At 58.4% G+C, this 115343-nt stretch carries 96 protein-coding genes, 1 other RNA gene and 1 pseudogene (2 of these 98 cut by a window edge); 59 read left to right on the forward strand and 39 right to left on the reverse strand.

Annotation, left to right across the window (positions count from 1 at the left end):
• Nucleotides 1–1626, forward strand: the 3' portion of a protein-coding gene (gene htpG / locus ACTG2S_RS10395) for a molecular chaperone HtpG (protein ID WP_439982464.1). The gene continues 288 nt to the left of window position 1, outside the view; 1626 of the gene's 1914 nt are visible here — the last part of the coding sequence; its start codon lies off the left edge, out of view; its stop codon occupies nt 1624–1626.
• Between the two features lie 105 nt (nt 1627–1731).
• On the opposite strand, the gene ACTG2S_RS10400 is transcribed toward htpG, so the two are convergent.
• The 6 genes and pseudogenes from ACTG2S_RS10400 to pspF all read right to left on the reverse strand — a co-directional run bounded on the left by ACTG2S_RS10400 (nt 1732) and on the right by pspF (nt 8172).
• Nucleotides 1732–2517 carry a peptide ABC transporter ATP-binding protein gene (locus ACTG2S_RS10400; protein ID WP_005333681.1) on the reverse strand — a complete coding sequence of 262 codons (786 nt, stop codon included), beginning with the start codon at nt 2515–2517 and terminating at the stop codon, nt 1732–1734.
• Between the two features lie 34 nt (nt 2518–2551).
• Complete coding sequence (locus ACTG2S_RS10405) at nt 2552–3550, reverse strand: peptide ABC transporter ATP-binding protein (protein ID WP_439982466.1); 999 nt, start codon at nt 3548–3550, stop codon at nt 2552–2554.
• Nucleotides 3550–4443 (reverse strand): ABC transporter permease subunit, encoded by an 894-nt coding sequence (locus ACTG2S_RS10410; protein ID WP_005333677.1) that lies wholly within the window; start codon nt 4441–4443, stop codon nt 3550–3552. The genes ACTG2S_RS10405 and ACTG2S_RS10410 overlap by 1 nt, the downstream gene beginning before the upstream one ends.
• Before the next feature lie 35 nt (nt 4444–4478).
• On the reverse strand, nt 4479–5438 hold the full coding sequence (locus ACTG2S_RS10415) for an ABC transporter permease (protein WP_021231386.1): 960 nt from the start codon (nt 5436–5438) through the stop codon (nt 4479–4481).
• Between the two features lie 2 nt (nt 5439–5440).
• A pseudogene (gene sapA, locus ACTG2S_RS10420) lies at nt 5441–7035 on the reverse strand (ABC transporter substrate-binding protein SapA).
• A gap of 108 nt (nt 7036–7143) precedes the next feature.
• Nucleotides 7144–8172, reverse strand: coding sequence for a phage shock protein operon transcriptional activator (pspF, locus tag ACTG2S_RS10425; protein WP_005333674.1), 1029 nt, complete (start codon nt 8170–8172; stop codon nt 7144–7146).
• A gap of 196 nt (nt 8173–8368) precedes the next feature.
• Here pspF and pspA point away from each other — a divergent pair, with 196 nt between their 5' ends.
• The 12 genes from pspA (at nt 8369) to ACTG2S_RS10485 (ending at nt 17974) form a co-directional block, all read left to right on the forward strand.
• Nucleotides 8369–9055: a phage shock protein PspA gene (gene pspA / locus ACTG2S_RS10430; protein ID WP_005361184.1), complete on the forward strand. Its 687-nt coding sequence runs from the start codon at nt 8369–8371 to the stop codon at nt 9053–9055.
• A 3-nt stretch (nt 9056–9058) separates the two neighbouring features.
• A complete protein-coding gene (gene pspB, locus ACTG2S_RS10435) occupies nt 9059–9295 on the forward strand; it encodes an envelope stress response membrane protein PspB (protein WP_005333672.1) in 237 nt (78 codons plus the stop codon).
• Entirely contained in the window at nt 9292–9696 is a 405-nt protein-coding gene (gene pspC / locus ACTG2S_RS10440; protein WP_005333670.1) for an envelope stress response membrane protein PspC, read from the forward strand. Before pspB ends, pspC begins: the two co-directional genes overlap by 4 nt.
• A gap of 101 nt (nt 9697–9797) precedes the next feature.
• Nucleotides 9798–11204, forward strand: a complete 1407-nt coding sequence (locus tag ACTG2S_RS10445) for a YcjX family protein (protein WP_274160933.1) — start codon at nt 9798–9800, stop codon at nt 11202–11204.
• Nucleotides 11205–11257: 53 nt separating this feature from the next.
• Nucleotides 11258–12289 (forward strand): YcjF family protein, encoded by a 1032-nt coding sequence (locus tag ACTG2S_RS10450; RefSeq protein ID WP_274160934.1) that lies wholly within the window; start codon nt 11258–11260, stop codon nt 12287–12289.
• A gap of 157 nt (nt 12290–12446) precedes the next feature.
• The gene (phhA, locus tag ACTG2S_RS10455) at nt 12447–13241 is read left to right on the forward strand and encodes a phenylalanine 4-monooxygenase (protein ID WP_274160935.1); all 795 of its coding nucleotides are present in this window, start codon (nt 12447–12449) and stop codon (nt 13239–13241) included.
• Between the two features lie 52 nt (nt 13242–13293).
• Nucleotides 13294–13632: a 4a-hydroxytetrahydrobiopterin dehydratase gene (locus ACTG2S_RS10460; RefSeq protein ID WP_005352635.1), complete on the forward strand. Its 339-nt coding sequence runs from the start codon at nt 13294–13296 to the stop codon at nt 13630–13632.
• Between the two features lie 50 nt (nt 13633–13682).
• The gene (locus ACTG2S_RS10465) at nt 13683–13781 is read left to right on the forward strand and encodes a 4a-hydroxytetrahydrobiopterin dehydratase (protein ID WP_274160936.1); all 99 of its coding nucleotides are present in this window, start codon (nt 13683–13685) and stop codon (nt 13779–13781) included.
• Between the two features lie 148 nt (nt 13782–13929).
• Nucleotides 13930–15477: a transcriptional regulator TyrR gene (tyrR, locus tag ACTG2S_RS10470; protein ID WP_005333656.1), complete on the forward strand. Its 1548-nt coding sequence runs from the start codon at nt 13930–13932 to the stop codon at nt 15475–15477.
• Nucleotides 15478–15666: 189 nt separating this feature from the next.
• Nucleotides 15667–16224: a YfiR family protein gene (locus ACTG2S_RS10475; protein WP_110303194.1), complete on the forward strand. Its 558-nt coding sequence runs from the start codon at nt 15667–15669 to the stop codon at nt 16222–16224.
• On the forward strand, nt 16221–17450 hold the full coding sequence (locus ACTG2S_RS10480; RefSeq protein WP_005333644.1) for a diguanylate cyclase domain-containing protein: 1230 nt from the start codon (nt 16221–16223) through the stop codon (nt 17448–17450). The genes ACTG2S_RS10475 and ACTG2S_RS10480 overlap by 4 nt, the downstream gene beginning before the upstream one ends.
• Nucleotides 17451–17485: 35 nt before the next feature.
• Nucleotides 17486–17974: an OmpA family protein gene (locus ACTG2S_RS10485; RefSeq protein ID WP_005333642.1), complete on the forward strand. Its 489-nt coding sequence runs from the start codon at nt 17486–17488 to the stop codon at nt 17972–17974.
• A gap of 95 nt (nt 17975–18069) precedes the next feature.
• Here the strand turns inward: ACTG2S_RS10485 and ACTG2S_RS10490 are convergent, their stop codons facing one another.
• The gene (locus tag ACTG2S_RS10490) at nt 18070–18807 is read right to left on the reverse strand and encodes a TerC family protein (RefSeq protein WP_058056946.1); all 738 of its coding nucleotides are present in this window, start codon (nt 18805–18807) and stop codon (nt 18070–18072) included.
• A 120-nt stretch (nt 18808–18927) separates the two neighbouring features.
• Between ACTG2S_RS10490 and ACTG2S_RS10495 the strand changes: the two genes are divergently transcribed.
• From ACTG2S_RS10495 to ACTG2S_RS10505, 3 genes are all read left to right on the forward strand, one after another.
• Entirely contained in the window at nt 18928–20043 is a 1116-nt protein-coding gene (locus tag ACTG2S_RS10495; RefSeq protein ID WP_274160937.1) for an ATP-NAD kinase family protein, read from the forward strand.
• A gap of 99 nt (nt 20044–20142) precedes the next feature.
• Nucleotides 20143–20421 (forward strand): YfcL family protein, encoded by a 279-nt coding sequence (locus ACTG2S_RS10500; protein ID WP_005333639.1) that lies wholly within the window; start codon nt 20143–20145, stop codon nt 20419–20421.
• A gap of 98 nt (nt 20422–20519) precedes the next feature.
• Nucleotides 20520–22184 (forward strand): AMP-binding protein, encoded by a 1665-nt coding sequence (locus ACTG2S_RS10505; RefSeq protein ID WP_274160938.1) that lies wholly within the window; start codon nt 20520–20522, stop codon nt 22182–22184.
• A gap of 112 nt (nt 22185–22296) precedes the next feature.
• On the opposite strand, the gene ACTG2S_RS10510 is transcribed toward ACTG2S_RS10505, so the two are convergent.
• The 3 genes from ACTG2S_RS10510 to ACTG2S_RS10520 all read right to left on the reverse strand — a co-directional run bounded on the left by ACTG2S_RS10510 (nt 22297) and on the right by ACTG2S_RS10520 (nt 25694).
• On the reverse strand, nt 22297–23460 hold the full coding sequence (locus ACTG2S_RS10510; protein ID WP_439982472.1) for a trans-sulfuration enzyme family protein: 1164 nt from the start codon (nt 23458–23460) through the stop codon (nt 22297–22299).
• Between the two features lie 132 nt (nt 23461–23592).
• The gene (locus tag ACTG2S_RS10515) at nt 23593–24630 is read right to left on the reverse strand and encodes an isopenicillin N synthase family dioxygenase (RefSeq protein ID WP_439982474.1); all 1038 of its coding nucleotides are present in this window, start codon (nt 24628–24630) and stop codon (nt 23593–23595) included.
• Between the two features lie 425 nt (nt 24631–25055).
• A complete protein-coding gene (locus ACTG2S_RS10520) occupies nt 25056–25694 on the reverse strand; it encodes an NAD(P)-dependent oxidoreductase (RefSeq protein WP_270817143.1) in 639 nt (212 codons plus the stop codon).
• Nucleotides 25695–25795: 101 nt separating this feature from the next.
• On the opposite strand from ACTG2S_RS10520, the gene ACTG2S_RS10525 reads away from it, so the two are divergent.
• Nucleotides 25796–26686 carry a LysR family transcriptional regulator gene (locus tag ACTG2S_RS10525; RefSeq protein WP_236375646.1) on the forward strand — a complete coding sequence of 297 codons (891 nt, stop codon included), beginning with the start codon at nt 25796–25798 and terminating at the stop codon, nt 26684–26686.
• 124 nt (nt 26687–26810) lie between these two features.
• On the opposite strand, the gene ACTG2S_RS10530 is transcribed toward ACTG2S_RS10525, so the two are convergent.
• The 5 genes from ACTG2S_RS10530 to ACTG2S_RS10550 all read right to left on the reverse strand — a co-directional run bounded on the left by ACTG2S_RS10530 (nt 26811) and on the right by ACTG2S_RS10550 (nt 30762).
• Complete coding sequence (locus ACTG2S_RS10530; RefSeq protein ID WP_274160940.1) at nt 26811–27713, reverse strand: LysR family transcriptional regulator; 903 nt, start codon at nt 27711–27713, stop codon at nt 26811–26813.
• Between the two features lie 100 nt (nt 27714–27813).
• Nucleotides 27814–29073 (reverse strand): MFS transporter, encoded by a 1260-nt coding sequence (locus ACTG2S_RS10535; RefSeq protein WP_439982476.1) that lies wholly within the window; start codon nt 29071–29073, stop codon nt 27814–27816.
• Entirely contained in the window at nt 29070–29381 is a 312-nt protein-coding gene (locus ACTG2S_RS10540; RefSeq protein WP_439982477.1) for a pirin-like C-terminal cupin domain-containing protein, read from the reverse strand. The genes ACTG2S_RS10535 and ACTG2S_RS10540 overlap by 4 nt, the downstream gene beginning before the upstream one ends.
• Complete coding sequence (locus ACTG2S_RS10545; protein ID WP_439982480.1) at nt 29378–29965, reverse strand: pirin family protein; 588 nt, start codon at nt 29963–29965, stop codon at nt 29378–29380. Before ACTG2S_RS10545 ends, ACTG2S_RS10540 begins: the two co-directional genes overlap by 4 nt.
• Nucleotides 29966–30024: 59 nt before the next feature.
• Nucleotides 30025–30762, reverse strand: a complete 738-nt coding sequence (locus tag ACTG2S_RS10550) for an isochorismatase family protein (RefSeq protein WP_005333630.1) — start codon at nt 30760–30762, stop codon at nt 30025–30027.
• A 192-nt stretch (nt 30763–30954) separates the two neighbouring features.
• Here ACTG2S_RS10550 and ACTG2S_RS10555 point away from each other — a divergent pair, with 192 nt between their 5' ends.
• Nucleotides 30955–31890: a LysR substrate-binding domain-containing protein gene (locus tag ACTG2S_RS10555; RefSeq protein WP_439982481.1), complete on the forward strand. Its 936-nt coding sequence runs from the start codon at nt 30955–30957 to the stop codon at nt 31888–31890.
• Nucleotides 31891–31896: 6 nt separating this feature from the next.
• On the opposite strand, the gene ACTG2S_RS10560 is transcribed toward ACTG2S_RS10555, so the two are convergent.
• Entirely contained in the window at nt 31897–32805 is a 909-nt protein-coding gene (locus ACTG2S_RS10560) for a LysR substrate-binding domain-containing protein (protein WP_088869376.1), read from the reverse strand.
• A 276-nt stretch (nt 32806–33081) separates the two neighbouring features.
• Between ACTG2S_RS10560 and metE the strand changes: the two genes are divergently transcribed.
• The gene (gene metE / locus ACTG2S_RS10565; protein ID WP_439982483.1) at nt 33082–35346 is read left to right on the forward strand and encodes a 5-methyltetrahydropteroyltriglutamate--homocysteine S-methyltransferase; all 2265 of its coding nucleotides are present in this window, start codon (nt 33082–33084) and stop codon (nt 35344–35346) included.
• Between the two features lie 175 nt (nt 35347–35521).
• Entirely contained in the window at nt 35522–36271 is a 750-nt protein-coding gene (locus tag ACTG2S_RS10570; protein ID WP_274160945.1) for a substrate-binding periplasmic protein, read from the forward strand.
• A 36-nt stretch (nt 36272–36307) separates the two neighbouring features.
• Here the strand turns inward: ACTG2S_RS10570 and ACTG2S_RS10575 are convergent, their stop codons facing one another.
• Nucleotides 36308–37171, reverse strand: a complete 864-nt coding sequence (locus ACTG2S_RS10575; protein WP_139459526.1) for a LysR family transcriptional regulator — start codon at nt 37169–37171, stop codon at nt 36308–36310.
• Nucleotides 37172–37337: 166 nt separating this feature from the next.
• Here ACTG2S_RS10575 and ACTG2S_RS10580 point away from each other — a divergent pair, with 166 nt between their 5' ends.
• The 5 genes from ACTG2S_RS10580 to ACTG2S_RS10600 all read left to right on the forward strand — a co-directional run bounded on the left by ACTG2S_RS10580 (nt 37338) and on the right by ACTG2S_RS10600 (nt 44875).
• Nucleotides 37338–38771, forward strand: coding sequence for a glycoside hydrolase family 1 protein (locus tag ACTG2S_RS10580; protein WP_021231363.1), 1434 nt, complete (start codon nt 37338–37340; stop codon nt 38769–38771).
• A gap of 193 nt (nt 38772–38964) precedes the next feature.
• Nucleotides 38965–40725: a 30S ribosomal protein S12 methylthiotransferase accessory factor YcaO gene (gene ycaO, locus ACTG2S_RS10585; RefSeq protein WP_439982486.1), complete on the forward strand. Its 1761-nt coding sequence runs from the start codon at nt 38965–38967 to the stop codon at nt 40723–40725.
• A 381-nt stretch (nt 40726–41106) separates the two neighbouring features.
• Nucleotides 41107–41955: a formate transporter FocA gene (focA, locus tag ACTG2S_RS10590; protein WP_005333620.1), complete on the forward strand. Its 849-nt coding sequence runs from the start codon at nt 41107–41109 to the stop codon at nt 41953–41955.
• A gap of 46 nt (nt 41956–42001) precedes the next feature.
• The gene (gene pflB, locus ACTG2S_RS10595) at nt 42002–44284 is read left to right on the forward strand and encodes a formate C-acetyltransferase (RefSeq protein ID WP_005352571.1); all 2283 of its coding nucleotides are present in this window, start codon (nt 42002–42004) and stop codon (nt 44282–44284) included.
• Between the two features lie 156 nt (nt 44285–44440).
• On the forward strand, nt 44441–44875 hold the full coding sequence (locus ACTG2S_RS10600; RefSeq protein WP_075112995.1) for a YcgN family cysteine cluster protein: 435 nt from the start codon (nt 44441–44443) through the stop codon (nt 44873–44875).
• A 247-nt stretch (nt 44876–45122) separates the two neighbouring features.
• Here the strand turns inward: ACTG2S_RS10600 and ACTG2S_RS10605 are convergent, their stop codons facing one another.
• Complete coding sequence (locus ACTG2S_RS10605; RefSeq protein WP_257690960.1) at nt 45123–46739, reverse strand: peptide ABC transporter substrate-binding protein; 1617 nt, start codon at nt 46737–46739, stop codon at nt 45123–45125.
• Nucleotides 46740–47120: 381 nt separating this feature from the next.
• Between ACTG2S_RS10605 and fbp the strand changes: the two genes are divergently transcribed.
• Nucleotides 47121–48155, forward strand: a complete 1035-nt coding sequence (gene fbp, locus ACTG2S_RS10610) for a class 1 fructose-bisphosphatase (RefSeq protein ID WP_439982487.1) — start codon at nt 47121–47123, stop codon at nt 48153–48155.
• A 246-nt stretch (nt 48156–48401) separates the two neighbouring features.
• On the opposite strand, the gene mfd is transcribed toward fbp, so the two are convergent.
• Nucleotides 48402–51881, reverse strand: a complete 3480-nt coding sequence (mfd, locus tag ACTG2S_RS10615; protein ID WP_274160974.1) for a transcription-repair coupling factor — start codon at nt 51879–51881, stop codon at nt 48402–48404.
• 56 nt (nt 51882–51937) lie between these two features.
• Nucleotides 51938–52513, reverse strand: a complete 576-nt coding sequence (locus tag ACTG2S_RS10620) for a hypothetical protein (protein ID WP_005351323.1) — start codon at nt 52511–52513, stop codon at nt 51938–51940.
• Between the two features lie 76 nt (nt 52514–52589).
• Between ACTG2S_RS10620 and ACTG2S_RS10625 the strand changes: the two genes are divergently transcribed.
• From ACTG2S_RS10625 to lolE, 3 genes are all read left to right on the forward strand, one after another.
• A complete protein-coding gene (locus tag ACTG2S_RS10625; RefSeq protein WP_005345085.1) occupies nt 52590–53825 on the forward strand; it encodes a lipoprotein-releasing ABC transporter permease subunit in 1236 nt (411 codons plus the stop codon).
• A gap of 97 nt (nt 53826–53922) precedes the next feature.
• The gene (gene lolD, locus ACTG2S_RS10630; RefSeq protein ID WP_005336988.1) at nt 53923–54621 is read left to right on the forward strand and encodes a lipoprotein-releasing ABC transporter ATP-binding protein LolD; all 699 of its coding nucleotides are present in this window, start codon (nt 53923–53925) and stop codon (nt 54619–54621) included.
• Nucleotides 54621–55862, forward strand: a complete 1242-nt coding sequence (gene lolE, locus ACTG2S_RS10635; RefSeq protein WP_274160946.1) for a lipoprotein-releasing ABC transporter permease subunit LolE — start codon at nt 54621–54623, stop codon at nt 55860–55862. Before lolD ends, lolE begins: the two co-directional genes overlap by 1 nt.
• A gap of 87 nt (nt 55863–55949) precedes the next feature.
• On the opposite strand, the gene yfbR is transcribed toward lolE, so the two are convergent.
• Nucleotides 55950–56540, reverse strand: a complete 591-nt coding sequence (gene yfbR / locus ACTG2S_RS10640; RefSeq protein WP_103251200.1) for a 5'-deoxynucleotidase — start codon at nt 56538–56540, stop codon at nt 55950–55952.
• A gap of 92 nt (nt 56541–56632) precedes the next feature.
• Nucleotides 56633–57067 (reverse strand): YccF domain-containing protein, encoded by a 435-nt coding sequence (locus tag ACTG2S_RS10645; protein ID WP_005336982.1) that lies wholly within the window; start codon nt 57065–57067, stop codon nt 56633–56635.
• Between the two features lie 441 nt (nt 57068–57508).
• Here ACTG2S_RS10645 and tig point away from each other — a divergent pair, with 441 nt between their 5' ends.
• The 6 genes from tig to ppiD all read left to right on the forward strand — a co-directional run bounded on the left by tig (nt 57509) and on the right by ppiD (nt 65947).
• Nucleotides 57509–58819 carry a trigger factor gene (tig, locus tag ACTG2S_RS10650; protein ID WP_042081175.1) on the forward strand — a complete coding sequence of 437 codons (1311 nt, stop codon included), beginning with the start codon at nt 57509–57511 and terminating at the stop codon, nt 58817–58819.
• Nucleotides 58820–58905: 86 nt separating this feature from the next.
• Nucleotides 58906–59529: an ATP-dependent Clp endopeptidase proteolytic subunit ClpP gene (gene clpP, locus ACTG2S_RS10655; RefSeq protein WP_005336979.1), complete on the forward strand. Its 624-nt coding sequence runs from the start codon at nt 58906–58908 to the stop codon at nt 59527–59529.
• 70 nt (nt 59530–59599) lie between these two features.
• Nucleotides 59600–60874 (forward strand): ATP-dependent protease ATP-binding subunit ClpX, encoded by a 1275-nt coding sequence (clpX, locus tag ACTG2S_RS10660; RefSeq protein WP_005336977.1) that lies wholly within the window; start codon nt 59600–59602, stop codon nt 60872–60874.
• A gap of 141 nt (nt 60875–61015) precedes the next feature.
• Nucleotides 61016–63370: an endopeptidase La gene (gene lon / locus ACTG2S_RS10665; protein WP_257687783.1), complete on the forward strand. Its 2355-nt coding sequence runs from the start codon at nt 61016–61018 to the stop codon at nt 63368–63370.
• A 240-nt stretch (nt 63371–63610) separates the two neighbouring features.
• Nucleotides 63611–63883, forward strand: a complete 273-nt coding sequence (gene hupB, locus ACTG2S_RS10670; RefSeq protein ID WP_005315375.1) for a nucleoid-associated protein HU-beta — start codon at nt 63611–63613, stop codon at nt 63881–63883.
• Nucleotides 63884–64033: 150 nt separating this feature from the next.
• Nucleotides 64034–65947 (forward strand): peptidylprolyl isomerase, encoded by a 1914-nt coding sequence (gene ppiD / locus ACTG2S_RS10675; protein WP_058057477.1) that lies wholly within the window; start codon nt 64034–64036, stop codon nt 65945–65947.
• Between the two features lie 252 nt (nt 65948–66199).
• Here ppiD and ACTG2S_RS10680 read toward each other — a convergent pair whose 3' ends face one another.
• The 5 genes from ACTG2S_RS10680 to ACTG2S_RS10700 form a co-directional block, all read right to left on the reverse strand.
• Nucleotides 66200–67792 (reverse strand): ABC-F family ATPase, encoded by a 1593-nt coding sequence (locus ACTG2S_RS10680; RefSeq protein ID WP_439982489.1) that lies wholly within the window; start codon nt 67790–67792, stop codon nt 66200–66202.
• 167 nt (nt 67793–67959) lie between these two features.
• On the reverse strand, nt 67960–69612 hold the full coding sequence (locus ACTG2S_RS10685; RefSeq protein ID WP_274160949.1) for a cation acetate symporter: 1653 nt from the start codon (nt 69610–69612) through the stop codon (nt 67960–67962).
• Nucleotides 69609–69920 carry a DUF485 domain-containing protein gene (locus ACTG2S_RS10690; RefSeq protein WP_040068110.1) on the reverse strand — a complete coding sequence of 104 codons (312 nt, stop codon included), beginning with the start codon at nt 69918–69920 and terminating at the stop codon, nt 69609–69611. Before ACTG2S_RS10690 ends, ACTG2S_RS10685 begins: the two co-directional genes overlap by 4 nt.
• Nucleotides 69921–70025: 105 nt before the next feature.
• Complete coding sequence (locus tag ACTG2S_RS10695; protein WP_274160950.1) at nt 70026–70652, reverse strand: 3'-5' exonuclease; 627 nt, start codon at nt 70650–70652, stop codon at nt 70026–70028.
• 2 nt (nt 70653–70654) lie between these two features.
• Complete coding sequence (locus ACTG2S_RS10700) at nt 70655–72442, reverse strand: putative nucleotidyltransferase substrate binding domain-containing protein (protein WP_274160951.1); 1788 nt, start codon at nt 72440–72442, stop codon at nt 70655–70657.
• Between the two features lie 168 nt (nt 72443–72610).
• Between ACTG2S_RS10700 and ACTG2S_RS10705 the strand changes: the two genes are divergently transcribed.
• Nucleotides 72611–73417, forward strand: a complete 807-nt coding sequence (locus tag ACTG2S_RS10705; protein WP_279498165.1) for a crotonase/enoyl-CoA hydratase family protein — start codon at nt 72611–72613, stop codon at nt 73415–73417.
• 70 nt (nt 73418–73487) lie between these two features.
• On the opposite strand, the gene ACTG2S_RS10710 is transcribed toward ACTG2S_RS10705, so the two are convergent.
• A complete protein-coding gene (locus ACTG2S_RS10710; protein ID WP_108611826.1) occupies nt 73488–74987 on the reverse strand; it encodes an alanine/glycine:cation symporter family protein in 1500 nt (499 codons plus the stop codon).
• A 348-nt stretch (nt 74988–75335) separates the two neighbouring features.
• On the opposite strand from ACTG2S_RS10710, the gene ACTG2S_RS10715 reads away from it, so the two are divergent.
• Nucleotides 75336–75773: a GNAT family N-acetyltransferase gene (locus ACTG2S_RS10715; RefSeq protein ID WP_279498166.1), complete on the forward strand. Its 438-nt coding sequence runs from the start codon at nt 75336–75338 to the stop codon at nt 75771–75773.
• Nucleotides 75774–75849: 76 nt separating this feature from the next.
• Nucleotides 75850–76614, forward strand: coding sequence for a zinc-dependent peptidase (locus ACTG2S_RS10720; protein WP_274160975.1), 765 nt, complete (start codon nt 75850–75852; stop codon nt 76612–76614).
• A 978-nt stretch (nt 76615–77592) separates the two neighbouring features.
• On the opposite strand, the gene ACTG2S_RS10725 is transcribed toward ACTG2S_RS10720, so the two are convergent.
• Nucleotides 77593–78165, reverse strand: a complete 573-nt coding sequence (locus tag ACTG2S_RS10725) for a hypothetical protein (RefSeq protein WP_274160954.1) — start codon at nt 78163–78165, stop codon at nt 77593–77595.
• Nucleotides 78166–78169: 4 nt separating this feature from the next.
• Nucleotides 78170–79108 carry a hypothetical protein gene (locus ACTG2S_RS10730; protein WP_274160955.1) on the reverse strand — a complete coding sequence of 313 codons (939 nt, stop codon included), beginning with the start codon at nt 79106–79108 and terminating at the stop codon, nt 78170–78172.
• Between the two features lie 22 nt (nt 79109–79130).
• On the opposite strand from ACTG2S_RS10730, the gene ACTG2S_RS10735 reads away from it, so the two are divergent.
• Entirely contained in the window at nt 79131–79496 is a 366-nt protein-coding gene (locus ACTG2S_RS10735; protein WP_274160956.1) for a hypothetical protein, read from the forward strand.
• A gap of 187 nt (nt 79497–79683) precedes the next feature.
• Here the strand turns inward: ACTG2S_RS10735 and ACTG2S_RS10740 are convergent, their stop codons facing one another.
• From ACTG2S_RS10740 to ACTG2S_RS10780, 9 genes are all read right to left on the reverse strand, one after another.
• Nucleotides 79684–80280: an acetate uptake transporter gene (locus tag ACTG2S_RS10740; protein ID WP_005336948.1), complete on the reverse strand. Its 597-nt coding sequence runs from the start codon at nt 80278–80280 to the stop codon at nt 79684–79686.
• 224 nt (nt 80281–80504) lie between these two features.
• Entirely contained in the window at nt 80505–83507 is a 3003-nt protein-coding gene (locus tag ACTG2S_RS10745; protein WP_439983248.1) for a DUF748 domain-containing protein, read from the reverse strand.
• A 52-nt stretch (nt 83508–83559) separates the two neighbouring features.
• A complete protein-coding gene (locus tag ACTG2S_RS10750) occupies nt 83560–84321 on the reverse strand; it encodes a substrate-binding periplasmic protein (protein ID WP_439982491.1) in 762 nt (253 codons plus the stop codon).
• Between the two features lie 36 nt (nt 84322–84357).
• Nucleotides 84358–84768 carry a MerR family transcriptional regulator gene (locus ACTG2S_RS10755; protein WP_064341185.1) on the reverse strand — a complete coding sequence of 137 codons (411 nt, stop codon included), beginning with the start codon at nt 84766–84768 and terminating at the stop codon, nt 84358–84360.
• Nucleotides 84769–84770: 2 nt separating this feature from the next.
• Entirely contained in the window at nt 84771–85739 is a 969-nt protein-coding gene (locus tag ACTG2S_RS10760; protein ID WP_274160959.1) for a hydroxymethylglutaryl-CoA lyase, read from the reverse strand.
• Nucleotides 85736–87706 (reverse strand): ATP-binding protein, encoded by a 1971-nt coding sequence (locus ACTG2S_RS10765; protein ID WP_274160960.1) that lies wholly within the window; start codon nt 87704–87706, stop codon nt 85736–85738. Before ACTG2S_RS10765 ends, ACTG2S_RS10760 begins: the two co-directional genes overlap by 4 nt.
• Nucleotides 87703–88539: an enoyl-CoA hydratase-related protein gene (locus ACTG2S_RS10770; protein WP_274160961.1), complete on the reverse strand. Its 837-nt coding sequence runs from the start codon at nt 88537–88539 to the stop codon at nt 87703–87705. The genes ACTG2S_RS10765 and ACTG2S_RS10770 overlap by 4 nt, the downstream gene beginning before the upstream one ends.
• Before the next feature lie 11 nt (nt 88540–88550).
• Nucleotides 88551–90152 carry a carboxyl transferase domain-containing protein gene (locus tag ACTG2S_RS10775; protein WP_439982493.1) on the reverse strand — a complete coding sequence of 534 codons (1602 nt, stop codon included), beginning with the start codon at nt 90150–90152 and terminating at the stop codon, nt 88551–88553.
• Nucleotides 90149–91291, reverse strand: a complete 1143-nt coding sequence (locus ACTG2S_RS10780; RefSeq protein WP_274160963.1) for an isovaleryl-CoA dehydrogenase — start codon at nt 91289–91291, stop codon at nt 90149–90151. Before ACTG2S_RS10780 ends, ACTG2S_RS10775 begins: the two co-directional genes overlap by 4 nt.
• Before the next feature lie 305 nt (nt 91292–91596).
• Here ACTG2S_RS10780 and ACTG2S_RS10785 point away from each other — a divergent pair, with 305 nt between their 5' ends.
• The 20 genes from ACTG2S_RS10785 to ACTG2S_RS10880 form a co-directional block, all read left to right on the forward strand.
• Nucleotides 91597–92754 carry an acyl-CoA dehydrogenase family protein gene (locus ACTG2S_RS10785; protein WP_274160964.1) on the forward strand — a complete coding sequence of 386 codons (1158 nt, stop codon included), beginning with the start codon at nt 91597–91599 and terminating at the stop codon, nt 92752–92754.
• Between the two features lie 140 nt (nt 92755–92894).
• Entirely contained in the window at nt 92895–93677 is a 783-nt protein-coding gene (locus ACTG2S_RS10790; protein ID WP_144712822.1) for an enoyl-CoA hydratase, read from the forward strand.
• A gap of 18 nt (nt 93678–93695) precedes the next feature.
• Complete coding sequence (locus ACTG2S_RS10795) at nt 93696–94808, forward strand: enoyl-CoA hydratase/isomerase family protein (protein ID WP_439982494.1); 1113 nt, start codon at nt 93696–93698, stop codon at nt 94806–94808.
• Nucleotides 94809–94859: 51 nt separating this feature from the next.
• Nucleotides 94860–95762, forward strand: a complete 903-nt coding sequence (gene mmsB, locus ACTG2S_RS10800; RefSeq protein WP_201953309.1) for a 3-hydroxyisobutyrate dehydrogenase — start codon at nt 94860–94862, stop codon at nt 95760–95762.
• 51 nt (nt 95763–95813) lie between these two features.
• The gene (locus ACTG2S_RS10805; RefSeq protein ID WP_421172157.1) at nt 95814–96593 is read left to right on the forward strand and encodes an SDR family oxidoreductase; all 780 of its coding nucleotides are present in this window, start codon (nt 95814–95816) and stop codon (nt 96591–96593) included.
• 358 nt (nt 96594–96951) lie between these two features.
• Nucleotides 96952–98388: an arginine-ornithine antiporter gene (gene arcD, locus ACTG2S_RS10810; RefSeq protein WP_005336921.1), complete on the forward strand. Its 1437-nt coding sequence runs from the start codon at nt 96952–96954 to the stop codon at nt 98386–98388.
• A 105-nt stretch (nt 98389–98493) separates the two neighbouring features.
• Nucleotides 98494–99282, forward strand: coding sequence for a sulfite exporter TauE/SafE family protein (locus ACTG2S_RS10815; protein ID WP_005336920.1), 789 nt, complete (start codon nt 98494–98496; stop codon nt 99280–99282).
• Nucleotides 99283–99384: 102 nt separating this feature from the next.
• Nucleotides 99385–99481: signal recognition particle sRNA small type (ffs, locus tag ACTG2S_RS10820), an RNA gene on the forward strand.
• Nucleotides 99482–99709: 228 nt separating this feature from the next.
• Complete coding sequence (locus ACTG2S_RS10825; RefSeq protein ID WP_429211297.1) at nt 99710–100264, forward strand: Tn7 transposase TnsA N-terminal domain-containing protein; 555 nt, start codon at nt 99710–99712, stop codon at nt 100262–100264.
• Entirely contained in the window at nt 100257–102131 is a 1875-nt protein-coding gene (locus ACTG2S_RS10830; protein ID WP_088821968.1) for a Mu transposase C-terminal domain-containing protein, read from the forward strand. Before ACTG2S_RS10825 ends, ACTG2S_RS10830 begins: the two co-directional genes overlap by 8 nt.
• Nucleotides 102131–103138, forward strand: a complete 1008-nt coding sequence (locus ACTG2S_RS10835) for a TniB family NTP-binding protein (RefSeq protein WP_088821969.1) — start codon at nt 102131–102133, stop codon at nt 103136–103138. Before ACTG2S_RS10830 ends, ACTG2S_RS10835 begins: the two co-directional genes overlap by 1 nt.
• 106 nt (nt 103139–103244) lie before the next feature.
• Nucleotides 103245–103574 carry a helix-turn-helix domain-containing protein gene (locus tag ACTG2S_RS10840; protein ID WP_088821970.1) on the forward strand — a complete coding sequence of 110 codons (330 nt, stop codon included), beginning with the start codon at nt 103245–103247 and terminating at the stop codon, nt 103572–103574.
• A gap of 95 nt (nt 103575–103669) precedes the next feature.
• A complete protein-coding gene (locus ACTG2S_RS10845) occupies nt 103670–103957 on the forward strand; it encodes a hypothetical protein (protein ID WP_088821971.1) in 288 nt (95 codons plus the stop codon).
• Nucleotides 103958–104119: 162 nt separating this feature from the next.
• Entirely contained in the window at nt 104120–105352 is a 1233-nt protein-coding gene (locus ACTG2S_RS10850; protein ID WP_088821972.1) for a TniQ family protein, read from the forward strand.
• A gap of 5 nt (nt 105353–105357) precedes the next feature.
• The gene (locus tag ACTG2S_RS10855) at nt 105358–107460 is read left to right on the forward strand and encodes a hypothetical protein (RefSeq protein ID WP_157668944.1); all 2103 of its coding nucleotides are present in this window, start codon (nt 105358–105360) and stop codon (nt 107458–107460) included.
• A gap of 4 nt (nt 107461–107464) precedes the next feature.
• Nucleotides 107465–108508: a type I-F CRISPR-associated protein Csy3 gene (gene csy3 / locus ACTG2S_RS10860; protein WP_157668945.1), complete on the forward strand. Its 1044-nt coding sequence runs from the start codon at nt 107465–107467 to the stop codon at nt 108506–108508.
• Complete coding sequence (cas6f, locus tag ACTG2S_RS10865; RefSeq protein WP_088821975.1) at nt 108505–109125, forward strand: type I-F CRISPR-associated endoribonuclease Cas6/Csy4; 621 nt, start codon at nt 108505–108507, stop codon at nt 109123–109125. The genes csy3 and cas6f overlap by 4 nt, the downstream gene beginning before the upstream one ends.
• A gap of 1447 nt (nt 109126–110572) precedes the next feature.
• A complete protein-coding gene (locus tag ACTG2S_RS10870) occupies nt 110573–111754 on the forward strand; it encodes an efflux RND transporter periplasmic adaptor subunit (protein ID WP_088821977.1) in 1182 nt (393 codons plus the stop codon).
• Between the two features lie 76 nt (nt 111755–111830).
• Entirely contained in the window at nt 111831–114998 is a 3168-nt protein-coding gene (locus tag ACTG2S_RS10875; RefSeq protein WP_088821978.1) for an efflux RND transporter permease subunit, read from the forward strand.
• Nucleotides 114999–115041: 43 nt separating this feature from the next.
• On the forward strand, nt 115042–115343 hold the start of the coding sequence (locus tag ACTG2S_RS10880; protein ID WP_088821979.1) for an efflux transporter outer membrane subunit. The gene runs 1159 nt beyond the window's last position; 302 of the gene's 1461 nt are visible here — the first part of the coding sequence; it begins with the start codon at nt 115042–115044; its stop codon lies beyond the right edge, outside the window.

Here is a 115343-nt window from a genome sequence, read left to right on the forward strand (position 1 = left end):
CTGGGTACCATCGCCAAGTCCGGCACCGCAGAATTCTTCAAAAACCTCTCTGGCGATCAGGGTCGTGACTCCCAGCTGATCGGTCAGTTCGGGGTCGGTTTCTACTCCGCCTTTATTGTTGCCGACAAGGTGACCGTGGTGTCCCGCGCCGCCGGTACTGCTCCGGAGCAGGGCGTGCAGTGGGAATCGGAAGGCGAAGGCTCCTTCACCGTGGCTGACGTGACCAAAGAGGGTCGCGGTACCGACGTTATCTTGCACCTGCGTGCCGAAGAGGACGAGTTCCTCGACGACTGGCGTCTGCGCTCCGTGGTGAGCAAATACTCCGACCACATCAGCGTGCCGGTGGAAATGTACAAAGAGGGCACCCCGGATCGCGAAGAGGATGGTGAAACCATCGTCGGCACCCCGGGTGAGTGGGAGCAGGTCAACCGCGCCACTGCACTGTGGACCCGCAACCCGAAAGATATCAAGGACGAGGAGTATCAGGAGTTCTACAAGCACGTCGCCCACGACTTTGAAGATCCGCTGCTCTGGGGTCACAACCGGGTGGAAGGGGCGCAGGAGTACACCAGCCTGCTCTACGTACCGGCCCGCGCACCGTTCGACCTCTACAACCGTGAGCAGAAGCACGGCCTGAAGCTCTACGTACAGCGCGTCTTTATCATGGACGATGCCGAGCAGTTTATGCCGACCTACCTGCGCTTCGTCAAAGGGGTGCTGGACTCCAACGATCTGCCGCTCAACGTCAGCCGTGAAATCCTGCAGGACAACAAGGTGACTGCCTCTCTGCGCAAGGCTTGCTCCAAGCGCGTTCTGACCATGCTCTCCAAGCTGGCCAAGGATGATGCCGAGAAGTACGCCAAGTTCTGGAGCGAGTTCGGTAACGTGCTCAAAGAGGGCCCGGCCGAGGATTACGCCAACCGCGAAGAGATCGCCAAACTGCTGCGCTTTGCCAGCACCGCTGGTGAAGGCGAAGCCCAGACCGTCTCTCTCGAGGATTATGTTGGCCGCATGAAGGAAGGCCAGCAGAAGATCTACTACATCACTGCTGACTCCTATGCCGCTGCCAAGAACAGCCCGCACCTCGAGATCTTCCGCAAGAAGGGTGTCGAAGTGCTGCTGATGTGGGAGCGGGTGGACGAGTGGCTGATGAGCCACCTGACCGAGTTCGACGGCAAGCAGCTTATCTCCGTCACCCGTGGCGAACTGGATCTCGGCGATCTGGAAGATGAAGCATCCAAGCAGGCGCAGGAAGAGGCCGAGAAGGCCAACGCCGGTCTGGTTGAGCGGGTCAAGAAGAGCCTGGGCGATGCAGTGAAAGAGGTGCGTGTCACTCACCGTCTGACCGACTCCCCCTCTTGCATCGTCACCGACGCCTACGGTATGAGCACCCAGATGATCAAGCTGATGCGAGCGGCCGGCCAGCCGGTACCGGAGCAGAAGTACATTCTGGAGCTCAACCCTGACCATGCGCTGGTGAAGAAACTCGACACCATCGAAGACGAGGCGCTGTTCGGTGAGTGGGTCACCCTGCTGCACGAACAGGCCCAGCTGGCCGAGCAGGGCGGGCTGAACGATCCGGCGAGCTTCGTCTCCCGCATCAACCGTCTGCTGCTGCAAGCCTAAGCAGCAACGCTGGTAACAGAAAGCCCACTGCATGCAGTGGGCTTTTTTGATCCTGCCGAGTGAGCTCGGCGAAACACAGCGGCAAGGGAGGTGGCCAGCGCCTCTCTATTTGCGGTATTCGTTGTTGTAGTTCTGGATGAGACGGCGAGTCACCTCATGCTGGGGATCGGCAAACACCTTGAGGGTCTTGCCGCGCTCCACCACCCGACCTTCGTGCATTACCAGCACCTCGTCGCTGATATGGCTGACGATACCCAAATCGTTGGCTACCAGCACATAACTCAGTCCCATGGTCTCCTGCATCTCCAGCAGCAGGTTGATGATCTGGGAGCGTACCGAGATATCCAGGGTGGAGAGCGCCTCATCGGCCACCACTATCTTGGGGTTGAGGATCAGCGCGCGCGCCAGCGCCACCCGCTGCTGCTGACCGGAGGAGAGCATCTGCGGATAGAACAGGGCGTGGTCCGGCAGCATCCCCACCATACGCAGGGTTTGCACCACCTTCTCACGGCGCTCCTCTTCAGTCATCTCGGTGTTGAGGCGCAGCGGGGTCTCCAGGATCTGGCCGACCCGGATCTTGCGGTTCAGCGAGGTGTTGGGATCCTGAAAAATCATCCGCAGCAGTTTGCAGCGGGTCTGGTAATCGCCATGCACCATCAGCTGGCCGTCGATGGCGATGTCGCCGCTGGTGGGTTCGATCATCCCGGCCAGAATGCGGGCGAGGGTACTCTTGCCGGAGCCAGCTTCGCCGACGATGGCGAGGGTCTGACCCACTTCGAGATCGAACGAGAGGGGCTTGATCGCCTCCACCGCCTGACGACGGAACAGACCGGTGCGGTTCTGGTAGGTTTTGCTAAGGCCTCTGACCTGCAACAGGGATGGCTCGATCACAAGCGGGGCTCCTTCATGGGGGCATTAACGGTCATCATTTTTTTGGCTCCTCCATGTTCAGCGGGAAGTGACAGCTGAACTGATGGCCCTTGATCTTGTTCATCAACGGAGTTTGCACGCACTGCTTCTGGGCATAGGGGCAGCGCGGCCCCAGACGGCAGCCGATGGGCAGGTGTTGCAGCGGCGGGATGACGCCGGGCAGGGTCTCGAGGCGCGACTTGTGGCGCACCAGCTTGTCAAAGTCGGGGATCGATTTGAGCAGGGCATCGGTATAGGGGTGATGCGGGGTCTCGAGGATCTGCTCCCGGGTGCCTACCTCCACCATCTGGCCGCAGTACATCACGTTGATGGTATCGGTCAGGTTGGCGATGGCGGCGATATCGTTACTGATGATCAGGATGGTGGTATTGCCCAGCTTGTTCATCTTGTCCAGCAGTCGCAGGATCTGGGAGTGGGTGGTGGACTCCATGGCGCTGGTGGGCTCGTCGGCTACCAGCAGACGCGGCTGGTTGGCAATGGCCATGGCGATCATCACCTTCTGGCACATGCCATCCGACAGCTCGTGGGGATAGGCGCGCATCACCTTGCGGTGATCCTTGACGCCGACCCGGTGCAGCAGGGCGATGGCCTTCTTCTTGCGCCACTGGAAGCGTTGCCAGAATTGCCCCTCGAACGAATCGGTCGGGATCGCCTCTTCCAGCTGGGTGCCGATCTCCTCGGACGGGTCGAGACAGCTGATTGGGTCCTGGAAGATCATGGCGATCTCGCGACCCATGATGCGCCGGCGCTCCTTGGGAGCCATGGTCAGCAGATCCATGTCGTTGAAGCGCATCCGGTCGGCACGTACCGTCCAGTTGTCCTTCTCGATGCCGACGATCGCTTTGGCGATCAGACTTTTACCTGAGCCGGATTCACCCACCAGACCGCGGATCTCCCCCTCGGTCAGGGTCAGGCTCACCTTGTCCACCGCCTTGACCTTGCCTTGCGGGGTGTCGATCTCGATGGTGAGATTGCGAATATCGAGCAGCGGCATCAGTCGTTCCCCTCTTTAAGTGCTTCGCGAATGCCTTCACCAACTAAATTGGTCACCAGCACGCTGAACAGGATGGCGATGCCGGGCAGGGTGACGGTCCAGGGGGCGAGATAGATAAGGTCGCTCGAATCGGCCAGCATGGTGCCCCACTCCGGTTGGGGAGATTGGGCGCCGAGGCCGAGAAAACCGACCGCCGAGATATCGAGAATAGCTGCCGACAAGGTGCGGGTGGTCTGGGCCACCAGGGTTTCGACAATGTTGGGCAAAATAGCCAGCCGCATGATCCGGAAGGGGGGGGAGCCATCGAGGCGGCTGGCGGTGATGTACTCCTTCTGCATTTCGGCATGCACCGCGTTGTAGGTGGCCCGGATAAAGGGCGGGATCAACGCCAGGGTAATGGCTATCAGGGTATTGCCAAAACCCGGCCCCATGATGGCGACCATGATGATGGCCATCAGCAGGGAGGGGATGGAGAGCAGGGTATCGAGCAGGTGGTGCAGTACGCTCGACTTGAGCCCCTTGCTCATGCCGCCGAGGATGCCGATGGCGGAACCCACCACCATGGCGATCACCACCACGACCAGCGCATAGCCGAAAGTGAGGCGCGCCCCCACCACCAGCCGGGAGAGCATGTCGCGCCCCAGATCGTCGGTGCCGAGGAAATAGTCGATGTTGCCGGTCGCAGCCCATGAGGGGGCCAGCAGCAGCTTGTCGGTGTGCTGTTCATCGATGCCATAGGGGACGACCAGCGGCCCCACCAGCGTGATGAGCAGCAACAGCAAAAAGCACCAAAGCCCTGCCATCGCCAGCGGATTGCGGCTGTAGGAGGCCCACGTCTGCTCAAGGGGCGAGAGGATCTTGAGCTCGGGATAGATGTTCGATTTATCTTGCATAGGATACCTGGCTCCTGGTCACGCCATGAGCGCGTTCAATCTTGTTTGGCATACAACTCTTTGCGCCGTGCCGGATAGATAAGGGTGGTCAGCAACTCGGTGCTGACGCTGGTCAGGATCACGAAACTGGCCACCACCAGGGTCGCGCCGCGAATGGCGGCGTAATCCTGCAGGGCGATGCTGCTGATGAGCCAGCGGCCGATCCCGTGCCACTCGAACACCACCTCGGTGATCATGGCGGAGGTGAGCACGCTGCCCAGTTGCAGACCCAGCAGCGGCAGTACCGGCGGCAGGGCGTTCTTCAGACCATGGCGCCAGACGATCTGCGCCTTGGAAAGGCCCCGGCTCGCCGCCGCCTTGATGTAGTTCTGCTTCATCACGTCGATGAGGGAACTGCGTACATGGCGGATCACCTCGGTGGTAGGCACTACCGCCAGCACCAGTGACGGAAGGATCAGGTGGCGCAGGGCATCATGCAGCGCCGCTTGCCGCCAGGGCTCGTTGCTGAGCAGCACATCGATCACCGCGATGCCGGTAATGGGGGGGACGTCGTAGAGCAGGCTGATCTGCCCGGAGGCTGGCAACCAGCCGAGATCCAGCGAAAAGAGCATTACCACCAGCAGCGCCAGCCAGAATACCGGCACCGCATAGCCGATAAGACCGGCAGTCATGATGGAGAGATCCAGCGTCTTGCCCTGTGACAGGGCCGCCAGGGTGCCGAGGGGAATGCCCACCAGCAATGAGATGGCGAACGCCGCCAGACAGAGGATCAGGGTCGCCGGGAAGTAGTGGCGGATCTCGTCCAGCACCGGTAGCCCGGAGACGCTGGAGAGCCCCAGGTCACCTGCGAAAATGCGGCGCAGGAAGTCGGGATAGCCGCTCCAGAAGCTGAGCTGATTGCCGATCAGCCGATAGTCCAGCAGGTAGGCGACAAAGGTCAGCGCCAGTAGAGTGATAAGCAGCAGGTTGATGCGGCGCAAGGTGTATAGAAGCATGCTTACTCCCTGTGAGCCTGGTTGAAGGAGGTGCCGCCAAAGGGCATCAGCGTCAGCCCCTCGATGTCGCTGCGGCTGACCTGGGTACGCAAGGCGTGCGCCAGCGGGATCAGCGGCAGCTGTTCGTTAAGCAGGGTCTGGGCATAGTAGTAGTTACGCAGCCGGAACGAGAGCTGGGGCGTGGTGACCGCATCATCCAGCAACTGATCGAAGGCCGGGCTACACCAGCGGCTGTAGTTATTGCCCCGCTCCACTGCCGAGCAGCTCAGCAGCTGGCGGAAGAAGTTGTCCGGATCGGCGTTATCGGCAATCCAGCCGGAGAGCAGACTGTCGTACTGCCCCTTGGTGAGGCGGCCTTCGATCACCGGCCACTCCCGTTGCACGATCTTGAGCTTGATCCCGACCTTGGCCAGATCGCTGCGGATCAGCTGGGCGGTCTTGACCGCATCCGGGTTGTAGGGGCGGGCGTCCGGTTGTACCAGCACCTGCATCTCGAACCCTTTCTCCAGACCCGCCTCCTTGAGCAGCTGGCGCGCCCGTTTCAGATCGGGTTTGCGCTCGGGCAGGCTGGGGTTGTACCCCCATGAGAGGGTCGGCAGCAGGCTGTTGGCGGGCAGGCCGGTATCGAAATAGACCGCCTGAAGCAGGTTGTCGATATTGATGGCGCTGGCAATGGCCTGACGCACCTTGACGTTGTTGAACGGCGGCTTGCGGGTATTGAGGGCCAAAAAGGCGACGTTCATCCCCGACTGGACCGAGAGGCTCAGTGCCGGATTTTGCTTGATCACCGAGAGCTGGCTGGCGGAAGGGGTGCTCATCACGTCGCACTCGCCGGTCAGCAGCTTGGCCAGCCGTTTGGCGGATTTGGGGGTAATGTCGTAGACCAGCTGTTCAATCTTGGCATCGCCGCCCCAATAGCCGGGGTGGCGCAGATAGCGAATGAACTCGTTGTGGCGATACTCCTTGAAGCTGAACGGCCCGGTGCCGATGGGGCGGCTATCCAGCAGGGCCGGGGTGCCTGCCTGCAACATCTGCTCGGCGTATTCGGCGGAGAGGATCACCGCATAGTCGCTGGCCAGGGTGGCGAGGAAGGAGGCGTTTGGCTGGTTCAGCTCGAACACTACCGTCTGCGGCCCCTTCTTGCTCACCCGTTTGATCAGCAGGTCTTGCCCCAGGCTGTAGAAGTAGGGGTAATCGCCGCCGGAGACATTGTGGTAGGGGTGCTGCTCGTCAAGCTGGCGGGCATAGGTGAAGACCACGTCATCGGCATTGAAGGTGCGGGTGGGCTTGAACCAGGGGGTATGGTGAAACGTCACCCCCTTGCGCAGGGTCAGGGTATAGGTGAGGCCATCCTCGCTGACATGCCAGTTGGTGGCGAGCGCCGGCTCCAGCGCCAGGGTGTTGGGGTTCACCTCCAGCAGGCGGTCGTAGAGCGGACGGGCACTGGCATCCAGTGTCACCCCGGAGTTGGAAACATGGGGATTGAAGGAGAGGGGGATCCCTCAGCACAATAGATGAGTCCGGTTTTGGAGGCCTCGGGTTGCTTCTGGCAGCCGGTGACCAGCACCAGCAGACCCAGCAGCAAGGGTGTGAGCATTCTCATTGTTGAACCATGTTCTTATAGGGGTTTTGTACGCACGTTTTGATACAAATGTGCCAGCGCGAAGGCTGGCGTGTTGCTGGAGTCGGCATCAACCGCACTCCTTCACTCTTGTTCTGCATCGTTATCGCCATCCAGCAGCTGATATTTGCGTAGCATGCCACGGAACTGGTGATAGCTTAAGGCCAGCAGTTGAGCGGCTTTGCGCTGATTATACTGGGATTGCTGCATCGCTTGCTTGAGTAAATTAATCTCGTACTCCGCCACCGCCTGCTTGAGATCGAGCGGCAAGGCGAGGGGGGATGCAGATTGTACCTCGCTTCGGGCCTCTTGCGCAGGTTGCGTGACCTGTGGTCGCCAGGGGGAATCAAACGGGTTGAGCACCAGGGTCGAGAGCGGCAGCTGGGGATTGCCCTGACGATAGATGCTGCGCTCCACCACGTTCTTCAGCTCTCTCACGTTGCCCGGCCAGTGGTAATCCAGCAGTAGCTGGGTTGCCTTGCGCGAGAAACCGGCAAACAGCGGATAGCCCAGCTCCCGGGTCATGCTGTGGGCGAAGTGCTCCGCCAGCATCAGGATATCTTCCCGCCGCTCCCGCAAGGGGGGGAGGGTGATCACATCAAACGCGAGCCGGTCGAGCAGATCGTGGCGAAACTGCCCCTTGTCGGCCAGCGCAGGGAGATCCTCGTTGGTGGCGCAGACCAGTCGCACATCCACCTTGAGGGGCTTGGCCCCACCCACCCGCTCGAACTCGCCATACTCGATGACCCGCAGCAGCTTCTCCTGCACCCGGGCGCTGGTGGTGGCCAGCTCGTCGAGGAATAGGGTGCCGCCATCGGCCCGCTCGAAGCGGCCCTGATGGCGCTTGGCTGCACCGGTAAACGACCCCGCTTCGTGACCGAACAGCTCGGTCTCCAGCAGGCTCTCACTCAGGGTGGCGCAGTTGATGGTGACAAAGCTTTGATCCCAGCGTGCCGAGAGATAATGTAGGCGGTGGGCGATCAGCTCCTTGCCCGTCCCCCGCTCACCGATGATCAACACGGGTTTGCGCAGCGGGGCGAGCCGTGAGGCCTGCTCAATGATCTCGAGAAATGCGTTGGATTCCCCCAGCAGGCTTTCCGTGGCCGTGGTCATAGTGATCCCTGTCAGTTGTAAAAGCTGGTCAATCTTACCAAAAGTTGGTGATTTTAATCATCTCTTGCGCGAGGCATCTTGCAATCCGGCTATTCTGCCCCATATAAATCAACAAGTTAAATTTTGTTCCAGATTGGCACACAAGTTGCCATTGTCAATGGAGAAACAACGCCATGCCAATAACAGGAGTGCAATCATGAGTATTTTTTCCCGTCTGGCCGACATCATCAATTCCAACCTGACGGCCCTGCTCGACAAGGCAGAAGATCCCCAGAAGATGGTGCGCCTGATCATCCAGGAGATGGAGGACGAGCTGGTCAAGGAACGTTCCAATCTGGCCCGCTTCCTCGCCAGCCAGAAAGAGATTGGTCGTCAGGTCGCCCGTCATCAGGAGCGGGTCGACGAGTGGCAAGCCAAGGCCGAGCTGGCCCTGACCAAAGGGCGTGAAGATCTCGCCCGCGCCGCCCTTATCGAAAAGAAGAAACAGACCGAGTTGTCAGAGACCCTCTACCGCGAGCAGCAAGCGGTCGATAGCGGCATCGAGAAGCTGGGTGAAGAGATCCGTCAGCTCGAAGCCAAGCTGGAAGATGCCCGCGCCCGTCAAAAGGCGATGGCCATTCGCACTGAAGCGGCCAGCAGCCGTCTCAATGTGCAGAGCCAGGTAGCCCGTGGCGAGAGCCAGGCGGTGGTGAGCAAGTTTGAGCGGATGGAGCGTCGCATCGACGAAATGGAAGCGCGCGCCGATCTGGGACAGTCCGACAAGGCGCTGGCGCAGCAGTTTGCCGAGCTGGAAGTTGACGATCAGATAAGCCGCGAGCTGGAAGCGATGCGCCAGAAGCTGGGCCAGGGCGACAGCAAAAGCGAAGGCAAACAGGGGGAGTAACAGATGGAAGATCTGCTGGGCGTATTGATGGTTCCCATGGTGGTCTTCATGGTGGTGGTAGCCCCCATCTGGCTGGTGCTGCACTATCGTGCCAAGGGGCGGATTGGCGCCGGTCTTGCTGATAGCGAGCGGGAACAGCTGCAAGGGCTGTTGGCTCGCACCGAGAAGATGCAGGAGCGAGTGGGCGCGCTGGAATCAATTCTGGATGCGGAAGTACCCGGTTGGAGGAACAAGGTATGAGCAGTGTCAGTCGTGAAGGGCGTAACCTCTATCGTGATCCCCAGCGTGGCAAGATAGCCGGGATCTGTGCCGGTTTGGCTGAGTATTTCGGGGTGGAGACCTGGATCGTGCGGCTGCTCGCCATCAGTGGCCTTATCTTCGCCGGTTTCATCACCTTCACCGCCTATATCGCCGCCTGGTTCCTGCTCGACAAAAAGCCGGTCACCCTCTACTCGCAAGAGGATGCCGACTTTGCCGAGGTGCGGATGAAGGCGCGCAGCTGGCAGGCGGGGATCACCCCTCATCAGGCGCTGGGTCGTATCGCGCAGGAACTTGACGCGCTGGAGCCCAGAGTTCAGCGGATCGAGAAACTGGTGACCTCCAGGGAGTTCACCCTGCAGCGGGAGTTTCGCAAGCTGTAGTTCTTGCTGAAGCACCCATGTCGATGGCGGCGCTTCCCGTGATGCGCCACCATCGACACCAGCTATCCAGATGCAACCACCAAGGGAGAACGGATCAAGCCTTGATACTCAATAAACTGGAACAGAAGTTGACTCGCCTGCAACACAAGGCGAACGACGTGGTGAACCGGGTGCGGGATCGCCATATTCGGCTGGCGGTGACCGGCCTCTCTCGCAGCGGCAAAACCGCCTTTATCACGGCGCTGGTTAACCAGCTGGAACACTCGGCCATCGATGGCCGTTTGCCGTTGTGGGATGCCCTGCGTCAAGGGCGCATCCTCGGCGCCCGCCGGGTGCCGCAGCTCAATGCCCACATCCCCACCTTTGCCTACGAGCGTGGCCTCGACTCCCTGTTTGGCGATCCACCAGCCTGGCCCGAGCCCACCCGCGGCGTGGCTGAGGTACGCCTCGAAATTCGTTATCGCACCCGTCACCCCCTGCGCAAGCATCTGGGGGAGATCTCCACCCTCTACGTGGATCTGGTGGATTACCCCGGGGAGTGGCTGCTCGACTTGCCGCTCCTTGAGATGAGCTACGAGCAGTGGAGCGAACAGGTGCGCGAGCAGCTTCGTCGCCCAGAGCTGCAGGCACTTGCCGCCAGCTGGCTGACACCCGGGTGGCAGGTCGATCAGCGCTTCGAAGAGCGGCCGGTGGCTGAGCTAGCCGAGCGCTACACCGCCTATCTGCACGCCTGCAAACAGGAGTTGGGGTTGCACCTGATCCAGCCCGGTCGCTTCGTCTTGCCGGGGGAGTATGCCGGTGCCCCCATGCTGCAATTTGTCCCCTGGGTGTGGGAGATGCCCGCCGGCGAGCCTGCCGATGGCACCCTCTACGCCACCCTCAGGCAGCGCTTCGAGCAGTACAAGCAGCATCTGGTGCAGGGTTTTTATGAGCAGCACTTTGCCGGTTTCGATCGCCAGATCGTGCTGGTGGATTGCCTGCAGCCCCTCAACGCCGGGGCAGCCAGCTTTGGTGACATGCAGCAGGCCATCGCCCGCATCATGGAGAGCTTTGCCTACGGCAAGAGCAACTGGTGGCGGCGGCTCTTCTCGCCCCGTATCGACAAACTGCTGTTTGTGGCGAGCAAGGCCGATCACGTCACCCCCGAACAGCATGCGCCCATGGTCTCCCTGCTCCAGCATCTGGTGCGCAGCGGCCGCGGCCAGGCCCGTTTCGAGGGGATCACTACCGAGTGTCTGGCGCTCGCCGCCATCAAGGCGACCGAGGTGGGCAAGGGGGTGGCCAATGGCCGCGAGTTTCCCGCCATCCGCGGCACCAGCCTAAGCGGTGAGCCGCTGCTGCTGTTCCCCGGGGAGGTGCCGCCCCATATTCCGCCCGCGCAGTGGTGGAACAGTCAGGGCTTTGATTTTCAGGCGTTTCGCCCCATGCCCATGAGCGCCCATCAGGCGCTGCCCCATATCCGGCTCGATGCGGCGCTGGAGTTTCTGCTCGGGGATCACCTCGAATAACGGTGTGCGGTCTTGGCACCTGAGCCGAAGGCTGCGCACAGGAGAACAATGCGATGAACGATCAGATAAAAGAGCGGCCACCGCTGCAGGGCAAGGTGATCCTTGAGCCTGCCATGACGGTGGCCAGTGACGAGCGACCGCCCGCAACGGCCCAGCGGCTGGAGGAGGCGAGCTTCGAGCGCCTCGACGAGCTGGACGATTTCACCGAGGTGGAGAGCGCCCTCGTCAGCAAACCGCGTCGCCGTCATCGGCTGCTGGCGTGGGGGCTGGGGGCGGTCGGTCTGCTCTCGTTGGGCCAGTATGGCGCCTTTCTTTACGATCAATTCCTCACCACCCCGCTCTGGGGCAGCGCCTGGCTTGCAGCCTCGGCGCTGGTGGCGGCGGGTACCGCCAGCGTGGTGGGGCGCGAGTGGCTGCGGCTGCGCACCCTCAAGCGGCGTCAGGATGTGCGCTCGCGAGCAGAAGATCTGCTTGCTCATCAGGGAGTCGGGCAGGGGCAAGCCTTTTGCGAAGGGTTGGCGGTCAAAAGTGGCGACAAGGGGCGCGAGGGGTATCAGACCTGGCTGGCCCAGCTCGACGAGAGCCACAGCGATCGGGAAGTGCTGACCCTCTATAGCCAGCTGGTGCTCGCCGAGCGCGACAAGCTGGCACAGGCGCGGGTGGCCAAATGGTCGGGGGAGGCCGCTGTGCTGGTGGCGCTCAGCCCGCTCGCCACCGTCGACATGATGCTGATGTTGTGGCGCAACCTGCGGATGATCGAGGATATCGCCGATGTCTATGCCATCGAACTTGGCTACTGGAGCCGCATACGCCTCATCCGTCAGGTGTTTCGTAACATGCTCTACGCCGGTGCCACCGAGCTGGTGACCGAGGTGGGGATGGACTTGCTGGGCGCCGAGTTTGCCGCCAAGCTCTCTGCCCGCGCCGCACAAGGGGTGGGGGCCGGGCTGCTCACCGCTCGCCTTGGCCTGCGCACCATAGAGGCGTGCCGCCCGCTGCCCTGGTGTGCGGACGAGAAACCCAAACTCGGCGAGTTGCGCAAGCGGCTGATCGGCCAGCTGGCGGGGTATCTCAATAAGCCTTGATGGCTGCTGGAGATTAATAGCGGTTGTCACAATTTATTTACAACTGTTTCCGGCAGCCGACTCATGGGTCGGCTGCTTTTTTTGTTGCCATTTCGTTACATTGAAGCCGTGATGAAACGGCAAGGCGCCTGATGTGGCGCCAGAGGATGGAACCGCTATGGCAACCTTCTACACCGCCCACCAGCCGGATGCTGACGGGGTGATCCACTACAGCAACGAAGAGCACGGTACCTGGCAGATCCTGATCGAACGTCAGTTCGCCGCTCTTGCTGGCAAGGGGTGTGACGAGTATCTGGCCGGTCTCGACAGACTGGGGCTGCCCCGTGATCGCATCCCCCAGCTGGCCGAGATCAACGCCGTCTTGCAGCCTGCGACCGGCTGGTCGGTGGCGGCGGTGCCTGCGCTTATCTCGTTCGATCGCTTCTTCGCCCTGCTGGCCAATCGCCAGTTTCCGGTGGCCACCTTTATCCGGCGCCGGGACGAGCTCGACTACCTGCAAGAGCCGGATATCTTTCACGAGATCTTCGGCCACTGCGCCATGTTGACTAATCCGGCCTTTGCCCACTTCACCCACCTCTACGGTCAGTTGGGGCAGCAGGCGAGCAAGGAGCAGCGAGTTTTTCTGGCGCGGCTCTACTGGTTCACCGTGGAGTTTGGCCTCTTGGCAACGCCGGACGGGCTGCGTATCTACGGTGGCGGTATTCTCTCCTCCATCGGCGAGACCGCTTATGCCCTTTCCGGCAAGCCGCTGTTGCAACCCTTCGATCTAATGACTGTGCTGCGCACCCCGTATCGCATCGACATCATGCAGCCCACCTATTTTGTGCTGCCGAGTCTCGATCATCTCTACCAGCTGACCGGGGAGGAGATCATGGCTGCTCTGGCGGAGGCCAGTCGGCTTGGTCTCTATCCGCCGCGCTTTGAGGTTGCCGCTGGCAAACAGGCGAGCTGACCAAAAGCAAACAACCCTATTTCATTTTCATTAATTCAAGCAGGAGTAACCCATGTCCGAACTGGCCAGCCAACAGTGTGAAGCGTGTCGCGCCGATGCCCCCAAGGTGAGCGATGAGGAGCTGCGCGAGCTGATGCAGCTTATTCCCGACTGGCAGCCGCTGGTGGAGGAGGGGGCGCTGCAACTGCGGCGGGAATTTACGTTTCGCAACTTCAAGGAGGCGCTGGCCTTTACCAACCGCCTGGGCGAGCTGGCGGAAGCGGAGTTCCATCATCCGGCCATCCTGACCGAGTGGGGGAAGGTGACCGTCAGCTGGTGGACGCACAAGATCGGCGGTTTGCATCGCAACGACTTCATCATGGCTGCGCGTACAGATCAATTGCCCAGATAATCTGAGAACAGGTTGAGGCGGAGTATCCCCCTTCCTGCATTTCTGACCGAATGGGGAAGGTGACCGTCAGCTGGTGGACCCACAAGATCGGCGGTTTGCATCGCAACGACTTCATCATGGCGGCGCGCACCGATCAGTTGCTCCGGTAATCGCACCCCACACCAGCGTCATCGGTTGACCCGGGCCTGCCTGCGAAAGCGGGGCAGGCCCGCATTTTTATGGGCTGGCGCTCGCACTGGGGGGATCGAGACTGTATTATCCGCTCATTCATAGAGTTAGCTAGGAAGTGTGTCCCGAATGCGTCTTGAAGTCAGCTGTGAAGACCGCCTGGGCCTGACCCGGGAACTGCTCGACCGCTTGGTGGAGCACAATATCGATCTGCGCGGCATCGAAATCGATACCTCAGGCATCATCTATCTCAACTTTCCCGAGCTGGAGTTCAGTGATTTTCAGCATTTGATGCCGGAGATCCGCCGCATTCCCGGCGTCTACGACGTCAAGACCATCCCTTACATGCCTTCCGAGCGAGAGCACCACGAAATCGAGGCGCTGCTCAAGGCGCTGCCGGATCTGGTTTTCTCTCTCGACAGCAAGGGCAAGGTGACCCAGGCCAACCAGTCGGCACTCACCACCCTCGGCTTGCCGGTGGAGGAGGTGCGCGGCGTGGCGCTCGGTTCGCTGGTCAAGGGTTTCTCCTTTACCCGCTGGCTGGAGGCGAGCGAGATCAAGCCTCAGACCTGCAAGCTCAGTTTCAATGGCGAAGAGTATCTGGCAGATCTGATGCCGCTGTTCGTGGCAGAAGCCCGCGGCAAGCAGGCGCTGGCCGGTGCCGTGGTGGTGCTCAAATCTGCCCGTCGGGTCGGCCTGCACTTCAGCGCGCTCCATGCGGTGGAAGTGGGGGGCTTCGAGCATCTGCAGGCCGAGAGTCCCAAGATGAAAGAGGTGCTGTCGCAAGCGCGTAAACTGGCGATGCAGGACGCGCCGCTGCTGATCGTCGGCGAGACCGGCACCGGCAAGGAGCTGCTGGCCCGTGCTTGTCACGGGGCCAGCCTGCGCTCTAGCCACCCCTTTATGGCCCTCAACTGCGCCGCCATGCCCGATAACGTGGCCGAGAGCGAGCTGTTTGGTTATGCCCCCGGCGCCTTTGGCAACAACACCGAGGGCAAGCGCGGCGTGCTGGAGCTGGCGAGCGGCGGCACCCTGATGCTGGACGAGATCGGCGATATGTCTCCCCATCTGCAGACCAAGTTCCTGCGGGTGTTGCAGGATGGGGTGTTCCGCCGGGTCGGTGACGAGCAAGAGGTGAAGGTCAACGTGCGTTTCATCTGCACCACCCAGAAGCAGTTGCTGGATCTGGTGCACGAAGGAACCTTCCGCGAGGATCTCTACTATCGCCTCAACGTGCTCAGTCTGGCGCTGCCGCCCCTGCGCGAGCGCAAAGCAGACATCATGGTGCTGGCCCAGCAGTTTGTCTCCCGCTTTGCCAGCGAATTGCAGCGTCCGCGCCCGCGCTTTACCCGCAACATGGCCGACTACCTGACCGCCTACCGCTGGCCGGGCAACGTGCGTCAGCTGCGCAACTGTCTCTACCGTGCCATGACCCTGCTGGAAGGGGATGAACTGGGGCCCGAGCAGATCGACCTGCCGGTGGCGGCCGATACCATGCCGCTGATCGACGAGTGGTTTGAGGGGAATCTCGACGATGCGGTGAAGCGCTTCGAGAGCCAGCTGCTGGCCCGGCTCTATCCCGCCTTCCCATCGACGCGCCAGCTGGCCAAACGCCTGGGCGTGTCGCATACCGCCATCGCCAACAAGCTGCGAGAATACGGCATCAGCAAGAAGTGATTTCCGTCTTGTTGCCTGCCACCAGAGAGCCCTTTACCAGACGGGCTCTCCGTTTTCTTTACACGAACTCGGTAGTTGATGGCGGGGTGAGACTTGTCAGGCCAGTGTCAGCCAACTTACTATCTGGGTTCATGTACCCGAACCGCAATGCCATAGCAGCGGTATTGTCAAGGCGACTACCTCCCGATCATGCTGTTACTCTTTCCCCCCCGTTTAACTGCCCGTCTGGCGCTCCTGTTGGTTGCGTTTGGCCTGCTGTTGCCCCGCGCGCTGGCGGAAACGGCCGCAGAGAGCCGGGCGACGGCGGTCAGGGAGCTGGTGCTCGATATCATGAGTTACACCCGCTGGCCCACCGAGCCTGCGGTGCTGCGTATGTGCGTGGCGGCGCCGACCGAATATGCCGGCGCCCTCTTTACCATCGATCGTCAGGCCAATGGCCGTACCGTGCAGGTCCATCGTTACGAGGCGAGCGATCCGGCCATCAGCGATCACTGCGATGTGCTCTATCTGGGGGTGCTCGACGAGCCGACCCGGATTGCGCTGTTTGCCCGCCTGCAGGGACACCCAGTGCTCAGCATCAGCGAATACAACCACGACTGCTCCACCAGCTCGGTGTTCTGCCTGCAGACCTCGCCGGACAGCGTGCGGGTGCGGTTTAAAGTAAACCTCGATGCCCTGGCCCTGAGCGGCGTGCGGGTGCATCCCGCCGTGCTCAAGCTGGCCCATGCCGACAAGGGGGTCCCATGAGACGACAGGTGAGCGCGGCTCCCCGCCGTCTGACCCTGCGTCAGAGCCTGGGGCGAACCCATCTGGTGGCCGCCATCACAGCGGTCAGCGTGGCAGGACTCTTTTTTACTCTGGTGGCCCTGCTGGTAGTGCGTTTTTACGCCGACCACAATCTGGAGCTGGTAGCCCGCGCCATCAGCTACAGCGCCGAGGCGGCGGTGGTGTTCCACGATGAGGAGGCGGCGAGCGAGGCGCTCAGTGGCATCGTTGCCAAGGAAGAGGTGGCCCAAGCCACTATCGTGCTGACCAACGGTCAGCTGCTTGCCAGTTGGGAGCGCCCCAGAAGCAACCCGCTGGTGACGCTCGAAGACTATCTGGCCCAACTGCTGATGCCGGGGCCTGTCAAGCTCCCCATGCTGCGGGGTGGTGAGCAGATCGCCACCATCGAGCTGCGCGGCCACGGTGAATATCTGTTGCTGTTTTTGCTCTCGGCGCTGCTGGCGATGGTGGTTTGCCTGATGCTGAGCGCCATGGTGGCACTCTATGTGGCTGACCGGATGCAGGTCTCCATCACCGCACCGCTGCGCAAACTGGCACTTGTCGCCCACTCGGTACGTCGACAACGCACCCTGGGGATGCGGGCGCCACCGGCCGATATTGTCGAGATTAACGAGCTGGGGGATGACTTCAACTCCCTGCTGGACGAGCTGCAAGCCTGGCAGGCCCAGCAGGCCCGCGAAAATGCCAGCCTGCTCCATCAGGCGACTCACGATGCCCTCACCGGACTGCCCAATCGCGCCCTGTTTGAAGCGCGGCTCGCGCAGGCCATCTCCCTCGGCGAGCAAGAGGGGTTTGCACTGCTCTATCTCGACTGCGATCGCTTCAAGCAAATTAATGACACGCTGGGGCACAACGCCGGTGACGATGTGCTGATCGCGCTCTCAAGACGGGTACAACATCAGCTGCGTCCGGATGATCTGGTGTTTCGCCTCGGTGGTGACGAGTTTGCGGTGCTGGTTGGCCCACTCCAGCGACAGCATGAGGTGGAAGAGGTGATTGGCCGCATCCAGCAGGCGATGAGCGAACCGGTGGCGCTGCGTGATGGTCGTCAGCTGGTGGCAGAGGTGAGTGTCGGCTTTGCCGTCTATCAGGCGGGCATGAGTGCCAGCGTGCTGTGTGATCAGGCCGATGCAGCCATGTATCTGGCGAAACGGGCGCGCCGCAGCGAACAGCAAACCATCGCCTGACTGGCAAGAATAACAACATAAACAAGGAGCAAACCATGAAGATCACCCACCTGTTGAAAGTGACCCTGCTGGGGTTGATGTTGTCACTGCTGGCCGGTTGCCAGAGTGCCCCCAAAGGGTTGACCCCGGAGCAAATCGCCGTGCTCAAGGAGCAGGGCTTTTATCTGACCGATGAGGGGTGGACGCTGGATCTGGCCAACCGGGTGCTGTTTGCCAACAACGTGGGGGCGCTCAATCCCCAGACTCGCCAATCCGTTGAAAAACTGGGTAAAACACTGCTTGGCGTAGGGTTGGACAAGGCGCGGGTGGATGGGCACACTGACAATACCGGCGAGAGCAGCTACAACCAGCAACTCTCCCTGAAGCGGGCCCAGTCGGTGGCCGATGTGCTGGTCTCGGTCGGCATGAAGCCAGCCAATCTGGAGATCCATGGCCGTGGCGAGACCATGCCGCTGGCGGATAACAAGACCAGAGAGGGCCGGGCCGCCAACCGCCGGGTTGCCATCGTCATCAGCGATCAATAACCCTTTTATCGTGTCGTTACCCATAAAAAAGAGCGCCCGACCGGCGCTCTTTTTGATCGCGACAGCTGGGGTCGCGAGGGCATGTGGGGGCAGGGTTACTGCGCGCTATTTTGCCCGTTATTGTCGTGATGGCTGCGCAGGCGGATGTTGATCATCTCCACCACCAGCGAGAAGGCCATGGCGAAGTAGATGTAGCCCTTCGGAATGTGCAGGTCCATCCCCTCGGCCATCAGGGCGAAACCCACTAGGGTGAGGAAGGAGAGGGCCAGCATCTTGATGGTGGGGTGGGCATCGACAAAATCACCGATGGATTTGGCGGCAAACATCATGATGAGGACGGCAATCATGATGGCCAGCACCATCACCGGCACGTGATCGGCCATGCCGACCGCGGTGATCACCGAGTCGAGGCTGAAGACGATATCGAGGATGGCGATCTGGATCAGGGTGCTGATAAAGCCCGAGGCCGCTTTGCTGACGCTTTCCGGCTCGGCCGCCCCTTCCAGGGTGACGTGGATCTCGTGGGCACTCTTGCCGATGAGGAACAGGCCCCCCAGCAGCAGGATCAGATCGCGGCCGGAGATGGCTTCACCCAGCACGGTGAAGAGCGGATCGGTGAGGCGCATCACCCAGGCCAGCGAGAGCAGCAGCAGGATCCGGGTGCCCATGGCGAGCCCCAGACCCAGAATGCGCGCTTTTTGACGCTGCGCCTCCGGCAGGCGACCTACCAGGATGGAGATAAAGATGATGTTGTCGATGCCCAGCACGATCTCGAGCAGGGTAAGGGTGGCGAGTGCGACCCAGGCAGAGGGATCAAGAACCCATTCCAGCATGATTGAACCTTGGTTGAAAATTGGTTGGAAAATTGAAGCAGCGCATTCTAGCAGGGGCGCCACTGCTTGTCCCAGAGGGGGGAAAAGATAAAAATGGTGGCCATCGCAAGGGAGGCTGGCATGTTTCGATTAGGGTTCATTATTAATCCGGTCGCCGGGATTGGCGGTGCAGTGGGGCTCAAGGGCAGTGACGGTGTGGTTGCCGAGGCGCTGGCCCGAGGCGCTGTGCCCAAGGCGCAGGAGCGGGCGCGGCAAGCTCTGTTGCCACTGTGCGAGCTGAGCGTCCCGTTTGAACTGCTGACGGTGGCGGGAGAGATGGGGGAGGCGGTGGCCCGCGAGCTGGGGTTGCCCTGTCGGGTCATCTATCAACCGGCCGGGGAGAGCACCTCGGCTGACGATACCCGCCACGCTGCAGAGCTGATGTGCGAAGCCGGGGTCGATCTGCTGCTGTTTGCCGGTGGCGATGGCACGGCGCGGGATATCTGCGCCGCGGTGGGGGAGTCTTGCCATGTGCTCGGCATTCCCGCGGGGTGCAAGATCCACTCCGGCGTCTACGGGGTGACGCCCGCAGCCAGCGGGCGGGTGGTGGCGCGGATGATTGCAGGGGAACTGCTCAGCCTGATCGATGCCGAGGTGCGCGACATCGACGAAGAGGCGTTTCGCGCGGGCAAGGTGCGGGCCCGCCACTACGGCCAGCTGAAGGTGCCCAGCGATCTGCGTTACGTACAGGCGGTAAAACAGGGGGGCAAGGAGTCCGAAGAACTGGTGCTGGCGGATCTCGCCGCCGGTGTGGTGGAGCAGATGGAGCCCGATACCCTCTATCTGATGGGCTCCGGCAGCACGGTGGCAGCCTGTATGGCAGAGCTCGGTCTGGAAAATACTTTGCTCGGTGTGGATCTGGTGGAAAATGGCCGACTTATCGGGCAGGATCTCAGCGCCGCCGAGATCCTGACCCGGGTCCGCGGCCGTCGCTGCCGACTGATCATTACCCTGATCGGCGGACAGGGACATCTGTTCGGGCGCGGAAATCAGCAATTGAGTCCTGAGGTGATTCGGTGTGTCGGGCTGGACAATATCCAGGTGCTGGCAACCAAAGCCAAGCTTGCCGCCCTTGCGGGCAGGCCGCTGCTGGTGGACACCGATGATCCCGAATTAAACCGGGCGTTGCGTGGTTATCTGCGAATAACCACGGGATACAAGGATCAGGTCATCTACCCGGTGGCCAACCCGAAATAGGACGCCAAGGACGCTGCTGGCCTGGCGCCAGAGAGCTGCAATCAACCGGATTGCGGTTCCATACCCCCGAATTTTTTGCCGCAAATGAGGCTGCGTTACATGACGATTCACGATTTTGAGCACAAGTTGTTGGGACTGATCGACAGCATGGTTGCCACCGCGACCGACGATGAGCTGTTTGCGGGGGGTTACCTGCGAGGTCATATCTCATTGGCCGTTGCCCGGGCCGAGCTGGAAGGCAAGACCCTGGTGCGGGACGTCAAGAGCTATGTGCTGCGCAGCCTCAACGAGGCGATCTTGCAAGGTGAGCTATCTGAAGAGGATGAAAAACTGGTACAGGCGATGTGGAGTCGTTTGCAACAAGACGCAGAAGCTTGATCGGATACACAATTCAAACTGAAGTTTGAGTTTATCCTTCCCCTGAAGTTAGTGAAAGGTTAATAATAAGTTTCGCCTTTTGTTTCAGGGATTAAACTATGGCCTCCTCCTCACGCATTGCCAATAAACTGCCGCTCGAGATGCTCTATCACTGGGAGCGGCAGTGTCCTGATCGAACCTACCTGCGTCAAACCATCAACCGCGAATATGTCGATTTCACCTGGGGTGAAGTGGCCGATGAAGCGCGGCGGATGGTGACGGCCTTGCGTCACCTCGGTCTGGTGGCGGGTGACAAGGTGGCGCTGCTCTCCAAGAACTGCGCCCAGTGGTTTATCGCCGATCTGGCGATGCAGATGGGGCAGTATGTGAGCGTGCCCATCTACCCGACTGCCAACGTCGACACCATCGAATATGTGCTGCGCCACAGCGAGGCCAAGGCGATCTTCGTCGGCAAGCTGGATGACTGGAAGAGTCAGGAGGCTGGCGTACCCGCCGATCTGCTGCGCATCGCCTTCCCCTATGACACCATGCCGGCCAGCCACCAGTGGGATGACCTGCTGGAGGCGCACGAGCCGATCCCTGACAGCCCGGTGCAGGCCCCTGACTCCCTGCTGAGTCTGGTCTACACCTCCGGCAGTACCGGCAAGCCGAAAGGGGCCATGCTGAGCGTCGAGCGTTACGCCTGGTCGTGCGAGAAGCTGGTGGAGACGGTGAGCCTGAGCCAGGCCGATCGGGGCTTCTCCTACCTGCCGCTGGCCCACATTACTGAGCGGGTCTACATCTACGGCGGCAGTCTCTATGGCGGAGCTACCATCGCGTTCCCTGAATCTCTCGACACCTTTATCGAAGATGTCAAACGTTGCCGTCCCACCGTCTTTATCTCGGTACCACGGTTGTGGGCCATGTTCCGCATCAAGATCCACGAGAAGCTGCCCCAGAAGAAACTCGAACTGCTGCTCAAGATCCCGCTTATCTCCGGCCTTATCAAACGCAAGCTGCAAAAGGGGTTGGGACTGGATCAGGCCCGGGTGTTGGGCTGCGGTTCTGCGCCTGTCTCCCCTGCGCTGCTTGAGTGGTATCTGAGCATCGGCCTCAAGGTGACTGAAGCCTGGGGTATGACCGAGAACCACGCCTACTCCACCATCAACTACCCGTTCCGCGCCGACAAGATCGGCACCGTCGGCAAGGCGGGGATTGGGGTGACCATCAAGATCTCCGACGAGGGGGAGATCCTCTGCCGCTGCGAAGGGATGATGCTGGGTTACTACAAGGATCCCGAGCACAGCGCCGAGGCCATCGATGTCGAGGGGTGGCTCCACACCGGCGATATGGGCAAGCTGGACAAGGAGGGTTATCTCACCATCACCGGCCGGATGAAGGATGTGTTCAAGACCGCCAAGGGCAAGTATGTGGCGCCGGTGCCCATCGAGGGGCTGCTGGGTCAGGAGCCCATTATCGAACAGCTCTGCGTGATTGGTTATGGCATGCCCCAGCCCATTGCGCTGGTGCAGTTGGCCGAGAGCGCCATGAAGGGCAATCGGGAGGAGGTCAACGCCAGACTGGAAGCGGCGCGGGTTCGGGTCAACGATCAGCTGGAATCTCATGCCAAAATTCGCGGCATTCTGGTAGTGAAGACTCCCTGGAATATCGAAAACGGCGTGCTGACCCCCACCATGAAGATCAAGCGTCACCTGCTGGAGCAAAAGTACGCCCAGGTCGGGGATCGCTGGCCCTCATCCCAGGTGGTGGTGTGGGAGGAGTAAATCCCGTCTTTCCATAGCGCAACAAACAACAACGGCCCTTGATGGGCCGTTGTTGTGTTTGGGGCATCTCACTCGCCGCCATTTGGCGGGCAAGTGAGATGCGTGCTCCCGGTTAGATCTGCGCCAGCGCGGCGGCCAGATCGGCGATCAGATCGTCCGCATCTTCCACCCCGATGCTGAAGCGGATGAGGTCGTCGTTGACCCCGGCGGCGAGGCGGCTCGCCTCGTCCATGGCGGCGTGGGTGGTACTGGCCGGATGGCAGGCGAGACTCTCGAGATCCCCCAGACTCACCGCCTGCACGAACAGTTGCAGGTTATCGAGCAGGGTGGCGCAGCGTTCAAACCCGCCTTCCAGCTCAATACTCACCATGCCGCCAAAGCCGCTGGCGAAGGTGCCGAGAGCATCGTGACCCGGATGGTTGGCAAGGCCCGGGTAGATCACCTTCTTCACCGCCGGGTGGGCGGCCAGAAACTCGGCCACTTTCTGCGCATTGTGCAGGTGGGCATCCATCCGCAGCGGCAGGGTCTTGACCCCGCGTTGCAGCAGGTAGGCCTCCTGCGGGCCGATGGGAGAGCCGATATGCTTGAGGGCCACGGTGCGGATCGACTTCATCAGGGCGTGAGAGCCCGCCACCACCCCGGCGATGATGTCGCCGTGGCCGCCCAGATATTTGGTGCCGCTGTGCATCACTACATCGACCCCGAGTTCCAGCGGACGCAGCAGGTAGGGGGTGAGGAAGGTGTTGTCACATACCGTAATGGCGCCCACCTTGCGGGCTGCTTCCACCACCAGCCGCGGATCCACCACCTTGAGGGTGGGGTTGGTCAGGGTTTCGAACAGTACCACCTTGGTGGCGGGGCGGATGTTGGCCAGCAGATCCCGATCGCTCTCGTAAGCGGTGACCTTGATACCGGCGCGGCTGAAGGTCTGCTTGAGGAACGCATCGGTGCCGCCGTAGAGCGGGCCGATATAGGCCACCTCATCGCCGCTGTCGGCCAGGGCATACATGATGGCGCTCACCGCCGCCATGCCGCTCGCCACCACCAGCGCTTCGTCAGCCCCTTCCAGCGCCGCCAGTTTCTGCTCCAGCTCGGCGGTGGTGGGGTTGCCAAAGCGGCTGTAGATAAAGCCGGGAGCTTGACCTGCAAAACGCTCCTTGCCCGCCTGGGCGTTGAAGTAGCTGAAGGTGCTGCTCTGGTAGAGCGGGGTGGTGAGGGCGCCGGTCTGTGGGTCGATCCGCTGGCCGCTGTGTACGCTCATGGTCTTGAATTTCATCGTGTTGCTCCGTGATGGCCAGGCTCTGGCCATGACTTGTTTTGTTGTTCGTTGCTTGTTGTGTTTGTCAGCGCGGGTATGTGCACGCGGCTGTGGCTTATGCATATACCCACCGGCGGATCTCTGTGCTGTTCAGGCCGGTATCGCTTCGCTTTCAGTGAGCGGGAGGCGAGCGGGTTCCCCATAGTGGCGGGCCGCCACATCCGGGTGGGAGCGCAGCCGCCCCTTGAGCACGTTCTCCCCAACCTGATAGAAGAGTGGGTTGTTCGGGTCACTCTCCGGCCCTTGCGCCTGCGCTGCCAGCGCGGGGGAGAGGCTGAGCAGGGGCACGGTGGAATCGAGCCGCGCCGCCATAAAGAAGGCGCAGGATAGGCGCGAGACACCGGGCGGCGGGCTCACCACCCGATGCAGGGTCGCCTTGAGATAGCCGTTGGAGGCCAGCTCCAACAGCTCGCCGATATTGACCACCAGCGCTCCCGGAAGGGGCGGTGCGGAGATCCAGCCGTCGGCCGTCTCGACCTCAAGCCCCGAGTGATTATCCTGCATCACCAGCGTCAGGTAGCCGGGATCCTTGTGGGCGCCGACCCCCTGACTGCAGCCACCCGTCTCTTGCCCCGGGTAGTGAATCAGCTTCATGTGCTGGTAGGGGGCGCCGCGGATGCTGGCGTCAAACACGTTGGCCGGTTGCTCCAGCACCTCGGCAAAAGCGGCCAGCAGGGTGAGGGTGATATCGCTCAGCCGATCTTGCCACGCCAGCAGATGGGCTTTCATCTCGGGCAGGGCGGTTGGCCACTGGTTGGGGCCGATCAGCCGCTGCCAGGGTTCACGGATCAGGGCCGCAGGCAGGGCTTGCGCCTCATTCATGATATCGAACTGCTCTCGCAGATCCGGCCGCTGGCGGGTCAGCTCGGCACCGACCCGGTTGTAGCCGCGAAAGTGGGGGCTGTTGACCATCTGCACCGCCAGCTTCTCCTGCTCCGGCAGAGCAAAGAAGCGCTCTGCCAGCGCCAGGGTCTCTAGCATCTCAACCTTGCTCAAGCCGTGGCCGACCAGATAGAAAAAGCCCACATCGCGGGCGGCCGCGGCCAGCCTGGCCAGCATAGGGCGACGCACCTCGGGCGCCCCCTTGAGGGCAGCCAGATCGATGATCGGCAGTGGTGAATGTTTCATGTGCACCTCCTCACTCTTTCGTTATCTCTGGCGCCATCTCTTGCACTGCCCCCGCTGTTGGCAGACCTGATAAGCGGTAAACGGGATGGCGCGACAGTGTGGCGCCATCTGGGATAAAGGGGATGCTACTGTTCGGTGTTATAAGACGGAAAAAACAAATTATTCTTATTTATACACAAAATTCGAAATGGAATTCGGCGTCTGATGGGCTGAAGGTTTTTTGCGCAGCCATTGCGGGGTAAAGGGGCAACGATGAGGGGGAGAGTGATAACCAGAGGCAAGCTGCCAGCGGCAAAAATGACCAAAACAGAAAATGGCCAAAACAGAAGAGAGGCGGATGCCTCCCTTCTGGTTGAGCGGTTTTTCACCTGACCGAAAGCACAGGCGAGTGACCGCGTATTCTGGCCTTAACCGCCTGTTGGCTCTCAGTAACCCAGGGTAAAGCGCTGGCGCTGGTGAGCCGGTTTTTCCACCTCGTTCAGCACGCCATCGGCCAGATCACCGGCGGTGATCCCGGCAGGCTGTTCGCCGCTGAACAGCACCTGATCGCCACCAATCCGATAGCCGCCTCGCTTCTCGCCCGGTTCGAGGAACACCGGGGGAGAGACAAAGCGCCAGTCGAGGGTGGTTTCATGACGCAGGGCGGTAAGACCGTCGCGGGCCGCCAGTGCCCCCTGTTTCCACTCGGCCGGAAACTCAGGGGTATCCACCAGTTGCACGCCGGGGGCAACCTCCAGACTGCCGGCGCCACCTACTACCAGCAGCCAGCTGTTGGCCGCTTTGGCTGCTGCGACGATCGCGTTGGCGCCCTTGAGGTACTGGTCGTAGATATCCGGTGTGCTCCAGCCCGGGTTGTAGGCGCTGATCACCCGATCGTGCCCCTTGAGCACCTCGGCCAATGCCTGCGGGTTTTGGGCATCCACCGCCACGGCGGTGACCTGCGGATGGGCGGCCACCTTGCTGACATCGCGGACGATGGCGGTGACGTGATGGCCGCGGCTGATGGCCTCGTTCAGGATGGCTGAACCGACAAAACCGCTGGCACCGATCAGGGCAATCTTCATGGGGAACTCTCCTTCACTGTTGGAATGGGGCTATCCTACGCCGCCATTTATGATTTAATAATCACCTCAAAAATGCATTCACTTATAAGCTGGATTTAATAATGGAACAGCTCAGACGTTACGCCATCTTCGCCGCCGTGGTGGAAGCGGGCAGCATGACAGGGGCTGCCAAATCCCTTGGCATGACCCCCTCCGCCGTCAGTCAGCATATCAGTCAGCTGGAGAGCCTGCTCGGACTGCCCCTGCTCCATCGCTCCACCCGTCGTCTCAGTCTGACCGAGGCGGGAGAGGTGGTGTGGCAAGGGTGTCGGGCGTTGCAGCAGACTCTGAGCGAGACCGAGCTGCGCCTCTCGGAGGTGCGCGACGCCCTGCTCGGGGAAGTGCGGATCACCGCCCCGGTGGGGATGGCGGGCCAGCCGCTGGCTCTGGCCCTCTCACCGCTGCTGCAGGCCCACCCCGGCCTCACCATCCAGATCATCGCCGATGACGAGAAGCGGGATCTGATTGCCGAGCGGATCGACGTGGCGCTGCGGGTCGGCACCTTGCCTGACTCGACCCTGGTGGCCCGCAAACTGGGGCAGACCCGGATGCTGCTCTGCGCCGCCCCCGCCTATCTGGCGCGCAAGGGAGCGCCGCGCACGCCCGACGATCTGGCCACCCACGACTGGCTTTGCGGCGACATGCTGGGCAACGGTTTGCTGCTGCAGGATGAAAAGGGGGGCGAGCACAGGGTGAGGTTCAAGGCCAAGGTGCTCTGCAATAACGTGTTGCCCCTGCGCCAGTTTGCGCTGGCTGGGCAGGGGATCTCGCTGCAGCCGGAGGGGGAGATTGGCGAGGATCTGGCGCAGGGGCGGCTGCTCGAACTGTTGCCCGGTTTTCGGGTGGCACCGATGGAGATCCACGCCATCACGCCGCAGCGGGAGATCCCGGAGAAGGTGCGGCGGGTGGTGGAGGCGCTGCGCAGCTATTTCGGCACGACGATGTCGTCATGAGCTGCGCCTTTCTGGTTGAGAAAAGGCTCCCGATTATCCTGAAGGGGGATTATCCATAAGGCGGTTTGTCGAGAAGAGCGATAGCCCGGATGAGGAGATGGGCATGCTTGACTGTTAAGCATACTTAAATCGAACTGACGGCCCGCACCTGATCTTTGAGCCAATTAAGCCCGGTATCCTGACCGGAGCTCTTGTGCCAACTCATGTAGACGGGGCAATCCTCCGAGAGCCAGGGGAGGGGATAGCTGGCCAGATCCAGCGCCTGCCCCAGCTTCTCCATGTGCCACTGGCTGGCGACGCAGAGCCAGTCGGTACGACTCACCAGATGAAGGGCGGTGAGCAGGGAGTCGCTCTCGTAGGCAATCTGGCGCGGCGGCAGCGGCGCCTTGGTCAGGGTGTTGAGCAGCAAGCTGTCGAGCCGCCTGGTTTGCAATACCACGTGCTTTTCGTTGAAGAAGGTGGCCATGTCGGGGGCCTGGCGGATCCTGGGGTGAGCCTTGCGACAGGCGATGCGCAGGGCCTGGGACATGATCTGCTCGTTTTCGATCCCCTGCTCCGCCATCGGCTTGGTGGCCAGCACCAGATCCACGCTGTGCAGATAGAGGCTGTTCTGGCGCAGGGCTTCGTCCTGCACCTGGGTGTTCCACTCCAGCTGACAGTTGGGGGCTTGGGTCTGCAGCAGGTTGTTGAGCTCCGGCAGGAAGAAGATATCGATATCGGGCACCCCCGCGATGCGAAAAGTGCGCCGACTGGTCTGGGGATCAAAGAGATCGGTGCGCTGCAGGCTGCGCTCCATGTCGTGCAGCGGCACCATGATCTCGTGGTGCAGACTGAGCGCTCGCGCCGTGGGGGTGATGCCGCGTCCCTGGCGGACAAACAGCGGCTCGCCCACCAGGCTGGTCAGGCGGCTGATGGCCTGGCTGATGGCCGAGGGGGTCATCTCCATCATCTCGGCTGCCGTGGTGACACCACCATAGCGGATCACCGCATCGAGGACGCGAAAGAGATTGAGATCGACTTGAGACATGGTGGCTACCGTTAAGCAAGATTAAACAGTTAACATACTGAACAGCCTCTTGTCCGGCCAGCATTCCCTGTGATAACTGTGATGTTTCCCTCTCTATTCGTCATCTTCCATCTTGCTGCGAATGCGATCGAGCCTGTTTTGCAGCCATGCTTGAGCCCGGCAGGTGGCCCGCGGCATAGAGCAGCGCGACCAGCAGCAAGCCGCCCAGAAAGAGCCAGCGAGCGCTTCCCCAATGGCCGCTGTCCGTCATCAGGGCCGCCAGCAACAGGGGGCCAAGCAGCTGACCAAGGTTGGCGAGCTGGACAAAAAAGCCCTGCACGATGGCCAGTTGCACCGGCCCCTGACTCACTCCCTGCGCGGACGAGAGGATGGCTGGCGGCGCCATACCGCCCGCCAGGGAGAGGGCGAGGCAGAGCCCATAGGCCCACCACGGTGACAGGCCGGGCCAGAAGGCGAGCATGCCGTACAGCGCCATCAGGCCCAGTGCCCAGCTGATGAGCCGATCTCGTGCCACGCCCCGGCGCAGCAGCCATGCCCCCAGCAGGTTGCCGGGAATATTGGCGACCACCGCCAGCGCCGAAAGCAGGGCGATCTGGCTTTGGCCAATCCCGGGGCTGCCTTGCAACATGCTTGGCAGCCAGACAAAGAGCGCCCAGAGCATCAGGCTGTAGAGCGTGAACGCCAACCCGTAGCGCCAGAGTGCCTTCTGCCGGAACACCGTGAGTTGGCGCAGCGGGTGGCCCGAGTTGATCGAGTTTTGGGGTGCCCAGACCCGCAGTTTATCTGCCGAGCGACTGGCGAGCAGAAGCAGCAGGGCAGAGAGTTGCGGGATCATCAGGATCAGCCAGGCCAGTCGCCAGCCACCTTGCGCCGTGAGCCAGGGAGTGAGCAGCATACCCGCCGCCGCCCCGAGGGGCAGGTTGACCGCCCACAGGCTCAAGGCCAGTCTCTTATCCTCCTCCCGGGTCACCGCCACGATAAAGGCAGGCATGGCCACCGAGACCAGCAAAAAGCCAATCCCCTCGACAATGCGCGACAGCAGCATCATGGCCAGCCCGGTGGCGGGCAGTGCCAACGCTCCGCCTGTGACGATAACCAAAAGCCCGACAACCCCGGTTTGCCGCCCACTCCAGCGGGTCAGCAACAGGCCGAGAAAGAGACTGCAGAGGATCGCCAGCGTATTGAAAGCTGAGGCGAGATAGCTGGCTTCGACCAGTGTCAGCCCCAGCTCGCTGCGCAGTATGCCGAGTACGGCGGGCACTTTGCCAAGGCAGAGGGCGCCGCTGGCACCGGCAAAAATGGCGAGGAAGACCAGAGGCCAGCGCGTGCTTTGTGGCTGGTGGCCAGCGAGCGTGCTCATGGCCGATATTGGCCGTTGCGCAGCCACTCATCGTTGAGCTGGCCAAATTCGCCGCGCTGATAGGCATGCAGCCGATCTGCAATGGCGTCGTGGCTGTTCATGACGAAGGGGCCATGTTTGACCAGGGGTTCATTGAGCGCCTGGCCTGAGAGCAGCACGAAGTGGCAGGGCTCGGTGGCCTCAAGCTGCAGAGCCACCGCCTCGCCGCCATCGGCAGAGAGGCTGACACCCATCCCGTGACCTGCCGGGATCAGGTGCCGCTCTCCCTCCGCCTGCAGGGTCAGCGATCCGGTCAGGGGATATATCATGGCATTCCAGCCTGCCGCCAGCAGATGGGTGAAGCGCCGGGCGCGCAATGGCCATCGAGCAGGGTAAAGGGTTGGGGCAGCTCTGCCGAGTGTGGCGCCGTTATCCCGTTGCTGTGGCCTGCGACCACCCGTACTCGCGCCCCTTCGCCATGAAACTCGGGGATGGTGGCAGCGGCTGCGTGGACGGCAAAAGGCGACATCATCTTTTGACGGGCAGGCAGGTTGACGAAGATCTGCAGGGCGTGGACATAGGGGGATGCCCCTTCCGGCTGCTCGGTATGTACGGCCCCGCGCCCGGCCGCCAGCCAGTGGAGCGCGCCCGGTTCGATGGGGCCCTGATTGCCGAGAGAGTCGTAGTTGACGTGGGGGCTCGTCGAATCCTCGAACAGATAGGTGACGGCAGAGATCCCGGCGTGGGGATGGGGCTCGAAGGTGGGGGCGGTCATCTGGAAGTGATCCACCATCACCACGGGGTCTATCAGACCGTTGAAAAAGTGTTCGCCAAAATGGCTGGCTTCAAAGCCGCTGCCAATGCGCAGCGGTTGGCCCTTGACGGGGGCGGAGAGAGTCAGGCGTCTGGTCATCGATATAACCTCTTGAAGACAAAAGATGCCTTCGGTCATCTGACCGAAGGCGGGGCGAGTTACGACTTCTTGGCACCCTCTTGCATCTGCCACACCAGGGTGGCGAAAGGCATGTCGAGGGCGCTGTAGACATCGTGCGCCTTGGGGTCGACGTTGCTGCGCAGCATCTCGACCGCGGCGGAGGCGTAGTCGGTGACCGGGATACCGGCCCCCAGCAAGCGTTGCAGCCCAGTGGTGCGCTTGGCTTCGTTGAAGGTGCCGGAGGCATCGAGCACCACCCGGGCATCATAGCCGGCAGCCTTGGCAGAGAGGGCCGGGAAGCTGGCGCAGATCTCGAGGGATACCCCGGCGATGATCAGTTGTTTGCGGCCGGTCTTCTCAATGGCGGCGCGCACGGCAGGATCGTCCCAAGCGTTGATGACGGTGCGGTTGATCACCTTCACATCCGGCAGGGCACTGGTCAGTTCAGGCATGGTGGGGCCCCACATGCCATCGGGCATGGTCGCGGTCACGATCACCGGCACGCCGAGGGCGCGGGCGGCGTTGGCCAGCGCCACCACGTTGTGCTTGAGCTCGCCCACCGTGGTGTCGCGCACGCCGCTCAGCAAGCCGACCTGATGGTCGACCAGCAGCAGTACCGCATTGTCTCGGGAGAGCATCTCCAGATAGCGGTTGGGTGATACAGTCGGATGGCTGGCAGCCTCGGCGGCCATGGCCGGTGTCGCTGTGGTGGCCAGCGTGGTGGTCAGGGTCGCCAGACCGAGCAGGGTGGCAGAGCAGATTTGTCGCAGTTTCATGGTGAACTCCTTGTGATATTGGAACAGTCAAACGACCCTTGCTGGTGGGGCGGATTGCCCGCGCAGCAACCGTCTGATGGGGACAGGGCCATTATGATGGCTGCAAAAATGGCGACAATCTGGTGAAATAGGTTCTTATCGTTCTATTGGTGGAACGATGTGAATGCACCTCACCCTGACCAAGGCTGCCCGATGACACCACTGGAACTTGATTTGAATGATCTCTATCTCTTCACCCATGTGGTGCAGCGACAGGGATTCACTGCCGCCGCGCGGGCGCTTGGCGTGCCCAAGTCGCGGATCTCGCGCCGGATCCGGCTGCTGGAGGAGCGGCTGGATACCCGGCTGCTGCAACGTACCTCGCGCCAGCTCAGCCTGACCGATGCCGGTGAGGTGCTCTATCGCCACTGTCAGGCGATGCTGGCCGAAGCGCAGGCCGGAGAGGCGGCAGTGCGGCAACGGCAGCAGGAGCCGAGCGGTCTGGTGCGCATCAGCGTGCCCATTACCATTGCCGATGCGCTGCTTGCCCGTTTGCTGCCCGCTTTTATGGCGCAATACCCCAAGGTGAGGCTCGCCGTGCAAGCCAGCAATCGGCAGGTGGATCTGCTGGAGGAGGGGCTGGATGTAGTGATCCGCGGGGTGGCCTTCGAGCAGCCCCCTTCCAGCCTGGTGCAGGTGCCGCTCTGCACGGTGCAGTGGGGTGTGCTGGCGACCCCGGCGTGGCTCTCGCGCCACAATGCGCTGGCGCACCCTAGCCAGCTGGAGGGAGAGGATGCCCTGCTTTTCAGCACGCTGGAGCGTCAGGCCGATCTGCTGCGGCTGCGGCACGACAGTGGGGAGAGTGAGGAGGTGGCGGTCAATGTGCTGCTGCGTAGCGACAATGTGCAAACCCTCAAACAGGCGGCGCTGGCGGGGCTCGGGATGGTGGGTTTGCCACTTTACGCCTGCGTGAGTGAGTTGGCGGATGGGCGGCTGCAACAACTGCTGCCCGAGTGGCGTCCCAAAGATGGCAAGCTGGTGATGCTCTATCCCGCGCGGCGCGGTCTGTCACCGGCGGTCAGGGCCCTCATCGACTTTATCAAGGCGCAGTTGCCTGCACTGCTGGCAGAGGTCGGTCAGCCACGCTGAGGAGGGCTATCCCTCCATCTTGCGGCGAATGCGCTCAAACAGGCTCTGCAGGCAGGCTTGATCCCGATCGGCGGCCCGCACCGCGCCGTACATATGGCGACGGATACCGCTGCCGAGGGGGCGGGCGCAGAGCATCCCCTGTCTGACAAACTCGTCGCTGGCCCAGCGCGGCAAGGCGGCGACGCCGAGGCCGGCGGCGGCCATCTGCAGCATCACCGAGGTGTTGTCCACCGGCTTGCAGCGGGCGGGCTCCACCCCGGCGGGTTGCAAAAAGCGGCTGAAGATATCCATGCGGCTGCGCTCCACCGGATAGACCAGCAGCACCTCCGCCCCCAGATCGCCCGGCTCGATGTGGCTCCGGTGGCAGAGGGGATGATCCGGTGCCATCACCAGAGTCAGATCAAAAGCAAACAGCGGCTCGAAGTGGAGATCGCCGCGGGCCTGCACGTCCGAGGTGAGCAGCAGGTCGAGCTGGCCGCCTAGCAGGGCATTGATGGCATCAAAGCCCGGCACCGACTCCACCTCCAGATCCACCCCGGGCCACTGGCGGCGAAAATCGGGCAACAGCGGCAGCAGCCACTGGATGCAGCTGTGGCAATCGAGCGCCAGATGCAGCCTGCCCGCATCGCCGCTCTGCAGGGCTTGCAATTGCTTCTCGGTCTGGGCCAGGGCGGGCAGTACCTGACGGGCGAGGGCGAGCAGCTGGCTGCCGGCTGCGGTCAGCACCAGCGGACGGCTTTTGCGCAGGTAGAGCTCAAGATTGAGGCGGGTCTCCAGCTCTTTGAGCTGGTGGGAGAGGGCGGACTGGGTAAGGTTGAGGGTTAGCGCCGCACCGGCCAGCGAGCCCTGCTCGGCCAGCGCGGTCAATGTTTTCAAGTGTTTGATCTCTATCCCTGCATTGCTTGGCACTGCCATAAGATGGCTCCTTGTGAGATTGCGTATGGCGCTGAGGTTACGGTCGGCGGTGGCCTGCTGCGCTTCTTGACTCCGGCACCTCTTGCACCTGTAAAAATCGGCCTCTGTATCCTCGCGGTGAACCTGATTGGCGGTCAGTTGAGGATTATTTGAGAGCCACTTGAAGAGGATTCAATAGCCAGCGTCACCTTATCTTGTCATTTTGGATGTGTAAACATCTGGATGGCTAAATCATCCAGTTTCCCATCAGATGAATGAGCATAAGGAAATGAACCTATGACACGAGCACACACCCTGGGCTTCCCCCGTATCGGCGCCAAGCGCGAGCTGAAATTTGCCCTCGAATCCTACTGGCGTGGCGAGACCACTCAGGCCGAACTCGTTGCCGTGGGCAAGACGCTGCGTGAGCGCCACTGGCAGGCCCAGCACGGAGCCGGGGTCAATCTGCTGCCGGTGGGCGACTTTGCCTGGTACGATCAGGTGCTCGGTACCAGCCTGCTGGTGGATGCGGTGCCTGCCCGTCACCGTCATGGCGAGACCGATCTCGACACCCTGTTCCGGGTGGCCCGCGGCCGTGCGCCGACCGGCCCGGCGGCGGCCGCCGCCGAGATGACCAAGTGGTTCAACACCAACTATCACTATCTGGTGCCGGAGTTCAGCCGTGATCAGCGCTTCAAGCTGGGCTGGAGCCAGCTGTTTGACGAGGTGGAAGAGGCCAAAGCGCTGGGGCTGCCGGTCAAGGCGGTGCTGCTGGGGCCGGTCTCCTACCTCTGGCTTGGCAAGGAGAAAGAGAGCGGCTTCTCCCGCCTTGAACTGCTCGATCGCCTGCTCATCGTCTATCAGGAGATCCTGGCCAAGTTGGCCGCCCAGGGAGTGGAGTGGGTACAGATCGATGAACCGGCGCTGACGCTGGACTTGCCGGACGAGTGGCGGCTGGCCTACCTCAACGCTTACGAGCGCCTCGCGGGCCCCTGCAAGCTGCTGCTCACCACCTATTTCGGTTCGGTGGCTCATCAGCGTGACATTATCACCAGCCTGAAAGTGGATGGCCTGCATCTGGATCTGGTGGCCGCCCCCGAGCAGCTGGAAACCCTGGTGCCGCATCTGCCCGCACAGTGGGTCATCTCAGCCGGGGTGATCAACGGCCGCAACGTCTGGCGTGCCAATCTGGCCAAGTTGGCGCCGACTCTGAAGGCACTGAAAGCCAAACTCGGCGAGCGGCTCTGGGTGGCCTCATCCTGCTCATTGCTGCATAGCCCGGTGGATTTGACTCTGGAGCAGGAGCTGGATCCCCAGACCCGCAGCTGGTTCGCCTTCGCCTTGCAAAAATGTTTCGAGCTGGGACTGCTCAGAGAGTATCTGGATGGGGGCGAGCTCGACAAAATCACCGCCTACAGCCAGCCCATCGTCGATCGGGAGTCCGACAGCCGGGTGCACAAAAAAGCGGTGCAGTCACGGCTCGCCAGCCTCACCAACAGCGATTTTGATCGCCACAGCCCCTATCCGGTCAGGGCCGAGCAGCAGCGCTCGGATCTCAAGCTGCCGCTGCTGCCCACCACCACCATTGGCTCCTTCCCGCAGACCTCGCAGATCCGGGTATTGCGGCAGGATTGGCGCGCCGGTCGCATCGATGACAGCGCCTACGAGGCTGGCATTAAGGCCGAGATCCGCGATGCCATCGTGCGTCAGGAGGCCATCGGGCTGGACGTGCTGGTACATGGCGAGGCCGAGCGCAATGACATGGTGGAGTATTTCGGTGAGCTGCTGGATGGCTTTGCCATCACCCGCTTCGGTTGGGTACAGAGCTATGGCTCCCGCTGCGTCAAGCCGCCGGTGATCACCCGTGACATCGACCGCCCGACCCCCATGACGCTCGAATGGACCCGATTTGCCCAGAGCCTGACCGACAAGCCGGTCAAGGGGATGCTGACCGGTCCCGTGACCATCCTCTGCTGGTCCTTCCCGCGCGAAGATGTGAGCCGCGAGCAATCTGCCCTGCAAATCGGGCTGGCCATTCGCGACGAGGTGGCAGATCTGGAAGCCGCTGGCATCAAGATCATCCAGATCGACGAACCGGCGATCCGCGAAGGCTTGCCCCTGCGCAAGCAGGATCATCAGGCCTATCTCGACTGGGCGGTGCGGGCCTTCCGTCTGAGCGCGAGCCCGGTGGCGGACAACACCCAGATCCACACTCACATGTGCTACAGCGACTTCAACCTCATCATCGAGGCGGTGGCGGCGCTGGATGCGGACGTGATCACCATCGAGACCAGCCGCAGCCAGATGCAGCTGCTCGAAGCGTTCGAACGCTTCAACTACCCCAACGAGATTGGCCCGGGCGTCTACGACATCCACTCGCCTAACGTGCCGAGCCAGAGCTGGATTGAGGGGTTGCTGCGCAAGGCCGCCAAACAGATCCCGGCCGAGCGGCTGTGGGTCAACCCGGATTGCGGCCTCAAGACCCGCGGCTGGGAAGAGACGGAAGCCGCCCTCAAGGTGATGGTCGATGCCACCAGGGCGCTGCGGGCCGAGCTGGCGTAACCGGCAAGCCGTGACTGCCATCGGTAAGGTGGCGTGCTGACAAACGAACGAGAGAGGGGAAGCCACTGCTTCCTCTCTTTTTTTTCGTTGGCCACTTTTCCACTGGATCCTGAACCTTGCCGCAGCCCGCTTTGCACTAGGCTCAGAGGTGGCAGAAGTGGATGGAGTCGCGGCCATGAGAGTCAGTCTGGGGAGTGCAATCCTGTGGGGATTGCTGATGTGGCAGAGTGCATGGGCGGCGCCAGCGGCCGAGTTGAAGATGGTCTACTTTGACGACTTTGCCCCATATTCGTGGCGTGACGAACAGGGCAAGATGCGCGGGCTGATGATCGACGTGATGGAGCGGGTGGCAGCGCACATGGGGCTGCGGGTGCGCCATGAAGGTTATCCGTGGCAACGGGCGCAAAAAATGGTGCGGATGGCGCAGGCCGATGGCTTCGTGACCATCGCAACCCGGGAGCGGCGCAGCTATACCCTGATTGTGGAAGAGCCGGTTACCACCACAGTGCTAACCATTTTTACCCAGCGCGCCCATCCCCGCATGACGGAGTTTCAGCGAGCCAGCCGCTTGAGCGACTTCAAATCGCTTACCTTTCTCGACTATTTCGGTAACGGCTGGGGCAAGGAGAACCTGGCGGGCTTCACCGTTCATCACACCATCAATGTCGATAATGTCTTCAAAATGCTGGCGGCGGGTCGGGGGGATCTGATGGTGACCGACCCACTGGTGGCTCGTTTCAAACTCAACCAGCTGGGATTGTCCGGGCAGGTGGTCGAGGTGCCGCTGCAGCTTGCCTCTACCCCGTTCAATCTCTGCATCGGCAAGCACTCCCGCTTCAATACCCGGATAACCGAGTTCAACCGTGCCCTGCAACAGCTGCGACAAAGCGGCGAGTTGGCGCGTATCGTCGAACGCTATCGTTGATGCGAGGCCGCCATCTGCGGTTTGCCAACGGCGTGTCTATCTTGGCGTCATATCAGAAATGGTTGCCCAGAAGGCGTCGATCAAGGGCCCCTTGCTGTGGGGCGGACGGATAAGGCCAATGGTCCAGCAGGCTTCCCCGTCTCTCAAGGGGAGGGTGAGCACATCCGGGTGCTCTATGGTGGTGGAGGAGGGGACCAGGGTCCAGGCGATCTCCGCCGCCGCGGTGGCAACACCGGCGGCGAAGTCGTTGACGTACTGGATATCGCGAAAACGCAACCCGCTCTGGGCCAGATAGTTCATCAGGTGATCGTAAAAGGACGGGGCCTTGTCACGACGCAGGATCGCCAGCGGCTTGTCCACCAGATCCGCCAACTCCCTCACATCGCGGTAGCTGGCGGGCAGTACGGCGACAAAGTGGGCTTCGACCACCGGCAGGGCGTGCCACCCCTTGGGGGCGGGCAGGCGGCAAAAACCGAGATCCAGCTTGCCTTCACTGAGCGCCAGCAGCTGGTGGTGGGTGGAGAGATCGTTGAGCTCGATGGTCACTTGCGGCCGCTCGGCGCGAAAGCGGGCAATGGCGGCGGGCACCAGGATTTTGGTGGCCACGCCAAAGCCGATGCGTAGGGTGCCGACATTGCCCGCCAGCACGTCGCGGGCGGTGCGCGAGAGCTGCTCGCTCTGGATGACCACAGCGCGGGCATCCTCATACAGCGCCCTGCCCAGTCCGGTGAGGCGAGTGGTACTGGCGTTGCGCTCGAACAGCTCGCCGCCCAGCTCCTCCTCCAGCCGCCGGATCTGTTTGCTCAGGGCCGACTGGGTAACGTGCTGACGCACCGCTGCCTGGCCGAAGTGCAGCACCTCCCCCAGAGTGACGAAGGCTTTCAGATCTCGTAGCTCCATCAGGGCTCCTTTCATTCCTGTTGGGAATGTTGAGTGGTCAAATTTGTCATTGGACGGAATTTTAGAAGTGATGGATGCTTATGCCAATTCATTTCGGGCGCCCTGCCAGGGTGCGCCGAGTTATCAGAGATGGCTGACACCATCAGCGCAGAAGGAGCAACACCAGATGCATCACCACAAGTTCAACGACTTCCCGAGCGATTTTCTGTGGGGCGCAGCCTCCGCCGCCTATCAGGTGGAGGGGGGCTGGAATGCCGATGGCAAGGGGCCCTCGGTGTGGGATCTCTTCACCAAGCTGCCGGGCAAGACCTTTGAGGGGAGCAACGGCGATGTGGCGGTAGATCACTACCACCGCATGGAAGAGGACGTGGCGCTGATGGCCGAGATGGGGCTCAAGGCTTACCGCTTCTCGGTGAGCTGGCCGCGCATCTATCCCACCGGTCGGGGGGAGGTGAACGAGGCGGGTCTGGCCTTCTACGAGAAGCTGATCGACACCCTCTTGGCCCACCAGATCGAACCGGTGCTGACCCTTTATCACTGGGATCTGCCGCAGGCGCTGCAGGATGAGTACGGCGGTTGGGAAGACCGACGCATTATCGAGGATTTCGAGCGCTACTGCGTGACCCTCTATCAGCGTTTTGCCGGCAAGGTGAAGTACTGGGTGTCGCTTAACGAGCAGAACTACAACCTGACCAACGCCTATCAGCTCGGCACCCATCCGCCGGCTGTGCAGGATCGCAAGCGCTTTTTTGCCGCCAACCACATCGCGTTTCTGGCCAATGCCCGAGTGATCAAGGCGTTTCGCCAGCATGTGCCAAATGGCCTCATCGGCCCGAGCTTTGCCTACTCCCCTGCCTATCCGGCGTCGTGCGATCCGAAAGATATGCTGGCCTATGAGAACGCCGAGGAGTTCAACAACCTCTGGTGGCTGGATGCCTACTGCTTTGGCCGCTATCCGCAGGCGGCGCTCGCTTACTTGCGAGAAAACGGCGAGGCGCCGGAGATCCTGCCGGGCGATATGGAGTTGCTGCGCGAGGGGACGCCCGACTACATCGGCGTCAACTACTACTACACCCTGACCTACACAGATAACCCCTTGGGCGGTCAGACCCTGCAGCGCATCAACACCACCGGCAAGAAGGGTACTACGCCATCGAGCGGCATCCCCGGCCTCTACAAGACGGCGCCCAATCCGCACCTTGAAACCAGCAACTGGGACTGGGCCATCGACCCGACCGGGATGCGTATCGCCCTGCGTCGCCTCTCTTCCCGCTATGGTCTGCCGCTGATGATCACCGAGAACGGTCTTGGCGAGTTCGACAAGCTGGAGGCGGGCGACAAGGTGAACGATGAGTACCGTATCGATTACCTGCGCAGCCACGTCAAGGCGTGCCAGGAGGCGATGCAGGATGGGGTGGAATTGCTCGGCTACTGCGCCTGGTCGTTCACCGACATCCTGAGCTGGCTCAACGGCTATCAGAAGCGCTACGGCTTCGTCTATGTGGAGCGTGACGAGCAGGGGGGCTCCCTTCGCCGGATCAAGAAGGCGAGCTTCCACTGGTATAGCCAGGTGATTGCGAGCCAGGGCAAGCAGCTCTGACGGTTTATCGCGTCGCGTAACCAGCGGGCCTGGGCAATCCCCGGGCCCACGCTGTTTGTGGCGGGTGAGAGGGGGCAAGCCGGTTTCTCACCGTGCGACTCATGCCTGTTTGCTGATTTTTGTCCTGCCAAAGCCGCCGACCCCTGCTATTATCTGCGGCCGAACATGAGCCAATAAAAATCAGGATATCGTGATGACTGACCACACTTTTATTCCCGGCAAGGACGCGGCGCTGGAAGACTCCATCGAACGCTTCCAGACCAAGCTGCAAGCCTTGGGCTTTGATATTGAAGAGGCCTCCTGGCTCAACCCCGTGCCGAACGTCTGGTCGGTGCATATTCGCGACAAAGAGTGCGCCCTCTGCTTCACCAACGGCAAGGGTGCCAGCAAGAAGGCGGCCCTCGCGTCTGCCCTTGGCGAATATTTTGAGCGTCTCTCCACCAACTACTTCTTCGCCGACTTCTATCTGGGCGAGCAGGTCGCCAACGGCGATTTCGTTCACTACCCGAACGAGAAGTGGTTCCCCATCGAGGGTGACCAGTTCCCGGCCGGTCTGCTCGACAGCTTCACCCGCAAGTTCTACAACCCGGACGGTGAAGTGACCGCCGACATGCTGGTGGATCTGCAGTCAAACAACGAGGAGCGCGGTATCGTCGCCCTGCCGTTCGAGCGCCAGTCAGATCACGAGACCGTCTACATCCCGATGAACATCATCGGCAACCTCTATGTCTCCAACGGCATGAGCGCTGGCAACACCAAGACCGAAGCGCGCACCCAGGCGCTCTCCGAGGTGTTCGAGCGCCACGTGAAGAACAAGATCATCGCCGAGGCCATCAGCTTGCCGCTGATCCCGGACGAGGTGATTGCCCGTTATCCGGGGATTGCCGCCTCCATCGCCGCCCTCGAAGCGGAAGGCTTCCCCATTTACAGCTTCGATGCTTCACTGGGTGGCCGCTATCCGGTCATCTGCGTGGTGCTGCTCAACCCGAGCAACGGCACCTGCTTTGCCTCCTTCGGTGCCCACCCGCGCTTCGAAGTGGCCTTCGAGCGTACTGTCACCGAGCTGCTGCAGGGCCGCGGTCTCAAGGATCTCGACGTGTTTGTGCCGCCGTCATTCGACAACGAGCAGGTGGCGGATCACCACAACCTCGAGACCCACTTCATCGACTCCTCGGGCCTTATCAGCTGGGACCTGTTCAAGCAGGATGCGGACTTCGAGTTTGCCGACTGGGATTTTCGTGGCACCTCGCAGGAGGAGTTCGATCACCTGATCGGCATCTTCCATGAGCTGGAGCAGCCGGTCTATATCGCCGACTACGAGCATCTGGGTGTCTACGCCTGCCGCATTCTGGTGCCCGGCATGTCCGACATCTATCCGGCCGAAGATCTGCTGCTGGCCAACAACAACATGGGCGCCAACCTGCGCGAAGTGATCCTGGCACTGCCATCACTTGATTGGGATGCCGAGCAGTACATGGCGTTGTTTGATCAACTGGATGAAGAGGGGCACGACGAGCGCACCCGTGTACGCGAGCTGCTGGGCATCGCCGCTGCCAAGGGGACCGCGCTGCACACCCTGCGCGTTGGCGAGCTGAAAGCCATGCTGGCGCTGGCCGCCGGTGAGCTGGAGACCGCACTGGATCTCATCGACTGGACCATGGAGTTCAACCAGTTAGTGTTCACTGCCGAGCGTGCCAGCTACTACCGCGCCCTGCGTGCCTGCGTCGAGTTGTTCCTCGACGAGGAGCGGGATCCGGAGCAGTATCGCGCCGTCTTCACCCGCATGTATGGCGAAGAGACGCTGGCACAGGCATGGGCCAACGCCAGTGGCGAAGCTCGCTTCCACGGGCTGGAGGCGGCCGATCTGTCGCTCTCCCAGTTCCCGCTGCACCAAAAACTGCTGGCGGCCTACGAGAAGCTGCAGAAGGCCAAGCGAGCCCATCACTGGGCGTGATCGTTGCTGTAAAGGAAGGGGCCGTCTGGCCCCTTCTGTTTATCGTGCGGCAAAGCACGGGATTGTTATTCAAAGATGAAATAAAAAACAAAAAATACCCCTAAGGGGGTTGATGGCAGGGCAGGGGATGTGCTGTTTATCTGCAAAGATATCTTGCCAATGCCACATTTCCATGCTCTAGAATAAATTCTTTAAAATCATTGCATTAAAAATGTGATATTTCTGTTTCAGCTGATACCTGGTGTAAAGTGGCGTAGCCATCGCACTAAAATATTTGTAGTAAAATTACATTCGCACTCTGATAAACTTGATCAATGTCAATTTTGGCTATTTGGCCCTTTGTTATGATTTCAACAGGCAAAACATTCAGGTAGAAAATAATTGAAAGCTGAATCTCCATTCGATTGTCTCAAGCCCGAAGCCATCGCTGCACTGGCTGAAGACATCACCTATGCCAAGGCTACCAAGCCGGCATACAAGGTCATTCCACTGGCCATTACCGCAGGCGCTTTCATCGCCATCGCATTTATCTTCTACATCACAGTGACGACCGGAACCGGCTCCATGCCTTGGGGTATGGCCAAGCTGGTGGGCGGTCTCTGCTTCTCTCTCGGACTTATCCTCTGTGTGCTGCTCGGTGCCGAGCTGTTCACCTCCACCACCCTGACGCTGGTGGCCAAGGCTGCCAATCGTATCAGCTGGGCTCAGCTGCTCAAGAACTGGGGGCTGGTCTACTTCGGCAACCTGATTGGTGGTCTGTTGATGGTGGCGCTGATCATCGTTTCTGCAGAGTACACGGCAGCAGACGGTCAGTGGGGCCTTAACGCCCTCAAAGTGGCCCAACACAAAATTCACCACACCTTCTTCGAAGCGGTGGCGCTGGGTATCCTCTGTAACCTGATGGTATGTCTTGCTGCCTGGATGGCCTTTGGTGCCCGCAGCGCGACTGACAAGGTAGTGGTTATGCTGCTGCCGGTTGCCATGTTCGTTGCCTCAGGTTTCGAGCACAGCATCGCAAACATGTTTATGATTCCGGTTGGTATCGCTATCCACAGCGTGGCTAGTCCGGAATTTTGGCAGGCCATCGGCCAGGATCCGGCAACCTTTGCTGACCTGACCGTATCCAACTTCGTCCTACACAACCTCATCCCCGTGACCATCGGCAATATCATCGGTGGTGGCGTGATGGTTGGTCTGACTTACTGGTTTATCTTCCGTCGTCATCATTAAGGATGATTGCGGGATACTACATCAATACCGTGTGAGGTAATGAAAAATGGCAGAACTTAACGAACAGTTCCAAAAAGCATGGGAAGGCTTCGCGGCCGGTGAATGGCAGACCTCTGTCAACACCCGTGACTTCATCCAGAAGAACTACACCCCGTATGAAGGTGACGAGTCCTTCCTGGCTGGCGCGACCGAAGCGACCACCAAGCTGTGGGACAAGGTCATGGAAGGGATCAAAATCGAAAACCGCACTCATGCGCCGGTTGATTTTGATACTGACCTGCCCTCCACCATTACCGCACACGATGCCGGTTATATCGATCAGAGCCTGGAGCAGATCGTTGGTCTGCAGACTGACAAGCCGCTGAAGCGCGCCATCATCGCCAACGGCGGTATCAAGATGGTTAAAACTTCTTGCGAAGTGTACGGTCGTCAACTGGACCCGATGGTCGAGAAGATCTTCACCGAGTACCGCAAGACTCACAACCAGGGCGTGTTTGACGTTTACACCAAAGACATCCTGAACTGCCGTAAGTCTGGTGTTATCACCGGCCTGCCGGATGCCTACGGCCGTGGCCGTATCATCGGTGACTACCGTCGTGTTGCTCTGTACGGTGTTGACTTCCTGATGGCCGACAAACTGGCCCAGTTCAAGTCCCTGCAAGCTGACCTGGAAAACGGCGTCAACCTGGAAGCCACCATTCGTCTGCGCGAAGAGATCTCCGAGCAGCACCGTGCCCTGGCACAGATGAAGGTGATGGCTGCCAAGTACGGTTGCGATATCTCCGTACCGGCCAAGAACGCCAAAGAAGCCGTACAGTGGACCTACTTCGCCTACCTGGCGGCAGTCAAGTCCCAGAACGGTGCAGCCATGTCCTTCGGTCGTACCTCCAGCTTCCTGGATATCTACATCGAGCGTGACCTGCAGAAAGGCCTGATCACCGAGCAAGAAGCCCAGGAGCTGATGGACCACATGGTCATGAAGCTGCGTATGGTTCGCTTCCTGCGTACTCCGGAATACGATTCACTGTTCTCCGGCGACCCGATGTGGGCGACCGAGACCCTGGCTGGTATGGGCGTTGACGGCCGTACTCTGGTCACCAAGAACAGCTTCCGTATGCTGAACACCCTGTACACCATGGGCCCGTCCCCTGAGCCGAACCTGACCATCCTGTGGTCCGAGAAGCTGCCGGTCGGTTTCAAGAAGTACTGTGCCAAGGTATCCATCGAGACCTCTTCCGTTCAGTACGAGAACGACGATCTGATGCGTCCGGATTTCAACAACGATGACTACGCCATCGCTTGCTGTGTATCCCCGATGATCGTTGGTAAGCAGATGCAGTTCTTCGGTGCTCGTGCCAACCTGGCCAAGACCATGCTGTATGCAATCAACGGTGGTATGGACGAGAAGCTCAAGATCCAGGTCGGTCCGAAAACCGAGATGGTCAAGTCCGAGTACCTCGACTACAACGACGTAATGGATCGTCTGGACCACTTCATGGATTGGCTGGCCAAGCAATACGTTGCTGCGCTGAACATCATCCACTACATGCACGACAAGTACAGCTACGAAGCCTCTCTGATGGCGCTGCACGACCGTGACGTATATCGCACCATGGCGTGTGGTATCGCTGGTCTGTCCGTAGCCGCTGACTCCCTGTCTGCCATCAAGTACGCCAAGGTCAAGCCGATTCGTGACGAAGATGGCGTTGCCATCGACTTCGAAATCGAAGGCGAATACCCGCAGTTCGGTAACAACGACGCTCGCGTCGATGATATCGCCTGTGACCTGGTTGAGCGCTTCATGAAGAAGATTCAGAAGCTGAACACCTACCGTGGTGCTGTTGCTACCCAGTCTGTTCTAACCATCACCTCCAACGTGGTATATGGCAAGAAGACCGGTAACACCCCGGATGGCCGTCGTGCTGGTGCTCCGTTCGGCCCGGGTGCAAACCCGATGCACGGTCGTGACCAGAAGGGTGCTGTTGCTTCCCTGACTTCCGTAGCCAAGCTGCCGTTCGCTTACGCTAAAGATGGTATCTCCTATACCTTCTCCATCGTTCCGAACGCACTGGGTAAAGATATGGAAGCCCAGAAAGCCAACCTGGCTGGCCTGATGGACGGTTACTTCCACCACGAATCCAACGTAGAGGGTGGTCAGCACCTGAACGTTAACGTGATGAACCGTGAAATGCTGCTGGACGCCATGGAAAACCCGGAGAAATATCCGCAGTTGACCATCCGCGTATCCGGTTATGCCGTTCGCTTCAACTCTTTGACCAAAGAGCAACAGCAAGACGTCATCACCCGTACCTTCACTGCTTCTCTGTAATCGAGACATAGTGAGCAAAAACCGGCGCCAAGGCGCCGGTTTTTTTATGTTTGGTTTTTATTGCTAAATAACTCAGTGGGCCATGCCAACCTTGAAATTCAGGGTAACAATAGGTATAACCACGCGTTTGAGAAGGCATATTAAGTGAGCGGTATGATGCAATCCTCCTTTTGGCAGACCAAGAGTCTGCAGCAGATGACTGAATCCGAGTGGGAATCCCTCTGCGATGGTTGCGGTAAATGTTGCCTTAACAAGCTCATTGATGAAGATACAGATGAGCTTGTATTCACCAATGTGGCTTGTAACCTGCTCAATACCAAGACCTGCCAGTGTTCCGATTATCTTAATCGCTTCAAAAAAGAGCCTGACTGTCTGCAGATAACTCACGACAAGATTGCCGAATATGATTGGCTCCCCTCTACTTGTGCCTATCGTTTACTGGCTGACGGGGATACTCTGCCAGAGTGGCATCCGCTGCTGACCGGCAGTCGCTCTGCCATGCATCAGGCGGGTCAATCTGTACGTGGCAAAGTGGTTCACGAGGAGCAGGCTGGTGAGTGGATTGATCACATAATCACTTGGGCCAGCTGAGCCAAGCGACCAAGTGCAATGTGGCCTGATCTAGAAGCTGAAAACGTCACCCATTTTTAGCTTGTGTTTTCTACCTCAAAACCCCCGATATAGCGTATCGGGGGTTTTGTCGTTCAGAAGGCGGTTCTGGCGTTCGCTTGTTGTAGATATCAGCGGTCCCACTCAGATGACCTGTGCTTGAAGCGGCCTCTCTTGACCATCACTACAACAAAGGTCAGCAAGTCTGGTTGATCTGTTCAGTCAGTGTCTATTGGGCAACCAGATAGAGCTCCTTGCTGTAGACCACATCCTGCGGGTTAAGGTGGGGGTAGCCTTTCACGAAAGGCTTGAGCAACCTGGATTTGACCGAGAAATAGATGGGGGCGATGGGGGCATCCGCATCAATGAGTGCCTCTGCCTGTTGATACAGGGCATTGCGTTCAGCGGGATCCAGCGAGTCGTGGGCCTTGGCCAGCAGGGCGTCATACTCCTTGTTGAACCACTTGCCGCTGTTGGCACTGCTGCTGGAGGTCATGATGTCGAGGAAGGTGGAGGCGTCGTTATAATCCCCGTTCCAGCCATAGCGGCTAACCCCGAAATCCCCCTCGTTGAGTGCCGAGACCATGGTCTTCCACTCCATGTTGTTGAGGGTGGCAGTGACCCCCAGGTTGTGTTTCCACATGGAGGAGACGGCCAGCGCAATCTTTTTGTGGCTCTCGTTGGTGTTGTAGAGAATGTCCACTGTGAGTGGCTTTTCCGGGCCATATCCCGCTTCGGTCAACAGCGCTTTGGCCTGCTTGATCCGCTCCTCTTTGCTCTGCAGCTGGCTGGCCGGTTTTTTCAATTCAAAACCGTCCACAATGGGGGGCGTGAAGCTATATGCGGCAATTTGTCCCTGTCCCAGGATCTTGTCGGTGATGGTCTCCCGGTCGATGGCGAGCGAGAGCGCCTTGCGTACTTTCGGGTCATCGAACGGTTTGCGCTGGGTATTGAAGACATAGTAATAGCTGGCCAGCGTGGGGACGCTGACCAGTTCTTCCGGGCTCTTGCTCTTGAGCTGCTTGTACTGCTCCAGCGGATAAGTGGTGTAGTGCAGTTCACCGGTGCGATAGCGGTTGTAGGCGGCGGTTTCCGAGACGATCTCCAGATAGATCACCTTGTTCAGGACGGTGTGCTGGTTGTTCCAGTAGTGGGTATTGCGCTCGGCGCTCAGCCGCTCGTTGGGGGTCCACTCCTTGAGTACAAAGGCGCCGTTGGAGACGATATTGCCCGGTTTGACCCAATCCTTACCGAATTTTTCAATGGTGGCCTTGGGGGCCGGGAACGTGGTGTAGTGGGCCAGCGTTTTTAGGAAGAAGGGAACCGGATTTTTCAGGGTGACCTGCAGGGTGTGGTCATCGAGCGCCTTGATCCCGAGCTCTGACGGGCTCTTCTTGCCCTGGGTCACCTCGCTTGCATTGACCACTCCGGTCAACTCGATAAACCAGGCGTAGTTGGAGGCCGTCTTGGGATCGGCCGCCCGTTGCCAGCCGTAGACATAATCGGCGGCGGTGACCGGTTCACCGTTTGACCACTTGGCCTCGGGTCTCAGCTTGAAGGTGTAGACGGTGCCTGTCTTGTCGACCTCGTAGCTGACGGCGCCTGCTGGTTTGATCTTGCCGGTATTATCCAGCTCATAGAGCCCTTCAAACAGATCGTTGACGATGGCACTACCGGCGGTCTCTTCTACCAGCTGGGGGTCGATGGTGGTGGGTTCGGTGCCGATATTGGTCACGTAGATTTGTTGGGCATCCGGCAGCAGCTTGGTACCGGCAGGCACCTGGGCAGCCCAGGCAGGAAGGGCAAACAGTCCGGCTACCATGCCGGCAATGAGAGTCTTGTTCATTGATAATCCTTGAGTTTTATTTGCTTCCAAAGCGAAATCAGTGTGCTGGATTGGCGATCGGATCTCAAGAGGCAATGGCTGAGGGAAAGTCAGGCCCATCAGACTCCATTTTTAATGGCTCAAGGCCAGTCAGCTCATGGCTTGTCGCAGGTTATTGCCACGAATTAAGGGTCCGGAAGTTATCGATTGAAACCGAATAAAAAGCGTCTTTTACCATAACGTGAGGCGAAATAGCCTATTTAATAGGCCGCTTAATTCGCTGCAAAAACAAAAAACAGACGTTACATTAGGTTACAAATCAAGGCCGCCGGTGATCGGCATTTTTTTGCTGACGCCTGCAAACGTTTTCAATGCCAACGGATGCGATCTAAAGGAACAAAAATGCGAAACATGATCACCATGGGTGAGTTCATCGTCAAAAAGCAGGCGGATTATCCTACCGCGACCGGCGAGCTGACCTCGTTGCTCAGCTCGATCCGCCTTGCTGCCAAGGTGGTGAACCGGGAGATCAACAAGGCGGGACTGGCGGATATCATCGGTTCCATGGGCGCTGAAAACGTACAGGGCGAGGTGCAGCAGAAGCTGGATGTCTACGCCAACGAACGCTTCAAGGCGGCGCTGGAAGCGCGCGGCGAGGTGTGCGGCATGGCTTCGGAAGAGGAAGAGGACTTCGTCGCCTTTGACTCGCCACTCTCCAAAAACTCCAAGTATGTGGTGCTGATTGACCCGCTCGATGGCTCCTCCAATATCGACGTCAACGTCTCGGTCGGAACCATCTTCTCCATCTACCGCCGTTTGAGCCCGCAGGGTTCGCCGGTGACCCTGGAGGACTTCCTGCAGCCGGGCAACCGTCAGGTCGCCGCCGGTTATGTGGTCTACGGCTCCTCCACCATGCTGGTCTACACTACCGGCTTTGGCGTCAACGGCTTTACCTACGACCCCTCCATCGGTTGCTTCTTCCTCTCCCACGAGAACATCCGCATTCCGGAAGAGGGCAAGATCTACTCCATCAACGAGGGCAACTACATCAAGTTCCCGGACGGGGTGAAGAAGTACCTCAAATATTGTCAGGAGCGCGACGAGGCGACCCACAGACCTTACACCTCCCGTTATATCGGTTCCCTGGTTTCCGATTTCCATCGCAACCTGCTCAAGGGTGGCATCTACATCTATCCGTCCGGCACCAACTCGCCGAACGGCAAGCTGCGTCTGCTCTATGAGTGCAACCCGATGGCGTTTCTGGTAGAGCAGGCTGGTGGCAAGGCCTCCGATGGCTTTGGCCGCATCATGGATATCCAGCCCACCGCACTGCACCAGCGTACCCCTTACTTTGTTGGCTCGACCAAGATGGTGGAGCGCGCCGAGGCCTTTATGCGCGAGTTCTCCGCCCATGAGGATCCAGCTAACCTGGGCTGATCGTCAGAGGTGTAGGTTGGTGCTGAGCACAGCGAAGCCCAACATTTACCGGCGCGACTCCCTCTCCCCCCTGGGATAGGGCTGGGTGAGAGGAATAGTTTTCACTGTCCCCTCATCCCCGACCCTTCTCCCACAAGGGGAGAAGGTAGACGCTAATCACCAGCCAACATAAACAAAACGGGAGCCGATTTGGCTCCCGTTTTAGTTGGCGTTATCTCTCTGGCTCGCCGCTAGCGTTGCAGAGATTTACAGGCTGTTGTTGGCCAGATCAGCCAGCAAGCCATCCACTAGCTTGAGGCGCATCGCACGATCCTGGGTCGGCACCTGGAAGCGCAGCCGGGTCGGCCCGTCCATCTTGTAGACCCTTGGCTGGCTGGAGAGCAGCTTGACCAGATAGGCCGGATTGACCTTGGTCTCCTGGGTGAAGTCGAGATAGCCACCGCGCTCGCTCATCTCCACCCGGCGAATGCCAAGGGCGGTGGCACGCTGGCGGAAGGCGGCCAGCTCCAGCAGGGTTTTGGTTGCCTCCGGCAAGAGGCCAAAGCGGTCGATCAGCTCCACTTTCAGCTCGCGCAGCTCCTGCTCGTCCGCCGCACTGGCGATCCGCTTATACATGGAGAGGCGCATATTGACGTCCGGGATGTAGTCATCCGGCAGCAGTGCAGGCAGGCGCAGTTCCACCTCGGTGTGCTGGCTCATCAGCTGCTCCAGCGACGGCTCCTTGCCATTTTTCAGCGCCTCGACCGCCTGCTCCAGCATCTCCATATAGAGGGTGAAGCCCACCGATTCGATCTGGCCGCTCTGATCGTCGCCGAGTAGTTCGCCTGCGCCACGGATCTCCAGATCGTGGGTCGCCAGCGCAAAACCGGCGCCGAGATCTTCGAGCGAGGCGATCGCCTCCAGCCGCTTCGCCGCATCCTTGGTCATCAGCTTGGGGTGGGGGGTGAGCAGGTAGGCATAGGCCTGATGGTGAGAGCGGCCAACCCGGCCCCGCAGTTGGTGCAGCTGGGCCAGACCGAGATGATCCGCCCGATCCATGATGATGGTGTTGGCGCTCGGCACGTCGATGCCGGTCTCGATAATGGTGGTGCAAACCAGCAGGTTGAAGCGCTGGTGGTAGAAGTCGGACATGATCCGCTCAAGGTCGCGTTCGCGCATCTGGCCGTGGGCGATGCCGATGCGTACTTCCGGCACCAGCTCCGCCAGATCGGCGGCGCACTTCTCGATGCTCTCGACATCGTTGTGCAGGTAGTAGACCTGACCGCCACGCTTCAATTCCCGCAGCACCGCCTCGCGCACCACAGCCGGTTCGTGCTGACGCACGAAGGTCTTGATGGCGAGTCGCTTGGCGGGGGGGGTGGCGATGATGGAGAGATCCCGCATGCCGGACATCGCCATGTTGAGGGTGCGTGGAATGGGGGTGGCGGTGAGGGTGAGGATATCCACATCGGCCCTCAGTGCCTTGATCTTCTCCTTCTGGCGCACGCCGAATCTGTGCTCCTCATCGACGATGAGCAGTCCCAGATCCTTGAAAGTGAGTTCGGAGCCGAGCAGCTTGTGGGTGCCGATGATGATGTCCACCTTGCCTTCGGCCAATTCCTTCATCACAGCGCTCTGCTCTTTGGCGGAGCGGAAGCGGCTCAGCACCTCGACCCGCACCGGCCAGTTGGCGAAGCGGTCGCGGAAGTTGTCGTAGTGCTGTTGCGCCAGCAGGGTGGTGGGCACCAGCACGGCAACCTGCTTGCCGCCGTGCACCGCCACAAATGCCGCCCGCATCGCCACTTCGGTCTTGCCGAAACCGACATCGCCGCACACCAGTCGGTCCATGCTCTTGGCCTGACACATGTCCCCCAGCACCGCATTGATGGCGTTGAGCTGATCGTCGGTCTCCTCGAATGGGAAGCTTGCGGCAAACTGGCGATAGGCCTCTTTGTCGTGCTTGAAGGCAAAACCGGCGCGGGCGGCGCGATGAGCGTAGACATCCAGCAATTCGGCTGCCACGTCGCGCACCTTCTCCGCCGCCTTGCGCCGCGCCTTGCTCCAGGCCTCGCCGCCGAGCTTGTGGCTGGGCGGGTTATCCGACCCGGTGTAGCGGCTGATAAGGTGCAAACTGGTGACCGGCACGAACAGCTTGTCGCCGCCGGCATATTCAAGGGTCAAAAACTCGGTGGGCAGGCCACCGGCGTCGATGGTTTCCAGTCCCAGATAGCGGCCGACCCCGTGATCCAGATGGACCACTGGCTGACCCTGGGTCAGCTCGCCCAGGTTTCTGATCACCGCATCGGAGCTTAAGTTTTTGCTCTTCTCCCGAGCCCGTTTGCTGCGCACCTTGCCGCCCAGCAGCTCGGTCTCGGTGATCAGGGCCAGTGGCTGATTACTGGCATCAGCTCCGGCTTCTTGCCACAGAAAGCCACGCTCAAGGGGGGCCACCAGCAGGCCGTGTCGATCCGGGCTCGCCATAAAGGCGTCGAGAGAGGGGAATTCCTTGGGTTGCAGCGAGATACGCGCCAGCAGATCGCCGAGCACCTCCCGCCGTCCTTCGGACTCCACCGCAAACAGGGTGCGCCCGGCAAAACCTTGGAGGAACTGGTTGAGCGCCAGCAGGGGTTGCTCCTTGCTGTGATCGAGTTGCAGATCCGGCAGCGCCTCGATGGGCAGATCGTGCTGACCGGCATCGCCCGCGGTGGCGGCCTCTTGCAGCCGCACCGCGCCATATTGGCCCAGAGAGGCAAAGAGCTGCTCCACCGGCAGATAGAGCTGGGCCGGGGGTAGCAGGGGGCGAGTGTTGTCCCAGCGTCTGTCTTCATAGCGCTGGCCGATATCGTTCCAGAAACGCTGGGCGGCGGGGTAGATATCCCCCACAGTGAGCAGCAGGGTCTCTTCCGGCAGGTAGTCAAACAGGCTGGCGGTCTGGTTGAAGAAGAGCGGCAGATAATACTCGATGCCAGCGGGCCAGCGCCCCTTGCTCACCTCCTGATAGACGGAGCCCTCGGCCCGCGACAGCTCGAACTGCTCGCGGAACTGGCCGCGAAACAGTTCGATGGCCGCCTCGTCGGTAGGGTATTCCCTGGCGGGCAGCAGGCTGACCGTCTTGACCGGTTCGCTGGAGCGCTGGGTTTCGGGATCGAATGGGCGGATGGAGTCCACTTCATCGTCGAAGAAGTCGATGCGATAGGGGCTGCTACTGCCCATGGGGAAGAGATCGAGCAGGGAGCCGCGAGCGGCAAATTCGCCATGTTCCAGCACCTGATCCACTGCCACGTAACCCGCCTCGGCGAGGCGCCCGCGCAGCTGTTGCAGGTTGAGGCGCTGACCGGCCTTCACCATCAGGCTGTATTTGTCGAGATAGACCCGGGGGGCGCAGCGCAACATCAGGGTGGAGATGGGGACAATCAATACCCCCTTGCTCATTTGCGGCAGCTTGTAGAGGGTCTCGAGCCTTTGGGAGATGATGTCCTGATGGGGAGAGAAGGTGTCGTAGGGCAGGGTCTCCCAATCGGGGAACAGCAATACGGGGGCGGGCTGATCGGCTAGCTGCTTGTCTGCCAGCAAATACTGAAGCTCCTGCTCCAGGCGCAGGGCGCTCGGGGTATCGGCGGTGATAAGCAGTACCGGCCCCTTGGCTTCATTGGTGAGGCGGGCTGCAATCAGCGAGAGGCTGCTGCCGACCAGCTGGCCGAGCGTGATCTTTTGGCCCGCTTTGGCGGGCAAGGCGGGGAGTGTCATTGGCATGGTTCGATTCTTTTAACGTTGACGTTATCTATCGCTGACGTTCGCTCTGGTTAGCGCTGACGTTCTTGGGCGCGCAGCTTGAGCTGCTTCGATTGCACGTGGAGGCTGGCACGAACCAGCAGTTCACGGTCATCTTCGCGGATCCGCACATAGTCGAGCTGCACATGGGTGCCATGTTCACCGCCGTCGAGCTGTTTGACCTGGCCATAGCAGTAGATGGCGGCCGCCTCTTCCCGCAGGAAAATCTTGAGGCGGACGATCTGGTGCAGGTGCGGCGCATCCCCGTGATCATGATAGGGGTGCAGGTAGGTGAGCTGGCCAGCCCCGAAGCGCAGGGTGTGAAAGCGCTGCTCCGGATGGTCCTGCAGGGAGAGCACATAGCCCATGATCATGTCGATCTTGCGGGACTGCTGATTGACGATCTCGATCAGATCGTGCATCGACTCGTTCTGGTTGCGCAGCAGTCGAGTGGTCACCAGATCGATGGAGGTAATGGCCGAAGAGATCCGAAAGGGCTCCGGCAGCTCAGCGTCCAGCTCCTCCAGCGAGGGGAGGTGGAAGTCGGCCGGCATGGGGATCACATTGACCGGCGTGGCATGAGTGACGCTGAAGAACTGTTCCTGCATGGAGGCTATCCCTTGTTGTCATGGACGGTTTCCCTTTATTATCCGGTATCTTATTTTGTTGGCAACGTACATATCCTTGAAGACCGGACTTTTTCAGCCCCTTTCGCTGGCCATCGGCCTGCGTTATGCAGGCTCGAAGCGCAGCAATCGCTTCGTCTCATTTATCTCCCTGTTCTCTACCTTTGGCATCGCCATCGGGGTCGCCGCCCTGATGGTGGTCATTTCGGTGATGAACGGTTTCGAAGGGCAGCTCAAAGGGCGCATCCTCGGGGTGATCCCCCATGTGGTGGTGACCAACCAGGCTGGCCGTATTGATGCCGACCCGCAAGGTTTGCCGGATCTGGCCAAATTACCCCATGTGGTCGCCTCGGCCCCCATGCTCGACAGCGAAGGGATGCTGCAAAGCCCCGGCCAGCTGACCGGGGTGAGCGTGCAGGGGATCGACCCTGCGAAGTGGCCCAAGGATGACATCCTCCATAGCCAGATGTTGGGGGGACGCCTCGATACCCTGCAGGCGGGTCACTACCGCATCGTGCTGGGGCAGGGGGTGGCACGCCGCCTCAATGTCTCCATCGGCGATCAGGTTCGCCTGATCCTGACCGAGGGGACCCGCTTCACCCCGTTTGGTCGGGTACCGGCCCAGCGCCTCTTTACCGTCTCCGGTATCTTCGGGGTCGGCGCCGATGTGGATAACCAGATTGCGCTGATCGCGCTGGGGGATGCCCAGCGACTGCTGCGCCTGCCGCCAGAAACCGTCGGTGGCATTCGCCTTTGGCTCGATGATCCCTTTGCCGCTGACGAGGTGATCAAGACACCGTTGCCGGATGGGCTGCTGTGGCAGGATTGGCGCCGCGAGCGGGGCGAGCTGTTCCAGGCGGTCGCCATGGAAAAACGGATGATGGGGCTGATGCTGGTGCTGATTATCGCCGTCGCCACCTTCAACATCCTCTCTGCGCTGGTGATGGTGGTGACGGACAAGGAGGGCGAAGTGGCCATCCTGCGCACCATGGGCATGAGTGAATCAGGGATCGTCAAAATCTTCATGGTGCTTGGTGCCTCCAGCGGGGTGATTGGTGCCCTGTTTGGCGGGCTGGCTGGCCTTGCGCTCTCTTTGGGTCTCAACCCTCTGCTCAATGCGGTGGGGCTCAACCTCTATATGGCGGCGGGCGGCAGTGGCCTGCCGGTCATCGTCGAACCGGCTCAGGTCATCACCATCTTGCTGGGCGCCGTGCTGCTGAGCTTCAGTGCCACCCTCTATCCGGCGGCCCGCGCCGCACGGGTGAAACCGGCCGAGGCGCTGCGTTATGAGTAATGCCGTGAATAATACATCTTCTGTTGTTACCTCCGGTGCGAGTACCGGCGTTGTTACTGGTGCCTCTGTGGTCACTGGCGTAAGTGGAGCCCCTGTTATGAATGAAGCCGTATCTCGTGAACCTCTGCTGCGCTGCCAGGCGCTCAATCATGTCTATAAAGAGGGGGAGCTGGAGACTCAGGTGCTTAAGGGGATCGATCTCTGCGTCGCGCCCGGTGAAATGCTGGCGGTGGTGGGGAGCTCCGGCTCCGGCAAGACCACTCTGCTGCACCTGATGGGGGCGCTGGACAACCCTTCCAGTGGCGCTGTGTTGTTCAAGGGGGAGGATATCCACCACTGGGACAGCCGCACCCAGGCCCGTTTTCGCAACCGAGAGCTGGGCTTTGTCTATCAGTTCCACCACCTGCTCTCCGAGTTCAGTGCGCTGGAAAATGCGGCCATGCCGCTGCTGATCGCCGGTGAGTCGGTGGCGGTTGCCACCGAAAAGGCGACCAAAATGTTGGGTAGAGTGGGGCTCTCCCATCGCTTGAACCACCGCCCCTCCGAGCTCTCCGGTGGCGAACGTCAGCGGGTGGCGATCGCCCGGGCGCTGGTCAACGAACCGAGTCTGGTGCTGGCGGATGAACCTACCGGCAATCTGGATCACGCCAGTGCCACCGCGGTGTACGAACTGCTGTGTGAACTGAACCGTGAGCTGGGCACTGCGTTTGTGGTGGTGACCCACGACCTGAGCTTGGCGGCCAAGCTTCATCGCCGGGTGACCCTGGTGAGCGGCGTGATGGCGGAGGTTGCCTGATGTTCAAACCGCTGCCCCTCTTTCTGGGCCTGCGTTACAGCCGCTCTCGCCGTCGCAACGGGTTTATCGCCTTTATCTCTGCCTCTTCCCTGATCGGTATTGCCCTCGGGGTGATGGCGCTGATCCTGGGCCTCTCCGCCATGAACGGTTTCGAGCGGGAGCTTAAAGATCGGGTGCTCTCGGTCGTGCCGCAAGGTGAGCTGGACGCCGTCGAGCGGCCGCTGCCGGATTGGCCACGTCTGCGCGACTACCTGCTGGCTCAGCCGGGCGTTGAGGCGGCAGCGCCGGTCATTCGCCTCAATGGCCTGCTGGAGCACGGCTCCGCCCTCAAGGGGGTGCAACTGCGCGCCGTGCTGCCCGACCTGGAAGCCAATCTGTCGGATGCCGGCAAATACATGACGGGCCGTGGTCTGCGTGAGCTGCAACCGGGTGAACGTGGGGTGATCCTTGGCAAGACCATCGCCGACAAGCTGGGCGTCAAGGTAGGGGACTCGGTCGCCCTGCTGCTGCCGCAAGGGGGTGATCAGGCGGGGATCAAGAATCCCCGCCGCGAAGCACTGACCGTGGTGGGGCTGCTGGAGATCGGTGGTCAGCTCGACGGTCTGCTCGGCTTTATGCATCTGGCCGATGCGCAAGCGATCACCGGCATGGGCAGCGGCGTGGAGGGCTTCAGCCTGCGGGTGAACGATGTGCTCAAGGCGCAATCCATCACCGTAGCCGCCGCGCAGCAGTTCCCTCATCACGTCTATATCCGCAGCTGGATGAACAGCCAGGGCTACCTCTATCAGGACATCCAGATGGTGCGTACCGTCATGTATGTGGTAATGCTGATGGTGGTGGCTGTCGCCTGCTTCAACATCGTCTCCACCCTGGTGATGGCGGTGAACGAGAAGCGCAGCGAGATCGCCATCCTGAAAACCATGGGGGCGAGCCCCGGCCAGATCCGGCTCACCTTCGTCATTCAGGGGATGGTTAACGGCGTGGCCGGTGCCCTGCTCGGCGCCCTGCTGGGCGGGCTGCTTTCGAGCAAGCTGACCCAGATCCTGGGTGTCATCGAGAAGCTTATTGGCCACCGCTTCCTCAATCCGGATATCTACTTCATCGACTTCTTGCCGACCGAGTTGCATATGCAGGATCTGCTTATCGTGACGGGCGCTGCCATCCTGATGAGCTTGGTGGCGACCCTCTATCCCGCTTGGCGGGCGAGCGGTCTGGTGCCATCTCGCGAGCTGGGTCACTGATGCGTTGCATCTAATGCGCAATAAAGAACGAAGGGCCCGCTGGTGCAAACCGGCGGGCCCTTCTGTTTTCAGGTCATGTAGACTGGCTTAGTGAGCGTTAAGCTCATCGAGTGGCAGGGAGAAGCTGGCTACGAAGGTGTCGATAAAGTAGCGCATCTCATCGCTCATCCGGGCTGCCAGCATGGCTTCAAGGCGCTTGCGAGCCGGTTCGAACTCCCGGTTGCCCGCGTTGATCTCCTCCAGACACTTGGTATAGGCGCAGAGGGTGTCGGCATCCTTGACCAGCCTGGCCAGCTCGTCATCCTGGGCTGCCGAATCGAGCAGGGGGCGAAAGTCATCGATCAGTTCTGGCGGCAGCATGCCAAGGAGGCGCTGCTCGGCTGCCAGCTCAATCTTCTTGTACTCGCGGGCAATCTCGGGGTTGAAGTATTTGACCGGGGTGGGCAGATCGCCGGTCAGCACCTCGCTGCTATCGTGGTAGAGGGCCATCACGGCGGCGCGGTCGGCATTCACGCTGCCGCCAAACAGTCGATTTTTGATGATGCCGAGGGCATGGGCCACCATGGCCACCTGCAGGCTGTGCTCGGCGATGTTTTCCGGCTGGATGTTGCGCATCAGGGGCCAGCGGTAGATGAGTTTCATGCGGGCGAGATTGGCAAAAAAATGGCTGGGTAACATGATGGCCTCAACAAAAGAGAATAGAAAAGGGCAGACCCTAGTCTGCCCTTTTTTTCGTTGCAGGGCAGCGTCTGCCCGCGTATTTCCTGCTGTTAGCGGATATAGCGGCCCGATTCCGCCTCCTGGTTGGTCACAATCATCTGGCCGATAGGAGCCAGACTGATGAGTGCCAGCTTGAGGTGCTGGATACCGAACGGGATACCGATAATGGTTACGAAGCAGGCCAGCGCGGAAGCGATGTGGCCGATGGCCAGCCAGACACCGATCAGCACGAACCAGAGGATATTGCCAATCAGTCCCAGAGTGCCGGTGCCGATATCGCTCTGGCCGGTCATGGTCTTGCGATTGACCGCCTGCTTGCCAAACGGGAAGAAGGTAAAGGTGCCGATCACGAAGCAGGCACGTCCCCAGGGGATGCCGACCAGCGAGATAAAGCAGACAAGACCGGCCAGCCACCAGGCCAGGCCCATAAAGACACCTCCCAGTACAAACCAGAGCAGATTGAACAAGAAGCGGAAAAAGGCCATGTGAGTGACTCCAGATCATCAATTTGGTTGCCACCATAACGAGGGAGGTGTAGGGACGCAATGGTTGATTGGCCCAATCGCCATTTGGCTGGTCAAATTGAGTCGTCGCCCGCAACGGTGGGCTGTTTTTCGGCGAAAGATGGGCAATAAAGCGGCGTTCGGATGAAAAAAGGTGAGCAAACGCAAAATTATTGCCATCGGATAGTTGAAGTCGGGCACCTCTCTCCCCATATAAAGGGCAGTTTTGCACGAATTGTGCTTGCACGCCGCTCAATGTGGGGGATGTGTGGCTCGACTCGACCAAAGTGCGCCGCTATAATGCCGCGTCATATTTTCTCATCACAAAGACATATCGTTGTCTTTATAAACAGGAAGACTCCGGGCTTTGCCCAGGGGCAATAAAGGGTCAGCACACAGTGCTGAGTTGAACGAGGTAGAAGAATGCAAGTTTCTGTAGAGACAACCCAGGGTCTGGAACGCCGTCTTACCATCACTGTACCGGCCGCTACCGTAGACGCCGCTGTGCGTAAAGAATTGAATGGCCTGGCCAAAACTCGTCGCATCGACGGTTTCCGTCCTGGCAAGGCTCCGGTTGCCATCATCAAGAAGATGTTCGGCGCCATGGCTCACGCCCGCGTTGCTGATGAAATGATGCAGAGCAACTTCATCAAAGCCATCATCGAAAACAAACTGAGCCCGGCCGGTGCCCCGACCATGGATCCGAAAGAGATCAAAGAAGGTCAGGATTTCGAGTTCACCGCTACTTTCGAAGTGTATCCGGAGTTCGAAGTTGCAGGTCTTGAGACCATCAAGGTCGAGAAGCCGGTTGCGACCGTGAAGGACGAAGATCTGGCCAACATGATCGACACCCTGCGCAAGCAGCACGCTACCTGGGCTGATGCCGATGTTGCCGCTGCCAATGGCATGCGTGTGACCATGGACTTCGTCGGTTCCATCGACGGTGAAGAGTTCGACGGCGGCAAAGCTGAAGGCTTTAACCTGGTGCTGGGCGCTGGCCGCATGATCCCGGGCTTTGAAGACGCCATCCTGGGCAAGAAAGCAGGCGACGAGTTCACCATCGAAGTGACCTTCCCGGCTGACTACCACGCTGAAAACCTGAAAGGCAAAGATGCCAAGTTCGCTTCCAAGCTGATCAAGGTTGAAGAGCAGATCCTGCCTGAGCTGACCGAAGAGTTCGTGAAGCGTTTCGGTATCGAAAGCGGTTCTGTTGAAGAGCTGAAAGCCGAAGTGCGCAAGAACATGGAGCGCGAACTGGCTCAAGCCCTGAAAAACAGCGTGAAAGAGCAGGTTCTGAACGGTCTGGTTGAAGCCAACCAAATCGACCTGCCGAAAGCAGCTGTTGCTCAAGAGATCGACGCACTGCGTCAGCAGGCTCTGCAGCGCTTCGGTGGCTTCCAGGGCGGCAACGCTCCTGAGTTGCCGGCTGAACTGTTCCAGGCTCAAGCCGAGCGTCGTGTACGCGTAGGCCTGCTGCTGGGCGACGTGATCCGTACCAACGAGATCAAGGCTGACGATGCCCGTGTAAACAGTATCATCGAGTCCATGGCGACTGCCTACGAAGATCCGAAGGAAGTGATCGAGTACTACCAGAAGAACGAACAGATGCTGAACGGCGTTCGTAACCTGGCAGTAGAAGATCAAGCCATCGACCTGATCCTGTCCAAAGCGCAAGTGACCGAAAAAGAAGTTGCCTTTGACGAAGTGATCAACAAGTCTGGCGCCGCTGCCTAAGAACATTTGACTTAAGGTCAAGACTGTTAAGTATAATGGCTCGTGTGATCTCCACTCGGGCCATTTTATTTTAGGGACAATGCCTTATGTACAAGAACTATAACGATATGACCGATTCTCCCAGCAATGCGCTGGTCCCCATCGTGGTCGAACAGACTGCCAAGGGTGAACGTTCCTACGATATTTACTCCCGTTTGCTGAAAGAGCGGGTGATCTTCCTGACCGGTCAGGTTGAAGATCACATGGCCAATCTGGTGGTGGCTCAGCTGCTGTTCCTCGAATCCGAGAATCCGGACAAGGACATCTATATCTACATCAACTCGCCGGGTGGTTCGGTGACTGCGGGCATGTCCATCTATGACACCATGCAGTTCATCAAGCCGGATGTCAGCACCGTCTGCATGGGGCAGGCCTGCTCCATGGGTGCCTTCCTGCTGGCTGGCGGCGCCAAGGGCAAGCGTTTCTGCCTGCCTAACGCCCGCGTGATGATCCACCAGCCGCTGGGTGGTTTCCAGGGTCAGGCATCTGATATCCAGATCCACGCCCAGGAGATCCTGAAGATCAAAAATACCCTGAATGAGCGCCTGGCGTTCCACACCGGTCAGGACATGGCTACCATCGAGCGTGACACCGATCGTGACAACTTCATGTCCGCCGAGCAGGCCGTGGCCTATGGTCTGGTAGACGGTGTCCTGAGCCAGCGTAGCTGAGCAGGGTGTCCCGGTCTGTTGTAAACTCAACAGGCCGATCCATCCTCTATTGATAAAACGAGGTTGCTGAATGACAGAGAAACGCAAGGGTGAGGGTGATAAGCTGCTCTACTGCTCTTTTTGCGGCAAAAGCCAGCATGAAGTGCGCAAGCTGATCGCTGGCCCTTCCGTCTACATATGTGATGAGTGCGTCGAGCTGTGCAACGACATCATCCGCGAAGAGATCCGCGAGATCTCGCCCAAGCGCGATGGTAACGAGCTGCCGACCCCTCATCAGATCCGCGCTCATCTCGATGACTATGTGATCGGGCAGGAGTACGCCAAGAAGGTGTTGGCCGTTGCCGTCTACAACCACTACAAGCGTCTGCGCAACAGCGGCGAAAACAGTGGTGTGGAGCTCGGCAAATCCAACATTCTGCTGATTGGCCCGACCGGTAGCGGTAAAACCCTGCTGGCCGAGACCCTGGCTCGTCTGCTGGATGTGCCGTTCACCATGGCCGATGCGACCACCCTGACCGAAGCCGGTTATGTGGGCGAGGACGTGGAGAACATCATCCAGAAGCTGCTGCAAAAGTGCGACTACGACGTAGAGAAAGCCCAGCGTGGCATCGTCTACATCGACGAGATCGACAAGATCTCCCGCAAGTCGGACAACCCCTCCATTACCCGCGATGTCTCCGGGGAAGGGGTACAGCAGGCACTGCTCAAGCTGATCGAAGGGACCATCGCTTCCGTGCCGCCGCAAGGTGGTCGCAAGCATCCGCAGCAGGAGTTCTTGCAGGTTGATACCTCCAAGATCCTCTTCATCTGTGGCGGTGCCTTTGCCGGTCTGGACAAGGTGATCGAGCAGCGTTCAGTGAAGGGAACCGGTATCGGTTTTGGCGCCGAGGTGAAATCCAAGGATGCCAAGGCCACCCTGAGCGAGACCTTCGCCAAGGTAGAGCCGGAAGATCTGATCAAGTATGGTCTGATCCCCGAGTTCATCGGCCGTCTGCCGGTGGTCGCGACCCTGACCGAACTGGACGAGTCTGCCCTTATCCAGATCCTGAAAGAGCCGAAAAACGCGCTGACCAAACAGTACGCGGCGTTGTTCGATCTGGAAGGTGTTGAGCTGGAGTTCCGTGACGACGCACTCAACGCCATTGCCCGCAAGGCGATGGAGCGTAAAACCGGTGCTCGTGGTCTGCGTTCCATCGTGGAAGCCGTGCTGCTGGATACCATGTATGACCTGCCTTCTCTGGAAGGGGTCAGCAAGGTGGTGATCGACGAGACCGTGATCAAAGGGGACTCCGCGCCCTTGATGATTTACGAAAATCCCGAAACCCAGGCTGCTGCATCAGAGTAAATGTCTGATTTTTAATCGAATGGAAGGGGCTTTTTGCCCCTTTCATGCTTTTTACGGTTTCGGCGATTGAATCTCATCTCTGCGCCCCCATATACTCAGCCAAGCGCTTTGCCAACGGTATAACAAGCCGAGAGGACATATATGAACCTAGAGCGTTCAGAACGCATCGAGATTCCCGTCCTGCCTCTTCGTGACGTGGTGGTTTATCCCCACATGGTCATTCCACTCTTTGTGGGGCGGGAAAAATCCATTCGCTGTCTGGAAGCGGCCATGGAGCAGGACAAGAAAGTTCTGCTGGTGGCCCAGAAGGATGCGTCAACCGATGAGCCAACGGTGGAGGAGATCTTCACCGTCGGGACAGTGGCCAATATTCTGCAGATGCTCAAGCTGCCGGACGGCACCGTCAAGGTGCTGGTAGAGGGTGGGCAGCGTGCCCGCCTGGAGCGGATGATCGACGACAAGGATTTCTTTGTCTGCGAGGCTAAGTACATCCCCTCCCAAGCCATTGAGGAGAAGGATCAGGAAGTACTGGTTCGCTCCGCCATCGGCCAGTTTGAAGGCTATATCAAGCTCAACAAGAAGATCCCGCCCGAGGTACTGACCTCGATCTCGGCGATCGATGATGCTGCGCGTCTGGCTGACACCATGGCGGCCCACATGCCGCTCAAGCTGGAAGACAAGCAGAAGGTGCTGGAGATCGTCTCGGTTTCCGAGCGCATCGAATTCCTGATGGCGATGATGGAGTCGGAAATTGACCTGCTGCAGGTCGAGAAGCGCATCCGTACTCGCGTCAAGAAGCAGATGGAAAAGAGCCAGCGCGAGTATTACCTCAACGAGCAGATGAAGGCCATCCAGAAAGAGCTGGGTGAGCTGGAAGATAGCCCGGATGAGTTTGAAGCCCTCAATCGCAAGATTGAAGAGGCTGGCATGCCGGAAGATGCCCGTGAAAAGGCCCAGGCCGAGCTTGCCAAGCTGAAGATGATGTCTCCCATGTCCGCCGAGGCTACCGTGGTGCGCAGCTATGTGGACTGGATGGTACAGGTGCCGTGGAAGGCGCGATCGAAGGTCAAGAAAGACCTTGGCAAGGCGCAAGAGGTGCTGGATGCCGATCACTATGGCCTTGAGAAGGTCAAGGATCGCATCCTCGAATATCTGGCGGTGCAGGCGCGCGTCAATAAGCTCAAGGGCCCCATCCTCTGTCTGGTTGGGCCTCCCGGTGTGGGCAAGACCTCGCTGGGCCAATCCATCGCCAAGGCGACGGGCCGCAAATATGTGCGGATGGCTCTGGGTGGGGTGCGTGACGAAGCGGAGATCCGCGGTCACCGCCGTACCTATATCGGTTCCATGCCCGGCAAGCTCATCCAGAAGATGGCGAAAGTCGGCGTGAAGAACCCGCTGTTCCTGCTCGACGAGATCGACAAGATGAGCTCGGACATGCGTGGCGATCCCGCATCCGCCTTGCTGGAAGTGCTGGATCCGGAACAGAACAACAGCTTCAACGATCACTATCTGGAAGTGGATTATGACCTGTCGGACGTGATGTTCGTGGCTACTTCCAACTCCATGAACATCCCGGGCCCCTTGCTGGACCGGATGGAAGTGATCCGCCTCTCCGGTTACACCGAAGATGAGAAGCTCAACATTGCCAAGCAGCATCTGGTTGCCAAGCAGATCCAGCGCAACGGCCTGAAAGAGTCCGAGATCACTATCGAAGATTCTGCTCTGGTCGGAGTGATCCGCTACTACACCCGCGAGGCGGGGGTGCGGAGTCTGGAGCGCGAGATCTCCAAGATTTGTCGCAAGGCGGTCAAGCGTATCCTGCTGGACAAGAGCATCAAGCACGTTCAGGTCAATCAGGAGAACCTCAAGGAGTTCCTCGGGGTGCAGCGTTTCGATTACGGCAAGGCCACCGACCAGAACCAGGTGGGTCAGGTGTGTGGTCTGGCGTGGACCGAAGTGGGGGGCGATCTGCTCACCATCGAGACCACCAACATGCCGGGCAAGGGCAAGCTCACTTATACCGGTTCTCTCGGTGACGTGATGCAGGAGTCCATCCAGGCGGCTATGACGGTCGTACGGGCCCGTGCCGAGAAGCTGCGCATCAACGCCGACTTCTACGAGAAGCGCGATATCCACGTGCACGTACCGGAAGGGGCAACCCCGAAAGATGGTCCGAGCGCCGGTATCGCCATGTGTACCGCCCTGGTCTCCAGCTTGACCGGTAATCCGGTTCGTGCTGATGTGGCGATGACAGGGGAGATCACCTTGCGCGGCGAAGTGCTGCCCATCGGTGGTCTCAAGGAGAAGTTGCTGGCAGCCCACCGTGGCGGCATCAAGCGAGTGCTTATTCCGAAAGAGAACGAGCGTGACCTTGAGGAGATCCCGGCAAACGTCAAACAAGACCTTGAAATTTATCCGGTTCGCTGGATTGACGAGGTGCTGGAATTGGCGTTGCAGGACAATCCACAGGGGTTTGAGCGCGTTTCTGTCGTGTAAATGTTGATGCGCCGCAAATTTGGCGCATTCGGCGGGTGGTTAAGGCTTGCATGCGCCCGATAACGGAAGTAGCCTTGACCACCGATCGGGTACTCGTGATGAGTCGCAATGCGTTGTGTGGCGCGGGTTTGCGCCAGATTGTCACTTGCAACTGATCAGGAGGCTTGCTATAAAACCTCCACTTGTTGTGGCCAGGGAAATCAGCGCCGCAGCGGTGTTTGATAAAAGGGGAATATAAGAGTGAATAAATCTCAACTGATTGACAAGATTGCAGACGGTGCCGATATCTCCAAAGCTGCCGCTGGCCGTGCGTTGGATGCCTTCATTGATGCTGTTGGTGAAGCGCTGAAAGAGGGTGACCAGGTTGCTCTGGTTGGTTTCGGTACTTTCGCTGTACGCGAGCGTGCTGCCCGTTCAGGCCGTAACCCGCAGACTGGCGCGACCATCGAAATCGCTGCTGGTAAAGTTCCTGCCTTCAAAGCCGGTAAGGCCCTGAAAGACGCTGTTAACTAAGTCGGTCGCTGATATCCGTCGGCTACCGTCCTTGGTCGCAGACCAGACAAGTTAGAGAGTCTTCTCTCATACTGATTGACCAAGGCGCATCGCAATCGGTGCGCCTTTTTATTGTTTACGCCCATCGAGTTCGGGAGCATAAGTACAAACATGATGTTGGATAAACTACGCGAAGGGGCGCAGGGCAAGGTAGCCAAGGTTATCTTGGGCCTGATCATCCTCTCCTTTGCCTTGGCTGGTGTAGGTAGTTACCTGAACGGCCCGGCCCGTACCGCCCCCGCCACCGTCAATGGCACCGAGATCAGTGCTGCGGCACTGGAAAATGCCTACCGTAACGAGCGCGCCCGCATGGAATCCCAGATGGGAGAGGCATTCAGCCAGCTGGCCGCGAACCCCGATTACATGAAACAGTTCCGTCGCGGTGTGCTGGATCGCCTGATCGATCAGGCGCTGCTGGACAGCAAGGCCCGTGAACTGGGTCTGCGTATCAGTGACGAACAGATCAAGCAAGCCATCGTGGCCATGCCGGAGTTTGCCGAGAACGGCAAGTTCAACAATGACCGCTATCTGCAACTGATCCGTCGTGCCGGCATGACTCCCGAAATGTTCCGTGACTCCCTGCGTCAGGACATGGTGCGTCAACAGTTGATGAGCGCTCTGCTGGGCACCGAATTCTCCCTCAAGGGTGAAGCGGAGCAGCTCGACAAGCTCTACAACCAGACTCGCGATCTGCGTCTGGTGCGTCTGGCTGCTGCCAACTACATGGCTGACGTTCAGGTCTCCGACAACGAGCTGGAGCAGTACTACAAGACCAATGGCGCCCGTTTCATGAACGACGAACAGGTCAAGGTCGACTATCTGCTGCTGGACGCTGCCAACCTCGCCAAGGATATCAAGGTCACCGAGCAGGATGCCCAGGATTACTACGATCAGCACCAGGATCTGTTCCAGCGTGCCGAGCGTCGCCATGTGGCTCATATCCTGATCCCGTTTGGCAAGGATGAGAAAGCGGCCGAACAGAAAGCAGAAGCCGTGCTGGCCAAAGCCAAGGCGGGTGATGATTTTGCTGCGCTGGCCAAGGCTGACTCTTCCGATACCTTCTCTGCCAAAAAAGGCGGCGAGCTGGACTGGTTCGAGAAAGGGGTGATGGATCCGGCATTCGAGAAAGCCGCGTTCGCCCTGAACAAGGCTGGCGATCTCTCCGGCGTGGTGAAGAGCCCGTTCGGTTTCCACATCATCAAGCTGCTGGGGGTTGAAGCAGCCCAGACCAAGCCGTTTGCCGATGTGAAAGAAGAGACCATCACTCGTCTGCAAGCTGACAAGGCCAAGGAGAAGTTCTTCGCCGAGCAGCAGAAGATGGCTGACAACAGCTTCGAAAACCCGGACTCGCTGGATCTGACCGCTGATGCCATGGGGATGAAGGTCCAATCTTCCGATTTCTTCACCCAGGCGACTGCTCCGGCTCCGCTGAACGATCCCAAGGTGCTCTCTGTTGCGTTCTCCGAACAGCTGCGCGATGACAACACCAACTCCGACGTGATCGAGCTGGCTGACGGCAAGGCGCTGGTGCTGCACATCACTGGTCACAAGCCCAAAGCGGTCAAGCCGCTGGCCGAGGTGAAAGAGCAGGTGATTGCCGCCATCAAGCATGACAAGGCTAGCGAAGTGGCCCGTGGTAAGGCCCAGGGCCTGCTGGACAAGCTGAAGGTCGGTGAGAGCATCACAGCCGATCTGACTGCACTCGGTCTGAAAGTGGAGACCCACAAAGGGGTTGCCCGCTTCGATCGCGAGCTGGATCAGAACCTGATTGCCCAGGCGTTCACGCTGCCCCATCCGATCGACGGCAAGCCGAGCGTGGCTCTGGTTGCCGAGACCAATGGTGACCGCGTTGTGGTTGCGCTGGACAAGGTCAACGTCCCTGCCGCCGCATCCGGCATGGCCGCCATGCTGCAAGCTCAGCTGGGTCAGGGCAAAGCTCAGGTGGATTACAAGTCTCTGATCGACGAGTTGCGCAAAGCGGCCAAGATCGAGTACTTCACCAGTGTGGAAGCGACCGTCGAGTAATCGGCACTGCGCAATCCATTGAAAACGGCTCCTTGATGGAGCCGTTTTTTTATCTGTGGGCAAAAGAGGGGGATACTCAAGCTCTGCTATCTGCTATCTGCTATCTGCTATCTGCTATCTGCTATCTGCTATCTGCTCTGTGGCGTGTAGTCACACCACTGCTATACGCCATCTCCGTCGACTAAAAACGGGATATAAAAAAACCGGCACCTGAGTGCCGGTTTTGCATTGCGCACTTGCGCAGGAGCGGGGTTATACCACGCCCTGGGTGCGCAGGTAATCCTCGTAGGTGCCGCCAAAGTCGCGGATGCCGTCTTCGCTCAGCTCCAGGATGCGGGTCGCCAGCGAGGAGACGAATTCGCGGTCGTGGGAGACGAAGATCAGGGTACCCTGGTAGAGCTCCAGTGCCATGTTCAAGGATTCGATGGATTCCATGTCCAGGTGGTTGGTCGGCTCATCCATGATCAGGATATTGGGGCGCTGCATCATCAGCTTGCCGAACAGCATGCGACCCTGTTCACCACCGGAGAGCACCTTGACCGGCTTCTTGATGTCGTCCTGAGAGAAGAGCAGACGGCCCAGTATGGAGCGTACAGCCTGCTCGTCTTCGTTCTCCTGTTTCCACTGGGCCATCCAGTCGAACACGTTGAGATCAGTGTCGAAGTCTTCGGCGTGATCCTGAGCGTAGTAACCGATCTGGGCGTTCTCGGACCACTTGATGGTGCCGGTATCCGGTGCCAGTGCGCCGACAAGGGTCTTGATCAGGGTGGACTTACCGATACCGTTGGTACCCAGAATGGCGACCTTCTCGCCCACTTCCATCATCATGTTGAGGCCCTTGAACAGTGGACCGTCGCCATAACCCTTGGATACACCTTCCACTTCCAGGATGTTGCGATAGAGCTTTTTGTCCTGCTCGAAGCGGATGAATGGGTTCTGGCGGCTGGAGACCTTGACGTCCTCAATCTTGATCTTGTCGATCTGCTTGAGACGAGAGGTCGCCTGACGGGACTTGGAGGCGTTGGCGCTGAAACGGGAGACGAAGGATTGCAGATCGGCGATCTGGGCCTTCTTCTTGGCGTTGTCAGCCAGCAGGCGCTCGCGCGCCTGGGTGGCGGCCAGCATGTAGTCGTCGTAGTTGCCTGGGTAAACGCGCAGCTCGCCGTAGTCCAGATCCGCCATGTGGGTACAGACGGAGTTCAGGAAGTGACGGTCGTGAGAGATGATGATCATGGTGCTTTCACGTTCGTTGAGCACCTGCTCCAGCCAGCGAATGGTGTTGATGTCCAGGTTGTTGGTCGGTTCGTCCAGCAGCAGGATGTCAGGGTTGGAGAAGAGGGCCTGTGCCAGCAGCACCCGCAGTTTCCAGCCTGGGGCCACTTCGCTCATCGGGCCGTTGTGTTGCTCGAGCGGGATGCCGACACCCAGCAGCAGCTCGCCTGCACGTGCTTCGGCGGTGTAGCCGTCATACTCGGCAACCAGACCTTCCAGCTCGGCGGCCTTCATATAGTCGTCGTCGGTGGCTTCGAGGTTGGCGTAGATGGCATCGCGCTCGGCGATGGCTGCCCACAGCTCGGTGTGACCCATCATGACCACGTCCAGTACGCGCATCTCTTCGTAGGCGAACTGATCCTGACGCAGCTTACCGATGCGCTCGTTGACGTCCAGGCTCACATTACCGCCAGTGGGCTCCAGATCACCACCGAGGATCTTCATAAAGGTGGACTTGCCACAGCCGTTGGCGCCGATAAGGCCATAGCGGTTGCCGCCGCCAAACTTGACGTTGATGTTCTCAAACAGCGGCTTGGCGCCGAACTGCATGGTGATGTTGTTGCTACTTAACAAGGTATGTGTCCCGATTGGTCTGTCAAATGGCGCGCATTATGGCACAGATCCCCCGAAAGTTTTAGCGAGAAGTGTGATCTTGATCGGGGCAAGCGGGGCGTGCAGCCGATTGATGGGCAATAAAAAAAGCCGGCGCGAAGCCGGCTTGGAAGGATGAACTTGATCTGTTAGTGGGAGGTGGCGCCAGAGGCCCCCAGCCCGGTTTGGGAGCGAACGAACTGCGGCAGGAACTTGGCATGCTCGTCGGCGGCGTTCTGGGAGCTGTCGGTGATGGAGAAGAACCAGATCCCGACGAAGGCCAACCCCATGGAGAAGAGGGCAGGGTATTCGTAGGGGAAGATGGCCTGGGCATGGCCCAACACTTTCACCCACACGGTCGGGCCCAGGATCATCAGGGTTACTGCGCTCACCAGCCCCAGCCAGCCACCGTAGACGGCGCCACGGGTGGTCAGGCGTGACCAGAACATGGAGAGGAACAGCACCGGGAAGTTGCAGCTGGCGGCGATGGAGAAGGCCAGGCCGACCATGAAGGCGATGTTCTGCTTCTCGAACAGGATCCCCAGACCAATGGCAACCACACCCAGCACCAGAGTCGTCATCTTGGAGACACGCAGTTCATCGGTCTCGTTAGCCTTGCCCTTCTTCAACACGCTGGCATAGAGGTCATGGGAGACCGCAGAGGCTCCGGCCAGGGTCAATCCGGCAACTACCGCCAGAATGGTGGCAAATGCCACGGCGGAGATGAAGCCGAGGAACAGGCTGCCACCGACCGCATTGGCCAGATGGACTGCCGCCATGTTGGTGCCGCCCAGCAGGGTGCCGGTGGCGTCCTTGAAGGCCGGGTTGGTGCTCACCAGCAAGATGGCGCCAAAGCCGATGATGAAGGTGAGGATGTAGAAGTAGCCGATAAAGCCGGTGGCGTAGAACACCGATTTACGCGCTTCCTTGGCATCGCTCACGGTGAAGAAACGCATCAGGATATGGGGGAGACCGGCGGTGCCGAACATCAATGCCAGACCGAGCGAGATGGCGGAGATGGGGTCAGCAACCAGGCCACCCGGGCTCATGATGGCGCTCCCTTTCTCGTGCACCTTGACCGCTTCGCTAAACAGGGCACCGATATCGAAGTTGACCGATTTCATGACCATGATGGCCATGAAGCTGGCACCGGAGAGCAGCATCACTGCCTTGATGATCTGCACCCAGGTGGTGGCCAGCATGCCGCCAAACAGCACGTAGAGCACCATCAGGATACCGACCAGCACCACGGCCACATGGTATTGCAGGCCAAACAGCAGCTCGATCAGTTTGCCGGCACCGACCATCTGGGCGATCAGGTAGAGGGCGACCACCACCAGCGAGCCGCAGGCGGAGAGGGTACGCACTTCAGTCTGTTTGAGACGATAGGAGGCGACATCGGCGAAGGTGTATTTGCCGAGGTTGCGCAGCCGTTCGGCGATCAGGAACAGAATGATGGGCCAGCCCACCAGAAAGCCGATGGAGTAGATGAGGCCGTCATAGCCGGAGGTGTAGACCAGCGCGGAGATCCCGAGAAAGGAGGCGGCGGACATATAGTCACCAGCGATGGCCAGACCGTTCTGGAAGCCGGTGATACGGCCACCGGCAGCATAGTAGTCGGAAGCCGAGCGGTTGCGCTTGGAGGCCCAGTAGGTGATGAACAGGGTAGCGGCCACAAACACCAGAAACATCACGATAGCGGCGACATTAAGGGGCTGACGCTCCACGGCGCCAGAGATTGCATCGGCCGCCAGCAGGGGAGAGGAGGCCAGTGAGGTCAACAGCAGCAACTTGCCTTTCATGATTGCACCCCTTTGAGGATCTTCTGGTTCAGTTCATCAAACTCGCCGTTGGCGCGAAAGACATAGACGCCGGTCAACACGAAGGAGGAGAGGATCAATCCTACCCCGACAGGAATGCCGCGAGTAATGGTCGACCCTTCGCTCAAGGGGGTGCCGAGCCAACCGGGGGCAAAGGCGATGAGCAGAATAAACGCCAGGTAGAGTCCCAGCATCAGAGCCGAGAGGGCCCAGGCAAAACGCTGGCGCTTGGCGACCAGCTCCTGGAAGTTGGGATCTTGCTGGATCCTCAGATAGCTTTGCTGTTCCATTGCAGTTCTCCATGACATGAGTGTCAGCGGTGGATGGGGTAACCCCGACGAGCAGGCAATCTGCTCATGTAAGCAAAATGTGAATTAAATGTTATTTCTCGACAATTAGACTTTGGGATAAGTGAGCGGTGAGCCGCAGGTCAGGCGCAGATAGATGAGCGCAGCCGTGGTGGCATCGGCAAGGGCGTCGTGGGCGGGCAGGGATGGGAGTTCAAGGTGGCTGCAGATGGCACTCAAATGGAGGTCAATAGCCGCATCGGGATAGCGGCGATAGAGGTGGTCGTGATAGAGCTGGCTCACCTCGATCCCTCGCTGGGGCAGGGTCAATCCCCACAATTTCTGGCAGGCAAGATTGAGAATGCGCAGGTCGTAGGCGATGTGATAGCCCACCAGTTCGCGCGGGCCGATATAGTCGAGCAGCAGGCGCAGTGCGGCTTCCAGCTCCATTCCCTGTTGCAGATCCTGATGGCGCAGACCGTGGATCACCACCGATTGGCTGGTCAGGCTGGCCGGTGGCTGTACTTTGATGGCGAGGGCCTCGCCGGTCAGCAGCCGGTTGCCCTGAATGCGCACCGCCCCGATGGAGACGATCTCGGCCTGCTCGGGATCGAGACTGGTGGTCTCGAAATCGAGGGCGATCCGTTCATCTTCGGGTGGGGTAGCAAAGAGCGGCGCGAACTCGCCCGTTCGGAACGCGCGGCCATACCAGTAGCGTCGAACGCGGCTCAACATGACTATTGTCTCAGACGAAAGTGCAAGGTGAGCCACTGCTGGAATTTCTTCACCTGATGCAGCGCCTGACGCAACAGATCCCGCTCGCTGTGGCTAAGCTCGCTTGTCTGCACCCGACTATTGCCTCCCTTTAGCTGGCTGCGCAGCCTAAGCCGGATAAAGAGCCGGAACGCCTCTGCCAGATTGCTGCCATAGTCGGCACTGAGCCGATCGGCGGCCACCAGTGCGTCGATACGCCCCAGGGTTGAAGTCTCCAGAATGCCTGCCTCAAGGGCCAACATGCGGATACCGTGCACCAGCGGGAACAGGCCGCCCCGCTTCAGATCCAGCCCTTCCGGTGGCTGTTCCAGCCGGCCAAACAGGGTGAGGGGGGCATGGAAGGCCACCGCCGGTCGCACCATCTCCGCCAGTAGATCCCGCCTGTCGGTCAACTGCTCGCGCAGCGCTCTGGCAACCGGCAGATGGAGCTGTCGATCCCCCGCGATGGGGTGAGCATCGGCCAGGGTGGCGAGCCAGAGCAGCTCATCCTCTTTTGCCGTGGTGCAGGCGCTGGCAATGGCGCTTTGCCACTCGCTGCCCGTTTTCACCCAGGCCGGATTGTTCACCATCACCTGCCCGGGGCACTGCGGGTAGCCGAGTCGCTCCAGCAGGGCGCTGAATTCGGCCAGATCGGCTGCCTGGGTGGGCCATGCCAGCCCCTCTGGCAGGATCAGGGCGTTGTCCTGATCGGTTTTGAGGATCTGCTCGCCGCGCCCCTCCGAGCCCAGCATCAGCAGGCAGACCTTATCCTGCACCTCGGGGGGAAGCACCAGCGCAAAGGCTTTGGCGATCAGCTGTTCATTGATGGTGGCGATGAGCTTCATCAAAAAGGCGGTGTGGATCCCTTGGGCAAACAGCGAGCGGGTCAATTGTTGCTGCTCGCGGGCGACCGCCTCCAGTGCGGGCAGGCTGTCGGCGCGGGCGATACGCAACGTCAGCACGTGGGAGTGGGTCGAGAAGAGCCCGAGCACCTGGGTCAGTTGCAAGATGCCCGCCACCTCGTTGCCACGCCACACCACCAGTCGCTTGATGCGATGGCGGGTCATCAGTAGCAGGGCATCAAACAGATAGCTCTCCAGCGGCAGACCAATCAGAGGAGTAGGGGTCAGCACCGAGAGGGGGGCCGTCAGCGGCAATCCCTTGAGGGTCAGGGCGTGGAGCAAGGTCTTGCGGGTTGCCAGCGTGAGGGAGCCGTCGTGGGCTGGGTAGAGCAGGCAATCGGTCCCCTTGCTCACCATGGCTTCGGTCGCCGCCAGCAGTGACAGCTTGCTGTCGACGATAAGCGGTGCCTGCAGGTGGCCGGGTTCGATGCGGGTCAGGATAAATTCCGCCAGATTCTTCTGCCCCAGTTGTTCGCGTTGCTCCTGTTGGCGCTGGCGCTCGGCCAGATTGGCGGTGAAGTAGCTGGCAAACTGCGGATCCTGCTCACAGAGCGCCAGAAAGGTGTGGCGAGGAATGAGCTGGCAGAGGCTATCTTCCAGCGCGGTGAAGCGGTGGCGGCAGCGGCCATCAAACTGGGCGCGCACATCGAACAGGTCATCGACCCCGTAATCACCAAACTGATGGTGAGGAGCAGACTCTTCCACCGCCCCCTTGATGATGAGATAGAGGCCGGGAGGCTCGTCCCCCTCCTTGAGCAGCAGATCCCCGGCCCGAAAATAGCAGAGCGAGAGGTGACGGGATAGCCGTTCGCGCGCCTCCTCATCCAGTCGGTCGAACGGTGGTCTGGCAAAATTGAACAGGGTTGACATGACAGCGTCCTCTGCTGGCTTGCGGCACTCATGCAGCTCCCAGTGTGACAAAGGGAGGGGGAGGCGACCAGCCGACTTTAGTCTCAGCTGTACCGCCTGTTCACACTCTGATAACGTGGTGGTATGACCAGTGAGTCAGTTTCAGGGATCAAGGAGAGGACAAGGGAGATGGAAAAACCAAGGATCAAGTGCGAGATCCACGACGGGATTGCCGAAGTGATGCTGACGCGGGGGGACAAACTCAATGCGCTGGACCGCGCCATGTTCAGCGCCATCGACGAGACGCTGACGCAGCTCGCCCGGCACAAGGGGCTGCGGGCGGTGATCCTGCATGGCGAGGGGCGTGCCTTCTGCGCCGGGCTGGATGTGAAATCCATGCTGAGACAGCCGGTGGCAGCGCTCGATATTCTAAAGCGTGAGGCGGACGAGGCGACCAATCTGGCCCAGCGGGTTGCTTATGGCTGGCACCAGCTGCCTGTGCCGGTGATTGCGGTGACCCAGGGAGTCTGTTTTGGCGGTGGCTTGCAGATTGCGCTCGGGGCCGATTTTCGCTTCAGCACCCCCGATTGCCGCTTCTCGGTGATGGAGATCAAGTGGGGGATCATCCCCGACATGAGTGGCAGCGTCACTATGCGCAATCTGATGGGAGTGGATACCGCCATGGAGCTGGCCATGAGCGGGCGCGAGCTCGATGCCATCGAGGCCAAATCTCTCGGGATGGTGAGCCGGGTCTGCGCCGATCCACTGGTGGAGGCGCGGGAGTTTGCCCGCACCCTGATCACCAAGTCGCCCGATGCGCTGGCGGGGATCAAGCAGCTCTACAGCCAGGCCTGGGCTCGTAGTGACGAGGCGATGCTCAAAGAGGAGACCCGGTTGCAAAAGCAGATCCTGGGGCGACCCAATCAGTGGCGGGCCACCCTTAACAGCCTGTTTCGCTGGCGGCTGCCATTCGGGCCGCGCCGCAATCCGCTCTGAGATGAGGTGACAGGAAAAAGAAATGGCAGCCGAGGCTGCCATTTTTATTGATGTCTTATGTCGTTCTGGTTCAGGAGGTCTTGCGATCCTGATCCGGTTCGAACTGATGGCCTGATTTCTCCCGCTCCAGGTTCTCTTCGGAGCGTTTGCCCACCCAGTAATCGGCGTTCTTGATGCCGAGCTTCTCCGGGTGGAATACGGGGTCAATCCCTTGTGCCTGCTGCGCTTCATAATCCTTCAGACAGGTGAAGGCGGTCTTTTGCAGCAGCAGGATGGCGATGATGTTGAGCCATGCCATCAGGCCAACCCCGATATCACCCATGCCCCACGCCAGATCTGCCGTCTTGACGGTGCCGTAGACAGTGGCAGCCATCAGCGCAATCTTCAGCAAGAAGGTGAGCCAGGGGCGATTAATCTTGCGGTTGATGTAGGCGATGTTGGTTTCGGCGATGTAGTAGTAGGCAACGATGGTGGTGAACGCGAAGAAGAACAGCGCGATAGCCACGAAAATGCTGCCAAAGCCCGGCATCATGCTCTCCATGGCGGTCTGCACATAGCCCGGGCCTGCTGCGATACCGGCAATACCCGTGTAGATGGCGGCGCCGTCCGGCCCTTGTACGTTATAGAGGCCGGTTATCAGCAGCATAAAGCCGGTGGCGGAGCAGACGAACAGGGTGTCGATATAGACGGAGAACGCCTGCACCAGACCTTGCTTGGCCGGGTGACTCACTGCCGCAGCAGAGGAGGCGTGCGGTCCGGTACCCTGACCCGCTTCGTTGGAGTAGACCCCGCGTTTTACCCCCCACATGATGGCCAGACCCAGAATGGCACCGAAACCGGCATCCAGACCGAAGGCGCTCTTCCAGATCAGCAGGATCACGCCCGGCAGCTGGCCGATATTCAGGGCGATGATGACGCAAGCCACGATGATGTAGCCCAGCGCCATAAAGGGCACCACGGTACTGGCGAAGCTGGCGATACGCTTGACGCCGCCGAAGATAATAAAGCCGAGCAGCAGCGCCAGACCGGCGGCGGTGACGTTCGGATCGATATTAAAGGCGGTCTGCAGGCTGGAGCCGATGGAGTTGGCCTGCACGCCCGGCAGCAGCACGCCGCAGGCGAAGACGGTAGCGATGGCGAAGGTCCAGGCGTACCACTTCATGCCAAGCCCTTTCTCGATGTAGAAGGCCGGGCCGCCGCGGTATTCACCGTTGATCTTCTCTTTGTAAACCTGACCCAGGGTGGACTCCACGAAAGCAGAGCTGGCGCCGAGGAAGGCAACCATCCACATCCAGAACAGGGCGCCCGGACCACCGAAGGTGATGGCGGTGGCCACACCGGCGATGTTACCGGTACCCACGCGACCGGCCAGGGTCATGGCCAGCGCCTGGAAGGAGGAGACACCAGCATCGGTGCTCTTGCCATCAAACATCAGGCGCACCATCTCTTTCATATGACGCAGTTGCAAAAAACGGGTGCGCAGGGAGAAGTAAAGACCGACCCCCAGACACAGGTAGATGAGCGCAGGGCTCCAGATTACACCATTGATGGCATTGACGATTTCATTCATGTACAACAACTCCTTTGTTGTGTTTGTGGCGCTGTCTTGGCGAGATCTTGGCCTCGCTCTCTGTCACTGTTTTCGGCACTGTTTGTTAACAATCCAGTTAACAAATGAGCGCGAGGTTGAGGGGTTAAGCAGAGCGCAAACACGCGCCATGCATGGCTTGTAACATATCGAGTTGTATCGGTGCTTCCCAGCGAAAAATGTTGTCTTGTTGCAAATTTGTGAATTGACAACGGTGGGGGGATAATGGCAGGCAGCGTTTTCTATGAGTAAAGATGAGATCCTCCTTGTTGATCTGCGCCAGACAATGTGACGGGCGTAACACAATGGAAAGCAAACATGAGGCCAACAATGAAAAATGACCCTGAGACGTTGACGATCCGTCCCCCTGAGGTCGACGACGGGAGCGCAATCGCCCACCTGTTCAGCCAATTGGGGTATCCTGCCGAAGGCGCTGACGTCACGGCGCGCCTGTTGGCGCCGGATTCCGCGAGCGTTGTGATGCTCGCATCCCTGGCCGACAAGGTGGTCGGCGTGCTGGTGTGGCACAAGCTGGCACCGCTGCATGTTGCACCAGCTTGGGGCCTGATCTCGGCGCTGGTTGTCGATGAAGGGGCAAGAGGGGCGGGAGTGGGCGCTGCCTTGCTCAAGGGAGCCGAAGCGATGGCGCGGGCCGCAGGTTGCGCCCAGCTGGAACTCTCCAGCAGTCTCAAGCGCGAGGCGGCCCACCGTTTCTATCTGGCGCAGGATTATCAGGAGCGGCCGAAACGGTTCGTCAAACTGTTGTGACCTGTTTTTTGCATCAAAAGAAGGAGTAGGCGTGCTGGGATGGTTCAAATGGCTGGGTGGTCGCCCGCAAACGCCCATGAGTGAGGATGAGTTGGCGCTGTGGCGTCAGGCGCTGGCGGCTGTGCCCATCTTGCAAGGGCTCAGCGACACCGAGCAGACAATGCTTATCGGCTTGGGGCAACAGCTGCTCAAGCGCAAGACCCTGACCCTGATCGGGGTAGAGCTCAGCCCACGCCAACAGGCGGTGCTGGCGCTGCAGGCGGCGTTGCCCATCTTGCACCTTGGCCTTGACTGGTATCGTGGCTTTCACGAAGTCATCATCATTCCCGAGCCCGTCACCCGGCGTCAGGAGGTGCAGGATGAGTTCGGGCTGGTGAGCGAGTTTGAAGAGGAGAACGCTGGCGAATCCTGGCCGCAAGGGCCGCTGGTGCTGGCCTGGAGCGAACTGCAGCAAGATGGCGACTGGGACGGCTTTAATCTGGTGATCCACGAGCTGGCCCACAAGCTCGATATGCTGGGCGGTGAGGCGGACGGCGCGCCGCCGTTGCCGGGGCAGATGAGCAGCCAGCTGTGGCAACAGGCCTTTCAGAGCGCCTTCGATGCGCTCTGCCAACAACTCGACCGGGACGAAGTGACCGATATCGATCCCTATGCTGCTGAACATCCCGCCGAATTTTTTGCCGTCAGCTGCGAGTGTTTCTTTACCGATCCGCTGCGGTTGCAGCAGGTTTATCCGGCGGTATACCGACAACTGAGCCAGTTCTTTAGCCAGGATCCCGCACTGCGTTTCCCCGCGACCCGCTTGCTGGCGGGGGAGGTGGACGCCGGGTCACTTACCTGATAACCGATCGGTTGAATGGTGATTCGAGATAGCAAAACCCCATATTGTCGGGGTTTTGCTACTTATGGTTTTCAACAGCCAAATTTCGCTTGTAACTCTGAAAGAAGAGTAATTGGTCTTGGTCTTCGTGTAGGGCATGCTCATAAAAATGGCGATTTTATCGCTCCACTTTCTTCTTTTTCCATCTATAGATGGAAGTGACGATAAATATCGAGAAAAGACAACATAATGGAGTAACTAAATAGAGAATAAAATCAAAATAGTATGCGGAATATGTTTCTCCAATAAAATGTTCACTAATATGTATTCTGCATATAAATAAAATAGTGGTTTGGTGATTGTTAGTATCGAGATAGATAATAACGTCAAAAAAGTGAAGGTGAATAGTACAATATGCATCATGCTGAAATACCTTTAAAAATACGATGTTATTTTACACATCCTAATCGCAATAGAGCAACCAATATTAATGGCATCTATAAATGTACTGTTATGTTTTTTCATCCACAGAGAAACATTTTAAAAATGCAATTTGTTGAAGAAGTTTCACCCCAATCAGTTTGTATAGGACAAGAAAATCCTAGATGCCACGCGCCCTGAGAGGGGAGAATTGCCAATATCTGTTTTTACAAATAATTTATCTCATGGAGCGCGCAGGCGGGAGCGGATGAGCGCGGATTTCGTAAATGCGTCTCTATCTGTGGTGTGAACTGGAAGATGATATGTACTGAGCTTTGTGTTGAAATGTTGAGTTGCAATGGAATTGTTTTTATGGAACTGAATGATGCAGTTCATGCGTTTAATTATTATCAGAAATCAATGAGATGGTTTTTACTATGAAGGCTTGAGTGTAGGTCATGAAATTATAATCATCGATATAATATTATTCGTTATAATGCTACAGCTGGTAGAAAATGTTTCTACCAGCAAGATTTTAATCGCTAGGGTGAAGATGGTAAATTAAAGCTAGAAGTATCTTCACTCATCCTTTTTTTTATCATATAGCTTAGGCTCTGAGCGATGAATTCTATCTATTAAAAAATGCATCCCCAAAACAGTTGTAAATAGTATATTGAAAAGTATAGTTAAATAAATAAACGCTCCGGCCCATTTTACTAATGGGTAACCGGAAAAAATATCTCGCAAACTACTGAGCATTAATTGGCACAGTCCCCCTGCGAAATACATTAATATACTCGTAAATGCAAGATATCCAAAGAGGTAACTGAGAAAACCTCGCCTCGTCAGTTTTTTACCATCTAAACATGGACAATCGCCACCGGTCATCGGGTCATCCATACCATCACGATTAAATGTTGCAACAGCGGCCATTGAAGCAATATAAAATCCAGATAATATTTGCAAGATCCCGTTTGACAATGAGACGATGCTATCTTTACCAAGAAAAGATATAGGCTTAGGCAATATATAGATAAGCGCGGTGACAAGTATCGCAGAAATCACAGGCAACCACAGGTCAAACCATCGCTTTTCATTGTTGGATATCTTTATATACCTTAGTGGTTTTAATAGCTTATCAACAATAAACATAATATTACCTATTATTTAGGATTACCCTCATATCTTTAACAAGATCGGGATGTATGTCATCTTGGCATTGTTCAATTTTCTCGGGTAGATGAACATACTCGCTTCGAACAAAAACTGACGCCTGCAAGTCTTCTCTCTTGGGATTGATGGGGATGCTTTTTCTCCTTTTGTTCTCATCTTCATACATGACCCGAAGATCAGTATAACCTTTCTTATTGATGATGTTTGCAGCTTTTTTTACCAAGTCGATAGCGCGTTGAGCACCACTCTTCTTGGTTTTGAGCACCAGTCGAGACTCCTCTATGGTGATTTCACCCTCTTCATCGAGAGTCTGGTCTTTCACTTTTCTTACCGCGCTGAAACCAAGTAACCAGCCATCCTTTAAGCATTCAGTCAGATCTTGTGCCGATAATGGTAACAATGAAACGCGCGGTCTACATTTGCAGCGAGAGCGCTTACCATCCTTATTTCTGTCAAACTCGAAATCAACAGCTTCATTAAACAAGGCCGTCATCACAGCGCCAATAAGAGTACGGGTAATGCCGGGAACCTCTTCAAAAACAGCACTATAAATTTCAGGAAATGCAGGGCTTTGTGACTCAAGGGAGATTACAAGATGTGCGGTAGCTGCTAATCCTTCACCTTGACCTTTACGGATAACTCGTGAAACCCCAGTATCTAACTGTGCAAAAGCAGGGTCTGATGCATTCTTGTCTGCAAGTTGAAACAGCAGAGTAATGGATTCATCAGGAATCATTTCATAAGTCAAGATTCTAGCAACAGCTTCACCTTTTTTAAATTCGTAAACTGCCTCTCCAGAATCAATCATCTTTAGTAAATAAGGTAGGCATTGCGTCAATGGCATATGTGGAGCGTCATCAGGTATCCGCCCCAACTCTAAATCACATTCAATTACGTAGCGCCCATAATCCTCAATAATCATTCTCGTTTAAGTCCAGTTTTGTTTGGTGGTTCACGATTGTATCCAGTTTCTATTATCAATCAAATCAGTCTTTGGTGGCTATCCAATCAATGTCACACCTTTTATTGTTTGCTTTGTCATTTTTGATGGCGCTGCAATGTATTTGATCCTTGGAGCTTTATTCTATGAATCTGCCTTCAGAGTACAGTTATTACCAGAGCTCCAAGAAGTGCAGCAGGCGTTGCTTGAGTACAACTTGTTCATCCCCTCCACCGTGCCCGCTGCGGGCGTTTCTGCCACCTTGAAGTGCAATCCCGCCATCACCGCGATCTTGCCTGCAGCAAAGTCCAAAACGACTCACAAGCCGGATCACCTGTTCCCTGAGCTTGCGGTTAATGCGCTGATATAGCTGTTCTGAAGCGGCTAAAAGAGGTCAATAAGGGGGAGGGGATAACGAGGAGGACGGAAATACCCGAGGCTTGGGATATTCGACTGTGAGACAGTAAAGGAAAAAAGCGTGCGCAGGACAATCAGCTTTGCGAAATAGCAAAAAGGCACCCGAGGGTGCCTTTTTCACAATCTGAGTGGCTTGCCTATCAGGCAGCGGCTTTCAGCTGTACGGCGGCGGCTTTCTTGTGATCGCCGATCGGCATTACGGTGCGGCCGAACTGCTCGTTGATCACGGTGGCCATGGCCAGGTAGATGGCGCTGGCGCCACAGATGATGCCTTCGAAACCGGCGATGGTGCCGATCAGGGTGCTGCCGGTGAAGTCACGGGCGGCCAGCAGGAAGAACAGCACGGTCAGGGAGGCGAATACGAACTGCTTGGCGCGCGGGTAGTTGATGGTGCCAACCAGCATGAACAGGGTGAACATGCCCCACATCAGCAGATACCAACCCATGTAGGCGTGCGGAGTGGCTTCGGCCAGACCCATGGTCGGCATGATCAGCAGGAACACCAGGCTCAGCCAGAACAGGCCGTAGGAGGTGAACGCGGTCACACCGAAGGTGTTGCCACGCTTGTACTCCATGATGCCAGCAATGATCTGGGCGATGCCGCCGTAGCACAGGCCCATGGCCAGGATCATGGCGCTGATGGGGAAGAAACCTGCGTTATGGATGTTCAGCAGGATGGTGGTCATACCGAAACCCATCAGACCCAGAGGGGCAGGGTTGGCCAATTTTTCGCTCACGTGGCGTTCTCCAAAAATAGAGGTGGGGTTAACAAAAGACGCGCGATTTTAGGCAGGCTGTGGCGCGCCCGCAAGGGGGCAGAGGGGATAAATCGTAAAAAAACTACGTGATTATTTGCATCAGAGGCCAAATGCTCACCAGGACAGGCTGTTTGGTGAGCAAAAGGTGTCAAAATAGTTGAGGGGTTGTATTTTTATTACGCTTTTTACGAAGTGCGGCGGCGTCACTGATCCAGCGTCAGGATCACTTTGGCTTCCTTGTCCTCTTCCTTGACCTGGCTGTCGAGCACGAACAGCCGCTCCGGAGCGATCCCCTGGCTGTCGACCAGAAACTCCTTGGTATTTTGCGCCCGGCGCATGGCGAGATTGCGCAGGGATTTGGCGGTGATGAGCTGCTGATCCCGCAGCAGGATCACCGCCTGGGCCCTCAGTGCCGCGCTCTCTTCATCCAGATGGAGGCGATCGGCCAGATCTTCCAGATCTTCGCCAAAGCGCTCTTCATAGGCTTGGGCCAGCGCCTCTTGCAGGGCGGGGTCCTGTTCCAGCAGGTCGAGATCCGCCTGATTGCCGGTGAGCTTGGCCAGTACCCGCTCCAGCTTTTGCCGTTGCAGGATGGGACGCTCCTCGTTGAAGTTGACCTTGCCGCGAATGTTCATGCTGAGCTTAGGTCTATCCTTGAGGGCCTGCGCCAGCTTGACCAGTTTCTCCTGCTGGGTGGGGGTGAGATCGGGATCCCCCGGCAGGAAAGGAAGTTCGTCGAGATCTTCGGTGCCATCGGCCAGCGAGGCGAGCAGGGAGAAGGGGGAGGTGATCGCCTTGCTCAGGGTGTTGCCTAGCACATCCCAGAAGATATTGCCGATGCTGAAGTCCGGTTGATCAAGATCCCCCTTTACTTTGAGGTTCATCTGTATCACCCCGTTGGCATCGCTCAGCAGGGCGATGGCCAGCCCCAGTGGCAGATCCTTGGCCTGATCGCTCTTGATCTTCTCGCCCAGTTGCAGCTTCTTGATGGTGATGTCGTTATCCCCCTCCAGCCGGTTACCCTCCAGCTTGTAGTGCAGCTTCATGGAGAGCTGCCCCTTGTCGATGGCATAACCGGCATAGGTGCCCGAATAGGGGGTAAAGGTGGTGAGCTCCAGATTGTGGAAAGCGACCGCGATGTCGAGGATCGGGTTGGCGACCAGCAGGTTGGTACCGCCGCGAATGGTCACTGGCGCATAGCGATCCACCTTGCCGTTGAAGGCGAGATCGGAGCGTTGCCCCGGAATATTGCTGATATGGCGACTCTGGCCGCCCAGCGAGGCGATATCGGCCACAAAATCCTGACTCAGACTGCGGTCGGCAAAGCGCAGGTTGCCCTGCTCGGTGCGCAGCTGGTCGATGGTGAAACGAAAGTCGGGAGCCTTGCTGCCTGCCGCTGCTTGAGTACTTTTTGCTGCCGCCGGTTGCGGCAACAGCATCTGTTGCAGGTTGGTGGTGCCATCTTCGTTGATCTCGATGCGGGCGAAGGGCTTGTTCAGGGCAATCTCCTTGATCCGCATCTGCTGGCTGATGCCGTCGTACGTCAGACCGGTGAGAGCCAGGGTGTTGAACTCCAGCAGCCGCTGATTGTCTGCCCGATCGACTACTTTGAGCCCGTTGATATCGAGCCCCCCTTGCAGGGTCAGCTTGCTCAGATCTCCCTGGGCGGTGGTGGCGAGATCAAGGCGGGTCTTGCTGCTCAGCAGCCCGTTTTGCACCTTAATGCGTACCAGATCGGCTAGATAGGGCTGTGCCAGCGTCAGGGGCAGCCCCTGCTGGTTGATGTCGCCACTTAAGGTGAAAGGAGTCAGGGTCAGTTGGCCATCAAAGGCGAGGGGGCTGCTCTGGTTGAACTGGGTGGCCAGAGTCAGTTTGCTCGGTTGCTCCCCCTTGCTGCCCAGTGGCCCCAGCGCCAGCTTGAGGCCGGAGAGCTGGCGTGCCTGCGGTTTGCCGCTGCTCGATTCGGTGAGGGTGAGATCGCCCTTGTCGATAAGGATCTGCTTGATCTGCCATTGCCAGGGTTTGTCTGGCACCTGTTTCTTGCCGTTACCGGCTGTCTTTGCTTGTGGTGCCGATTTGGGCGCCGCATTGCTGGCCACCTCGTTTGCGGCGTGGGCCCCTTTGGCAGGTTTGGCGGGGGCCTGTTCAATCAGCAAGTCAGCCAGATCCAGCTCCTGCTGTGGGTTGAGGGTGGCCTTGAGCAGGGGCTGTTGCAGGGTCACCTTGCCGATCTGGAGCGACTGTTTCTGGCCATCGACAGCCAGATCGCTCAGGGCCAGCTGGCCGAAGCGGGCAAATTCGTCGCCCTTGTGTTTTTTAAGCTGCCAGTTGTCCAGGGTCAGCTTGCCTTTGGACAATTGCCACAGCACTCCTTGCTTGCCCTCTTTAAGCTGGTACTCCACCTCTGCATTGGCGTGGCCCTTGGCCAGATCCAGCTTGAGATAGGGTGCCCAGAGCGGGGCGAAGGGTTTCAGGTCGACCTGTTTGAGGCTCGCTTTGCCCTGACCCATGCCGCTCATCACATCGAGTTTGCCGTGGGCAGCGAGGCTGCTTTTGCCGTTGATGGCGGCGTTCAGCTGATAGGCGGTCGGGTGATTTGCCTCGGTGCGCAGGTTATCGAGCTTGAGGGTCATTTTCTCCAGATTGAGAGGCGGCAACCAGCCGGGTTCGCTCTCCTTGCGCTGATCCTGATAGCGCACATGGCCGTCAGTGACTGCGATGCTGGCAATATCGACCAATAGCGGGGCGCTGGCTGTTTCGGGCTCGGGGGAGGGGGCAGGGGCGAGCAGGGTCGCCAGCGCATCGGTCAGATTGAGTCGAACCTCCCCCTTTTTGTCTGTCAGACGTTGCAGCAGCACCACGGGTTTGGTCAGGGTGACGGCGGAAAGCACGACCCCTTTCTGCTGCCAGCTGGCTTGCAGGTTTGGGGTGATAAAGAGCTGCTCAAAACCGATGATGGGCTGCTGCTTGGCATCGAGCAGGGTAGTCGCGCCGAGGGTGAGAGAAGGGTTGCGCAGCCCTACGTCAATCTCTCCCAGCGTCAGTTGCAGGCCATAGTGCTCAGCCAGCCAGCCGGGCAGATAGCGCTGGATCAGACGGGGGGTTTGCCACAGCAGCAGGGTCATCAGGATAAGAAGCAGCAGGAAAGCGTAGGCAAGGTAGCGCAGCAAGCGGAGCTTGGGGGACGCGGGCTCGGTGGTGTTCATTTGGTGCACTCCCATGTGGTTCCCGCCATGGTACAGAAAAGCTGGATAGTAATCATGGGGTTGCGTGCTGTTGTACGCCGTACTTTGTCCAAAAGCGATCCAGTTCACCTTTTTGTTGCAGCGCTGCCAGCCACTGTTCCAGCTGGGCAGGGGTAATGGGGGCCTCAGGGTGAAGGATGGCGCGGTGTTGATACTGTTGATCCCATTTTTGCGAGATCAGCAACTGGTCGGCTGTGTCGGGATTGGCCTGCAGATACTGGTTAAGGTAGGAAACGTTGAGAATGGCTACCTCGCCGCGCCCTTTGAGTAGCGCTTGCAGGGCGCTGACGTTGTCTTTGACCAGAGTGATATTGAGCTTGCGCTGCAGGTAGAGGGGATCGGCATTGAACTGGCCGACGCCGTAGTGATAGCCGGTCACCCCGATGAGGTGATGGCTGGCAGGATCGTCAAAAAAGCGCTGATCCCGCCCCGCTTTGTTCAGGGCCACATAGACCTCGCCACCACCGAGGAAGGGGGCTGTCATCTTGAATTTATCGGTGTCCCAGCCCCACTTGGTGTCTTCAAACAACATCAGCGAGAACCGGCCCAGATCGAGCGCCTTGTAACGGTTGGCGGCCGAGGTGGGGACAAAGACGAAGGTCACCTCTTTCTGTACGGCATTGAGCTGGTCGATAAGCTCCAGGGTCAGTCCTTCATAGCGGGAATCGGGGAGTTTGACCACAAAGGGGGCATAGGGGTATCCACCAACCTTGATGATGGGATGGCTCCAGCCAGAGAGGCTGAACAAGAGCAAAAACCAGCACCAATATCTCATGGGATACCCAAGGCAATAGCTTGCTCCCAGATTCGGTTAATCTGAGCCAGTTTTCAAGCTGTTAAGGGAATTAACACAGCGCTGTTCGGCGGCTTCCAGCTCGGCCATCACCATCTGGATATCCTCCAGTTGCTGGCGCAGGGCGCCGCGTTTTGCCTCGATCAGCTGGATCATGGAGTGGAGCTGGGTTTTGCTCGATTTGTCGGTGTCGTACATATCAAACAGCTCGCGGATCTCGGCCAGGCTAAACCCCAGCCGTTTGCCGCGCAGGGTCAATTTGAGCCGGATCTTGTCCCGATGGCTGTAGATGCGAGTTTGCCCCTCCCGCTGGGGAGTGAGCAGCCCCTCATCCTCGTAGTAGCGGATGGTGCGCGGCGTGACATCGAACTCGTGGGCCAGCTCCGAAATGCTGTAGGTGATCTCCTTGCCGGGCAGGGAACGGGACATGGTCATGACTCCTGTTGCTGGGCGTGTGGCTGGCAGAGGCGGGTACGCAGCCGCTCGGCATTGGCGTGCAGGGCCTGACCGACCCGCGAGCCGTTGGGGCGAGCGAGCTGCTCGCTCACCCACTGGCCGGTGGCCGCCAGTTTGTCGAGATCCACCCCGGTCGTCATGCCAAGGCCGTGTAGCAGGTAGACCACCTCTTCTGACGCCACATTGCCGGAGGCGCCCGGCGCATAGGGGCAGCCGCCAAGCCCCGCCACCGAGCAGTCGATGGTGCGAATGCCGCGCTCCAGCGCGGGTAGCAGGTTGGCCAACCCCTGGCCGTAGGTGTCGTGAAAATGGACCGCGAGTCGACCCGCCGGGATCTCGTGCAGCACCGCATCCAGCATGGGGGCCACGGTGCCCGGGGTGCCGACGCCTATGGTGTCCCCCAGCGAAATTTCGTGGCAGCCGAGATCCAGCAACTGTTCGGCCATGGCGGCGACCCGTTTTGGGCGGGTCGGGCCGTCGAAGGGGCAGGCGATGACGGTGGAGAGGTAGCCACGCACCTTGATGCCGAGGCGGCGCGCCTCCTGCACCAGCGGGGCGAAGCGCACCAGCGACTCCTCCACGCTGATGCCGATATTGGCGCGGGTAAAACCGTCGGAGCAGGCGGTGAAGAGGCCAATCTCGTCGGCGCGGGCGGCAATGGCAGCCTGCAAGCCTTGCAAATTGGGCACCAGAGCGCCGTAACGGATTGAGCCCTTGCGCGGCAGTGCCTCGAACAGCGCTGCGGAGTCCGCCATCTGCGGCACTTTTTTGGCAGAGACAAAGGCACCCACCTCGATGCGTTGCAGGCCGCTGTCGCTAAGGCGCTGGATCAGCTCCAGCCGCTGTACCAGGGAGAGGGGCGCAGCTTCATTTTGCAGGCCATCTCGCGGCCCCATCTCCACCAGACTGACCCTGTCGTCACGGACGTCCTGTGATCGGTTCATGGGTGTTCCTCCTGTGAAGCAGTCTCTTTGGCAAAGCGCACCAGCACGGTTCCCTGGCTTACCTGCTCGCCCTGTTTGCACAGCAGGGCTTCAATTACCCCGTCCCGCTCTGCACGCAACTGGTGTTCCATCTTCATCGCCTCCAGCACCAGCAGGGGTTGCCCCTTGCTGACCGTTTGGCCAGGTTCAATCATCACGGCCACCACGATGCCGTGCATGGGGGCGATGGCGCCCTGCGCCTTCTCATTTGTCTGATCATGATGGTGGCTGTGCTGCCGATCATCGGCCGCGAAGCGGATGCGCTGGCCCCCCAGGGTCATGATGAAGGCTGCCTCCGGGCCTGCGACCGTCTGAATGGGGATCTGTTGCCAGTCGCCGCCCTTCTGCAGCCGGATATTATCATCACCTCTCTGGTAGCAATGAGTCTCCCCTTGCCACTCAAACTGGCCGCCATGATCGTGAAGGGTCAATACCCGCCGCTCATCACCAATGCGTACCGCCGCTGTCCAGCAGCGATCCGGCCCTAGCCGAAATCCGCAGGCTTGCTGCCAGGGGGAGGTGCCCGCAGGGCGGCTCGCCAGCCAGAGGGCGGCCAGCGGCCAGGCGAGCTCAGGAATGGGCCGTGCTGTGGTGGGTATGGGCCATTGGGTATGGTGGCCCATGGCCAGGACGTCGGGCTCTTCACACAGGCGCAGCAGCAGCGGGCCGTTGTGCACCAGCGGGCCGAGATCCAGTGCCGCCAGCGCATCGGCCAGTTGAGCGAACGCCTCGGCGCGACTCTGGCCGTAGGCGATCAGCTTGGCGATCATGGGATCGTAATAGGGGCTCACCTCATCGCCAGCGGTAACGCCGGTGTCGATGCGCACGCCAACGGGCCAGTGGAGCCAGTGGATAGGCCCGCTGGCGGGCAGAAAACCGGCCGCCACATCCTCGGCGTAGAGGCGCGCTTCCACCGCATGGCCGCGCAGCACCACTTCCTCCTGGGTGAGTGGCAGCGGCTTGCCTTCTGCCACGGCCAGTTGCCAGGCCACCAGATCCTGCCCGGTCACCGCTTCGGTGACCGGATGCTCCACCTGCAGCCGGGTGTTCATCTCCATAAAGAAGAACGCATCCTTGCAGAGCAGGAACTCGATGGTGCCAGCCCCCTGATAATGGATGGCTTTGGCTGCGGCCACGGCCGCATCCCCCATGGCGCGACGCAAAGCCGGAGGGATGTCGGGGGCGGGCGCCTCTTCGATAACTTTCTGATGGCGTCGCTGCAAGGAGCAGTCCCTGTCCCCCAGATAGATGGCGTTGCCGAGGCTATCGGCAAAGACCTGCACCTCCACGTGGCGAGCCCGGGGTAGATAGCGCTCCAGCAGCACCAGATCGTCGCCAAAGGCGGCCTTGGCTTCCCGTTTGACTGCCGCCAGCGACTCGTCAAAGTCAGCCAGCTGATCGACCCGACGCATCCCCTTGCCACCGCCGCCACTGGCTGCCTTGATAAGTAGCGGGAAGCCAATCTGGCTCGCCTGATCGCGCAAGAAGTCCGGTCGTTGATCCGTGCCGTGATAGCCGGGCAGCACAGGTACGCCGGCAGCCTGCATCAGCGCCTTGGCGCCCGATTTGTCGCCCATGGCGAGAATGGCGGCGCCGCTTGGGCCGACAAAGCGCAGGCCGCGCTGTTCGCAGGCGGTGGCAAAATCGCTGTTTTCCGACAGAAAGCCGTAACCGGGATGGATGGCATCGGCGCGCGCTTCTTTGGCAATCTTCAGCACCTTGCCGGTGTCGAGATAGCTCTCTCTGGCCGGTGCGGGCCCCAGATGCCAGGCCTCATCGGCCAGGTGGGTGTGCATGGCGTGGGCGTCGGCATCGGAGTAGAGGGCGATGGTGTGAATGCCGAGGCGTTTCGCCGTTTTGATGATGCGCACAGCGATTTCGCCGCGATTGGCGATCAGCAGGCGCTTAATCTGAGTGTGATGGGTCATGTCTCATCCTTGAAACGGGGACGCCAGGCGGGAGGACGTTTGTCGAAGAAGGCCTGCATCCCCTCCTGGGCTTCGAGTCCCACCCGAACCCGGGCAATGGTCTCGACAGTTTTCTCTTCGTGCAGGCGGGAGGGATGGGCCTCTATCGCCGCCAGCAGTCGTTTGGTCTCTTTCATCGCTTCCGGCCCGTTGCGGCACAGACGAAGGGCCTGCGCCCGTCCCTCCGCCAGCAGTTGATCCGGCTTGCAGAGTTGATGTGCCACATTGAGCCGACAGGCGGTAATGGCATCGAACGGCTCTGCACTGAGCATGTAGCGGCGCGCCTGACGCATTCCCATGGCGCGTACCACGTAAGGGCTGATCACCGCAGGCACCAGACCCAGGCTCACCTCTGAGAGGCAGAAGCGGGCATCATCGCTGGCCAGCACCAGATCGCAAGCGCAGATGAGCCCCAGCGCCCCGCCATAGGCGGCCCCTTGCACCAGCGCTACCGTGGGGAAGGGGAGCTCGTCGAGGGTCTGCATCAGCCGCGCCAGTACCCGGGCATCTTCGCGATTGTGCTCGAAATCGGCGTGGGCCAGATTACGCATCCAGTTGAGATCGGCACCCGCGCAAAAATGTTTGCCCTCGGCCCGCAGCAGCAGGGTGTGAGGACGTTCGGCAAGTGAGTGACCATGGAGATGAGCCAGATCATCGAGGCAGTCGAGTAGCCCCAGCATCAGGTCGGCATCAAAGGCGTTGTGGCGGGCCGGGCGCGACAGCACCAGCTCGGCCAGTGGGCCATGCCGTTCCAGCCGAAACGGGGTCTGGGAGGAAGTAAGTGGATCTGACATGGGTTTGCTCCTTACATCCGAAAGATGCCGTACTGCTCGGGTTCAATGCGGGCACCCTGACAGGCGGCGAGCGCCAGCGCCAGCACGGTGCGGCTCTGGGCCGGGTCAATGACGCCATCATCCCAGAGGCGGGCGCTGGCGTAGTAGGGGTGGCCTTGGCGCTCATACTGCTCGATCACCGGGGCTCGGATGGCGGCCACTTCCTGCTCGCTCAGATCTTTGCCCTCGGCAGCCAGCTTGTCCCGACGCACCTGTACCAGCACTCCGGCAGCTTGCTCGCCCCCCATGACAGAGATACGGCTGTTGGGCCAGCTAAAGAGAAAATCGGGCTCATAAGCGCGGCCACACATGCCGTAGTTGCCGGCACCAAAGCTGCCACCAACGATCAGGGTGATCTTGGGCACCCGGCTGCAGGCTACCGCTGTGACCAGCTTGGCGCCGTGCTTGGCGATCCCCTCTTTTTCTGCGCTACTCCCCACCATAAAGCCGGTGATGTTCTGCAAAAAGAGCAGCGGGATGGCACGCCGGTTACAGAGTTGGATAAAGTGGGCCCCCTTCTGGGCGCTGTCGCTGTGCAGCACGCCGTTGTTGGCGAGGATCCCCACTTCCATGCCGCAAATACGGGCAAAGCCGGTCACCAGAGTGGTGCCGAACAGCGCCTTGAATTCGTCAAAGTCAGAGCTATCCACTAGTCGTGCAATCAGTTCGCGGGCGTCGTAAGGGCGTTTGAGACTGGTGCCCACCAGACCGTAGAGCTCCTCTATCGGGTAGCTGGGGGGCTCGTAGCCGGGGCTGCTCTCTACCGGCTCGCTACCCAGATGAGTCACCAGCGTGCGGGCGATGGTCAGCGCGTTGGCATCGTCACGGGCCATATGATCAGCAACGCCGGAGTGGGCGCAGTGCACTTCGGCGCCGCCCAGGGCCTCTGCGCTGATCTCCTCGCCGGTGGCAGCCTTGACCAGCGGCGGACCCGCCAGAAAGATGGTGGCCTGCTCCCTGACCATGATCGACTCGTCCGCCATGGCGGGCACGTAGGCGCCCCCGGCGGTGCAGAGCCCCATCACCACTGCCAGTTGAGGGATGTTTTGGGCCGACATGCGGGCCTGGTTGTAGAAGATGCGGCCAAAGTGATCCCGGTCGGGGAACACCTCGTCCTGCATCGGCAAGAAGGCGCCGCCGGAATCCACCAGATAGAGGCAGGGGAGACGCAGCCGCTCGGCGATGGCCTGGGCGCGCAGGTGTTTTTTCACCGTGAGCGGGTAGTAGGTGCCGCCCTTCACGGTGGCGTCGTTCACCACCAGCATGCAGAGCCTGCCCGAGACCCGGCCGATGCCGGTGATGATACCGGCGGCGGGCACTGGCTCGTCATAGACCTGCCAGCCAGCCAGCGCCGACAGTTCGAGAAACGGGGAGCCCGGGTCCAGCAGCTGATTGATGCGCTCGCGGGGCAGCAGCTTTCCACGGGCCTGATGGCGGGCGTTGTTTGCCGCGCCGCCCCCTTGCGCAATCTCGGCAATGCGGGCGTGGAGATCGTCGACCAGCCCCTGCATGGCGGCCCGATTGGCCGCATATTCCGGGCTCGCCGTGTCAAGGTGGGAGTGGATACGACTCATGCATTTTCTCCCATCAGCTCGCGGCCGATGAGCCAGCGGCGGATCTCAGAGGTGCCGGCGCCGATCTCGTAAAGTTTGGCGTCCCGCAGTAGGCGGCCTGTGGGGTATTCGTTGATGTAACCGTTGCCGCCGAGCAGCTGGATAGCGTCTAGGGCCATCTGGGTGGCGTTTTCGGCGGCAAACAGGATGGCTGCGGCGCAATCTTTACGGCTGGTGCGACCCTGATCGCAGGCGCTCGCAACCGAGTAGACCAGCGCCCGGCTGCTGGCGAGGCGGGTATACATGTCGGCGAGCTTGCCCTGGACCAGCTGGAACTCGCCGATGGCCTGGCCGAACTGCTTGCGCTCGCGCACATAGGGCAGCACCACGTCCATGCAGGCCTGCATGATGCCAAGGGGGCCCGCCGCCAGCACCACCCGCTCGTAGTCGAGCCCGCTCATCAGCACCTTGACCCCGCCGTGCAGGGTGCCCAGCAGGTTTTCCTGCGGTACTGGGCAGTTGTCGAACACCAGCTCGCAGGTGCTGGAGCCGCGCATCCCCAGCTTGTCGAGCTTCTGGGCGGTAGAAAAACCGGGAGTGCCGGCTTCAACGATAAAGGCAGAAATTCCTTTGGGGCCCGCACTGGTATCTGTCTTGGCATAGATGACGAAGGTGTCGGCATCCGGGCCGTTGGTGATCCACATCTTGTTGCCGTTCAGCACGAAGTGATCGCCCTCGCGCTCCGCGGTGAGGCGCATGCTGACCACATCGGACCCGGCGCCCGGCTCGCTCATGGCCAGCGCCCCCACATGCTCGCCGCTCACCAGCGGGGGCAGGTAGCGTGCTTTTTGCTCCGCCGTGCCGTGGCGGTGGATCTGATTGATGCAGAGATTGGAGTGGGCGCCGTAGGAGAGGCCGACCGAGGCGCTGGCGCGGCTTACCTGTTCCATCACCAGCACGTGGGCCAGATAGCCGAGGTTCACCCCGTCATACTCCTCCGCCACCGTGATGCCGTGCAGCCCCAGTTCACCCATCCGGGGCCAGAGATCACGGGGAAAGGCGTTGCTCTGATCGAGCTCGCTGGCGCGCGGGGCGATCACTTTCTGGCAGAAGGCCGCAACCTGTTCGGTCAGGGCATTCAGGGTCTCATCCATCTGCATCCATGCTCTCCTTGCGGATATGACAGTCGGGTTGGAAGGTTGGCTCGACCGGCTGACTCGGCGTTACGGCTGGCAGTGGTCGGTCCATTTTGTACTTCACTTCTGCCACAAGTTTACGTTAGCGTAAACGTAAATCAATTGTTAATCTGTTGTGTGTCGATAAAGCGGTGGTAGTGAAAGAGTCATCAGCTACCACGACAACAGCGCCACAGTGGCAGATTGGACTGACGCAGCGTGTGGGCGCCGCGTCATAAAGCACTAACTCAGGAAAATAAGCGCGGGGCAACAAGGGAGCGAACGACAAGATGGATTTTACCCTGACCGATGATCAACAGGCGTATGTGGAGGCGGCCGCCGCCTTTGCCGATGAGGCGCTCAAACCCCATGCCGCGCGCTGGGACAAGGAGCATGAGTTTCCGATCCCGACCATCAAGCAGGCGGCCGGGCTCGGGTTTTGCGGTCTCTATACGCCGGAGCAGTTTGGCGGATTGGGATTACCTCGTCTCGATGCGAGCCTCATCTTCGAGCGTCTCGCCATGGGTTGTACCTCGACCACGGCTTATCTGACCATTCACAACATGGTGAGCTGGATGCTGGGCAGCTGGCTACCCACCGAGGTTGCCAAGGAGTGGGTGCCCAAACTGGCCAGTGGCGAGCTGCTGGGCTCCTATTGCCTCACCGAGCCGGGGGCGGGCTCCGATGCGGCGGCACTCAAGACCCGAGCCACTCGCGAGGGTGACAGCTACCTCATCGAGGGGACCAAGGTCTTTATCTCGGGAGCAGGCAGCAGCGATGTGCTGGTGGTGATGGCCCGTACCGGTGGTGAAGGTGCGAAGGGGATCTCTGCCTTTATGGTGCCGGCAGATAGCGCGGGTATCGTCTATGGCAAGCCGGAAGAGAAGATGGGCTGGAACAGCCAGCCGACCCGGGAGGTTGTTTTCAACGGGGTGCGTATTCCCTCCCGCTATCGGTTGGGCGAAGAGGGGGAAGGGTTCAAGTTCGCCATGCAGGCCCTCGATGGGGGGCGCATCAATATTGCCACCTGTTCGGTGGGCACCGCCCAGCAGGCGCTGGACGATGCGCTGGCCTATGTGCAGCAGCGCCAGCAATTTGGTCACCCGATCAGCGAATTCCAGAGCGTGCAGTTTCGCCTGGCCGACATGGCGACCGAGCTGACTGCCGCCCGTTTGCTGGTGCGTCAGGCCGCCGACAAGCAGGATCGCGGGGCACCGGACAAGAGTGCCTGGTGTGCCATGGCCAAACGGTTTGCCACCGATGTGGGTTATCGAATCTGTGATGAGGCTCTGCAACTCTTTGGCGGCTATGGTTATATCCGCGAGTATCCGCTCGAGCGCTATCTGCGCGATACCCGGGTACACCGCATTCTGGAGGGCACCAACGAGGTGATGCGACTCATCATCGCGCGCCGCCTGCTGGCCGATCCCGGTTTGTCGCTGGGCTAACCGGTGGTCGCATCAAAGGTGTGTTGCCTGCCACCCGATTTGCGCCATGCCATGCCGGTTTCGGCTTTGTGAGCCAGCCACAAGTTGGTGTCATTCAAGCCTGTCATCATGGATGCAGCTTCATCGACAAGGACAATGTTATGACAAGGATCAGACTCGAATATCATGGCCACGTGGCCTATATCACCCTCGATCATCCCCCTGCCAACACCTGGACCCTCGCCAGCCTGCAGGCCTTTTTGCAGATGATGGTGGAGCTCGACAGTCGTCCCGATGTGGTGGCGCTGGTGATCCGTGGTGCGGGCGACAAATTTTTCTGCGCCGGTGCCGACCTCAATATGTTTGTCGAGGGGAATGTCGAGCAGGCCAGCGAAGTAGCCGAGGCCTTTGGCAAGGCTTTCGAGGCGCTGGCCCGTTTTCACGGCGTCAGTATCGCCGCCATCAATGGTTATGCCATGGGCGGTGGCCTGGAAGTGGCGCTGGCCTGTGATATCCGCATCGCCGAGCAGCAGGCGTTGCTGGGACTGCCGGAGGCCTCGGTGGGCTTGCTTCCCTGTGCCGGTGGCACCCAGCGCCTGACCGAGCTGGTGGGGCCGGGCTGGGCCAAGCGGATGATCCTCTGCGGTGAGAAGGTGAGTGCCTCGCTGGCCTACGAGATGGGGCTGGTGGAGGAGGTGGTGAAAACCGGTCAGGCGTGGGAGGCCGCGCACCAGATGGCCCATCTGGTGGAGCGCCAGAGCCCGAGCGCCCTGCGCGCCTGTAAAACCCTGATCAATCAGGGCCGCAGTGGCCCGCGGGATGCCGCCTTGCCCCTTGAGCGGTCGCTGTTTCTCGATCTCTTTAGCGATGCCAATCAGCGTGAAGGGGTGGCCGCCTTCCTGGAGAAACGCTTACCGCGCTGGCAATATGGCCCAACAGAATAAATCCATACGGAGCCGTTTATGAGTGAGCCGGTCAAGGTTAGCTGTTATCCCACCGAAGATGGCCATCAGGTCGGGGTGTTGACCCTCGACAGCCCTGCGTCTCTCAACGCATTGAGCCTGCCGATGATCCAGATCCTGCAACAGACGCTGACCCGTTGGGAGCAGGATCCCGCCATCGTCTGTGTGCTGTTGCAGGGGGCGGGTGAGAAGGCATTTTGTGCCGGTGGCGATATCCGCTCCTTCTATTACCGCAAGCAGGAGGCGAGCGAGGCGGAACTGTTCGAATATGCCCGCGACTTTTTCGAGCAGGAGTACCGGCTCGACCACCACATCCACTCTTACCGCAAGCCCCTTATCTGCGTGGCGGACGGTATCTGCATGGGGGGTGGTATTGGCCTGTTTGCCGGTGCCGATTTTCGGGTGGTGACCGAAAAGAGCCTGTTCGCCATGCCGGAGGTAACCATAGGACTCTACCCCGACGTGGGAGCGAGCTGGTTTTTAAGCCGGATGCCGGGGCGGCTGGGGCTCTGGCTCGGTCTGACAGGTGCCCGCTTCAACGGGAGTGATGCCATCGGTCTTGGGCTGGCGGATCACGCTATCGCCAGTGGCGAGCGCAGTGCGCTGTTGTCACGCCTCGCCGTGCTCGACTGGGCTGCTAGTGGTGAGCCCCGTGAGCAGATCGATCTGCTGCTCAGGGGATTGCACCGTGAGGTAGCGGCCCGCTTGCCAGCGCCAGTATTGCTACCCCATCAACAGAAAATCGATGTCCTGCTGGCGGGGCGCACGCTGCAAGGGGTATTGGCGCGGTTGTTCGAAGCTCAGTTCGATGAACAGGAGACGGTACTCCAGCAGGCGCAGCAGCTCTGCCGCACCGGCAGCCCCATCAGCCGCGCCATTTTGTGGCGTCAATATTGGCAGGCTCGCCGCAACTCACTGGCAGAGGTATTTGCCGAGGAGCTGACCCTCTCGGTCAACTGCGTGCTGAAGGGGGATTTTGTGGAAGGGGTACGGGCACTGCTGATCGACAAGGATAAAGATCCCCGCTGGCAACAGTTGCCACCGGAGGGGGAGTGGCTGGACGAGTTCTATCGCTGGCCGCAGGGGCGCAATCCGTTGGCCTGCAAGGAATAACATCTTGGCAACCGGCGCACGCCGCCATCAGCAACGCAAGGAGCAAGCGGGATGACAAGGATAGGGTTTATCGGGCTCGGCAACATGGGGGGGCCCATGGCGGCCAATCTGGCCAGGGCCGGGCACAGGGTGCAGGTGTTTGATCTGGTTGCCCAAAACATTGAGCGCGCTATCGCCGCTGGCTGCATCGCCGCGGGGGATGCCCGTGAGGCGGTGACCGGCTGCGAGGTGGTGATCAGCATGCTACCTGCGGGGGAGCATGTGCGCGACCTTTGGTTGTCTGAGGGGCAGGATCTGCTGGCAGCCCTGCCGGTTGGTGCACTGGTGATCGACTGCTCCACCATAGATGTCGACTCTGCCCGTCAGGTCGGGGAGGCGGCCCGCGCACGCGGTTTGCGCTTTATTGATGCCCCCGTATCGGGCGGTGTCGCCGGTGCGGCCGCCGGGACGCTCACCTTTATCGTTGGCGGCGATAGGGCGGATTTCGAGTCGGCAAAACCTCTGCTCGCCTGCATGGGGCAGAACCTGTTTCACGCCGGGGCGCTGGGTGCCGGGCAGATCGCCAAGATGTGCAACAACATGCTGCTTGCGATCCATATGGCGGGTACCGCCGAGGCGCTGGCCCTCGGGGTGAAGGAGGGACTGGATCCCGCCGTGCTCTCCACCATCATGGGCAAGAGCTCCGGCAACAACTGGAGTCTGGAGCGCTACAACCCCTGGCCCGGGGTGATGGAGAATGTCCCTGCCGCCCGCAACTATCAGGGGGGCTTTATGACCCGTCTGATGGTGAAAGATTTGGGGCTGGCCATGGCGCTGGCCGAGCATGGCCACAGCGCTGTGCCGATGGGGGCGCTCGCCCGTAACCTGTTCAACCTGCATGCTGCTCAGGGGCAGGGGAGCCGTGATTTCTCCAGCATCGTCGAACTCTATCTGGATAAACAGGATCCCGCCTGACGGGCCACCTCTCTTCAAGGCATCTCCCTTCGACCGCTACAAGGAGCATTGATGGATATCAAAGATAAGGTCATCGTTATTACCGGCGCTGGACGTGGCTTGGGACGGGCCATTGCGCTGGCCCTGGGCGCACAGGGGGCGACGCTGGCGCTGCTCGACATCAATCGCGCCGATCTGGAGGCGACCGCAGCCCTGGTGCGCAGTCAGAATGATCAGTGCGATCAAGATAGCCAGTGCGAGCTGTTTGTCTGCAATGTGGCGAGCGAAGCCGAGGTTGAGTCGGTTTTTGCTGGCATCAAGGAGCGTTTTGGCGTGCTGCACGGTCTTATCAACTGCGCCGGCATTTTACGCGATGGCATGCTGATCAAGGTGAAAGAGGGTGAGCTGGTGGAGAAGATGACGCTGGCCCAGTGGCAGAGCGTGATTGACGTCAACCTCACAGGTACCTTCCTCTGCGGTCGCGAGGGAGCGGCGCTGATGGCGCAAGGGGGGCAGGGGGGCGTCATCATCAACATCTCCTCCATCGCCCGCGCTGGCAATATTGGCCAGAGCAACTATGCCGCCAGCAAGGCGGGGGTTGCCTCGCTGGTGGTGACCTGGGCGCGGGAGTTGGCGCGCCATGGCATTCGGGTGATGGGGATTGCCCCCGGGGTGTTTGCCACCGACATGACGGCGGCGATGAAGCCGGAGGCGATGGCGCGGATGCGGCAGGCCATTCCGGTCGGCACCCTTGGCGAGGCGCAACAGCTGGCCGAGACGGTGAGCTTTATTTTTGCCAACGACTATCTGTCGGGAAGGATGATAGAACTGGATGGCGGTTTGCGTTTATAGGGATTTACATAATGGGCCCCGGTGTTTCCACCGGGGCTTTTTTATGCAGATTATTTATACAGAGAGTGCCTGAATGGCGATGCATAGGAACCATGCGAGTCAGGTTGTGTTGGCAGAAAAATGAGAAATATCAATGGGTCTTGGTTAATTTGAGCCAGCTCACAGGCCATATGGGTCAGTGCTGTAAAATTGCGCGCGGTCAAGGCGGTGCATGATTGACGGGACGAGGGATTGCGGTCGGAATAGTCATGCAATATAGTTGCCGCCTTTTTCACGGGGTCAGGATTCCCAGCCCCTCCCATATTGCGCGCAGTATGAATACGGACGCTCTGCCGCCGCCTAAATAAACAGGATTGAAATGGACAAGAAACTAGGGCTGGGCGCCCTCATTTCGCTGGTGATCGGCTCCATGGTCGGCGCCGGGGTCTTCAGTCTGCCACAAAACATTGCTGCGCATGCCAGTGCCGGGGCGGTCGCCCTGGGTTGGGCCATCACCGGTCTTGGCATGATCTGTCTCGCGCTAGTCTATCAGAACCTCTCCATGCGCCGCCCCGATCTCGATGGCGGTATCTTCAGCTATGCCAAAGCCGGTTTCGGCGATTTCATCGGTTTCAACGCCGCTTGGGGTTACTGGCTCTGCCAACTGCTGGCCAACGTCTCTTACGCCATCGTGGTGTTCAGCGCCCTGAGCTACTTCTTCGATACGCCGGACAACGTCATCTTCGGTGACGGCAATACGCCGGTGGCCATCACGCTGGCCTCCATCCTGATCTGGTCGGTGCATGCGCTGGTGCTGCGCGGGGTACAGGTTGCTGCGCTGGTGAATATCGTCACCACCATCGCCAAGATGGTGCCGCTCATCGTCTTCTGTGTTGCGATCCTGCTGGCCTTCAACATGGATACCTTCACTCTGGATATCTGGGGCCAGAACAACATGGAGCTGGGCTCCGTGATGGATCAAGTCAAGTCCACCATGAAGGTGACCCTCTGGGTCTTTATCGGGATTGAAGGGGCCGTGGTGGTCTCTGCCCGTGCCCGTCATCGCAAGGATGTGGGCCGTGCCACCGTGCTGGCGCTGCTCGGCGCCCTGACACTCTATGTGATGGTGACCCTGTTCTCGCTGGGTGTCATGAGCCAGCCGCAACTGGCGGCGCTCAAGAACCCCTCTACCGCCATGATCCTCGAAGCCGTGGTCGGCCCCTGGGGTGCCTGGCTTATCAATATCGGTCTGGTTGTATCGGTGATGGGAGCCTTGCTGAGCTGGACAGTGCTGGCCGCTGAAGTACCTTACATCGCAGGCAAAACAGGCGTGTTCCCGGGCTGGTTTGCCAAGGAGAACAAGAACGGCTCGCCGCAGGTGTCCCTCTGGTGCTCTACCTGTCTGGTGCAGATCTTCCTGATCATCATCTACTTCCAGAGCAGCACCTATCTGGCGCTGGTCAACATCGCCACCTCGGCGGCGCTGGTGCCTTACGTCTTTTCGGGCGCTTATGGCCTGAAGCTGGCATTGAAAGGGGAGACCTATCAGGGTCAACCTCATCAGCGCAAGCGTGACCTGCTGCTGGCCCTGGTGGCGACGGTTTACGGCTGCTGGCTGGTCTACGCTGCCGGTGTGGAGTACCTGTTGCTGGTGGCGCTGCTCTATAGTCCGGGCATCTTCATCTACTGGAAGGCACGTCAGCATCACGGTTTGCGCGGCCTTAACCGGTTGGAGCAGGGGATGACGGCGGCCCTGCTTGGCTGTGCCGTGCTGGCCTTCTACAAGGTGATGGACGGTACCATTCCACTGCACTAACCGGCACAATGAAGAGATGGCCCTCGCGCCATCTCTTTTTTTTCATGCAGATATCCACTGTTGCCCGGCCGTGTTGGCCAGTTTTTGTTTAACACAGGAATTTTTATGCTGTTTATGGGTTACCTCCTGCTGGGCGCCTTTGCCGGTATGCTGGCGGGACTGTTCGGGATCGGCGGCGGTCTTATCATTGTCCCCGTGCTGGTCATGACCTTTCGCGCCCAGGGCATCGACCCTGAAATCATTACCCATCTGGCCCTCGGCACCTCGTTGCCCACCATGATCTTTACCGGATTCAGCTCGCTGCGGGCCCACCGGGAGGCGGGCGCCGTCGACTGGGTGATGATCCGCCGACTCGGCGCCGGCATGCTGATTGGGGGCTGGCTTGGCGGCATGACCGCCAATCTGCTTAGCACCAGCACCCTCAATATCATCATCGGTTGTTTCGCCTGGAGCATGGCGCTGCAGATGGGGCTCAACCTTAAACCCAAAGCGGAACGCCATATGCCGGGTCCGCTCGGCACAGGCATCGCCGGTACCATCATTGGCTGGATGTCAGCCCTGTTTGGTATTGGCGGTGGCTCGCTCACGGTCCCTTATCTGAGCTGGAACTCGGTGCCAATGCGCAATGCGGTAGCAGCCTCTGCAGCCTGCAGCATGCCCATCGCGCTGGCGGGGAGCCTCAGCTACCTCTATGCGGGTTGGGGTCATGCCGATCTGCCCGAGTGGAGTGTGGGCTACATCTATCTGCCCGCCCTGCTGGGCATTGTGCTGACCAGTACCCAGTTCGCACGCATTGGCGCCAAGCTGGCACACCGCTTGTCACCCACACGCCTCAAGCAGGCCTTTGCCCTGCTGATGCTGCTGGTGGGGGCGAAATTTATGCTGTTTAGCTGATTCATTCGGCAGATTGTTGAAAAATAAGGCAAACGATCTGTTGGAGGGTAGAAAGCCGTTGCATTGAACGCCCAGTTTGCCTATTCTCCTCGCCGGTGGTCCTATTGGTCCTCTCGCATTGATAACCCGTCGACCTGGTCAGGACCGGAAGGTAGCAGCCAAGGCGGGGGACTCGAGTGCCGGGATGTGGCTGGTAGGGCTACCACTTGTTTCTGCAATTCATGTCGTCTAAACCATAAGTTGACATATCTAAAGCATAAGTTGACATGATCTTGCATCATAAGCTGACATAGCCTAAACCTGTAGTAAAGTAACAACAGGTTGGTGGTGTGTTATGTACCGTCGGCATCTCAAGCACTCCCGCGTAAAAAACCTCTTCAAGTTTGTCAGCGCTAAAATGAACACTGTATTTACAGTGGAATCGGCTTTGGAGTTCGATACCTGCTTTCATCTTGAGTACTCTCCTTCTGTCAAATTTTATGAGGCCCAGCCAGAAGGCTTCTATTACGAATTCGCTGGAAGGCAATGTCCCTATACTCCAGATTTTCGTTTAGTCGACCAGAATGACAGTGTCAGTTTTCTTGAAATAAAACCTTCAGATAAAGTCGCTGATCCTGATTTTCTCCATCGATTTCCGCTTAAGCAGCAGAGAGCCATTGAGCTTTCCTCCCCGTTAAAGCTCGTTACAGAAAAGCAGATCAGAATTGCCCCTATTCTGGGAAATTTGAAATTGTTGCATCGTTACTCCGGCTTTCAGAGCTTTACTCCCCTGCACATGCAGCTTCTTGGGCTAGTGCAGAAGCTTGGTCGTGTATCATTGTTACGGTTATCTGATTCTATAGATGCGCCACCAGAAGAAGTCCTGGCATCAGCCTTGTCATTGATTGCCCGAGGGATCATGCAGAGTGATCTGACGGTACAGAAAATTGGTATTTCCAGTTTTGTGTGGGCTGGCGGTCATTCAGGCATTGACCATGGATAAGCATAATGGTGGATTGTTTGAGGATGAGTTCGTCATTCCTCAACCGTCGACCTCCACTTCCCCCATTGACGCCATTCAAGCTGTTTTACCTGCTACAGTGGATAGTTTTCCTTATGTTCTCAAGGTAGAGGCTCTGCATCGGCGCGACTATATTCTTTGGGTTGAAAAAAATTTGGCAGGAGGCTGGACAGAGAAAAACCTGACGCCATTGCTTGCTGACGCGGCCTTAGTCTTACCGCCTCCCACCCCTAATTGGCGAACACTTGCGCGTTGGAGAAAAATCTATATCCAGCATGGTAGGAAGCTGGTTTCTCTTATTCCTAAACACCAAGCGAAAGGTAACGCTCGAAGTCGGCTTCCACCTAGTGATGAGCTGTTTTTTGAGCAAGCTGTCCATCGTTATCTGGTGGGAGAGCAACCTTCAATCGCATCCGCATTTCAACTCTACAGCGATTCTATTCGAATAGAGAATCTCGGTGTTGTCGAAAACCCTATAAAAACTATATCTTATATGGCTTTTTATAACAGAATAAAAAAGCTGCCAGCTTATCAAGTCATGAAAAGTCGAAAGGGTTCATATATAGCCGATGTTGAATTTAAGGCCATCGCTAGTCATAAACCGCCTAGCCGGATTATGGAGAGGGTAGAAATAGACCATACACCATTGGATCTACTTTTACTCGATGATGATTTATTAGTTCCCTTAGGGCGTCCTAGTTTGACATTGCTAATTGATGCTTATAGCCATTGTGTTGTAGGTTTTAATCTTAATTTCAATCAGCCTAGTTATGAATCTGTTCGTAACGCATTGCTCAGTAGCATTTCTAAAAAAGACTATGTAAAAAATAAATATCCATCGATTGAACATGAATGGCCATGCTATGGCAAACCAGAGACTTTGGTTGTTGATAATGGAGTTGAGTTTTGGAGTGCTAGCCTTGCACAGTCTTGTTTGGAACTTGGGATCAATATCCAATACAACCCAGTCAGAAAGCCATGGCTGAAACCTATGATCGAACGGATGTTTGGCATCATTAATCGCAAGCTTCTGGAGCCGATCCCTGGTAAAACCTTTTCCAATATTCAGGAAAAAGGAGATTACGACCCTCAGAAAGATGCAGTCATGCGCTTTTCCACCTTCCTAGAGATTTTTCATCATTGGGTCATCGATGTCTACCATTATGAGCCAGATAGTAGATATCGCTATATTCCAATTATATCTTGGCAACATGGAAACAAAGATGCACCTCCGGCACCTATCATCGGTGATGATCTGACGAAGCTTGAAGTAATCCTGAGCCTCAGCTTGCATTGTACGCACAGGCGAGGCGGCATTCAGCGCTATCATCTCCGCTACGATTCAGATGAGCTGGCTTCTTACCGTATGAATTATCCTGACCAGACAAGGGGAAAACGGAAAGTCCTCGTAAAACTCAACCCAAGGGATATATCTTATGTATATGTTTTTCTTGAGGACCTTGGCAGTTACATCCGTGTCCCATGTATTGACCCTATAGGTTATACAAAAGGCTTGAGCCTACAGGAACATCAAATTAATGTGAAATTACACCGAGATTTCATTAATGAACAAATGGATGTTGTCAGCTTATCCAAAGCACGAATCTACCTAAATGATAGAATAAAAAACGAATTAATTGAGGTTAGGCGGAATATTAGGCAGAGAAATGTCAAAGGAGTCAACAAAATTGCGAAATATCGTAATGTTGGCAGCCATGCAGAAACCAGTATTGTTCACGAACTCAATCATCCGGCCACAAATGAAGTGATTTCGAAAATGGAGAGCGCAAGTCAGCCAGAACACTGTGATGATTGGGATAATTTCACTTCTGGCTTGGAGCCCTACTGATGGATCTATCCTGTCATGATGCAGATAAGCTCAGGTCGTTTATCGAGTGTTATGTCGAGACCCCATTACTGCGGGCAATCCAAGAGGATTTTGATCGTCTTCGCTTTAACAAACAGTTTGCTGGTGAACCACAATGTATGCTGCTAACGGGTGATACCGGGACGGGTAAATCTTCCCTAATCCGTCATTATGCAGCCAAACATCCAGAGCAAGTCAGACATGGCTTTATTCATAAACCACTGCTCGTCAGCAGGATCCCCAGTAGACCGACTTTGGAATCTACCATGGTTGAGCTACTAAAGGATCTTGGTCAATTTGGTAGTTCGGACCGAATCCACAAGAGTTCTGCTGAAAGTCTGACCGAGGCATTGATTAAGTGTCTGAAACGCTGCGAGACAGAATTGATCATTATCGATGAGTTTCAGGAGCTCATCGAAAACAAGACCCGTGAAAAACGCAATCAGATTGCCAATCGGCTCAAATACATCAGCGAAACAGCCAAAATCCCGATTGTGCTGGTTGGTATGCCGTGGGCTACCAAAATCGCTGAAGAGCCACAATGGTCTTCGAGGCTATTGATACGCAGATCCATTCCATATTTCAAATTGTCGGATGATAGAGAAAATTTTATTCGCCTTATTATGGGATTAGCCAATCGTATGCCTTTTGAGACTCAGGCCAGGCTGGAGACCAAGCATACAATTTACGCACTGTTCGCTGCCTGTTACGGTAGCCTACGTGCACTTAAACAGCTGCTGGATGAGTCAGTCAAACAGGCACTGGCTGCTCATGCCGAGACGCTGAAACATGAGCACATTGCAGTGGCATACGCGCTGTTTTATCCCGACCAAGTGAATCCGTTTTTGCAACCGATTGATGAGATCAAGGCTTGTGAAGTGAAACAATACTCGCGTTATGAAATTGATGCAGCAGGCAAAGAAGAGGTTCTAAACCCGCTGCAATTCACCGATAAGATCCCTATCAGTCAGTTACTAAAAAAGCGATAACGTGAAAATTTCCGCTGAGCATTAAAAACTAAGTATTGCTTAGTACACTTGTTCGTATAAGACTAAGAGAATCTTAGCTACCTGATCCTCAGCTAGCAGAGACCCCATGACAAACCCATTACCCATCAGACTCAAAGCAGCAAGAAAGGCGACGGGTCTGACTCAACAGCAGTTGGGGATACGATTAGGTATGGAACAGAGCACAGCTAGCGCCAGGATGAACCAGTACGAGAAGGGGAAACATGCCCCAGACTACCAGACCATGCAACGCATTGCTCAGGAGTTGGGTTATCCGGTGGCCTACTTCTACTGTGATGACGAACTGCTTGCGGAATTGATCTGCATGATGGCAAAGCTGTCAGAGGAGAAACAACGAGAGTTGCTACAGCAGTTGTCTGTCACCGAATATGCGGAATCACGAGATTCTGCGGAGTGACTCGGCCCTGTCGTTTGGGCGGCGAGCCTCCGTTTCGCCCATCAGCCATTCCGATGCTGGGATCGTATAGACAACACTGAGGTTAAGGAGTGCACATGCTGGTGAAAGCGGTGGTTCCAACCGAGCAGGTGGTAGATGTACGCTGCGATATCTGTGGCGAGAGCACGATGATGGCGGGGGAGCAGAACCATGCCACCTTGTCTGCCAACTGGGGGTATGGTTCCCGGCATGACGGGGAGCGGTATGAAGTGCATCTCTGCGAGAGCTGCTTCTTTGAAACCCTTGCGAATTTGCGCCAGTCCCATCGGCAAAACAATATGTTTGCGGATGATTACGAGCCAGCAGATCCCGAGCACTTTGGCCGAGTTGATAACTTGTTCTAGAAACATCGGCGTAATGTCTCCAAGGAGTAGACTGTAAGTGCCACGGGTAGAGGGAAGAGAGTCGGGGTGTGCTGCTGAGCTAAAAGTGTGTCTGCTCGAATGGTGATACCAAGGATATGTGCTACACCTAAAAACTAAGTAATATTTAGTTTCGGTGTTCTTATGCATCTTCTTGTTCGACCTGAACCCTTCGCTGACGAGGCATTGGAGAGCTATTTTTTACGCTTGTCCCAAGAAAACGGTTTTGAGCGCTATCGCATCTTCAGCGGCTCAGTTCAGGACTGGCTTCACACGACGGATCATGCGGCAGCCGGGGCATTTCCATTGGAGCTATCAAGGCTCAACATTTTTCATGCAAGCCGATCTAGTGGTTTACGGGTCAGGGCCTTGCAACTTGTGGATAGATTGACTGACGGAGCTCCATTTCGTTTACTCCAGTTGGCACTATGCCATTCGGCCATCAGTTTTGGTAATCACTACAAAGCTGTACACAGGTCGGGCGTCGATATCCCGCTCAGTTTCATTCGGGTTCATCAAATCCCCTGTTGTCCAGATTGTTTGCGCGAGTCAGCGTATGTGCGTCAATGCTGGCACTTCAAACCCTATGTTGGATGCCATCGTCATGGTGGGAGATTGATCTATAGTTGCCCAGCCTGTGGTGAATCCCTTAATTACCTGGCCAGCGAATCGATAAATCATTGCCAGTGTGGCTTTGATTTACGTACAGCATCAACGGTCCCGGCCCAGCCCGATGAAATCCAATTGTCGGCATTGGCCTATGGTTGTTCATTTGAATCGTCCAATCCGCTGTTAGCCATAGGCTCCCTGAGTGCGCGATTTGGAGCTCTGTATTGGTATCAGCAGCGTTACCTCAGTGATCATGAGGCAGTGCGTGACGACAGGGCCCTTACAAAAGCCATCGGCCACTTTACTGCATGGCCTGACGCTTTCTGGCGGGAGTTACAGCAGATGGTGGATGATGCATTGGTCAGGCAAACCAAGCCGCTGAATCATACCGATTTTGTGGATGTTTTCGGGAGCGTAGTGGCTGATTGCCGTCAGATCCCAATGCGCAATACGGGGCAGAATTTTATACTCAAAAATCTGATCGGTTTTTTGACCGACTTGGTCGCCCGCCATCCTCAGTGCAGGGTCGCAAATGTAGGAGATCTTCTGCTCTCAGCAGTAGACGCCGCAACGTTGTTATCCACCTCTGTTGAGCAGGTTCGCCGTTTACACCATGAGGGATTTTTGCCGCTGTCTATCAGACCGGCTAGCCGAAATACGGTATCGCCTCATCGGGCAGTGTTTCACCTCCGACACGTAGTCGAGTTACGCCAGGCGCGTATGCAGTCCCATCATGATCACAGTTCAACCTATCTACCTGCATGGTGACGATAATGCATATCGAGGAGCTATTGGACATTGAGGATCATGGTGAGCGCGACAGACAGTTAAGACGCTATCTTGCTCCCTATTCTGCGGAGATAGGTGTCGATGGTGCAGAGAAAATGGCATTGGTTGTGCTGCTGAATCTGACGCTCAAACGCGATAGGGTAGAAAGTCTGTGTGATGAGGGTCTCGCCAGGCAACTTTTGAGCGATGAGGGGCACATCACGAATTGCCTACATACGGTTCGCTGGCTGCACACTCACAATCTGAAATATCCTGATGCTCGGGTCAGTGGTGAGCGGCTCATAATAAATGCACCACCGCTGATCCCGGGTGTTATCAGCAGCGCAGGTTTACCCATGAGAATGGGCTGGGCCCATGATAGTTCTGATATAAACCTTGCCAAGCTTTTTGGCACTTCGTTTCGATACCGCGATGACAGCACTAATCTGGCATTACAGCTAGTAGCCAGGAGTAAGACGTGGGAGCAGGCGTTGATAGGGTTAGGGTTGACGCAACAGCAACTTGATATCTGGTGCCAGTTGTTAGCGAGTAATTTGGAGAACAACACGTTCCCGACTGTAGTGAGTCCCTTCTCAAAACAGGTGCGTTTTCTGTACCAGGGTAATTACTGCGTAGTCACACCCGTCGTCAGCCATGCACTGCTTGCCCAGCTACAAAATGTGGTTCATGAAAAGAAATTGCAGTGTACCTATATACATCATGATCATCCGGCCAGCGTAGGGAGTCTGGTCGGTGCCCTTGGTGGCAAGGTAGCTGTACTCGATTACCCTCCGCCAGTTAGTCCGGACAAAGCCCGCAGTTTCTCACAGGCCCGCAAACATCGGCTGGCAAATGGCCAGAGTCTGTTTGATCGCTCGGTTTTCAATGACCATGTGTTTATTGATGCGCTGAAGCATGTGATATCTAGGCCAGGGTTGACCCGAAAACAGCAGCGGCAATTGCGGCTATCGGCCCTTCGCTACCTGCGGCGCCAATTGGCGATATGGTTAGGACCAATAATAGAGTGGCGGGATGAGATAGTGAGCAGTGGGCGTGGGGAGCCTGGTAACCTGCCATCAGGGGGGTTGGAGCTGGAGCTCATCACCCAGCCCAAAAAAATGCTACCTGAGCTCATGCTACAAGTGGCAGGCAGATTTCATCTTGAACTGCAAAACCATTCAGCAGGTAGGCGCTTTGCGTTTCATCCCGCGTTGATGGCACCGATTAAAAGTCAGATTTTATGGTTGCTCAGGCAGTTAGCGGACGATGAGGAAAAGGATGAGCCACACCCTCCAACATCTTGTTACTACCTGCATTTGTCAGGCTTAACCGTTTACGATGCCTCAGCTCTGGCAAATCCCTATCTGTGCGGTATTCCGTCGCTCTCAGCGTTGGCTGGATTTTGTCATGACTATGAACGTCGATTGCAGTCATTGATCGGCCAATCGGTTTATTTTCGAGGGCTGGCTTGGTACCTAGGTCGTTACAGCCTGGTGACTGGGAAGCATCTACCTGAGCCTAGCAAATCGGCGGATCCTAAGTCTGTTTCAGCCATCCGTCGTCCCGGCCTACTTGATGGGAGATACTGTGATTTGGGCATGGACTTGATTATCGAGGTACATATCCCAACTGGTGGATCCTTGCCATTCACAACTTGCCTTGATTTGCTGCGAGTGGCGCTGCCTGCTCGCTTCGCAGGAGGGTGTTTACATCCACCATCGCTGTATGAAGAGTACAACTGGTGCACTGTTTACCAAGATAAAAGTACGCTGTTTACCGTGTTATCTCGATTGCCACGATATGGGTGTTGGATATACCCGTCTGATGCCGATCTACGCAGTTTTGAGGAACTCAGTGAAGCATTAGCACTAGACCGTCGATTACGTCCGGTTGCGACTGGTTTTGTCTTTCTTGAAGAACCCGTTGAGCGGGCTGGAAGTATCGAAGGCCAGCATGTCTACGCAGAATCTGCAATTGGTACGGCACTCTGTATCAACCCCGTTGAAATGAGGCTAGCAGGCAAAAAACGGTTCTTTGGCGCTGGCTTTTGGCAGTTGAATGATGCGAAGGGGGCTATCCTGATGAATGGTTCAGCAAACACGGGGTAAATGCATGGAACTGTGCACTCATCTCAGCTATAGCCGCTCGCTATCTCCCGGCAAGGCGGTGTTTTTCTACAAAACAGCAGAATCTGATTTTGTACCGCTGCGGATCGAAGTGGCAAAGATTAGCGGGCAAAAATGTGGCTACACGGAGGGGTTTGACGCCAATTTAAAGCCGAAAAATATTGAGCGATATGAACTGGCATACAGCAACCCCCAAACGATCGAAGCGTGTTATGTTCCCCCGAACGTTGATGAGCTGTATTGCCGTTTTTCGCTCAGGGTAGAGGCCAATTCAATGCGGCCGTATGTTTGCTCCAACCCTGATGTTTTGCGCGTGATGATCGGGCTGGCGCAGGCCTACCAGCGACTCGGTGGATACAATGAATTGGCCCGCCGCTACAGCGCTAACGTGCTGAGGGGAATCTGGTTGTGGCGCAATCAATATACCCAAGGAACCAAAATCGAGATCAAAACTTCGCTGGGTTCCACATACCATATCCCAGATGCTCGTAGGCTGAGTTGGTCGGGCGATTGGCCAGAATTGGAACAAAAACAACTAGAGCAGTTGACTAGCGAGATGGCGAAAGCTTTGAGTCAGCCCGATATTTTCTGGTTTGCCGATGTAACAGCCTCCCTGAAAACGGGTTTTTGCCAAGAAATCTTCCCCAGTCAAAAATTTACCGAACGACCAGATGATCACAGCGTGGCAAGCCGCCAGCTAGCTACTGTCGAATGTAGCGATGGTCAGCTAGCGGCCTGTATCAATCCGCAGAAAATTGGTGCTGCACTGCAAAAAATTGATGATTGGTGGGCAAATGACGCAGACCTGCCGTTGCGAGTACATGAGTATGGAGCCAATCACGAGGCGCTAACAGCATTGCGTCATCCTGCAACCGGCCAGGATTTTTATCACTTGCTAACAAAAGCAGAGCAGTTTGTCACCGTTCTGGAGTCGTCTGAAGGGGGTGGGGTTGAGCTACCTGGAGAAGTTCACTATTTGATGGCTGTCTTAGTGAAAGGTGGATTGTTTCAGAAAGGGAAGGGGAGATGACCGAAAACCGTTATTTTTTTGCTATCCGTTACCTATCTGATGATGTTGATTGTGGCCTGTTGGCAGGCCGTTGTATATCAATACTCCATGGTTTTCGCCAAGCCCATCCTGGTATCCAGATCGGTGTAGCCTTCCCAGAGTGGAGTGATAGAGATCTCGGTCGTTCTATCGCCTTCGTCAGTACGAACAAATCCTTGTTGGAACGGTTTAGAGAGCGGTCCTATTTTCAAGTGATGCAGGCGGATAATTTTTTTGCGCTCAGTCTTGTGCTGGAGGTGCCAGATACCTGCCAGAATGTCAGGTTTATTCGTAACCAGAATCTGGCAAAACTGTTTGTAGGAGAGCGGAGGCGACGACTAGCCAGAGCTAAACGTCGGGCAAAGGCACGAGGCGAAGCATTCCAACCCCATATGCCAGACGAGACTAAGGTGGTTGGGGTTTTTCATTCAGTTTTTATGCAAAGTGCCAGCAGTGGACAAAGTTACATTCTGCACATCCAGAAGCATCGGTACGAGCGAAGCGAAGACAGCGGGTATAGCAGTTATGGACTGGCATCCAATGATCTCTACACGGGATACGTTCCAGACCTGGGAGCGATTTTTTCAACTCTTTTTTAGAATGGTCTATCCTTAGCAAGGTAAAACAAGCAGTTAGAGAAACACGCAGAATGATGGTCAAATTACAGCGATGCTATTTTTCCCTTTTCATTCAAAGTATTACGTTTGCATGCGCACAGTGAACTGCCGTATAGGCAGCCAAGAAACGGAAGGGGAGGGCACCCTGCTTATTGATAATGTGAACTGCCGTATAGGCAGCCAAGATTAGGACTGGAAGAAATCATCCAAGTTGGGGACTATTTTCTGCCGTAAAGGCAGATATTATTATGTAGCCCAGTCTTATGGCTGGGCGTTTTAATTTTGAGGAAGGTGTACAAGTTATCAAATATGCAGAGCAATAGCTGAAACTGGTACAGTTTACCGAGGCACCGTAGTTACTCAATGAGGGTCTAAATTCATTGGGTCAAAGTGATTCTTGGTTGGCGATTCTGTAAGTTTTGATTTCTTAAGTTTTTGTCTCTCTAGAAACAGGTAGAGGGAGGCTATACCGAACAAAGTCATAAACGCGTAAAATAAGGCAAGAATGACAATGCTATTCATGTGTACCCTCGGCATTTAGTTGCTATCACCGAACAGTTCAAGACTGGTACAAAGTGATTTTCTAGGTTCAGTTCATTCTTCTTCACTTTGAGTCATTTGGCAATACTGCTATACTGTCCTTGCAGCCCTAGATTCAGTCCTCTCCCAGCAACCATACTGGTGATGACACTAGGTTCGTTCTAGCCCTGTTATGCTGGGCTACCTCAATTTAACGACAAACCCGCCACTAGGCGGGTTTGTCGTTTCAATGTGAGAGAGATTGCTGTTGCTCTGTACCTAGTGGGTCAATTTTTAGTCGGCATTGATAGTTCGATAAAATACCTCCTTTAACGTGTAAAGAGTGATTACCTGCCAAAGCGTGTAATTATTGAAATACCTGTTATAGCGTGTACATTGAGAGGGTGTCAGCAATCGGGTATGTCGAATCATGAAAGTAACCAGCGCTAAGCAACTAAGCGCCTATCTCAAGGATGCTAGGTGTTTGCAAAAACAGTCTCAGGGCAAAGTGGCCGACAAGGTCGGTATCAGGCAAGACACTGTCTCCAGTTTTGAGCTCAATCCCGAGTCAACCAAGCTGGGTACCGGCTTCAGACCGGTCTCTTGTTTACGCTACTTTAGAGAGATCGCACTTACTTCGGTATCAATTTCAGACCCTTTTTGAACATGTTGTAGGGGTCTGTCCCTCCTGAATCGCCCCTGCTTTTCTAGCTACTCAGCAGTTTCTATTAACGTAATCTGAATGGTTTGGCGCGTTTTGCAAGTAAATTGGCGCGTTCTGCATATAGGTTATGTCTTGCCCCTTGTATTGTTCTGATCTGCCTCAATTTGTGACCAAGCTCCCGTTTTGGCGACGATTTGACCATCGCACATCACGTTTTTTTCCTATTCCACAATTGGAATCATCTATATGAAAAACATACATATTTTGCGGTATGACGCATCGCCTTTGTTGGTAGTGTTGACCTTGGGTACCCTGTTGCTTGCCGGTTGCAACGACAAGTCCGTCCCAGTATCGATGGCACCGCCCGAGGTGAGCGCGGCGCAGGTTGTGGTCAAGCCGGTGACCCAGTGGGATGAATACAGTGGCCGTATTGAAGCGATTCAAAGCGTCGAACTGCGTCCCCGTGTATCTGGGTATCTCGAGAGCGTGAACTATCGGGAAGGTCAGGAGGTGAAACAAGGCGATGTGCTGTTCACTATCGATGCCCGCAATTACCGCGCCGAACTGGCGCGGGCCAATGCACAGTTCGCACGTGCGACCAGTGTGGCGGCGCAGAGCCGCAACGAAGCGCGCCGCGCCAAGGTGCTGGTCGCCCAACACGCCATTTCTACCGAGCTGTGGGAGCAGCGCAACGCTGCCGATAAAGCGGCCCAGGCCGATATGATGGCAGCTCAAGCTGCGGTCGATACGGCACAGCTCAATCTGGAGTGGACCCAGGTACGCGCACCGATTGTCGGTCGGGCAGGGCGTGCGCTGGTGACCAAGGGCAACCTGGTTACGGCAGACGGCGCTACGAGCGTGCTGACCACCTTGGTGTCGCAAGACAAGATGTATGCCTATTTCGACATCGATGAGAATGCCTTCCTGCGTTACACCCAGCGCGTCCGCACTGACCTAGGTGGCAACAGCGCCACGATCCCGGTTCAGGTTGGGCTCTCCAATGAGGAGGGCTTCCTCCACAGCGGCGAGGTCGACTTTCTCGACAACCGGGTGCAGCGCAGCAGCGGCACCCTTCGCGTTCGCGCCATTCTGGATAACAAAGATCGCATTTTGACCCCAGGTCTGTTTGCCCGTGTACGCCTGCAAGGTGGCCGCATTCCCGATGCCGTGCTGATCGACAACAAGGCCCTGCTGACTGATCAGGACCGTAAATATGTCTATGTGGTCGACAAAGATGGCAAGGCCCAGCGTCGTGACGTGATTCCGGGACGGGAAGCCGAGGGGCTTCGCATCATCGAGAAAGGATTGGTGGCTGGCGATCGCGTGATCATCGAAGGCTATCAGAAAGTGTTCATGCCGGGCATGCCGGTGAACGCCAGAGAGGTGCCGATGCAGGGCGCTGCAGCATTGACGGCTGCGATGAAATGACCGCCCCAATGTCCACCGCGGCGCGTGTGCTGACGCGCCCGGTCTCTCTCGAACAGTCTGTTTAAGGACCTATTCCATGGACTTTTCCCGTTTCTTTATTGATCGGCCCATTTTTGCGGCTGTGCTGTCGATCGTGATCTTCGCTGCCGGATTGATCACCATTCCTAACTTGCCAGTGAGTGAGTATCCGGAAGTGGTGCCGCCGTCGGTAGTGGTACGAACCGTCTATCCGGGCGCCAACCCCAAGGTGATCGCTGAAACCGTGGCCACGCCGCTGGAAGAGGCGATCAATGGTGTCGAAGGCATGATGTATTTCAAGTCGGTGGCTGGCTCTGACGGCGTGTTGCAGATGACCATCACCTTCCGTCCGGGCACTGATCCCGACGAGGCCGCGGTCAAGGTACAAAACCGTGTGGCGCAGGCACAGGCTCGTCTGCCGGAAGATGTGCGCCGCCAGGGCGTGACCACCCAGAAGCAGTCTCCGACGTTTCTGATGGTGGTGCATTTGACTTCGCCAGGCGGCAAGTACGACACCCTGTACTTGCGTAACTACGCGCGGCTGCATGTGAAAGATGCGCTGGCGCGGATCCCGGGGGTGGGGGATGCCCAAGTGTTTGGTGGTGGTGACTATGCCATGCGCGCCTGGCTTGACCCGGACAAGATTGCCTCTCTGGGCCTGACGGCCAGTGATGTGGTCAGCGCCATGCGCGAACAGAACGTGCAGGTGTCGGCTGGCCAACTGGGTGCCGAGCCGATGCCAAACAGCCAGTTCCTCACGCTGATCAACGCCCAGGGGCGTCTGCGCAGCGAGCAGGAATTCGGCGATATCGTGCTGAAAAATGGCGATAACGGAGAAGTGGTGCGTCTGGCCGATGTGGCCCGCGTTGAGCTCGGCGCCGGCGATTACACCCTGCGCTCCCAGCTCGATGGCAAGAATGCGGTCGGTATCGGTATCTTCCAGTCGCCGGGCGCCAATGCGCTCGAGATCCGCGATGCGGTCATCAGTGCGATGAACCAGATGCAGAAGACCTTCCCGTCGGATGTGAAGTATGAAGCCGTCTACGACACCACCATCTTTGTGCGTGATTCGATCAGTGCGGTGGTGGACACCCTGCTCGAAGCAGTATTGCTGGTCGTGCTGGTGGTGATCCTGTTCCTGCAGACCTGGCGTGCCTCGATCATTCCGCTGATCGCCGTGCCAGTGTCGGTGGTGGGGACCTTTGCTGCCCTCTATGTGCTGGGTTTTTCCATCAACACCCTGAGCCTGTTCGGTCTGGTGCTTGCCATCGGGATTGTGGTGGACGATGCCATCGTGGTGGTGGAGAACGTCGAGCGTAACATCGAAGAGGGGCTCTCGCCGGTGGCTGCGGCGCATCAAGCGATGCGCGAAGTCTCCGGGCCGATCATTGCGATCGCGCTGGTGCTGTGCGCCGTGTTTGTGCCGATGGCGTTTTTGTCTGGTGTCACCGGCCAGTTCTACAAGCAGTTCGCCGTCACCATCGCCATCTCGACCGTGATCTCGGCCATCAACTCCTTGACCCTGTCGCCGGCGCTGGCCGCCCGTCTGCTCAAACCGCACGATGCGCCCAAAGATGGCCCGAGCCGACTGATTGACTACCTGCTGGGATGGTTGTTCCGTCCGTTTAACCGGATCTTCAAGTCGAGTTCCGAGCGCTATGAACGCAGCATCTCCCGTATCCTTGGTCGCCGTGGCGCCGTGTTTGTGGTTTATGCCCTGCTGCTCGGCGCTACCGGTGTGATGTTCAAGCAGGTACCGCCCGGATTTATCCCGACCCAGGACAAGCTCTATCTGATCGCCGGGGTAAAACTGCCGGAAGGTTCGTCGATTGCCCGCACCGACGAGATGCTGCGTAAGGTCGCCCAGGTCGCACAAGAGACCGACGGGGTGGCGCACACCATTTCGTTCCCGGGTCTTAATGCGCTGCAGTTCACCAACACACCCAACACCGGGGTGGCGTTCATACCGCTCAAGCCGTTTGCGGAGCGCAATGGTCGCACTGCGGCACAGATCAATGCCGAGATAAACCAGAAGATCGCTGGTCTGCAAGAGGGCTTCGCCTTCTCGATGATGCCGCCGCCGATCCTGGGGCTTGGCAGCGGTAACGGCTATCAGATGTTTATCGAGGACCGTGGCAATTTCGGTTACGGTAAACTGCAAGAAGCCGTGCAGGCGATGCAGGGCACAGTAGCCCAGACACCGGGCATGGCGTACCCAATTACGAGTTATCAGGCCAACGTGCCGCAACTCGATGCCCATGTGGATCGCATCAAAGCCAAGGCGCAAGGGGTCGCACTGACCGAGCTGTTCGATACCTTGCAGACCTATCTGGGCTCGACCTATGTGAACGACTTCAACCAGTTTGGTCGTACCTGGCAGGTGATTGCGCAGGCGGACGGGGCGTTTCGCGATAGCGTGGAGGATATCGGTAAGCTGCAAACCCGTAATGCCCGCGGCGAGATGGTACCGATTGGTTCGATGGTGACCATCAAGGAGACCTACGGTCCGGACCCGGTGCTGCGTTTTAACGGCTATCCCGCTGCCGATCTGGCCGGTGAGGCCGATCCGCGCATGCTCTCGTCGGCGCAGGTTATGGGCAAATTGACCGATATCGCCGGGCAGGTATTGCCGGTGGGGATGACCACCGAGTGGACTGACTTGAGCTATCAGCAGGCCACTCAGGGCAATGCCGCCTTTATCGTCTTCCCTGTGGCTATCTTGCTGGTGTTCCTGGTGCTGGCGGCACTGTATGAAAGCTGGACCCTGCCGCTGGCGGTGATCCTGATTGTGCCGATGACGCTGCTCTCGGCGCTGTTCGGGGTCTGGATGACAGGTGGTGATAACAACGTCTTCGTTCAGGTGGGGCTGGTGGTGCTTATGGGGCTGGCGTGCAAGAACGCCATCCTGATCGTCGAGTTTGCCCGTGAGCTGGAGATGGACGGTCGTGGCATTGTCGAGTCCGCGTTGAAGGCATGCCGGCTGCGGTTGCGCCCGATTGTGATGACATCAATCGCCTTTATCGCCGGCACGGTTCCGTTGGTGCTCTCCACGGGCGCCGGGGCGGAAGTGCGCTCGGTGACCGGTATCACGGTCTTTGCCGGGATGCTGGGGGTGACGCTGTTTGGCCTGTTCCTGACCCCGGTGTTCTACGTGGCGTTGCGTAAGCTCTCCGGCCGGCCCTTGGTCCAGCATGGCGAGTCGACCTTCGTGGGCGATCCGCTCTGAATTCGGGCGCATTCCAACCTCTTTTTGGACGAGTGACTTTGCTATGTATGTGAACTCGAAAGCCAATCCATCCCGTCGCGTGCTCACAGTGAGCCTCGCCGCGCTGTTGTCAGCGTGCAGCGTCGGACCGGACTTTGAACGTCCGGCCCTGCCGGCCGTGAGCAGCTATGCCCGTATGGATGCCACAGTGCGTCAAGAGCCGGCTCCTGATGCGGGGCCGGCGTTCTGGCGCGGATTTAACGACCCGGAGCTCACCAAACTGGTTGAGCTTGCCCTGCGTCATAACCACGATGTGCAGCTGGCACTGGCCAATTATCAGCAAGCCAATGCCATGCTGGGTAGCGC

Origin of the sequence: Aeromonas sp. 82P (assembly GCF_051919365.1) — a bacterium.
In the GTDB taxonomy this organism is placed as follows: Bacteria; Pseudomonadota; Gammaproteobacteria; order Enterobacterales; family Aeromonadaceae; genus Aeromonas; species Aeromonas veronii.

Excerpts from the sequence above, each read along its gene's own strand:
- ACTG2S_RS10405 (WP_439982466.1), bottom strand. The coding sequence starts at position 3,550 with ATGCCGCTGCTCGATATTCGCAATCTCACCATCGAGATCGACACCCCG.
- ACTG2S_RS10410 (WP_005333677.1), bottom strand. The coding sequence starts at position 4,443 with ATGCAAGATAAATCGAACATCTATCCCGAGCTCAAGATCCTCTCGCCC.
- ACTG2S_RS10415 (WP_021231386.1), bottom strand. The coding sequence starts at position 5,438 with ATGCTTCTATACACCTTGCGCCGCATCAACCTGCTGCTTATCACTCTA.
- pspF (WP_005333674.1), bottom strand. The coding sequence starts at position 8,172 with ATGACCACGGCCACGGAAAGCCTGCTGGGGGAATCCAACGCATTTCTC.
- pspA (WP_005361184.1), top strand. The coding sequence starts at position 8,369 with ATGAGTATTTTTTCCCGTCTGGCCGACATCATCAATTCCAACCTGACG.
- pspB (WP_005333672.1), top strand. The coding sequence starts at position 9,059 with ATGGAAGATCTGCTGGGCGTATTGATGGTTCCCATGGTGGTCTTCATG.
- pspC (WP_005333670.1), top strand. The coding sequence starts at position 9,292 with ATGAGCAGTGTCAGTCGTGAAGGGCGTAACCTCTATCGTGATCCCCAG.
- ACTG2S_RS10450 (WP_274160934.1), top strand. The coding sequence starts at position 11,258 with ATGAACGATCAGATAAAAGAGCGGCCACCGCTGCAGGGCAAGGTGATC.
- phhA (WP_274160935.1), top strand. The coding sequence starts at position 12,447 with ATGGCAACCTTCTACACCGCCCACCAGCCGGATGCTGACGGGGTGATC.
- ACTG2S_RS10460 (WP_005352635.1), top strand. The coding sequence starts at position 13,294 with ATGTCCGAACTGGCCAGCCAACAGTGTGAAGCGTGTCGCGCCGATGCC.
- ACTG2S_RS10465 (WP_274160936.1), top strand. The coding sequence starts at position 13,683 with ATGGGGAAGGTGACCGTCAGCTGGTGGACCCACAAGATCGGCGGTTTG.
- tyrR (WP_005333656.1), top strand. The coding sequence starts at position 13,930 with ATGCGTCTTGAAGTCAGCTGTGAAGACCGCCTGGGCCTGACCCGGGAA.
- ACTG2S_RS10475 (WP_110303194.1), top strand. The coding sequence starts at position 15,667 with ATGCTGTTACTCTTTCCCCCCCGTTTAACTGCCCGTCTGGCGCTCCTG.
- ACTG2S_RS10480 (WP_005333644.1), top strand. The coding sequence starts at position 16,221 with ATGAGACGACAGGTGAGCGCGGCTCCCCGCCGTCTGACCCTGCGTCAG.
- ACTG2S_RS10485 (WP_005333642.1), top strand. The coding sequence starts at position 17,486 with ATGAAGATCACCCACCTGTTGAAAGTGACCCTGCTGGGGTTGATGTTG.
- ACTG2S_RS10490 (WP_058056946.1), bottom strand. The coding sequence starts at position 18,807 with ATGCTGGAATGGGTTCTTGATCCCTCTGCCTGGGTCGCACTCGCCACC.
- ACTG2S_RS10495 (WP_274160937.1), top strand. The coding sequence starts at position 18,928 with ATGTTTCGATTAGGGTTCATTATTAATCCGGTCGCCGGGATTGGCGGT.
- ACTG2S_RS10500 (WP_005333639.1), top strand. The coding sequence starts at position 20,143 with ATGACGATTCACGATTTTGAGCACAAGTTGTTGGGACTGATCGACAGC.
- ACTG2S_RS10505 (WP_274160938.1), top strand. The coding sequence starts at position 20,520 with ATGGCCTCCTCCTCACGCATTGCCAATAAACTGCCGCTCGAGATGCTC.
- ACTG2S_RS10510 (WP_439982472.1), bottom strand. The coding sequence starts at position 23,460 with ATGAAATTCAAGACCATGAGCGTACACAGCGGCCAGCGGATCGACCCA.
- ACTG2S_RS10515 (WP_439982474.1), bottom strand. The coding sequence starts at position 24,630 with ATGAAACATTCACCACTGCCGATCATCGATCTGGCTGCCCTCAAGGGG.
- ACTG2S_RS10520 (WP_270817143.1), bottom strand. The coding sequence starts at position 25,694 with ATGAAGATTGCCCTGATCGGTGCCAGCGGTTTTGTCGGTTCAGCCATC.
- ACTG2S_RS10525 (WP_236375646.1), top strand. The coding sequence starts at position 25,796 with ATGGAACAGCTCAGACGTTACGCCATCTTCGCCGCCGTGGTGGAAGCG.
- ACTG2S_RS10530 (WP_274160940.1), bottom strand. The coding sequence starts at position 27,713 with ATGTCTCAAGTCGATCTCAATCTCTTTCGCGTCCTCGATGCGGTGATC.
- ACTG2S_RS10535 (WP_439982476.1), bottom strand. The coding sequence starts at position 29,073 with ATGAGCACGCTCGCTGGCCACCAGCCACAAAGCACGCGCTGGCCTCTG.
- ACTG2S_RS10540 (WP_439982477.1), bottom strand. The coding sequence starts at position 29,381 with ATGATATATCCCCTGACCGGATCGCTGACCCTGCAGGCGGAGGGAGAG.
- ACTG2S_RS10545 (WP_439982480.1), bottom strand. The coding sequence starts at position 29,965 with ATGACCAGACGCCTGACTCTCTCCGCCCCCGTCAAGGGCCAACCGCTG.
- ACTG2S_RS10550 (WP_005333630.1), bottom strand. The coding sequence starts at position 30,762 with ATGAAACTGCGACAAATCTGCTCTGCCACCCTGCTCGGTCTGGCGACC.
- ACTG2S_RS10555 (WP_439982481.1), top strand. The coding sequence starts at position 30,955 with ATGACACCACTGGAACTTGATTTGAATGATCTCTATCTCTTCACCCAT.
- ACTG2S_RS10560 (WP_088869376.1), bottom strand. The coding sequence starts at position 32,805 with ATGGCAGTGCCAAGCAATGCAGGGATAGAGATCAAACACTTGAAAACA.
- metE (WP_439982483.1), top strand. The coding sequence starts at position 33,082 with ATGACACGAGCACACACCCTGGGCTTCCCCCGTATCGGCGCCAAGCGC.
- ACTG2S_RS10570 (WP_274160945.1), top strand. The coding sequence starts at position 35,522 with ATGAGAGTCAGTCTGGGGAGTGCAATCCTGTGGGGATTGCTGATGTGG.
- ACTG2S_RS10575 (WP_139459526.1), bottom strand. The coding sequence starts at position 37,171 with ATGGAGCTACGAGATCTGAAAGCCTTCGTCACTCTGGGGGAGGTGCTG.
- ACTG2S_RS10580 (WP_021231363.1), top strand. The coding sequence starts at position 37,338 with ATGCATCACCACAAGTTCAACGACTTCCCGAGCGATTTTCTGTGGGGC.
- ycaO (WP_439982486.1), top strand. The coding sequence starts at position 38,965 with ATGACTGACCACACTTTTATTCCCGGCAAGGACGCGGCGCTGGAAGAC.
- pflB (WP_005352571.1), top strand. The coding sequence starts at position 42,002 with ATGGCAGAACTTAACGAACAGTTCCAAAAAGCATGGGAAGGCTTCGCG.
- ACTG2S_RS10600 (WP_075112995.1), top strand. The coding sequence starts at position 44,441 with ATGCAATCCTCCTTTTGGCAGACCAAGAGTCTGCAGCAGATGACTGAA.
- ACTG2S_RS10605 (WP_257690960.1), bottom strand. The coding sequence starts at position 46,739 with ATGAACAAGACTCTCATTGCCGGCATGGTAGCCGGACTGTTTGCCCTT.
- fbp (WP_439982487.1), top strand. The coding sequence starts at position 47,121 with ATGCGAAACATGATCACCATGGGTGAGTTCATCGTCAAAAAGCAGGCG.
- mfd (WP_274160974.1), bottom strand. The coding sequence starts at position 51,881 with ATGACACTCCCCGCCTTGCCCGCCAAAGCGGGCCAAAAGATCACGCTC.
- ACTG2S_RS10620 (WP_005351323.1), bottom strand. The coding sequence starts at position 52,513 with ATGCAGGAACAGTTCTTCAGCGTCACTCATGCCACGCCGGTCAATGTG.
- lolD (WP_005336988.1), top strand. The coding sequence starts at position 53,923 with ATGAATGAAGCCGTATCTCGTGAACCTCTGCTGCGCTGCCAGGCGCTC.
- lolE (WP_274160946.1), top strand. The coding sequence starts at position 54,621 with ATGTTCAAACCGCTGCCCCTCTTTCTGGGCCTGCGTTACAGCCGCTCT.
- yfbR (WP_103251200.1), bottom strand. The coding sequence starts at position 56,540 with ATGTTACCCAGCCATTTTTTTGCCAATCTCGCCCGCATGAAACTCATC.
- ACTG2S_RS10645 (WP_005336982.1), bottom strand. The coding sequence starts at position 57,067 with ATGGCCTTTTTCCGCTTCTTGTTCAATCTGCTCTGGTTTGTACTGGGA.
- tig (WP_042081175.1), top strand. The coding sequence starts at position 57,509 with ATGCAAGTTTCTGTAGAGACAACCCAGGGTCTGGAACGCCGTCTTACC.
- clpP (WP_005336979.1), top strand. The coding sequence starts at position 58,906 with ATGTACAAGAACTATAACGATATGACCGATTCTCCCAGCAATGCGCTG.
- clpX (WP_005336977.1), top strand. The coding sequence starts at position 59,600 with ATGACAGAGAAACGCAAGGGTGAGGGTGATAAGCTGCTCTACTGCTCT.
- lon (WP_257687783.1), top strand. The coding sequence starts at position 61,016 with ATGAACCTAGAGCGTTCAGAACGCATCGAGATTCCCGTCCTGCCTCTT.
- ppiD (WP_058057477.1), top strand. The coding sequence starts at position 64,034 with ATGATGTTGGATAAACTACGCGAAGGGGCGCAGGGCAAGGTAGCCAAG.
- ACTG2S_RS10685 (WP_274160949.1), bottom strand. The coding sequence starts at position 69,612 with ATGAAAGGCAAGTTGCTGCTGTTGACCTCACTGGCCTCCTCTCCCCTG.
- ACTG2S_RS10690 (WP_040068110.1), bottom strand. The coding sequence starts at position 69,920 with ATGGAACAGCAAAGCTATCTGAGGATCCAGCAAGATCCCAACTTCCAG.
- ACTG2S_RS10695 (WP_274160950.1), bottom strand. The coding sequence starts at position 70,652 with ATGTTGAGCCGCGTTCGACGCTACTGGTATGGCCGCGCGTTCCGAACG.
- ACTG2S_RS10700 (WP_274160951.1), bottom strand. The coding sequence starts at position 72,442 with ATGTCAACCCTGTTCAATTTTGCCAGACCACCGTTCGACCGACTGGAT.
- ACTG2S_RS10705 (WP_279498165.1), top strand. The coding sequence starts at position 72,611 with ATGGAAAAACCAAGGATCAAGTGCGAGATCCACGACGGGATTGCCGAA.
- ACTG2S_RS10710 (WP_108611826.1), bottom strand. The coding sequence starts at position 74,987 with ATGAATGAAATCGTCAATGCCATCAATGGTGTAATCTGGAGCCCTGCG.
- ACTG2S_RS10715 (WP_279498166.1), top strand. The coding sequence starts at position 75,336 with ATGAAAAATGACCCTGAGACGTTGACGATCCGTCCCCCTGAGGTCGAC.
- ACTG2S_RS10720 (WP_274160975.1), top strand. The coding sequence starts at position 75,850 with ATGAGTGAGGATGAGTTGGCGCTGTGGCGTCAGGCGCTGGCGGCTGTG.
- ACTG2S_RS10725 (WP_274160954.1), bottom strand. The coding sequence starts at position 78,165 with ATGTTTATTGTTGATAAGCTATTAAAACCACTAAGGTATATAAAGATA.
- ACTG2S_RS10730 (WP_274160955.1), bottom strand. The coding sequence starts at position 79,108 with ATGATTATTGAGGATTATGGGCGCTACGTAATTGAATGTGATTTAGAG.
- ACTG2S_RS10745 (WP_439983248.1), bottom strand. The coding sequence starts at position 83,507 with ATGAACACCACCGAGCCCGCGTCCCCCAAGCTCCGCTTGCTGCGCTAC.
- ACTG2S_RS10750 (WP_439982491.1), bottom strand. The coding sequence starts at position 84,321 with ATGAGATATTGGTGCTGGTTTTTGCTCTTGTTCAGCCTCTCTGGCTGG.
- ACTG2S_RS10755 (WP_064341185.1), bottom strand. The coding sequence starts at position 84,768 with ATGTCCCGTTCCCTGCCCGGCAAGGAGATCACCTACAGCATTTCGGAG.
- ACTG2S_RS10760 (WP_274160959.1), bottom strand. The coding sequence starts at position 85,739 with ATGAACCGATCACAGGACGTCCGTGACGACAGGGTCAGTCTGGTGGAG.
- ACTG2S_RS10765 (WP_274160960.1), bottom strand. The coding sequence starts at position 87,706 with ATGACCCATCACACTCAGATTAAGCGCCTGCTGATCGCCAATCGCGGC.
- ACTG2S_RS10770 (WP_274160961.1), bottom strand. The coding sequence starts at position 88,539 with ATGTCAGATCCACTTACTTCCTCCCAGACCCCGTTTCGGCTGGAACGG.
- ACTG2S_RS10775 (WP_439982493.1), bottom strand. The coding sequence starts at position 90,152 with ATGAGTCGTATCCACTCCCACCTTGACACGGCGAGCCCGGAATATGCG.
- ACTG2S_RS10780 (WP_274160963.1), bottom strand. The coding sequence starts at position 91,291 with ATGCAGATGGATGAGACCCTGAATGCCCTGACCGAACAGGTTGCGGCC.
- ACTG2S_RS10785 (WP_274160964.1), top strand. The coding sequence starts at position 91,597 with ATGGATTTTACCCTGACCGATGATCAACAGGCGTATGTGGAGGCGGCC.
- ACTG2S_RS10790 (WP_144712822.1), top strand. The coding sequence starts at position 92,895 with ATGACAAGGATCAGACTCGAATATCATGGCCACGTGGCCTATATCACC.
- ACTG2S_RS10795 (WP_439982494.1), top strand. The coding sequence starts at position 93,696 with ATGAGTGAGCCGGTCAAGGTTAGCTGTTATCCCACCGAAGATGGCCAT.
- mmsB (WP_201953309.1), top strand. The coding sequence starts at position 94,860 with ATGACAAGGATAGGGTTTATCGGGCTCGGCAACATGGGGGGGCCCATG.
- ACTG2S_RS10805 (WP_421172157.1), top strand. The coding sequence starts at position 95,814 with ATGGATATCAAAGATAAGGTCATCGTTATTACCGGCGCTGGACGTGGC.
- arcD (WP_005336921.1), top strand. The coding sequence starts at position 96,952 with ATGGACAAGAAACTAGGGCTGGGCGCCCTCATTTCGCTGGTGATCGGC.
- ACTG2S_RS10815 (WP_005336920.1), top strand. The coding sequence starts at position 98,494 with ATGCTGTTTATGGGTTACCTCCTGCTGGGCGCCTTTGCCGGTATGCTG.
- ACTG2S_RS10830 (WP_088821968.1), top strand. The coding sequence starts at position 100,257 with ATGGATAAGCATAATGGTGGATTGTTTGAGGATGAGTTCGTCATTCCT.
- ACTG2S_RS10835 (WP_088821969.1), top strand. The coding sequence starts at position 102,131 with ATGGATCTATCCTGTCATGATGCAGATAAGCTCAGGTCGTTTATCGAG.
- ACTG2S_RS10840 (WP_088821970.1), top strand. The coding sequence starts at position 103,245 with ATGACAAACCCATTACCCATCAGACTCAAAGCAGCAAGAAAGGCGACG.
- ACTG2S_RS10845 (WP_088821971.1), top strand. The coding sequence starts at position 103,670 with ATGCTGGTGAAAGCGGTGGTTCCAACCGAGCAGGTGGTAGATGTACGC.
- ACTG2S_RS10850 (WP_088821972.1), top strand. The coding sequence starts at position 104,120 with ATGCATCTTCTTGTTCGACCTGAACCCTTCGCTGACGAGGCATTGGAG.
- ACTG2S_RS10855 (WP_157668944.1), top strand. The coding sequence starts at position 105,358 with ATGCATATCGAGGAGCTATTGGACATTGAGGATCATGGTGAGCGCGAC.
- csy3 (WP_157668945.1), top strand. The coding sequence starts at position 107,465 with ATGGAACTGTGCACTCATCTCAGCTATAGCCGCTCGCTATCTCCCGGC.
- cas6f (WP_088821975.1), top strand. The coding sequence starts at position 108,505 with ATGACCGAAAACCGTTATTTTTTTGCTATCCGTTACCTATCTGATGAT.
- ACTG2S_RS10870 (WP_088821977.1), top strand. The coding sequence starts at position 110,573 with ATGAAAAACATACATATTTTGCGGTATGACGCATCGCCTTTGTTGGTA.
- ACTG2S_RS10875 (WP_088821978.1), top strand. The coding sequence starts at position 111,831 with ATGGACTTTTCCCGTTTCTTTATTGATCGGCCCATTTTTGCGGCTGTG.